The 113,442-nt window shown below is 67.6% G+C and carries 109 protein-coding genes, 1 tRNA gene and 1 pseudogene (2 of these 111 cut by a window edge); 70 read left to right on the top strand and 41 right to left on the bottom strand.

Annotation, left to right across the window (positions count from 1 at the left end; all coding sequences use genetic code 11):
* Positions 1 to 95: the 5' portion of a lysophospholipid acyltransferase family protein gene (locus J4H85_RS12090; RefSeq protein ID WP_243893626.1), read on the bottom strand. It extends 715 nt beyond the left edge of the window; the window shows 95 of its 810 coding nt (coding positions 1-95); it begins with the start codon at positions 93 to 95; the stop codon falls past the left edge of the window.
* Between J4H85_RS12090 and J4H85_RS12085 the strand changes: the two genes are divergently transcribed.
* The 3 genes from J4H85_RS12085 to J4H85_RS12075 are packed head-to-tail and all read left to right on the top strand — an operon-like array spanning position 79 to position 3,726.
* Positions 79 to 1,086 (top strand): FKBP-type peptidyl-prolyl cis-trans isomerase, encoded by a 1,008-nt coding sequence (locus tag J4H85_RS12085; RefSeq protein ID WP_208239960.1) that lies wholly within the window; start codon positions 79 to 81, stop codon positions 1,084 to 1,086. The two genes, J4H85_RS12090 and J4H85_RS12085, sit on opposite strands and share 17 nt — an antisense overlap.
* Positions 1,087 to 1,116: 30 nt before the next feature.
* Entirely contained in the window at positions 1,117 to 2,199 is a 1,083-nt protein-coding gene (gene dxr / locus J4H85_RS12080; RefSeq protein ID WP_208239958.1) for a 1-deoxy-D-xylulose-5-phosphate reductoisomerase, read from the top strand.
* A 51-nt stretch (positions 2,200 to 2,250) separates the two neighbouring features.
* Complete coding sequence (locus tag J4H85_RS12075; RefSeq protein ID WP_208239956.1) at positions 2,251 to 3,726, top strand: M50 family metallopeptidase; 1,476 nt, start codon at positions 2,251 to 2,253, stop codon at positions 3,724 to 3,726.
* A gap of 13 nt (positions 3,727 to 3,739) precedes the next feature.
* On the opposite strand, the gene J4H85_RS12070 is transcribed toward J4H85_RS12075, so the two are convergent.
* Positions 3,740 to 4,663: a M15 family metallopeptidase gene (locus J4H85_RS12070; RefSeq protein WP_208239954.1), complete on the bottom strand. Its 924-nt coding sequence runs from the start codon at positions 4,661 to 4,663 to the stop codon at positions 3,740 to 3,742.
* 101 nt (positions 4,664 to 4,764) lie between these two features.
* On the opposite strand from J4H85_RS12070, the gene ispG reads away from it, so the two are divergent.
* Entirely contained in the window at positions 4,765 to 5,895 is a 1,131-nt protein-coding gene (gene ispG, locus J4H85_RS12065) for a flavodoxin-dependent (E)-4-hydroxy-3-methylbut-2-enyl-diphosphate synthase (RefSeq protein WP_208240468.1), read from the top strand.
* Positions 5,896 to 5,984: 89 nt separating this feature from the next.
* On the opposite strand, the gene J4H85_RS12060 is transcribed toward ispG, so the two are convergent.
* Complete coding sequence (locus tag J4H85_RS12060; protein WP_208239952.1) at positions 5,985 to 8,351, bottom strand: ATP-binding cassette domain-containing protein; 2,367 nt, start codon at positions 8,349 to 8,351, stop codon at positions 5,985 to 5,987.
* 97 nt (positions 8,352 to 8,448) lie between these two features.
* On the opposite strand from J4H85_RS12060, the gene J4H85_RS12055 reads away from it, so the two are divergent.
* From J4H85_RS12055 to J4H85_RS12045, 3 genes are read left to right on the top strand one after another with little or no spacing between them, the layout of a single operon-like run.
* Positions 8,449 to 9,315, top strand: a complete 867-nt coding sequence (locus J4H85_RS12055) for a CPBP family intramembrane glutamic endopeptidase (protein ID WP_208239950.1) — start codon at positions 8,449 to 8,451, stop codon at positions 9,313 to 9,315.
* Positions 9,312 to 9,743, top strand: a complete 432-nt coding sequence (locus tag J4H85_RS12050; RefSeq protein ID WP_208239948.1) for a GNAT family N-acetyltransferase — start codon at positions 9,312 to 9,314, stop codon at positions 9,741 to 9,743. The genes J4H85_RS12055 and J4H85_RS12050 overlap by 4 nt, the downstream gene beginning before the upstream one ends.
* Before the next feature lie 35 nt (positions 9,744 to 9,778).
* Entirely contained in the window at positions 9,779 to 10,939 is a 1,161-nt protein-coding gene (locus J4H85_RS12045; protein ID WP_208239946.1) for a hypothetical protein, read from the top strand.
* Positions 10,940 to 11,020: 81 nt separating this feature from the next.
* Here the strand turns inward: J4H85_RS12045 and J4H85_RS12040 are convergent, their stop codons facing one another.
* A complete protein-coding gene (locus J4H85_RS12040; RefSeq protein WP_208239944.1) occupies positions 11,021 to 11,392 on the bottom strand; it encodes a DUF4190 domain-containing protein in 372 nt (123 codons plus the stop codon).
* A gap of 172 nt (positions 11,393 to 11,564) precedes the next feature.
* On the opposite strand from J4H85_RS12040, the gene J4H85_RS12035 reads away from it, so the two are divergent.
* Positions 11,565 to 12,104: a GNAT family N-acetyltransferase gene (locus J4H85_RS12035; protein ID WP_208239942.1), complete on the top strand. Its 540-nt coding sequence runs from the start codon at positions 11,565 to 11,567 to the stop codon at positions 12,102 to 12,104.
* 42 nt (positions 12,105 to 12,146) lie between these two features.
* On the opposite strand, the gene J4H85_RS12030 is transcribed toward J4H85_RS12035, so the two are convergent.
* From J4H85_RS12030 to J4H85_RS12010, 5 genes are all read right to left on the bottom strand, one after another.
* Positions 12,147 to 12,695 (bottom strand): hypothetical protein, encoded by a 549-nt coding sequence (locus J4H85_RS12030; protein WP_208239940.1) that lies wholly within the window; start codon positions 12,693 to 12,695, stop codon positions 12,147 to 12,149.
* 14 nt (positions 12,696 to 12,709) lie between these two features.
* Positions 12,710 to 14,263, bottom strand: coding sequence for an MFS transporter (locus J4H85_RS12025; protein ID WP_307863648.1), 1,554 nt, complete (start codon positions 14,261 to 14,263; stop codon positions 12,710 to 12,712).
* Complete coding sequence (locus tag J4H85_RS12020; protein WP_208239938.1) at positions 14,260 to 14,841, bottom strand: TetR/AcrR family transcriptional regulator; 582 nt, start codon at positions 14,839 to 14,841, stop codon at positions 14,260 to 14,262. Before J4H85_RS12020 ends, J4H85_RS12025 begins: the two co-directional genes overlap by 4 nt.
* A 125-nt stretch (positions 14,842 to 14,966) precedes the next feature.
* A complete protein-coding gene (locus J4H85_RS12015) occupies positions 14,967 to 15,857 on the bottom strand; it encodes an NUDIX hydrolase (protein WP_208239936.1) in 891 nt (296 codons plus the stop codon).
* Between the two features lie 53 nt (positions 15,858 to 15,910).
* The gene (locus tag J4H85_RS12010) at positions 15,911 to 16,669 is read right to left on the bottom strand and encodes a FadR/GntR family transcriptional regulator (RefSeq protein WP_208239935.1); all 759 of its coding nucleotides are present in this window, start codon (positions 16,667 to 16,669) and stop codon (positions 15,911 to 15,913) included.
* A gap of 78 nt (positions 16,670 to 16,747) precedes the next feature.
* On the opposite strand from J4H85_RS12010, the gene J4H85_RS12005 reads away from it, so the two are divergent.
* The 4 genes from J4H85_RS12005 to J4H85_RS11990 are packed head-to-tail and all read left to right on the top strand — an operon-like array spanning position 16,748 to position 21,512.
* Complete coding sequence (locus tag J4H85_RS12005; RefSeq protein ID WP_208239933.1) at positions 16,748 to 18,142, top strand: GntP family permease; 1,395 nt, start codon at positions 16,748 to 16,750, stop codon at positions 18,140 to 18,142.
* The gene (locus J4H85_RS12000; RefSeq protein ID WP_208239931.1) at positions 18,139 to 18,906 is read left to right on the top strand and encodes an SDR family oxidoreductase; all 768 of its coding nucleotides are present in this window, start codon (positions 18,139 to 18,141) and stop codon (positions 18,904 to 18,906) included. The genes J4H85_RS12005 and J4H85_RS12000 overlap by 4 nt, the downstream gene beginning before the upstream one ends.
* Complete coding sequence (locus J4H85_RS11995; RefSeq protein WP_208239929.1) at positions 18,906 to 19,949, top strand: zinc-binding dehydrogenase; 1,044 nt, start codon at positions 18,906 to 18,908, stop codon at positions 19,947 to 19,949. The genes J4H85_RS12000 and J4H85_RS11995 overlap by 1 nt, the downstream gene beginning before the upstream one ends.
* 33 nt (positions 19,950 to 19,982) lie before the next feature.
* Positions 19,983 to 21,512 (top strand): gluconokinase, encoded by a 1,530-nt coding sequence (locus J4H85_RS11990; RefSeq protein WP_208239927.1) that lies wholly within the window; start codon positions 19,983 to 19,985, stop codon positions 21,510 to 21,512.
* A gap of 6 nt (positions 21,513 to 21,518) precedes the next feature.
* Here the strand turns inward: J4H85_RS11990 and J4H85_RS11985 are convergent, their stop codons facing one another.
* From J4H85_RS11985 to J4H85_RS11975, 3 genes are all read right to left on the bottom strand, one after another.
* On the bottom strand, positions 21,519 to 22,730 hold the full coding sequence (locus tag J4H85_RS11985) for an RNA polymerase sigma factor (protein ID WP_208239925.1): 1,212 nt from the start codon (positions 22,728 to 22,730) through the stop codon (positions 21,519 to 21,521).
* Positions 22,727 to 24,142, bottom strand: a complete 1,416-nt coding sequence (locus J4H85_RS11980; protein ID WP_208239923.1) for a COG1361 family protein — start codon at positions 24,140 to 24,142, stop codon at positions 22,727 to 22,729. The genes J4H85_RS11985 and J4H85_RS11980 overlap by 4 nt, the downstream gene beginning before the upstream one ends.
* A 298-nt stretch (positions 24,143 to 24,440) precedes the next feature.
* A complete protein-coding gene (locus J4H85_RS11975) occupies positions 24,441 to 27,656 on the bottom strand; it encodes a DUF5979 domain-containing protein (RefSeq protein WP_208239921.1) in 3,216 nt (1,071 codons plus the stop codon).
* 243 nt (positions 27,657 to 27,899) lie between these two features.
* Here J4H85_RS11975 and J4H85_RS11970 point away from each other — a divergent pair, with 243 nt between their 5' ends.
* From J4H85_RS11970 to J4H85_RS11940, 7 genes are all read left to right on the top strand, one after another.
* Entirely contained in the window at positions 27,900 to 28,667 is a 768-nt protein-coding gene (locus tag J4H85_RS11970; RefSeq protein WP_208239919.1) for an NUDIX hydrolase, read from the top strand.
* Between the two features lie 53 nt (positions 28,668 to 28,720).
* Complete coding sequence (gene nadA, locus J4H85_RS11965) at positions 28,721 to 30,052, top strand: quinolinate synthase NadA (protein ID WP_208239917.1); 1,332 nt, start codon at positions 28,721 to 28,723, stop codon at positions 30,050 to 30,052.
* Entirely contained in the window at positions 30,049 to 31,641 is a 1,593-nt protein-coding gene (locus J4H85_RS11960; protein ID WP_208239915.1) for an L-aspartate oxidase, read from the top strand. Before nadA ends, J4H85_RS11960 begins: the two co-directional genes overlap by 4 nt.
* Complete coding sequence (nadC, locus tag J4H85_RS11955; RefSeq protein ID WP_208239913.1) at positions 31,641 to 32,489, top strand: carboxylating nicotinate-nucleotide diphosphorylase; 849 nt, start codon at positions 31,641 to 31,643, stop codon at positions 32,487 to 32,489. The genes J4H85_RS11960 and nadC overlap by 1 nt, the downstream gene beginning before the upstream one ends.
* Positions 32,486 to 33,706: a cysteine desulfurase family protein gene (locus J4H85_RS11950; RefSeq protein WP_208239911.1), complete on the top strand. Its 1,221-nt coding sequence runs from the start codon at positions 32,486 to 32,488 to the stop codon at positions 33,704 to 33,706. The genes nadC and J4H85_RS11950 overlap by 4 nt, the downstream gene beginning before the upstream one ends.
* 4 nt (positions 33,707 to 33,710) lie before the next feature.
* Entirely contained in the window at positions 33,711 to 34,148 is a 438-nt protein-coding gene (locus J4H85_RS11945; protein ID WP_208239909.1) for a pyridoxamine 5'-phosphate oxidase family protein, read from the top strand.
* 97 nt (positions 34,149 to 34,245) lie between these two features.
* Positions 34,246 to 34,319 (top strand) — tRNA-Pro (locus tag J4H85_RS11940).
* A gap of 190 nt (positions 34,320 to 34,509) precedes the next feature.
* Here the strand turns inward: J4H85_RS11940 and J4H85_RS11935 are convergent.
* Positions 34,510 to 35,379, bottom strand: a complete 870-nt coding sequence (locus tag J4H85_RS11935; protein ID WP_208240515.1) for a tyrosine-type recombinase/integrase — start codon at positions 35,377 to 35,379, stop codon at positions 34,510 to 34,512.
* 6 nt (positions 35,380 to 35,385) lie between these two features.
* Between J4H85_RS11935 and J4H85_RS11930 the strand changes: the two genes are divergently transcribed.
* From J4H85_RS11930 to J4H85_RS11890, 9 genes are all read left to right on the top strand, one after another.
* Positions 35,386 to 36,366 carry a tyrosine-type recombinase/integrase gene (locus J4H85_RS11930; RefSeq protein ID WP_208239907.1) on the top strand — a complete coding sequence of 327 codons (981 nt, stop codon included), beginning with the start codon at positions 35,386 to 35,388 and terminating at the stop codon, positions 36,364 to 36,366.
* A gap of 248 nt (positions 36,367 to 36,614) precedes the next feature.
* On the top strand, positions 36,615 to 37,961 hold the full coding sequence (locus J4H85_RS11925) for an AAA family ATPase (protein WP_208239905.1): 1,347 nt from the start codon (positions 36,615 to 36,617) through the stop codon (positions 37,959 to 37,961).
* On the top strand, positions 37,961 to 38,557 hold the full coding sequence (locus tag J4H85_RS11920; RefSeq protein ID WP_208239903.1) for an RloB family protein: 597 nt from the start codon (positions 37,961 to 37,963) through the stop codon (positions 38,555 to 38,557). Before J4H85_RS11925 ends, J4H85_RS11920 begins: the two co-directional genes overlap by 1 nt.
* A 194-nt stretch (positions 38,558 to 38,751) precedes the next feature.
* Entirely contained in the window at positions 38,752 to 39,711 is a 960-nt protein-coding gene (locus J4H85_RS11915) for a CBASS oligonucleotide cyclase (protein ID WP_208239901.1), read from the top strand.
* Positions 39,712 to 39,717: 6 nt separating this feature from the next.
* A complete protein-coding gene (locus J4H85_RS11910) occupies positions 39,718 to 40,230 on the top strand; it encodes an HORMA-1 domain-containing protein (RefSeq protein WP_208239899.1) in 513 nt (170 codons plus the stop codon).
* Entirely contained in the window at positions 40,227 to 41,162 is a 936-nt protein-coding gene (locus J4H85_RS11905; RefSeq protein ID WP_208239896.1) for an ATP-binding protein, read from the top strand. The genes J4H85_RS11910 and J4H85_RS11905 overlap by 4 nt, the downstream gene beginning before the upstream one ends.
* Positions 41,155 to 42,396, top strand: a complete 1,242-nt coding sequence (locus J4H85_RS11900; protein ID WP_208239894.1) for an SAVED domain-containing protein — start codon at positions 41,155 to 41,157, stop codon at positions 42,394 to 42,396. Before J4H85_RS11905 ends, J4H85_RS11900 begins: the two co-directional genes overlap by 8 nt.
* A 9-nt stretch (positions 42,397 to 42,405) precedes the next feature.
* Positions 42,406 to 43,677: a hypothetical protein gene (locus tag J4H85_RS11895; RefSeq protein ID WP_208239892.1), complete on the top strand. Its 1,272-nt coding sequence runs from the start codon at positions 42,406 to 42,408 to the stop codon at positions 43,675 to 43,677.
* 177 nt (positions 43,678 to 43,854) lie between these two features.
* Entirely contained in the window at positions 43,855 to 44,556 is a 702-nt protein-coding gene (locus J4H85_RS11890; protein WP_208239890.1) for a thioredoxin domain-containing protein, read from the top strand.
* 89 nt (positions 44,557 to 44,645) lie between these two features.
* Here the strand turns inward: J4H85_RS11890 and J4H85_RS11885 are convergent, their stop codons facing one another.
* Positions 44,646 to 46,043: an ApeA N-terminal domain 1-containing protein gene (locus tag J4H85_RS11885; RefSeq protein WP_208239889.1), complete on the bottom strand. Its 1,398-nt coding sequence runs from the start codon at positions 46,041 to 46,043 to the stop codon at positions 44,646 to 44,648.
* A gap of 138 nt (positions 46,044 to 46,181) precedes the next feature.
* Positions 46,182 to 47,327 carry a hypothetical protein gene (locus J4H85_RS11880; protein ID WP_208239887.1) on the bottom strand — a complete coding sequence of 382 codons (1,146 nt, stop codon included), beginning with the start codon at positions 47,325 to 47,327 and terminating at the stop codon, positions 46,182 to 46,184.
* Between the two features lie 658 nt (positions 47,328 to 47,985).
* On the opposite strand from J4H85_RS11880, the gene J4H85_RS11875 reads away from it, so the two are divergent.
* From J4H85_RS11875 to J4H85_RS11820, 12 genes are all read left to right on the top strand, one after another.
* On the top strand, positions 47,986 to 50,394 hold the full coding sequence (locus J4H85_RS11875) for an HAD-IC family P-type ATPase (protein WP_208239886.1): 2,409 nt from the start codon (positions 47,986 to 47,988) through the stop codon (positions 50,392 to 50,394).
* 390 nt (positions 50,395 to 50,784) lie between these two features.
* Positions 50,785 to 53,037 carry a glycosyltransferase gene (locus J4H85_RS11870; RefSeq protein WP_208239885.1) on the top strand — a complete coding sequence of 751 codons (2,253 nt, stop codon included), beginning with the start codon at positions 50,785 to 50,787 and terminating at the stop codon, positions 53,035 to 53,037.
* A complete protein-coding gene (locus tag J4H85_RS11865; RefSeq protein ID WP_208239884.1) occupies positions 53,034 to 54,359 on the top strand; it encodes a nucleotide disphospho-sugar-binding domain-containing protein in 1,326 nt (441 codons plus the stop codon). Before J4H85_RS11870 ends, J4H85_RS11865 begins: the two co-directional genes overlap by 4 nt.
* A gap of 143 nt (positions 54,360 to 54,502) precedes the next feature.
* Entirely contained in the window at positions 54,503 to 54,997 is a 495-nt protein-coding gene (locus J4H85_RS11860) for a DUF4385 domain-containing protein (protein ID WP_208239883.1), read from the top strand.
* 310 nt (positions 54,998 to 55,307) lie between these two features.
* Positions 55,308 to 56,003 carry a hypothetical protein gene (locus J4H85_RS11855; protein ID WP_208239882.1) on the top strand — a complete coding sequence of 232 codons (696 nt, stop codon included), beginning with the start codon at positions 55,308 to 55,310 and terminating at the stop codon, positions 56,001 to 56,003.
* 84 nt (positions 56,004 to 56,087) lie between these two features.
* Positions 56,088 to 56,720 carry a hypothetical protein gene (locus tag J4H85_RS11850; protein WP_208239881.1) on the top strand — a complete coding sequence of 211 codons (633 nt, stop codon included), beginning with the start codon at positions 56,088 to 56,090 and terminating at the stop codon, positions 56,718 to 56,720.
* On the top strand, positions 56,717 to 57,310 hold the full coding sequence (locus J4H85_RS11845; protein ID WP_208239879.1) for a hypothetical protein: 594 nt from the start codon (positions 56,717 to 56,719) through the stop codon (positions 57,308 to 57,310). The genes J4H85_RS11850 and J4H85_RS11845 overlap by 4 nt, the downstream gene beginning before the upstream one ends.
* Positions 57,307 to 57,975, top strand: a complete 669-nt coding sequence (locus J4H85_RS11840; RefSeq protein ID WP_208239877.1) for a hypothetical protein — start codon at positions 57,307 to 57,309, stop codon at positions 57,973 to 57,975. The genes J4H85_RS11845 and J4H85_RS11840 overlap by 4 nt, the downstream gene beginning before the upstream one ends.
* The gene (locus tag J4H85_RS11835; protein WP_208239875.1) at positions 57,972 to 59,393 is read left to right on the top strand and encodes an RCC1 domain-containing protein; all 1,422 of its coding nucleotides are present in this window, start codon (positions 57,972 to 57,974) and stop codon (positions 59,391 to 59,393) included. The genes J4H85_RS11840 and J4H85_RS11835 overlap by 4 nt, the downstream gene beginning before the upstream one ends.
* Positions 59,394 to 59,493: 100 nt before the next feature.
* Positions 59,494 to 60,186 (top strand): hypothetical protein, encoded by a 693-nt coding sequence (locus tag J4H85_RS11830; protein WP_208239873.1) that lies wholly within the window; start codon positions 59,494 to 59,496, stop codon positions 60,184 to 60,186.
* 15 nt (positions 60,187 to 60,201) lie between these two features.
* Complete coding sequence (locus tag J4H85_RS11825; RefSeq protein WP_208239871.1) at positions 60,202 to 60,777, top strand: signal peptidase I; 576 nt, start codon at positions 60,202 to 60,204, stop codon at positions 60,775 to 60,777.
* Between the two features lie 54 nt (positions 60,778 to 60,831).
* A complete protein-coding gene (locus J4H85_RS11820; RefSeq protein WP_208239869.1) occupies positions 60,832 to 63,381 on the top strand; it encodes a helix-turn-helix transcriptional regulator in 2,550 nt (849 codons plus the stop codon).
* Positions 63,382 to 63,399: 18 nt separating this feature from the next.
* Here J4H85_RS11820 and J4H85_RS11815 read toward each other — a convergent pair whose 3' ends face one another.
* Together J4H85_RS11815 and J4H85_RS11810 are read right to left on the bottom strand one after the other, a co-directional pair.
* Positions 63,400 to 64,542, bottom strand: coding sequence for a calcium:cation antiporter (locus J4H85_RS11815; RefSeq protein WP_307863644.1), 1,143 nt, complete (start codon positions 64,540 to 64,542; stop codon positions 63,400 to 63,402).
* A 124-nt stretch (positions 64,543 to 64,666) separates the two neighbouring features.
* Positions 64,667 to 65,563 carry a LysR family transcriptional regulator gene (locus J4H85_RS11810; RefSeq protein WP_208239865.1) on the bottom strand — a complete coding sequence of 299 codons (897 nt, stop codon included), beginning with the start codon at positions 65,561 to 65,563 and terminating at the stop codon, positions 64,667 to 64,669.
* 92 nt (positions 65,564 to 65,655) lie between these two features.
* On the opposite strand from J4H85_RS11810, the pseudogene J4H85_RS11805 reads away from it, so the two are divergent.
* A pseudogene (locus J4H85_RS11805) lies at positions 65,656 to 66,042 on the top strand (PACE efflux transporter); the annotation flags it as partial.
* A gap of 52 nt (positions 66,043 to 66,094) precedes the next feature.
* On the opposite strand, the gene J4H85_RS11800 reads toward J4H85_RS11805, so the two are convergent.
* Positions 66,095 to 66,988 carry a dihydrodipicolinate synthase family protein gene (locus tag J4H85_RS11800; protein WP_208240464.1) on the bottom strand — a complete coding sequence of 298 codons (894 nt, stop codon included), beginning with the start codon at positions 66,986 to 66,988 and terminating at the stop codon, positions 66,095 to 66,097.
* 197 nt (positions 66,989 to 67,185) lie between these two features.
* On the opposite strand from J4H85_RS11800, the gene J4H85_RS11795 reads away from it, so the two are divergent.
* The 5 genes from J4H85_RS11795 to J4H85_RS11775 are packed head-to-tail and all read left to right on the top strand — an operon-like array spanning position 67,186 to position 71,865.
* Positions 67,186 to 69,786 carry a LuxR C-terminal-related transcriptional regulator gene (locus tag J4H85_RS11795; protein ID WP_208239863.1) on the top strand — a complete coding sequence of 867 codons (2,601 nt, stop codon included), beginning with the start codon at positions 67,186 to 67,188 and terminating at the stop codon, positions 69,784 to 69,786.
* A 39-nt stretch (positions 69,787 to 69,825) separates the two neighbouring features.
* Positions 69,826 to 70,518 (top strand): SOS response-associated peptidase, encoded by a 693-nt coding sequence (locus J4H85_RS11790; protein ID WP_208239861.1) that lies wholly within the window; start codon positions 69,826 to 69,828, stop codon positions 70,516 to 70,518.
* Positions 70,515 to 70,877, top strand: a complete 363-nt coding sequence (locus tag J4H85_RS11785) for a DMT family transporter (protein ID WP_208239859.1) — start codon at positions 70,515 to 70,517, stop codon at positions 70,875 to 70,877. Before J4H85_RS11790 ends, J4H85_RS11785 begins: the two co-directional genes overlap by 4 nt.
* On the top strand, positions 70,877 to 71,194 hold the full coding sequence (locus J4H85_RS11780; protein ID WP_208239857.1) for a DMT family transporter: 318 nt from the start codon (positions 70,877 to 70,879) through the stop codon (positions 71,192 to 71,194). The genes J4H85_RS11785 and J4H85_RS11780 overlap by 1 nt, the downstream gene beginning before the upstream one ends.
* Before the next feature lie 41 nt (positions 71,195 to 71,235).
* On the top strand, positions 71,236 to 71,865 hold the full coding sequence (locus J4H85_RS11775) for a hypothetical protein (protein WP_208239855.1): 630 nt from the start codon (positions 71,236 to 71,238) through the stop codon (positions 71,863 to 71,865).
* Here J4H85_RS11775 and J4H85_RS11770 read toward each other — a convergent pair.
* Complete coding sequence (locus tag J4H85_RS11770) at positions 71,834 to 72,217, bottom strand: SdpI family protein (RefSeq protein ID WP_208239853.1); 384 nt, start codon at positions 72,215 to 72,217, stop codon at positions 71,834 to 71,836. The two genes, J4H85_RS11775 and J4H85_RS11770, sit on opposite strands and share 32 nt — an antisense overlap.
* A 150-nt stretch (positions 72,218 to 72,367) precedes the next feature.
* Here J4H85_RS11770 and J4H85_RS11765 point away from each other — a divergent pair, with 150 nt between their 5' ends.
* The 3 genes from J4H85_RS11765 to J4H85_RS11755 all read left to right on the top strand — a co-directional run bounded on the left by J4H85_RS11765 (position 72,368) and on the right by J4H85_RS11755 (position 76,058).
* A complete protein-coding gene (locus tag J4H85_RS11765; RefSeq protein ID WP_208239851.1) occupies positions 72,368 to 72,844 on the top strand; it encodes a hypothetical protein in 477 nt (158 codons plus the stop codon).
* Between the two features lie 265 nt (positions 72,845 to 73,109).
* On the top strand, positions 73,110 to 75,242 hold the full coding sequence (locus tag J4H85_RS11760; protein WP_208239849.1) for an InlB B-repeat-containing protein: 2,133 nt from the start codon (positions 73,110 to 73,112) through the stop codon (positions 75,240 to 75,242).
* 105 nt (positions 75,243 to 75,347) lie between these two features.
* Positions 75,348 to 76,058: a GPR1/FUN34/YaaH family transporter gene (locus J4H85_RS11755; RefSeq protein ID WP_208239847.1), complete on the top strand. Its 711-nt coding sequence runs from the start codon at positions 75,348 to 75,350 to the stop codon at positions 76,056 to 76,058.
* 16 nt (positions 76,059 to 76,074) lie between these two features.
* Here the strand turns inward: J4H85_RS11755 and J4H85_RS11750 are convergent, their stop codons facing one another.
* The 4 genes from J4H85_RS11750 to J4H85_RS11735 form a co-directional block, all read right to left on the bottom strand.
* A complete protein-coding gene (locus J4H85_RS11750) occupies positions 76,075 to 76,698 on the bottom strand; it encodes an HAD family hydrolase (RefSeq protein WP_208239845.1) in 624 nt (207 codons plus the stop codon).
* Between the two features lie 11 nt (positions 76,699 to 76,709).
* A complete protein-coding gene (locus J4H85_RS11745) occupies positions 76,710 to 78,329 on the bottom strand; it encodes a hypothetical protein (protein ID WP_208239843.1) in 1,620 nt (539 codons plus the stop codon).
* Between the two features lie 157 nt (positions 78,330 to 78,486).
* Positions 78,487 to 80,241, bottom strand: coding sequence for an ABC transporter ATP-binding protein (locus J4H85_RS11740; protein ID WP_208239841.1), 1,755 nt, complete (start codon positions 80,239 to 80,241; stop codon positions 78,487 to 78,489).
* On the bottom strand, positions 80,238 to 81,905 hold the full coding sequence (locus tag J4H85_RS11735; RefSeq protein ID WP_208239839.1) for an ABC transporter transmembrane domain-containing protein: 1,668 nt from the start codon (positions 81,903 to 81,905) through the stop codon (positions 80,238 to 80,240). The genes J4H85_RS11740 and J4H85_RS11735 overlap by 4 nt, the downstream gene beginning before the upstream one ends.
* Before the next feature lie 84 nt (positions 81,906 to 81,989).
* On the opposite strand from J4H85_RS11735, the gene J4H85_RS14300 reads away from it, so the two are divergent.
* The 3 genes from J4H85_RS14300 (at position 81,990) to J4H85_RS11720 (ending at position 84,853) form a co-directional block, all read left to right on the top strand.
* A complete protein-coding gene (locus J4H85_RS14300) occupies positions 81,990 to 82,763 on the top strand; it encodes a helix-turn-helix domain-containing protein (RefSeq protein ID WP_208239837.1) in 774 nt (257 codons plus the stop codon).
* 138 nt (positions 82,764 to 82,901) lie between these two features.
* Positions 82,902 to 83,684 (top strand): siderophore-interacting protein, encoded by a 783-nt coding sequence (locus J4H85_RS11725; protein WP_208239834.1) that lies wholly within the window; start codon positions 82,902 to 82,904, stop codon positions 83,682 to 83,684.
* 95 nt (positions 83,685 to 83,779) lie between these two features.
* Positions 83,780 to 84,853, top strand: a complete 1,074-nt coding sequence (locus J4H85_RS11720) for a YdcF family protein (RefSeq protein ID WP_208239832.1) — start codon at positions 83,780 to 83,782, stop codon at positions 84,851 to 84,853.
* A gap of 7 nt (positions 84,854 to 84,860) precedes the next feature.
* On the opposite strand, the gene J4H85_RS11715 is transcribed toward J4H85_RS11720, so the two are convergent.
* Genes J4H85_RS11715 through J4H85_RS11690 form a run of 6 tightly spaced genes read right to left on the bottom strand, consistent with a single transcriptional unit; the run spans position 84,861 to position 90,726 of the window.
* The gene (locus tag J4H85_RS11715; protein WP_208239830.1) at positions 84,861 to 85,466 is read right to left on the bottom strand and encodes a GNAT family N-acetyltransferase; all 606 of its coding nucleotides are present in this window, start codon (positions 85,464 to 85,466) and stop codon (positions 84,861 to 84,863) included.
* Entirely contained in the window at positions 85,460 to 86,134 is a 675-nt protein-coding gene (locus tag J4H85_RS11710; protein WP_208239828.1) for a Pr6Pr family membrane protein, read from the bottom strand. The genes J4H85_RS11715 and J4H85_RS11710 overlap by 7 nt, the downstream gene beginning before the upstream one ends.
* A 36-nt stretch (positions 86,135 to 86,170) precedes the next feature.
* Complete coding sequence (locus tag J4H85_RS11705; RefSeq protein WP_208239826.1) at positions 86,171 to 87,367, bottom strand: amidohydrolase; 1,197 nt, start codon at positions 87,365 to 87,367, stop codon at positions 86,171 to 86,173.
* 11 nt (positions 87,368 to 87,378) lie between these two features.
* Complete coding sequence (locus J4H85_RS11700; protein WP_208239824.1) at positions 87,379 to 88,914, bottom strand: aldehyde dehydrogenase family protein; 1,536 nt, start codon at positions 88,912 to 88,914, stop codon at positions 87,379 to 87,381.
* On the bottom strand, positions 88,911 to 89,840 hold the full coding sequence (locus J4H85_RS11695; protein ID WP_208239822.1) for an NAD(P)-dependent oxidoreductase: 930 nt from the start codon (positions 89,838 to 89,840) through the stop codon (positions 88,911 to 88,913). Before J4H85_RS11695 ends, J4H85_RS11700 begins: the two co-directional genes overlap by 4 nt.
* 40 nt (positions 89,841 to 89,880) lie before the next feature.
* Entirely contained in the window at positions 89,881 to 90,726 is an 846-nt protein-coding gene (locus J4H85_RS11690) for a MurR/RpiR family transcriptional regulator (protein ID WP_208239820.1), read from the bottom strand.
* Between the two features lie 216 nt (positions 90,727 to 90,942).
* On the opposite strand from J4H85_RS11690, the gene J4H85_RS11685 reads away from it, so the two are divergent.
* A complete protein-coding gene (locus J4H85_RS11685; protein ID WP_208239818.1) occupies positions 90,943 to 92,277 on the top strand; it encodes a DUF3100 domain-containing protein in 1,335 nt (444 codons plus the stop codon).
* A gap of 66 nt (positions 92,278 to 92,343) precedes the next feature.
* Complete coding sequence (locus J4H85_RS11680; protein ID WP_208239816.1) at positions 92,344 to 92,730, top strand: hypothetical protein; 387 nt, start codon at positions 92,344 to 92,346, stop codon at positions 92,728 to 92,730.
* 10 nt (positions 92,731 to 92,740) lie between these two features.
* Here the strand turns inward: J4H85_RS11680 and J4H85_RS11675 are convergent, their stop codons facing one another.
* The 3 genes from J4H85_RS11675 to J4H85_RS11665 all read right to left on the bottom strand — a co-directional run bounded on the left by J4H85_RS11675 (position 92,741) and on the right by J4H85_RS11665 (position 95,900).
* Positions 92,741 to 93,829 (bottom strand): PQQ-dependent sugar dehydrogenase, encoded by a 1,089-nt coding sequence (locus J4H85_RS11675; protein ID WP_208239814.1) that lies wholly within the window; start codon positions 93,827 to 93,829, stop codon positions 92,741 to 92,743.
* A 29-nt stretch (positions 93,830 to 93,858) separates the two neighbouring features.
* A complete protein-coding gene (locus J4H85_RS11670; protein ID WP_208239812.1) occupies positions 93,859 to 94,791 on the bottom strand; it encodes an aldo/keto reductase in 933 nt (310 codons plus the stop codon).
* A gap of 68 nt (positions 94,792 to 94,859) precedes the next feature.
* Complete coding sequence (locus J4H85_RS11665) at positions 94,860 to 95,900, bottom strand: zinc-dependent alcohol dehydrogenase family protein (protein WP_208239810.1); 1,041 nt, start codon at positions 95,898 to 95,900, stop codon at positions 94,860 to 94,862.
* Positions 95,901 to 96,080: 180 nt separating this feature from the next.
* On the opposite strand from J4H85_RS11665, the gene J4H85_RS11660 reads away from it, so the two are divergent.
* Complete coding sequence (locus tag J4H85_RS11660) at positions 96,081 to 96,620, top strand: DUF488 domain-containing protein (RefSeq protein ID WP_208239808.1); 540 nt, start codon at positions 96,081 to 96,083, stop codon at positions 96,618 to 96,620.
* 10 nt (positions 96,621 to 96,630) lie between these two features.
* On the opposite strand, the gene J4H85_RS11655 is transcribed toward J4H85_RS11660, so the two are convergent.
* Positions 96,631 to 97,209, bottom strand: coding sequence for a hypothetical protein (locus J4H85_RS11655; RefSeq protein WP_208239806.1), 579 nt, complete (start codon positions 97,207 to 97,209; stop codon positions 96,631 to 96,633).
* 108 nt (positions 97,210 to 97,317) lie between these two features.
* Between J4H85_RS11655 and J4H85_RS11650 the strand changes: the two genes are divergently transcribed.
* The gene (locus J4H85_RS11650; RefSeq protein WP_208239804.1) at positions 97,318 to 98,559 is read left to right on the top strand and encodes a sensor histidine kinase; all 1,242 of its coding nucleotides are present in this window, start codon (positions 97,318 to 97,320) and stop codon (positions 98,557 to 98,559) included.
* The gene (locus J4H85_RS14295) at positions 98,556 to 99,236 is read left to right on the top strand and encodes a response regulator (RefSeq protein WP_307863641.1); all 681 of its coding nucleotides are present in this window, start codon (positions 98,556 to 98,558) and stop codon (positions 99,234 to 99,236) included. Before J4H85_RS11650 ends, J4H85_RS14295 begins: the two co-directional genes overlap by 4 nt.
* Positions 99,237 to 99,238: 2 nt before the next feature.
* Here J4H85_RS14295 and J4H85_RS11640 read toward each other — a convergent pair whose 3' ends face one another.
* On the bottom strand, positions 99,239 to 100,006 hold the full coding sequence (locus J4H85_RS11640) for an SDR family oxidoreductase (protein ID WP_208239802.1): 768 nt from the start codon (positions 100,004 to 100,006) through the stop codon (positions 99,239 to 99,241).
* 95 nt (positions 100,007 to 100,101) lie between these two features.
* Between J4H85_RS11640 and J4H85_RS11635 the strand changes: the two genes are divergently transcribed.
* Positions 100,102 to 100,734, top strand: coding sequence for a TetR/AcrR family transcriptional regulator (locus tag J4H85_RS11635; RefSeq protein WP_208239800.1), 633 nt, complete (start codon positions 100,102 to 100,104; stop codon positions 100,732 to 100,734).
* Here J4H85_RS11635 and J4H85_RS11630 read toward each other — a convergent pair.
* Positions 100,696 to 101,688 (bottom strand): SRPBCC family protein, encoded by a 993-nt coding sequence (locus tag J4H85_RS11630; RefSeq protein WP_208239798.1) that lies wholly within the window; start codon positions 101,686 to 101,688, stop codon positions 100,696 to 100,698. The genes J4H85_RS11635 and J4H85_RS11630 overlap by 39 nt on opposite strands.
* The gene (locus tag J4H85_RS11625; protein ID WP_208239796.1) at positions 101,685 to 101,930 is read right to left on the bottom strand and encodes a helix-turn-helix domain-containing protein; all 246 of its coding nucleotides are present in this window, start codon (positions 101,928 to 101,930) and stop codon (positions 101,685 to 101,687) included. The genes J4H85_RS11630 and J4H85_RS11625 overlap by 4 nt, the downstream gene beginning before the upstream one ends.
* A gap of 120 nt (positions 101,931 to 102,050) precedes the next feature.
* Here J4H85_RS11625 and J4H85_RS11620 point away from each other — a divergent pair, with 120 nt between their 5' ends.
* The 3 genes from J4H85_RS11620 to J4H85_RS11610 are packed head-to-tail and all read left to right on the top strand — an operon-like array spanning position 102,051 to position 103,325.
* Positions 102,051 to 102,269: a hypervirulence associated TUDOR domain-containing protein gene (locus J4H85_RS11620; protein ID WP_208239794.1), complete on the top strand. Its 219-nt coding sequence runs from the start codon at positions 102,051 to 102,053 to the stop codon at positions 102,267 to 102,269.
* Between the two features lie 19 nt (positions 102,270 to 102,288).
* Positions 102,289 to 102,834, top strand: coding sequence for a DUF2867 domain-containing protein (locus J4H85_RS11615; protein ID WP_208239792.1), 546 nt, complete (start codon positions 102,289 to 102,291; stop codon positions 102,832 to 102,834).
* Positions 102,831 to 103,325, top strand: a complete 495-nt coding sequence (locus J4H85_RS11610; RefSeq protein WP_307863640.1) for a 2'-5' RNA ligase family protein — start codon at positions 102,831 to 102,833, stop codon at positions 103,323 to 103,325. Before J4H85_RS11615 ends, J4H85_RS11610 begins: the two co-directional genes overlap by 4 nt.
* On the opposite strand, the gene J4H85_RS11605 is transcribed toward J4H85_RS11610, so the two are convergent.
* From J4H85_RS11605 to J4H85_RS11595, 3 genes are read right to left on the bottom strand one after another with little or no spacing between them, the layout of a single operon-like run.
* Positions 103,312 to 103,851, bottom strand: a complete 540-nt coding sequence (locus tag J4H85_RS11605) for a GNAT family N-acetyltransferase (RefSeq protein ID WP_307863639.1) — start codon at positions 103,849 to 103,851, stop codon at positions 103,312 to 103,314. The two genes, J4H85_RS11610 and J4H85_RS11605, sit on opposite strands and share 14 nt — an antisense overlap.
* 29 nt (positions 103,852 to 103,880) lie before the next feature.
* Positions 103,881 to 104,924: a CobW C-terminal domain-containing protein gene (locus J4H85_RS11600; RefSeq protein WP_208239787.1), complete on the bottom strand. Its 1,044-nt coding sequence runs from the start codon at positions 104,922 to 104,924 to the stop codon at positions 103,881 to 103,883.
* Entirely contained in the window at positions 104,921 to 105,574 is a 654-nt protein-coding gene (locus tag J4H85_RS11595) for a metal ABC transporter ATP-binding protein (RefSeq protein WP_208239785.1), read from the bottom strand. Before J4H85_RS11595 ends, J4H85_RS11600 begins: the two co-directional genes overlap by 4 nt.
* 55 nt (positions 105,575 to 105,629) lie before the next feature.
* Between J4H85_RS11595 and aztB the strand changes: the two genes are divergently transcribed.
* From aztB to aztD, 4 genes are read left to right on the top strand one after another with little or no spacing between them, the layout of a single operon-like run.
* Positions 105,630 to 106,544, top strand: coding sequence for a zinc ABC transporter permease AztB (gene aztB, locus J4H85_RS11590; RefSeq protein WP_208239783.1), 915 nt, complete (start codon positions 105,630 to 105,632; stop codon positions 106,542 to 106,544).
* Positions 106,541 to 107,746, top strand: coding sequence for an ABC transporter (locus tag J4H85_RS11585; protein ID WP_208239781.1), 1,206 nt, complete (start codon positions 106,541 to 106,543; stop codon positions 107,744 to 107,746). Before aztB ends, J4H85_RS11585 begins: the two co-directional genes overlap by 4 nt.
* The gene (aztC, locus tag J4H85_RS11580; RefSeq protein ID WP_208239779.1) at positions 107,743 to 108,657 is read left to right on the top strand and encodes a zinc ABC transporter substrate-binding protein AztC; all 915 of its coding nucleotides are present in this window, start codon (positions 107,743 to 107,745) and stop codon (positions 108,655 to 108,657) included. Before J4H85_RS11585 ends, aztC begins: the two co-directional genes overlap by 4 nt.
* A 21-nt stretch (positions 108,658 to 108,678) precedes the next feature.
* Positions 108,679 to 109,875 (top strand): zinc metallochaperone AztD, encoded by a 1,197-nt coding sequence (gene aztD, locus J4H85_RS11575; protein WP_208239777.1) that lies wholly within the window; start codon positions 108,679 to 108,681, stop codon positions 109,873 to 109,875.
* Between the two features lie 63 nt (positions 109,876 to 109,938).
* Here aztD and J4H85_RS14290 read toward each other — a convergent pair whose 3' ends face one another.
* Positions 109,939 to 110,280 (bottom strand): hypothetical protein, encoded by a 342-nt coding sequence (locus J4H85_RS14290; protein ID WP_208240513.1) that lies wholly within the window; start codon positions 110,278 to 110,280, stop codon positions 109,939 to 109,941.
* Between J4H85_RS14290 and J4H85_RS11565 the strand changes: the two genes are divergently transcribed.
* Complete coding sequence (locus J4H85_RS11565) at positions 110,198 to 110,743, top strand: helix-turn-helix domain-containing protein (RefSeq protein ID WP_307863638.1); 546 nt, start codon at positions 110,198 to 110,200, stop codon at positions 110,741 to 110,743. The genes J4H85_RS14290 and J4H85_RS11565 overlap by 83 nt on opposite strands.
* Here the strand turns inward: J4H85_RS11565 and J4H85_RS11560 are convergent.
* Positions 110,717 to 111,466, bottom strand: coding sequence for an SAM-dependent methyltransferase (locus tag J4H85_RS11560; RefSeq protein WP_208239775.1), 750 nt, complete (start codon positions 111,464 to 111,466; stop codon positions 110,717 to 110,719). The two genes, J4H85_RS11565 and J4H85_RS11560, sit on opposite strands and share 27 nt — an antisense overlap.
* A gap of 93 nt (positions 111,467 to 111,559) precedes the next feature.
* Here J4H85_RS11560 and J4H85_RS11555 point away from each other — a divergent pair, with 93 nt between their 5' ends.
* From J4H85_RS11555 to J4H85_RS11540, 4 genes are all read left to right on the top strand, one after another.
* Positions 111,560 to 111,901 (top strand): ArsR/SmtB family transcription factor, encoded by a 342-nt coding sequence (locus tag J4H85_RS11555; protein WP_208239773.1) that lies wholly within the window; start codon positions 111,560 to 111,562, stop codon positions 111,899 to 111,901.
* Positions 111,898 to 112,056 carry a zinc transporter permease gene (locus tag J4H85_RS11550; protein ID WP_208239771.1) on the top strand — a complete coding sequence of 53 codons (159 nt, stop codon included), beginning with the start codon at positions 111,898 to 111,900 and terminating at the stop codon, positions 112,054 to 112,056. The genes J4H85_RS11555 and J4H85_RS11550 overlap by 4 nt, the downstream gene beginning before the upstream one ends.
* A gap of 102 nt (positions 112,057 to 112,158) precedes the next feature.
* On the top strand, positions 112,159 to 113,379 hold the full coding sequence (locus J4H85_RS11545) for an MFS transporter (RefSeq protein WP_208239769.1): 1,221 nt from the start codon (positions 112,159 to 112,161) through the stop codon (positions 113,377 to 113,379).
* On the top strand, positions 113,379 to 113,442 hold the beginning of the coding sequence (locus J4H85_RS11540) for a MerR family transcriptional regulator (protein ID WP_208239767.1). 623 nt of this gene lie beyond the right edge of the window; 64 of the gene's 687 nt are visible here — the first part of the coding sequence; its start codon is at positions 113,379 to 113,381; its stop codon lies off the right edge, out of view. The genes J4H85_RS11545 and J4H85_RS11540 overlap by 1 nt, the downstream gene beginning before the upstream one ends.

Raw genomic sequence — 113,442 nt, 5'->3', positions numbered from 1 at the left:
GCACACAGTTGCCAGCCAGACGGCTGGGGCAGACTCGGTGTCGTCAGTCGCCACTCGACCGTGAGGAACCCCTCGATCGTGAATCGCTCTCGCATGCTCGTCCCCGCCGCGCTCGCGGCGACACTCCTCCTGACGTCGTGCGCCGGCGGTTCGGGAGGTGGCGACAACACGGACGCCAGCGGCGAGGACTGCGCTCCGTCGGGTTCGGCGAGCGAGTCCGTCACCGTCGAAGGCGATTTCGGCGGCGACTTGAAGATGACGGGCGGCACTCCGGTCGAGTCCACCGAGCTCGAACGAACCGTGCTCATCGAGGGCGACGGTGATCGTTCGCCCGACGAGGGCGCCGGCGTCACCGCGGCCCTCTCGTTCTTCAACGGTCGCACCGGCGATCTGGTCGAGCACTCACCGGCCGGGCAGCCCATCGTCAACAGCGAGCAGCAGCTCGCCCCCTTCGCGTACGAAGCGGTGCGCTGCGCCGTCGCGGGACAGCGCGTGGTCGTCTCGCTGCCCGCCGAGGAAGCGATGGGCGGCGCGCAGTCGATGCCCGAGGGCTTCGAAGCGGGCGACGCCGTCGTCATGGTGTTCGACGTCGAGTCGGTCGAGCCGGGCAAGATCGCGGACGAGGGCGAGCTGCTGCCGAAGGCGGAGGGCGAGGCGCAGGATCTGCCGGCCGGGTTCCCCTCGGTCGAGCTCGCTGACAACGGCGAGCCGACCATTACGATCCCGAAGGACACGGACCCGCCGACGGAGCTCGAGACCGCGACGCTCATCGAGGGCGACGGCGAAGAGGTGCAGCCGGGAGATCGGGTCTACGTGAACTACCGCGGCGTCATCTGGCGCACCGGCGAAGAGTTCGACTCGAGCTGGAGCCGCGGCGCGCCGACCGACTTTCTGACGACCGGTGTGATCGGCGGATTCACCGAGGCGCTCGAGGGGCACACCGTCGGCTCGCAGGTCATTTCCGTGGTCCCCGCCGACCAGGAACAGGGCGGCTACGGCGCCGACGCGCTGGAACAGCAGGGGCACGAGCCCGACGACGTCATGGTGTTCGTCCTCGACATCGTCGGTGTCGTCCACGCCGACTGAGGTCCGTGGCGCCTCGATAGGGTGGAGCGCATGAGGCGCATCGTCATTCTCGGGTCCACCGGTTCGATCGGCGAGCAGGCGCTCGACGTCGTCCGCAAGAACCCGTCGAAGTTCCAGGTCGTCGGGCTCGCGGCGGGTACCAGTCGTGATCGGGTGCAGCAGCAGGCCGACGAATTCAACGTCGAGCACCTCGCGTTCGGTGCGGAGGCCGCAGCCCAGCTGGTGCAGGACGTGCCGGCCGATGTCGTGCTGAACGGCATCACCGGGTCCATCGGTCTCGGGCCGACGGTCGCCGCGCTGCGCGCCGGTCGCACCCTGGCGCTGGCGAACAAGGAGTCGCTCATCGTCGGCGGCGACCTGGTGACCGGGCTCGCGAAGCCCGACCAGATCGTGCCGGTCGACTCCGAGCACTCGGCGATCGCGCAGGCGCTCCGCTCGGGTGCGGCGAGCGAGGTGCGACGCCTCGTCGTCACCGCGTCCGGGGGACCGTTCCGCGGGCGGTCGCGCGCCGAACTCGCCGCGGTGACCCCTGAGCAGGCCCTCGCACACCCGACGTGGAATATGGGGCGCGTCGTCACCACCAACTCGGCCACGCTCGTGAACAAGGGACTGGAGGTCATCGAGGCGCACCTGCTCTTCGGGGTCTCGTACAGCGACATCGACGTCGTCGTGCATCCCCAGTCGATCGTCCACTCCATGGTCGAATTTCACGACGGATCGACGATCCTGCAGGCATCACCGCCCGACATGCGGCTGCCCATTGCGCTCGGACTCTCCTGGCCGAACCGTCTGCACGGCATCGGCACCCCGCTCGACTGGCGGCAGGCCACCGAGTGGACGTTCGAGCCCCTCGACGAGGAGGCGTTCCCCGCCGTCGCACTGGCGAAAGAAGTGGGTCGGGCGCGCCTCACCTATCCCGCCGTCTACAACGCGGCGAATGAGGAGGCCGTCGACGCCTTCCATGACGGCAGAATCGGGTTTCTCGACATCGTCGACGCCGTGCACGAAGTGCTCGACGCGCACCAGGCTCCGGCCGACCTCACGCTCGAGTCGCTCGCCGAAGCGGAACGCTGGGCGCGCGAGCGCGCGCAGCTCCTCATCGCCGCGCGCTGACCTCCGGGCCGCCCGCAGCCGAAGCACAGGGCACCGCACTACGCTGGCCGCGTGCTCGAAGTCTTGCTCTATGTGCTGGGGATCCTCATCATCTTCGTCGGGCTGATCGTCTCGATCGGCCTGCACGAAGTGGGGCACCTCGTGCCCGCCAAGCTCTTCGGCGTCAAGGTGACCCAGTACATGGTCGGCTTCGGCAAGACGCTGTTCTCGTGGCGCAAGGGCGAGACCGAGTACGGCGTGAAGATGATCCCGCTCGGCGGGTACATCGCGATGATCGGCATGTACCCGCCGCACAAGCCTGGCGAGGTGCCGCGGGCGTCGACCACCGGGTTCTTGAACACCGTTGTGCAGGAGGGGGCTCCGGCCAGGCCGGTCGCCGGGGATCCGGGAACCGCGACGCTGACGTCGGGCCCCGTGGATCCGGACCCGGCACCGGGCGAGCCCGATCGGATGGACGAGCCGGGTGCCAGGCCCGGGATCGGCGGCCTCGTCGACGATGCTCGACTCGCGAGCGGTGAGACGATCGCTGCGGGCGAGGAGCACCGCACCTTCTACAACCTCTCGGTCTGGAAGAAGGTCGTCGTCATGCTCGGCGGCCCGTTCATGAACCTGATTCTGGCGTTCGTGTGCTTCGCGATCGTGCTCGTCGGCTTCGGTGCCCCGCAGAACACCACCACGCTGGGCGCCGTCAACGAGTGCCTGGTCTCGGCGTCGAGCGACGCGACCGAGTGCACCGCCGACGCCCCGGCGGCCCCCGCCGCCGCGGCCGGTCTCCGGCCCGGGGACACGGTGCTTGCCATCAACGGAACGCGGATCACCGGTTGGGACCAGCTCCGCGGCATCGTGAGCGATTCGCCCGGACAGGACCTGCGGTTCGAGATCGAGCGCGACGGTGCGACCGAGACGGTCTCGGTGGTGCCCGCAGCGAACGAGCGGGCGGTCGTCGATGCGGAGGGCGTCGCGGTCGAAGACGATGCCGGCCGCATCGTCACCGAGTCGGTCGGTATGATCGGCGCGACCCCGACCGCCGAGCTCGTGCGGCAGCCGATCACCGAAGTGCCCGTGATGGTCGGGGATGCCGCCGGCCGCATGGTGAACGTCATCATCCAGCTGCCGCAGCGCATGGTCGGCGTCTGGAACGCGGCCTTCGGCAGCGCGGAGCGCGACCCGAACGGACCGCTCAGCGTGGTCGGCGTCGGGCGTATCGCCGGTGAAGTCGTGAGCACCGATCAGGTGCCGGTCGCCGAGCGCGTGCAGTTCGTGGTCGGTCTGCTCGGCAACGTCAATATCGCGCTCTTCATCTTCAACCTCGTGCCGCTCATGCCGCTCGACGGCGGCCACGTCGCCGGCGCCGTTTACGAGGGCCTGAAACGCATGTGGGCCCGGTTGCGGCGCAAGCCGGATCCCGGACCGGTCGACACCGCCAAGATGGTGCCGATCACCTTCGCGGTCGTGGTGGTGCTCGGCGCCATGACGCTGCTGCTCATCTACGCCGACATCGTGAAACCGGTGTCGATCTTCGGGTGACGATCGGGGCCGCTCAGTACCCGGGCGCCGGGTCGAGCCCGAGGTAGGTCTCGAGGTTCTGCTCGCCCGCATCGTGCATGCCCTGGGCGACGTCGGTGCCGACGTAGCGGAAGTGCCAGGGTTCGTAGATGTAGCCGACGATCGATTCCGCACCGTCGTGGTATCGCAGGATGAACCCGTACTCGTGCGCGTGATCCCGCAGCCACTGGCCGGTCGCAGTCTCCCCGAAACACGCCATGAACGCGCAGCCGCTGCCGTCGTCGAGGTCCGCGGCCAGACCGGTCTGGTGCTCGGAGTGCCCGGCGCGCGCCGAGTAGGTCTCCGCGGCTTCGACGCCGTCGCGCGCGGCGTAGTCGTCGAAGAGCCCGACCTGCATGTCGTAGGGGCGGTAGGCGCTCGTGATGGTGAACGGGAGTCCGGCGGCCGACGCCTCCGCGTACATCGTCTGCAGTGCTGCGGCGGCCTCCGCCCGCATCGGCTGACCGTTCGTGTTCGGGATCCCCTCGGGCATCACGAGGTCACCGGGTGCCCAGTCGATGGGGGTGAGGGGGCGCTGCTTGTTCACGACCACGGTGATCGAGTCGGCGGTGTCGATGTCGACCTCCGGAGCCTCGGCCCCGGTCGGCTCGGGTGTCGGGGTCGGTGTCGGTGTCGGCGTCGGTTCAGGCGTCGGGGTGCTCGGTGGTGTGGCGCCCGGCGTCGGTGCGGAGGGCGACGGTTCGGCAGTTGCCGCGTCGTCACCGCCGATGAGTCCGGTGGTGAGGGCGACCGCCGATGCGGTGCCGGCGCCGAGCACCAGGATTCCGGCGACCGCACCGGCGACGATGAGCGTGCGCCGGCGTCGCGCGCGGCGGGCCGGACGGCGACGCAGGTCCGATCCGGGCAGCGGCGGGGTGAAACGCTGGTGTTCCGAACCCAGTGGCGACTCACCCGACATCCGACAGTTCCCTTCGCGTGCGTACTCCGCTCACAGTGTACTCGGGGCCCGTCACAGGAGCGGCGACTACACTCGTCGTCGTGGCTGCTATCAATTTGGGAATGCCCAAGGTTCCAGAGGTGCTCGCTCCGCGACGCAAGTCCCGTGAGATTCAGGTCGGCACGGTGAAGGTGGGCGGTACCGCCCCCGTGTCGGTGCAATCCATGACGACGACGCCGACGACGGACATCAACGCGACGCTGCAGCAGATCGCCGAGCTCACAGCCTCGGGCTGCGACATCGTTCGGGTGGCCTGCCCGAGTCGCGACGACGCCGAGGCCTTGCCTATCATCGCGAAGAAGAGCCAGATCCCGGTTATCGCCGACATCCATTTCCAGCCGAACTACGTCTACGCCGCGATCGACGCGGGGTGTGCCGCCGTTCGTGTGAACCCCGGCAACATTCGCAAGTTCGACGACCAGGTCGGTGAGATCGCGAAGCGCGCCAAGGCCGCGGGCGTCTCGCTGCGCATCGGCGTGAACGCCGGTTCGCTCGACCCGCGCCTCCTCCAGAAGTACGGCAAGGCCACGCCGGAAGCCCTGGTGGAGAGCGCCGTGTGGGAGGCGTCGCTCTTCGAGGAGCACGACTTCCACGACTTCAAGATCTCGGTGAAGCACAACGATCCCATCGTCATGGTGAAGGCGTACCGACAGCTCGCGGAGCGCGGCGACTGGCCGCTGCACCTCGGTGTGACCGAGGCGGGTCCGGCGTTCCAGGGCACCATCAAGAGCGCGACTGCGTTCGGGGTGCTCCTCTCGGAGGGCATCGGCGACACCATCCGCGTCTCGCTGTCGGCCCCGCCGGTCGAGGAGGTGAAGGTCGGCTTGCAGATTCTGCAGTCGCTGAACTTGCGCGAGCGCAAGCTCGAAATCGTCTCGTGCCCGTCCTGCGGCCGTGCCCAGGTCGACGTCTACACGCTCGCAGATCAGGTCACCGCCGGCCTCGAAGGCATGAGCGTGCCCCTCCGCGTCGCGGTCATGGGCTGCGTCGTGAACGGTCCGGGTGAAGCGCGCGAGGCCGACCTCGGCGTCGCCTCGGGCAACGGTAAGGGTCAGATCTTCGTCAAGGGTGAGGTCATCAAGACGGTGCCCGAGGCCGAGATCGTGCCGACGCTCATCGCCGAGGCGAACCGTCTCGCCGACGAGATGGGACACGAAGGCGGTACCGGGTCACCGGAGGTCGTGACGGCGTGATCCGCTGCGCCGACGTGTGAAACGACGGTCGCGCTCGGCCGACAACCGCGAACTGATGGCGGCCGTTCGGCGTCGGGTGACTCTCCGCCTTACGCGCCCACGTACGCCGCCAGGTGCTCGCCAGTGAGCGTCGACTGCTCAGCGACCAGATCGGACGGTGTGCCCGCGAACACGACACGGCCGCCCTGCTGACCGGCTCCCGGTCCGAGGTCGATGATCCAGTCGGCATGAGCCATCACGGCTTGATGATGCTCGATGACGATCACCGACTTGCCGGCGTCGACCAGTCGGTCGAGGAGGGCCAGCAGGTGCTGCACATCGGCGAGGTGCAGCCCGGTGGTCGGCTCGTCGAGCACGTACGTGTCGGCGTCTTCGATCATGTGGATCGCGAGCTTCAGCCGCTGGCGCTCGCCGCCCGACAGGGTGGAGAGCGGCTGACCGAGCTTGATGTAGCCGATGCCGACATCGACGAGCTTGTCGAGGATCTTCACCGCTTTCGTTACCCTCGCTTCGGCCGAGGCGAAGAAGTCGCGCGCCTCGCTCATCGAGAGTTCGAGCACATCGGCGATGCTCAGCTCGCCGAGGGTGTACTCGAGCACCGCGTCGTTGAACCGTCGCCCCTCGCACACGGGGCAGGTGGATTCGACCGTCGCCATGACGCCGAGCTCGGTGTAGATGACCCCGGCTCCCTTGCACTCGGGGCACGCGCCCTCCGAGTTCGCGCTGAACAGGGCCGGCTTCACGCCGTTCGCCTTCGCGAACGCCGTGCGCACCGGGTCGAGCAGCCCGGTGTACGTCGCGGGGTTGGACCGGCGCGATCCGCGAATCGCCCCCTGATCAACGGCGACGACGCCGTCACGCGTCGAGACGTTCCCGTGGATGAGCGAGCTCTTGCCCGACCCGGCGACGCCCGTGATGACGGTGAGCACCCCGAGCGGCACATCGACGTCGACACCCTGCAGGTTGTGCTGGTCGGCGCCGCGCACCTCGATCGATCCGGTCGCTTCACGGACGGTGTCCTTCAGCGACGCGCGGTCATCGAGGTGCCGTCCGGTCAGCGTGCCGCTCGAGCGGAGGCCGTCCACGGTCCCGGTGAAGCACACCTCGCCGCCCGCCGAGCCCGCGAGGGGGCCGAGGTCGATGACGTGGTCGGCGATCCCGATCATCTCGGGCTTGTGCTCGACGACGAGCACCGTGTTGCCTTTGTCGCGCAGCCGCAGGAGGAGTTCGTTCATGTTCTGGATGTCGTGCGGGTGCAGGCCGATCGACGGCTCATCGAACACGTACGTCGCATCCGTGATCGACGACCCGAGGTGCTTGATCATCTTGGTGCGCTGCGATTCGCCGCCCGACAGGCTGCCGGACGGGCGGTCGAGGCTCAGATACCCGAGCCCGATCTGCACGAAGGAATCGAGCGTGTGCGACAGGTTCGCGATGAGGGGAGCGAGGCCGGGGTCGTCGATGCCGCGCACCCACTCGGCGAGATCGGTGATCTGCAACGCGCTCGCCTCGGCGATGTTCAGACCGTTGACCTGCGCCGAACGGGCCGACTCGTTCAGGCGCGTGCCGTCGCACGCGGGGCACGAGGTGAAGACGATCGCGCGATCCACGAAGGCCCGGATGTGCTTCTGCATCGCCTCCCGATCCTTCGACAGCATCGACTTCTGGACGCGCGGGATCAGCCCCTCGTAGGTCAGATTGGAGCCCTCGATCTTCACCTTCGTCGGTTCCTTGTACAGCAGGTCGTTGAGCTGCTGCTCGGTGAAATCGCGAATCGGTGTGTCCATCGGCAGCAGCGCCCCGAAAATGCGTCCGTACCAGCCGTCCATGCTGAACCCGGGGACCTTCAGCGCGCCCTCGGTCAGAGTCTTGTCGGCATCGTAGAGCTCGTCGAGATCGAAGTCGGAGACGGTGCCGCGGCCCTCGCACTTCGGGCACATGCCGCCGAGAATCGCGAAGTCGCGTCGCTCCTTTACCACCTTGCCGTCCTTCTCGAACTGCACGGCACCCGCCCCCGAGATCGACGCCGTGTTGAACGAGAACGCGTTCGGTGGGCCGACATGCGGGTCGCCGATGCGCGAGAACACGATGCGCAGCATCGCGTTCACGTCGGTCGCCGTGCCGACGGTGGAGCGAGGATTCGCACCCATGCGCTCTTGATCGACGATGATCGCGGTCGTCAGTCCTTCGAGTACATCGACATCCGGCCGGCTCTGCGACGGCATGAACCCCTGGAGGAACGCGCTGTAGGTTTCATTGATGAGCCGCTGCGACTCCGCGGCGATCGTGCTGAACACGAGGGAGCTCTTGCCCGAGCCGGACACGCCGGTGAACACGGTGAGCCGTCGCTTCGGGATCTCGACGCTGATGTCTTTCAAATTGTGCGCGCGCGCGCCCGAGACCACGATCGTCGTGTGGCCGTCTGCGGGATGGACTGCACTGTGCTCATCGCTCATGCTGAACAGAGTAATGCGGAATGCCGACATCCGAACCCCGGGGATCGTGATCTCGCGATTCGGGTCGCGGGGACCGGGGAGTCGGTACCCTGAAGAGATGAGCAGCCGAACGGACACCCGCCCGCAGGTCGGCTCGCTCGGCGTCGCCGCCGCACTCGCCATCTGCCTCATCGCCCCCGCGTTCTTCGTGCTCGAGATCGTGTGGCTCGGGATCGCGCTCGCCGCCGCCGGGCTGGCGCTCGCCTGGGCGGTGGAGCGTCGTCGAGGCACCGGGCCGCAGCCGACGACGGCGCCGCCTCCGCCGTCGCTGCTGCGCGACCTCTCGCTCATCGTGATGGGACTCGGCATCGTCCGGCTCATCCCGCTCGCGGCCGAACTCGACAATCTGGCGATGCTGCGGTTCACGCTCGCGCTCGGCGGTGCCGTCGCGGTGCCGTATGTCGTCTCGCGGTTCGTGTATCGCGACCGAGCGACGGCGTTCCCGTGGCGCGGGGGCGGACGATGGACCCTTGCGCAGTGGATCTGGCTCGTCGCGGTCATCGTGCTGGCGTGGCTGATCCTGCCGTTCTACTTCATCAGCTCAGGCGTGTACGAGAACTGGCCGGAGGTCACCACGCTCGACCTGATCCTGCGCCTCTTCGTCGGCGTCGGTGCGGTCGGCATCTGGGACGAGCTGTTCTTCATCTGCACGGTGTTCGCCCTGCTGCGTCGGCACTTCCCGTTCTGGACCGCGAACGCGCTGCAGGCCATCGTGTTCGTCTCGTTCCTCTGGGAGCTCGGGTACCGGGCGTGGGGCCCGATCCTGACGATCCCGTTCGCGCTCGCGCAGGGTTTGATCTTCGCGCGGACCCGGTCGCTCTGGTACGTCGTCACGGTGCACCTGCTGTTCGACGCCGTGGTGTTCGGGGTGATCGTGCACGCCCACAATCCGCATCTGTTCGACGTCTTCCCGTTCACCGGATGATGGTGGATCTGCGACCGAGCATCGCAGCGGACCTCGAGTGGCTCGTCGAGCTGCGCGCCGTCGTGCTGCGTCCCGACCTCGAACGGCTCGGTCGGTTCGACGCGCACCGCGTGCGCGACCGCATGCGGCTGGCGTTCCTGCCGGAACTGACGCGCATCATCGTGGTCGACGGCGTCGACGCTGGATCGATCACGGTGCGCGTCGACGAAGACGGCGTGCGCTGGATCGAGCACTTCTACCTGTCGCCCGAAACTCAGGGGCGTGGCGTCGGGGGAGCGGTGCTGCGCGCCGTGCTCGATGTGCCGCACCTCGGGGATACGCGCCTCAACGTGCTGCACGGGAGTGCGGCGCAGCGTTTGTACACCCGCCACGGCTTCATCGAGGACTCCGATGACGGCGTCGACGTGTTCATGACGCGGCGTCGCTGACGGACGGGTGTCGCGCGCTCGATAGACTGGATTCCATGCTTCGTCTGATCGTTTTCGCGGCTCTCGGTGCGCTCATCGGGGGAGTGGTCGTGACCCTCGTCGGTCCACCGGGGGCCGGCACTGTCGTGGCGAGCATCGCGCTCCCCGTCGTCATCGTCGCGACAGTGCTCACGCGCGTCGGCGGCTCCCTGAGCAGCGCTGCCGGGGCGTCGCCCGAAGCCGTCCAGGCGGCGCAGTCGGCGGGGCGCGTCGGTCTCGCCCGCATCGACGCGCTGCGACAGACCGGTACGCAGATCAACGATCAGCCGCTCTGCGAGCTCGACCTCACGGTGCAGCCGCGGCGCGGGTCTGCGTTCGCGAGCACGATGCGCACCGTGGTGCCGGTGACGGCGATCCCGACGTTCCAGCCGGGCCTCGAGCGCGAGGTCGCCATCCTGCTCGAGGGCGGACCCGAAATCGCATTCGTCGACTCGGACGCGCTGCCACCGGGCGACCGTGCCGGTCTCACGGTGCCGCCGCGCGCGACGGTGCCGTTCGTTCCCGCAGTGCCCCACACGCGCATCGTCAATGGGAAGCGGAAAGGACCGCTGCTCGGTGTCAGCAGGTCGGGGCGTCCGCTGCGCTTCGTGCTCTACGCGGTCATCGCGATCGTCGCGGCTGCGGTCGTGATCTGGCCGTATCGGCAGGCGGTCGCCCAGTCCGTCGCGGCGGTGCAGAGCGGCCAGTTGCGGGCCGACCTGCGTCAACCGGAGTTCCTCGCCGATGCGCAGCGCGCACTCGAGGCGGAGATCGGGCACGACCGGGTGACGTCGATCGTCGTCGCGGAGGACTTCGTCATCGTCGGAGCACCCGTGACCGCGGGGGACACGAAGACCGACCGGTGGACCTACCGCGGGGGCCGGGTCTCCGCTGACGGTGCGGCGACCATTCAGCCGGACTTCGCCGAGGAGCAGTTCGCGTGGTCCGACGTGGCACTCGACCGCGTCTGGCCGTTGATGCAGGAGGGGGCTGACCGCGTGGACATCCCCGTCGGTGACGCGAGCGCATCGATCACCCGATCCACCGACGATGATATCGACAGCCCGACCTTCACGTACCCGACCGGACCACCGCAGATCGTCTTCAGTATCGGCGACGACTACGGCAGCACCTTCTTCACGGCGCCCGCCGACGGAGCGACGCTCGAAACGCAATAGCGAACGGCGGAGTGACCCGAGGAGACCCCGGGTCACTCCGCCGTGCTCGGCCGGGGGAGCCCCCCTGCTGTTCGCCTCCCGCTACGCTGCGAACGGCACCATGGCGAGGCCCGCGCCGATGAAGAACATGATCGCGATCGCGGCGAGCGCGAAGAGTGCGAGCATGACGCCGTTCAGCACGATGCCCCAGATGGTGAGGGTGCGGTCGACGGTCGGCTTCTTCAGTGCGACGAGACCGAGGACGAGTCCGACGATCGGCACGAAGAAGGTCCAGCCCGCGGCGACCGAGACGATGCCGAGTATGAAGCTGGTGACCGAGAACGCGCGAGCGCGGCGTTCGGCGATGGTGCGGTCTCCGGGCGCGACGACCGGCTCGTCCGACAGCTTCTCATCGGGGACGTAGACCGAGGCCGACTCGGTGATAGGGGTGGTGGTGCCGTCTGCCATGCTCATGATGTTCTCCGTTCTGAGCGATTTCGTTGTTGTCTTCGACGGTACGCTCGCCCGGGTTCACGGTCGTCAGACCGGAGTATGCACCCGTGGGTACCCCGGTACCGCGCTCCCATCAGTACCCCGGTGCCTGAGTGCCGCTTCACCCAGCGGATGATCTGCGGGAGAATGCAGTGTGATCGATGAACTGCAGCTTCCGACCTCGGTGCAGGCTCGCGCGGCCGACATCCACATCCGCAGGGCGACTTCAGACGACCTCGAGGCGGTGACGCGGCTGCTCGGTGACGACGCCATCAGCACCAGTCGCGGCGATGGCATCAGCGACGCGAACGCGGCGATCTACGCCGCGGCGCTGCAGCGGATCACCGACAGCCCCGGGAATGAGCTCATCGTGGCGCTCGATTCGGCCGGTGCCGTGGTGGGCATGCTGCAGCTGACCGTCATCCCCGGCCTGAGTCACCGCGGCCGGAGCCGATTGCTCGTCGAAGCCGTCCGAGTGTCGAGTGCCGAGCGGTCGTCGGGCATCGGCGGCGCGCTGATGCGCTGGGTGATGGACCGCGCGATCCGTGAGACCGGTGCACCGCTCGTGCAACTGACCTCGCACGGCGCGCGCACGGACGCCCACCGCTTCTACACCCGGCTCGGGTTCGCGGACTCCCACCTCGGGTTCAAGTACGACGCGGATCAGGGGGCCCCGGCCGAGCACGCCGGCTGACCGGGGCCCCGGCCGCGCGCCGCGCAGCCCGGTGAGATCGCGTCAGATCTCCGTGGTCGCGATCGCGACGGCGACGGAGTCGTGCGCGATCTCTTCGCGTGCGAGTACGTGCCCGTCGGCGGCGACGTGTCCGTGCTCGGCGAATCGCGCGAGGCGTTCGAGCAGGAGCCGGTCGTCGCTGCCCGGGGGCACTTCGACGGCGTTCACGCTGAGATCCAGGCCGAACTCGGTCGTCGCGTACGCGCCGACGCCGGTCGTGACGTCGGAGAGGAACTCCCGAGACGCCGCGCGCTCGCGTTCGCCGATCCCCGCGGAGGTTCCGATCACGAGGAGCTTCGCGGGGTTGGCGAGCCGGGGCAGGATCCGATCGAACGATTCCTCGGTCTGCTTCATCTCCGCGAACCAGTCCCGCCACGAGAGTTCCGCGGGCGCGTCGGCGAAGACGAGCACCGTCGTGAACGGGCGCTCGGGCGCGGAGTTCTCGGTGAACACCGAGACGGGCACGCGCGAGAGCGCGCGCAGCGCATCGGCTCGGTCCGCGGCGTCTGTTCCGACGACGCCCGTGTGCCGGGTGTCGATGTGTTCTGACATGGGTGCTCCTCCGCTCAGTGGGATCCGCCCGACACCTGCGTGCCCTTCGGGGTGACGCAGAACACGACGGCGGCGACGGCGATCATGAGGGAGCCGCCGATGAGCCCGGTGGTCTGCATGGAGTGGGTGAAGGCGACACCGGCTTCGGTCGCGAGGTCGGGAAGCCCCGCCTCGCCCGAGATGGCGATCGCCGCGCCGAGCGACTCCTGCGCCTCGAGTCCGAGCGCCGGATCCAGCCCGGTGAATGCGGTACCCGTCGCGAACTCGGCGCGGTAGAGGATCGCCGAGATGCTGCCCAGGATCGCGACGCCGAGCACGGCTCCGAGCTCGTACGAGGTCTCCTCGAGTGCGCCCGCGTTGCCGGCCTTCTCCTCGGGGGAGTTCGCCATGACCATCGCCGAGGCGATCGCGAGTGATCCGGCCCCCGCGCCGATGAGCACGAGTGCGATGAGCACGATGGGCAGCGCGAGCGTGCCCGGCGTGATGCCGATCGTGATCATGCCGATGCCCGCGACGCCGACGCCGCCGGCCACCACCGCGCGTGCGCCGATGAGGCGCGCGAGCGGGGGAGCGGAGACGGAGGCGACCGCGCTGGCGATCGCCATCGGCGTGAGGCGGAGTCCCGCCTCGAGCGGGGAGGCGCCGTCGACGAGCTGCATCCACTGCGCGAGCAGCAGCAGTGCGGCGACCATCGCGAAGGTGGAGCCGAGCGCGGCGATCATGCCGGCGGAGAACGGGCGGCTGTTGAAGAGTCGCAGCTCGAGCAGCGGGTGATCGCTGCGGACGCAGCGCAACCCGAACCAGCCGAGCGTGACGACGGCGCCCGCGAGCGCGATCCACGCTTCTGGGGCGGCGAGCGTCGCCTCCTTGCCGAAGGTCTTGATCGACCAGACAAGCAGGGTCATGCCGACGAGCGAGAGCAGTGCCGCGAGGGCGTCCCACCGACCGGGGTTCGGCACCCGCGACTCCGGGAGCAGGAGGAACCCGGCGATCAGGGCGCCGACCATGAGCGGCACGTTGATGAGGAACGCCGCGTGCCACGAGAAGTGCTCGAGCAGGAAGCCGCCCGCGAGCGGGCCGATCGCGGCACCCAGCCCGGATACGGCGGCCCAGATGCTGAGCGCGGTCGCGCGCTCTTTGGCGTCGGTGAAGATGACGCGGATGAGCGACAGCGTAGTGGGCATGATCATGGCGCCACCGACGCCGAGCAGGGCGCGGATCGCGATCACGGCCTCAGCGCTCTCGGCGAAGAGCACGAGCAGCGAGGCGCCACCGAAGAGCGCATAGCCGAGCATGAGCATGCGCTTCCGGCCCCAGCGGTCGGCGATCGCCGCCCACGAGACCAGCAGGCCGGCGAGGACGAGGGAGTAGATGTCGACGATCCAGAGCTGCTGCGTCGACGTCGGCGTGAGCTCGGCCGCCATGTCGGGGATCGCGATGTTCAGGATCGTCATGTCCATCATGATCACGAGCAGGCTCGCCGCGAGCACCGCGACGGCGGCCCAGCGACCGCGACGGCTCAACTGGATCGACGGGTGGGGAGCGGAGTGGGTCTGCGAGGTCATCATGCGGGGTCCTGGTCTGGGGTGGTGAGGATGGTGCGGAAGAAGGACGTGAAGGCGTCGATGGGGAGCGGTGCGTCGTGGAGCGCGGCGTAGACCAGCGCCCCGTCGGCGTAGACCGCGAGGGCGGTCGCGCGCCCACGGCCGACGTGCGGCGCGAGAGCGTCGATGAACCGGTCCGTCCATCTCAGAGCGAGGGCGCGGAGCTCGGCGTTCTGCGTTCCCGCGGCGATGAGGGCGATCTCAGCGTGCACCTGGCGGGTGTCGCAGAGGAACTCGTGCAGCTTCGCGGCGGCGCGTTCGGGGGCGGTGATGAAGAGTTCGATCTCCTGCTCCATCTCGGCGAGCTCCGCATCGATCTCATCGGAGAGCAGCTGCAGGGCCGAGGCACGCAGGTCGTCGATGGAGCTGAAGTACTGGGTCGTGGATCCGAGTGCGACCCCGGCGCGCTTCGCGACGGCCCGGTGCGTCAGCGCGGAATCACCCTGCTCAACGATGATCGCTGTGGCCGCCTCGAGGATCGCGCGACGACGCGCTTCGGGGTCGCGCTTTCGCGGCGTCGGCTCGGTCTCGAGTGCCGTCATGGGATCACCTCATCTTCCCTGTACATCTGTACATGTACATTTGTACAGGAAAGTTCCGATGCCGACAACATCGATGTGCAGACGCCCAGCGCGCGCCCAGTGAACCCGTGTTCGGCGGGTGGGTGTCAGCGGGCGGGCAGCTGCCGCACCAGGGTTCCGGCCCCGTGCACGCGGGCGGCTCCGGCTCCGGAGACCCGGTTCTTGAGCTCGGCGTCACTCGTGACCACGGTGACGTCGGCGCCCGATGCGCGGAGCGCAGCGGTCTGCGCGAAGATGGTGTCGTCGCCGAGCTCGGGAGCGTCGATGACCGTGACGTGCGGAGCCGCGGCGATGCCGCGCGCACGCCCTTCGGTGACCAGGATCCACTCCGGGTGCGCGCGATCGAGGCCGGGGACGACGGTCTCGGGCAGACCGAGGAAGCCCGGGCGCACCCCGGCGACCGCGAGCGCATCGATGCGGTCGCGGAGCCGCTCGGCGGCGCCGCGACGATCCTTCCACCATCCGTCGGGCACGGACCCGACGACGTTGGCGGCGTCGACGACGACCACGCGTCTGGCGCGCAGCAGCGGGCGCAGCAGTTCCCACGCGGAGGCGAACGCGGGGTGGAGGTCGAGCGCCGCGACCTCGTCCACGGCGACCCAGGCGAGCGCGTGGCTCTCGGGGTCGGAGATCTTCGGTTCGAACGGCGAGACGACCTCGGCGATCAGCGTCGTGTAGGTCCAGCCGGTGCGGTCGAGCAGGTGGGTGAAGCGCGGCTGCACCGCGTGGTCGGGCACCCCCGCTTCCTCCTGCGCCTCGCGGAGGGCCGCGACGTCGGCGGCTTCGCCCTGGTGCCGGGCGCCGCCCGGGATGCCCCAGGTGTCACCGTGGTCGCTCCAGGTGACGCGGTGCTGCATGAGCACGGCGTCGCGATCCCGATCGTAGGCGAGCAGGCCCGCGGCGCCGAACCGCCCCCAGTATCGGTTGCCGTCGGCTGCGGTGACCCATGCGTCACCCGGATCGCGCAGGTCGCTCACGGTGCTCCTTCCGGTGCGCTCCGCTGCGTGAGCGGCCGGGCACCGATCCCACCCTATCCGGCGATGACCTCGCCCCACACCGTGCGCAGGTGCGATCGCGCGTGACGCTCGGCCGCATCTGCGTCGCCGTCGACGATGGCGCGAGCGGTGCGCAGGTGATCCTCGAGGGTCCCCTCCACCGGAATCGCCGGCGTGAGCCCCAGACCGGCGCGCCAGCTGAGCACGAGGTCGACGGGTCCGGTCAGCGTGGTGAACTGCGGGTTCCGCGAGCTGGTGAGCAGCAGGCGGTGGTACTCGAGGTCGACCTGCAGGTAGGGGTCGCTCGCTCCGAGTCCCTGGCTGCCGAGTTCGTGCAATCGCGTGGCGAGGCGCAGCAGTTCGGCGCGTTGCGCGTCGGTCGCGCGGATCGCGGTCAGCCGTGCGGCGAGCGGTTCGACGGCGACGCGCAGTTCGAGGAGCGCCTCGAACTGGTGCTGCCGGAACGGACCGGCGAGGTTCCAGCGGATCAGGTGCTCGTCAAGCGCGTCCCACTCCTCGCGAGGCCGGACCGTGATGCCGATGCGTCGGCGCGAGGACACCATGCGGATGCTCTCGAGCACTTTTACGGCCTCGCGCGCCGTCGTGCGCGACGCGTCGTAGTCGGCCTCCAGGTCTGCGAGCGTGAACGAGGCGCCCGGGGCCGGATCACCCGCGGCGATGCGCGTGCCCAAGGAGTCGAGCACGGTCTCGTGCACGTTGTCGACCACTGCGTCCTCCTCGTCGTCGCGCCGAGACCGGTGATACCCGGCCGGGGTTGCCGTCTGATTGATCATACTTTAACGTGGAGAATCGTATGACGTAACGTGCGCGAAACATTCTCGGGCATCCCATCGATTCAACGGAGATCTTTCATGGAAGACTGGACCCAAACACTGGGCGCGGGTCCGCTGCTCGGCATCGCTGCCGTCGCGGTCGCCCTCATCCTGTTCCTCGTCATCAAGGTGCGGCTGCACGCGTTCCTCGTGCTCGTGGTCGTCTCGCTGCTGACGGCGCTCGCCACGGGCATCCCCGCCGGAATGATCGTCGACACGCTGCTGGACGGATTCGGCGGCACGCTCGGATCCGTGGCGCTGCTCATCGGTCTCGGCGCCATCCTCGGCCGCCTCGTCGAGTCCTCCGGTGGCGCGAAGGTCGTCGCCGAGAAGATGGTCAGCATCTTCGGCGAGAAGCGCGCCGCGTTCGCGCTCGGTGTGACCTCACTGATCCTCGGCTTCCCGATCTTCTTCGACGCCGGCCTCATCGTCATGCTGCCGATCATCTTCGCCGTCGCACGGCGTATCGGCGGCAAGAACCTGCTGCTGTACGGCTTCTCGGGCGCCGCGGCCTTCTCGGTCATGCACATCTTCGTGCCCCCGCACCCCGGCCCCGTCGCCGCGACCGAGTTCTTCGGCGCGAGCCTCGGCCTCGTGCTGCTCGTCGGCATCGTCATCGCGTTCCCGCTCTGGTACCTCACCGGTTACCTGTGGGCGAAGTTCGTGAACTCCAAGTACCCCATGATCGTGCCCGACCTCTTCGGTCGCACCGATGAGGATCAGCCGAAGAACCCGCCGAAGTTCGGCACCGTCGTGGCGATCCTCCTCCTGCCGCTCGTGCTGATCCTCTTCAACACCGGCCTCAACGCGCTCACCACCGCCGGCACCGTCGACGGCGACGCGACCTGGGTGCAGTGGCTCTCGCTCATCGGCACCGCGCCGGTCGCGCTGCTCATCTCGGCGCTCGTCGCGATCCTGGTGCTCGGCAAGTTCCGCGGCGAGACCGGCAGTGCGCTCGACAAGCTCGTGGACGGCACGTTCGGCCCGGTCGCCTCCGTGATCCTCATCACGGGCGCCGGCGGCATGTTCGGCGGCGTGCTGCGCACCTCGGGCATCGGCGACGCGCTCTCCGATTCGCTCTCCGATCTCGGCCTGCCCGTCATCCTCGCGGCATACGTGATCGCCGTCGTGCTGCGCGTCGCGCAGGGTTCGGCGACCGTCGCGCTCGTGACGGCCGCCGGCCTTATGGCCCCCGCCGTCATGTCGGGCGATTTCACCAGCATGCAGGTCGCCTGCATCACGCTGGCGGCGGCTGCCGGCTCGGTGTTCGCGAGCCACGTGAACGACTCGGGCTTCTGGCTCGTCGGCAAGCTCATGAACATGGACGTGAAGACGACGCTGAAGACCTGGACGGTGCAGCAGACGCTGCTCTCGCTCGTGGGCTTCGGGCTCGTCTACGCGATCTACGGCATCTCGTCGGCGGTGGGCGTGTGAGCGCCATCTTCGACATCGAGGGTCGTCTGGCCCTCGTCACCGGTTCGTCGCGAGGGCTGGGCAGATCCCTCGCGACGTCTCTCGGGCAGGCGGGCGCCCGCCTGCTGCTGCACGGTCGCGACGCCGCGGCGCTGGCGGAGACCCGCGCCGAGGTGGAAGCGGCCGGCGGCACCGTTGCCGGCGAGCTCCGCTTCGACGTCACCGACGCGGCCGCGGTCGAGGCGGCGATCGGCGCGATGCTCGCCGAGCATGGCACGCCAGACATCCTGGTGAACAACGCCGGGGTGCAGCGCCGTGCGCCGTTCACCGAGTTTCCCGTCGACGACTGGGACGCGATCATCACGAGCAACCTGTCGAGCGTCTTCTACGTCTCGCGATTCGTGACGCCGGCGATGGCCGAGCGCGGCTCGGGCAAGGTCATCAACATCGGATCGGTGCAGGCACAGCTCGCCCGCCAGACCATCGCGCCCTACTCGGCGAGCAAGGGCGGTGTCGCGATGCTCACGAAGGGCATGGCCGCCGACCTGGCGCGACACGGGGTGCAGGTCAACGCCATCTCGCCCGGCTACTTCGCGACCGAGATGAACCGGGCGCTCGTCGAAGACGAGGCGTTCGACGCGTGGCTGCGGGCGCGCACACCGGCGCAGCGGTGGGGCGACTTCACCGAGCTCTGGGGCACGCTCATCTACCTGGCCTCGGACGCTTCGAGCTTCGTCTCGGGGCAGAACATCTTTGTCGACGGCGGAATGACGGCGGTGGTCTGATGCGTGCAGCATTCATCGATGCGAAGGATCAGCTCGAGGTGCGCGAGATCGCCGCACCGGAGCCGGGTGCGGGGGAGGTGCGGATCCGCGTCGACTACGTCGGCATCTGCGGTTCCGACCTGCACTACTACTTCGCGGGTGTGAACGGCGAGTACGCGGTGCGCGAGCCGCTGATCCCCGGCCACGAGCTGTCGGGCGTCGTCGACCTCGACCCGACGGGCGCGTGGGCGTCGGGCACCCCGGTGACGGTGCACCCGGCGAGATTCGGCACCTCGCAGCCCGAGATCGCCGACCAGCCGCACCTCTGGCCGAACGGCTCGTACCTCGGCAGTGCCGCCACCTGGCCGCACACGCAGGGCGCCATGAGCGAGTACCTCGTCGTGCGCGAGAACATGCTCCGTCGCCTGCCCGAGTCGCTGCCGGTGCGGCGCGCCGTGCTCGCCGAACCGCTCGCGGTCGCCCTGCACGCCGTCAGCCGGGTGGCCGACGTAGGCGCCGACATCAGGGGAGCGCGCGTGCTCGTCTCGGGTGCCGGACCGATCGGGTTGCTCACCGTCATCGCGGCGAAGGCCCGCGGCGCGGCGCACGTCACCCTCAGCGATGTGCTCGCCGAGCCGCTCGCCCGCGGCACCGAACTCGGCGGCGAACTGGGCGCCGACGCGACCCTGCAGGTCGGCGTCGACGAGGTGCCCGTTGCTGCGTTCGACGTGGTCTTCGAGTGCTCCGGAGCGTCTCCGGCGATCACGACCGCGGGTGTTGCGGTGCGGCGTCGCGGCACGATCGTGCAGGTCGGCATGGTGCCGAACGATCCGCGCCCCGTGGGCCTCGCACCGATCATCTCGAAAGAGGCGCAGCTGCTCGGCACGTTCCGCTTCAACGACGAGATCGATGCCGCGGTCGCGCTGCTCGACGCGCAGCCCGACATCGAGCGCGTCATCACGCACGAGCGTGCGCTCGACGAGGCGGTCGCCGCGTTCGACCTCGCGAAGGACTCGCGGGAGTCGAGCAAGGTCGTCGTCGCACTGCCCGGGGCACGGGCGTAACCGGTCGGAATCGGAACAGAGGATCAAGGCATCATGAGCGCAGCGGCTGACGTCGTCATCGGCGTCGACATGGGAACGACGGCGACGAAGGCCGTGGCGTACACGCCAGACGGCCAGCAAGTGGCGGCAGCACAGCACGGGTACCCGCTCGACGAGCCCGAGCCCGGGTGGGCGGTGCAGGATCCGGAGCTGATCCTGACCGCCGTGCTCAGCGCCATCGGCGACGTCGTCACCGAGGTGGGCGCCGGCCGGATCGCCGGCCTCTCGTTCTCCTCCGCCATGCACAGCCTCATGGCGGTCGACGCCGACCTCACGCCCCTCACCGGTGTCGCGACGTGGGCGGACACGCGGGCGACGCTGCAGGCCGAGCGGCTGCGCGGATCCGGCCCAGGTCTCGCGCTGCACCAGCGCACGGGAACGCCGATCCACCCGATGTCGCCCCTCATGAAGCTGGTCTGGTACCGGGAGCAGGATCCGGAGACGTGCCGTGCCGCCGCGTTCTGGGTCGGCATCAAGGACTGGGTGCTGCAGCGCATGACCGGCGAGTTCGTCACCGATCACTCGCTCGCCTCATGCTCGGGTCTGCTCGACATCTACCGGCTCGAGTGGGATCCGGAAGCGTTGCAGCGCGCCGGCATCACGCCGGAGCAGTTGCCCCGACTCGTGCCGACGACCACGGTGCTCGAGGGGATCGTCGCGTCGACCGCTGAGGCCACCGGCCTCCCGGCGTCGACGCGGGTCGTGGTGGGTGCGGGTGACGGGCCCCTGGCGAACCTCGGCGTCGGTGCCGTTCGGCCCGGCGTGGCGGCGTGCTCCATCGGCACGAGCGGCGCGCTCCGCGTGGCGGTCGAGGCGCCGGCCGTCGATCCGCAGGGCGGCGTCTTCTGCTACGCCATCACGGAGGATCGCTGGGTCATCGGTGGTGCGATCAACAACGGGGGAGTCGTCCTCAACTGGATTCGCGACGAGATCGCGGATCCCGAGCAGATCACGACACCCGAACTGCTCGACGCCGCGGCATCGGTCCCCGCAGGCTCGGGCGGCCTCATCATGCTGCCGTACCTGCTCAGCGAACGCGCCCCGCACTGGAGCGGCCTCGCCCGCGGTGCCTATATCGGCCTCACCCGCTCCCACACGCGTGAGCACCTCGTGAGCGCGGCGGTCGAGGGGGTCGCCATGCAGCTCGCGCTCGTGCTGAAGTCGATGCGGGCGGCAGGCCTCGATATCGAGGAGATCCGTGCCACGGGCGGGGTGACGAAGCACTCGCTCTGGCAGCAGGTGCTCGCGAGCGTCTTCGACACGCGCATCGACATGCTCGAAGAGCAGGAGGGCTCGGGACTCGGCGCCGCGCTGCTCGGCATGTACGCGCTCGGGCTCATCGACTCGATCGATGTGGCCGCTGACATCACGCCGGTGAAGCACTCGGTGTCACCGCGAGCCGAGGACGTCGAGACGTACCAGGCGCTCCTGCCGATCTTCGATAACCTCTACACCGCGTTGCTGCCGACATACACCCAGTTGCGCAGCCAAGCCGACCTGCTGCCGCTGACGCGGGGGGAATGATCCGCATCACTCCGTCTCGGTGACGAAGGTCTCGGTGTCTTCGTCCCAGCCGGTCCAATCGCCGAAGTAGAGTCGGCCGTCGTTCGTCTCGCCGTCGGCTCCGGAGGTCGCGGGCGTTTCGGGATCCGCCCGCTCGGCGTCCGCCGGATCGAGGGGCGCGGTCGGCACCTCTGCGGCCTCGCTGCCGTCCTCCGCGTCGATGGGGGTGACCACTGGCAGGGGTGCATCCGAGTCCGAGGTCCGCGTGGAGCCGCGATCGCCCGTGCCTGTACCGTCGTCCGCCGGCGGCGGCGCCTCAGCCGGCATCGCTGGCACTGTGGGTTCGGCGACAATTGGCGGGTCGAACAGGGGCTCGAGCGAGACCGTCACCGAGAACGACGCGACGATGGTCGCCGAGGTCGCGAGCGCTGGCACGAACTTGTCGCGCCAGCCCCGCGTCAACGTCAGAAGGGCGGTCAGCCCCAGGCCGACCGTGGTGGCCCGTTCGAGGAACAGACGGTAGCGCGACGGGCAGGATTCGCACGTCTCCAGGTGACGTTCGGTGGACGACCGCACCCGGGTGCCCTGCTTGCCCCAGCGCAGCGTTCCGAAATGCTGCACCGCCGTCGCGCAGTCGTGGGGCAACGATTCGGTCGGCGTGTGCAGCCGCTCCATCCACGCCTTCCGCAGACCCGACCGCGCGCGCTTCAGCAGCACCGAGGCGGAATTCGGGGTGAGCCCGAGTTCGGCCGCGACCTCCTGCACCGGGCGCCGTTCGACATCGACCGCGATGATGATCTCGCGCCAGCGCTCCGGAATATCCTGCAGCGCGACGGCCGCGGCTTTGCGTTCTTCGTCATCGGTCAAGGCGTCGGCGTGATCGGGTGCGTCGTCGTCCGCGAACTCGCCGAGATCGTCGAGCGGGCTGAACCGGCGCACGGTGTTCCAGTGCTTGACGAGGGCGGAGTCCACCGTCTTGAACAGGTACCCGCGGAACGACGTCATCGGACCCACTCCCGATCGGAGCGCCTGGAATACCCGAGTGAAGGCCTCAGCAGTGGCGTCTTCGCCCGCGTCCGGGTCCTTCTTCATCGCCCAGGCGCGGGTCATGGAGAAGTGCCGATCCCACAGCTCCTCGAGCGGCCAGGAGGCGCCCTCGCGGGCGAGATCGCAGAGCGCTTCGTCGCTCAGCTCCGTCGAGCCGGTCCCGCGTGGGTCCGACGGTCTCCTCTGCCTCATGCGTCCGCTGCCCGGTCTCGTCGCGCGCGTGCGCGGGCGATGCTCACATACAGGGCGACGATGACACACGCGATGAGGCCCTGCAGCACGAGGACCGACTGGAACCCGCTGAGCGGACTGTTCGCGCGCAGATCGTCCATCCAGCCTGCGTCCAACGCCGAGGGTGCGGGATCGCCGGTCGCGATTTCCGAGTCACGCATCGCATCGCTGAGCCATCCCGGTGCGGCATCGGTCGCGCCCGTCGCACTGGTGCTGCGATCGGTCGAACGCGTCCGGGGGTCATGATCCAAGGCATGGGGTGGCGGGGCCATGGTCATCGGCGGAGCCGTCGTCGTCGCACCCGACTGGTCGGGCGCGGTGCCCGACGTCGACTCGCGCGCATCTCGCGCGGCACGCTGCCGATCCGCGATGCGTTCGCGTTCGGCGCGTTCGGCTTCGAGGTCGACCGCAGGCGGACCGTCGCGGTCGGGGCGCGTCGGGAGGTACTGGTCTCCGCGCGGGCCGAACGGATTCGGCGTCGCGTACGGTCCGATGAGCATGAGCGTGCCGCTCCACCCGTCGACGTTCGCGCCGACCGCCCGAGCCGACACCTGCGCTTCGATGCCGCTCGAGGCGTCGGGCCCCAGATCGGGGACGACGCCCGCGAACTTCACCGTCGTTTCCTCACCGGGGGCGATCGTCTGCTCGAGCTCGCGATGATCCCAGATGGTGCCCGAGACGGAGACCTGCACCTGCTCCCACGGGTACGCGCTCGTGTTCACGAGGTGGACGAAGGTCTCGATGCGCTCGCCCGGGGTCGCCAGCCCATCCTGGTTCGCGTCTTCGACACGGGTCTTGATATCCGGTTCGATGCGCACGAACGTGCTGTCGGGGAGTTCGAGGCTCGTCCGGTCGTTGCCGGGTTCCGGATCGGGTTCGTTGCCCGTGACGGTCGCGAACCAGAACGGCGGCCACGCTTCGGATTCACCCGCCGGTGCGAACGAGAACCGGTGGGTCTGTGACTCTCCAGCAGGCAGGGCGCCGCCCGAACAGGTGAAGCCGCCCTCGGATCGGACGGCGCACGCTTCTCCCGCCGTGACAGATCGGTCGGTGCCCAGCTCGGGAGCGAAGACGAGCGCGTACCCCGATGACGCGCCCGGCCCAGCGTTCTGCACGACGACGTCAACGGAGATGCGCGATCCGGGGCCGGTCCACCCGAGCATGATCAGCGCTTGCAGATCAGCGCCCTCGATCGCCACTGGCGCGGTGTCGGTGTCGTCGTCGTGATCGTCGTCGCCGCGGTCGTCGTGATCGTGGTGGTGGTGGCCGCGCGCCGGTGCCGTCTCATCGGCCGTCGCCGGTGCGGCGAAGCCGGGGGTGAGAACGAAGAGTGCGAGCACCGCGATGCACGCGTGCAGAACAATTCTTCTCATGTCTCACCAGGTATCGCCGTCGGTCGAGATCCGACGACTGATACGCACGTCCGAGCCCCTCTTTCCGCAGCCAGCATAGACACATTTCAGCTGGGAAAGAAACACATGGTGCTCTCGTTCAGAAAACCGAGATGAACGAGAGATTTGCGAGACAGAAGGGCAAAGTTTCCTTATATATGATCAGGTAGATGCGCTCGTGTGACGCGGTTCGTGAATCTTTTTCTGATGCAGGGCGAGACGCGACAGGGCCCGCGGTCCGACACGATGCCGGACCGCGGGCCCTGAGGTGCGCGTGCGTTTAGCCCGCGTCCGCCGTGCGGCGGCGTGCCCGCCACACGAGTGCGCCTCCGAGCGCTGCGAGTGCCGCGGCGACGCCGATCCACAGAAGCGATGCGGCTCCCGTGTTCACGAGACCACCGCCCGGACGATCGCCAGGCTCTCCCGGCTTCTCCGGGGTGCCGGGTGACACCGGATCGATGGTGTTCGTCAGCGACACCTCAGCGGTCTCCGCCTGGCCCACGACGATCACGTCGTCGGAGAACGCGGCAGAGGTCCATCGCCCGCCGGCGATCCCGGTCGGGATCTCCTCGGAGAGCCGCACCTCGGCACCCGCGGGGAGCCCCGTGACGCCGACCGGGGTGCCGTCGGCGGTCACGGTGATCTGACCGGATCCGGCCTCGAACCCGATCCCCGCGTCATAGGCGTAATCGACGACGAAGGTCGCACCCGGATCGACGAGGTCGGCACCCGAGCCCGCGATCGACTTCTGCACGGTGAAGCCACCCTCGCCGAGTGCGACCACGTTCTCGAGCTTGACACCGGCGACACCGTTCTTCTCGATCACCGCGATGTTGCCCGAGGTGAAGGAGGACGAGACCCAATGACCGTTCGTCGGATCTTCGGGATCGGCTTCGGTCAGGGTCACCACGGCGCTCGCCGGGATTCCCTCGACCGTTGCGGTCTCGCCGTTCTTCACCGTGAGCGTGCCTTCGCCGGCGTCGTACCACTCACCCGCGGGGTAGGAGTAGTTCACGGTGAACTCGGTGTCGGCGGCGACGAGGCCGGCACCGGTGCCCGAGACCGACTTGGTGACGGCGAAGCCGCCGAGGTCGCGCTCGATCGCATTGGTCAGCGTGACGGCGAGCGTCGTTTCGTCGCCGATGGTGAAGCTCGCCTGGTCGAAGGTCGCATCCGTCCACGTGCCGCCCGGTGTGTTGACCGGGGTGGCCTCGGTGACCTCGACCTGGGTGCCGTACGGCAGCGGATCGCTCGTCACGGTCTCACCGTTGTTCAGCACGGTGAGCGAGCCCGAACCGGTCGCGGGGTCCGCTCCGAGCGCGTCGGGCAGGGTGTAGGTGTAGTCGACCGTGAACGCCGCGTCAGCCGGCACCAGGTCCGCACCGTCACCCGACACCTGCTTCAGCACGGAGAAGTCGCCGTTGTTCCACGAGATCGGGTTGTCGAGGTCGATCGACACCACCGTGTCCTTCGCGACCGTGAACGTGCTCTCGCTGAATGCGGGATCGCCCCAGGTGCCGCCCTCGGGGTCGGTGACCTCGAGCTCGGCGAGGGTGACGGTTGCTCCGGCGGGAAGACCGTCCACGGTTCCGGTCTCGCCGGCGCCGAAGGAGATCTCGCCGCTGCCGGCCGGGAACCCGTTGATCTCGGGGTACGCGTAGGCCACCGTGAACACGGCGTCGTCGGGCACGAGGCCCGTTCCGTCGCCCGACACGGACTTGGTGACGGAGAAGCCGCCGGTGTCCTGCGTGATGGTGTTGGTGACCTGCGCCGTGATCGGCTCGTCCGTCTCGCCGATGGTGAGCGTGGTCGGGTCGATGATCGGGTCGCCCCACGTCGCGCCCGGCACGTTCGGCAGGTTCGCCTCGGTGAGCGTCACCTCGGCACCGACGGGCAGGTCGCCGCTCGTGACGACGTCGCCCGAGATGGGCAGCTCGAGCGTGCCACTGCCGGCACCGAATCCCTTCTCGGCGTCGGCCGGGTAGCTGTAGTCGAGGGCGAACGTGAGGTCGTCGGCCAGGGGCACGTCGTCCGTGTTGACGACCGACTTCTGCGCGGAGAATGAGCCGGTCTGCAGCTGGGCATCGTTCACGAGACGGATCTCGGTCAGCGCGCCGAGCGTGCCGTTACCGCCGGGTGCGAACGTCAGGGTCTCCGCCGGCTCACCCGAGGCATCGAGGAACACCGGTTCGGCCCAGTCCACGTTCTCGGGGTCGGTGGGCGTCGCCTCAGTGAGTTCGACCACGGATCCGCGAAAGAACTCGGGGCTCGTGAACGTCTCGCCGGAGCGGACGGTGAATGATCGATCCGCCGGCTCCTGCCCGGGCTCGGTCACGGTGTAGTTCACGGTGAACTCGGGGTTCAGCGTGGTGTCGCCGGTCAGCTCTTTCGTGACCGCGAACCGGCCGTAGTTCGCGCTCATCACGGTGCCGCCGCTGGTGTAGCGGGTGGCGCTGCCACCGGTGGGGTTCGAGGCGTTGCCGTCGATACTCCACTCGGCGGAGTTGCGGAAGACGCGGTCACCGTTCGCCTGCAGTTCGCCGCCCGTGAGCGCCTTCACCTTCCACTGCACGATGTAGAAGCTGCCGTCGACGCCGCGCTGGGCGCCCTGGGTCGGCGGCTCGATGTCGTTGCTCCAGTCGGATCCGCGACCCTCGCGCGAGTCGAACGTCGCCGTCAGATCGCCGTTGCTCCACTCGACGCCGTCGGTGCGCACCTGCCAGCCGGAGACGCCCTCGCGACCCCAGCGGTCGTACTGCAGCGTGCTCGTCTCGAGCACGCGCGGGTAGGTGCCGTCGACCAGGAGTTCGTAGTCCTCCTCGTCGAGCAGGTCGGTGACCACAATCTCCTGACCGGCGGCGATACCGTTCTCGCCTGCGGGCACCTGCACCGTCCACTCGATGGTGTCATCGGCCTTGTTGTACCAGCCGTACTTGCCGCCCCAGAAGTCGCCGAACTCGCAGTTCTCGTCGCACCAGTTGGGGCTCGGGTTCACCGTCACATTCGTGGTGACATCGCCGAAGACGAAGGTCTTGTCGACCGTCTCGCGGGTGTCGAGGCGCGTCTCCACGCCGATGAAGAAGCTGCCGGAGACTTCGTAGGGGTTCGCCTCGATGAAGGCGTCGTCGACGGTGCAGGTGATGGCGGTCTCAGTGACCACGCACTCGCCCGCGACTTGATCGTCGGGCCCCATCATGGGGAACGTGTCCGAGCGGCCGTGCAGCTCCTCGGGCAGGGGGAGTGTCAGGGAGACGGGAGCCACGGCCTCGGCCGGAATGCTCCACTCGACGGTGAGGCGCTGACGCTCCCAGTCGTTGAACGTGTCGTTCTCGAACGAGACGTCGTCGATCCGGACCTGGCTCGCGTCTGGCGCGGCGAGTGCTGCGGCGGGTGCCGCGATGATGCCGGTCACGGCGAGCAGGCCGGCGAGCGCCGCGCCCAGTGCCCTGAGACCCTTTCGGCTCGACTGCGACGAGCCTTCCTTGCGGAATTTCAACTGGTGTTCCCCTCTGTGCCTTCAATGCGCTCTCGGCGGTGCGGCTGCTCGGAGTCGAGCCCGCACCGCCACCAGAGAAGAAGAGGGTGAAATCCGCGCCATGTGATGCAGTTATCCGCGCAGATTTCGTTGCGTCCGTCGCCGGATCGATTCCGCGTCGTCAGAGGACTGGTGTTTCCGGAAAACCTTGATAGAGTCACGATGACTATAAGTCGAATCGATCAGTGGACGGAACGCACAGCGATGGACTATTCAAGGCTGAGTGCCAGCGAGCGCCGCACGGCGCCGCCGGCGATCGCCGTCTCCGCCGTCGCGTTCGCGCTCGGGGCGCCCGAGGGTGCCGAACTCGGGGATTCGGGCGACACCGGGCCCGCGGGCGGGGGCGCCGGAGCCGGTGCCACTGACGCGGGCGAAGCCGCCGAGGGCACGCCGTGGCTGCCGCTCGTGCGTCGCACCCGCGAGCCCTTCGCCGGCGTGTGGGCGCTGCCCGGCGGGCCGATCCCGTGGGATGAGACGCTCGCCGAGAGCGCCGAACGCACCCTCCGCGCCACGGTCGGCGCGAGCCCCGGGTACCTCGAACAGCTCTACGCGTTCGGTGACGTGGAGCGGTCGGGCCGCGGGCAACGGCTCGTCACGATCGCCTACTGGGCGCTCTACGGCGAGAACGATCTCGTCGCACCGGCAGACCCGCCCGTCGAGCCCGAGAACATCGCCTGGTTCTCTGCCGATCGCCTGCCCGAGCTCGCATTCGATCACGCCGACATCGTCGAGTACGCGCTCTGGCGTCTGCGCATGAAGACCGAGTACGCCGCCGTCGCCCACCGCTTTCTCGGCGGCACCTTCACCCTTGCGCAGCTGCGCCGAGTGCACGAGGCAATTCTCGGCACCGAGGTCGACCCCGCGAACTTTCGCAGGCAGGCGCTCGCGCAAGGCCACCTCGTCGACACCGGCGACGTCGAAACCGGCACGCGACACCGGCCGGCGAAGCTGTACCGGTTCCGCGAGCGCTGATCCGCACCCCACCCCAACCGTTTTTCCCTTCCATCCCAGAGGAGCATGCAGCAATGACGAGCGTGCACGAACTCATCACGACCGCCGCGACCCGCGAAGCCGAGCGCGCGGCCCCCGAGCGATCGGCGCGTGGCTCGCGGCGCCCCATCGCCCTCCGCGCGACCGGCGTGAGCAGCTGCGACAGCGGCCTCGCGCGCGATCCGTGGGCGATTGATCAGGATCCGGGCTACGGGCCGGGCGCGTCCGTCGAGGATCGCGCCCCGCGTACCTCCCCGCGCCAGGGGCCGCTGCCCGAGTCGTACACGCGCGCCTCAGAGGCGGAACTGGAGGCGCGCATCATCGCCGCGAAAGCGGAGCTCGGCGATCGGGTGGCGATCCTCGGTCACTTCTACCAGCGTGATGAGGTCGTGCGGCACGCCGACTTCGTGGGCGACTCGTTCATGCTCGCGCAGGCGGCGAAGCAGCACCCCGAAGCCGAGGCGTTCGTGTTCTGCGGCGTGCACTTCATGGCGGAGACCGCCGACATCCTCTCGGGTGAGGATCAAGCGGTCATCCTGCCGAACCTCGCCGCCGGGTGCTCGATGGCCGACATGGCGACCATCGACCAGGTGGAGGAGTGCTGGCGGCAGCTCACCGATACGCTCGGCACGGAACCCGACACCGACGGTCGGCAGCCCGTGATCCCGGTCACCTACATGAACTCGTCGGCCGCGATCAAAGCGTTCTGCGGCCGCAACGGCGGCATCGTCTGCACCTCGTCGAACGCGCGAACGGTGCTCGAGTGGGCGTTTGTGCGGGGGCAGCGGGTCGTCTTCTTTCCGGATCAGCACCTCGGCCGCAACACCGCGAAGGCCATGGGGATCACCGAGGATGAGATGCCGCTCTGGCGGCCGCACCTGCCGCTCGGCGGCAACACCGTGGAGCAGCTCGAGCACGCGCAAGTGATCCTCTGGAACGGGTTCTGCTCGGTGCACAAACGGTTCACCGTCGCACAGATCGAGCAGGCGCGCGCCGAGTACCCGGGTGTGCGGGTCATCGTGCACCCGGAGTGCCCGGCCGCGGTCGTCGAGGCGGCGGATGCGAACGGATCGACCGAAGTGATCCGCCGCGCGATCGAGGAGGCATCGCCCGGCGACGTCATCGCCATCGGCACCGAGATCAACCTCGTGAACCGTCTCGCCGACGAGCACCCCGACCTCACGATCTTCTGCCTCGATCCGGTCGTGTGCCCGTGCTCGACGATGTACCGCATTCACCCCGCCTACCTCGCCTGGACCCTCGAGTCGCTGCTCGCCGGTGAGACGCCCAACCGAATCACCGTCGACCCCGCGGTCGCCGACGCCTCACGAGTCGCGCTCGAGCGCATGCTCGCCGCACGCCCATGAGTGCAGGTGCGTGGGGTGCGCCTGGCGCTGCGGGTGCGCCTGGTGTCTTGGGTGCGCCTGGTGCCGCGGGTGCGCCTGGCGCCGCGGGTGCGCCGGTGGTGTGCGTCGTCGGGTCGGGGGTCGCCGGGCTGTCGGCGGTGCGTGCCGCCGTCGCCGCCGATGCTGACGTGGTGCTCGTGACGGGCGATGTGTTCGGTTTGGGCGGCGAAGTACCGGCCGCCGATCGCGCCGCCAACACCGTTCGTGCACAGGGCGGCATCGCGGCCGCCATCGGCCCCGGTGACTCCGTCACCGCCCACCTCGCCGACACCGTCGCCGCCGGGCACGGACTCGTCGACGCCGAGGCGGCGCGGCAGCTTGTGGCTGACGGGGTGGACGCGGTGCGTGCGTTGATCGCTGCGGGCTTCCCGGTGGACCGCGACGCTGTGGGCGCTCCTGCCCGCGGACTCGAGGCTGCGCACGGGCACCCCCGCATCGTGCACGCCGGCGGCGACCGCACGGGTGCCGTGCTCGACCGGTTCCTGCGCGACGCCGTTTCCGCGCTCGTGCGAGCGGGGCGCGTCGAGGTGCGCGAACGCACCCGCGTCACCGAGCTCGCCGTGCGCGACGGCGCGATCGTCGGGGTGCGGTGTTCGGGTGACAGTGCCGGGGATGTGATCGCTGCCGACGCCGTCATCATCGCGACCGGAGGCTACGCGGCGCTGTATCCACGCACCTCGAACCACGCGGGTGCGCGCGGGCAGGGGGTCGCGCTCGCGGCCCGCGCCGGGGCGCTGCTCGCCGACCTCGAGTTCGTGCAGTTTCACCCGACTGCCCTCGTGGCGCCCGACGGCGCCTCGGCGTTCCTCATCTCCGAGGCGGTGCGCGGGGCAGGCGCGGTGCTGCGCGACGGTGCCGGGTCGCGGTTCATGCGCGACGCCCACCCGAGGGCCGAGCTTGCACCACGCGACGTGGTCTCGCGTCACATCGACCGCGTGATGCGGGAGCGCGGGGAGCCGTGCGTGTGGCTCGACGCGACCGGCATCGAGCGCGACGGGGGAGCGGGTGCCCTGGCTCGCCGGTTCCCGTCGATCGACGCCGCGGTGACCGGTGCGGGTGTCGCGTGGGCGCGTGAGCCGATCCCGGTCGCGCCCGCCGCGCACTACACGATGGGCGGCATCGCCACCGACCTCGACGGGCGCACGAGCGTGCCCCGACTCTTCGCCGCGGGCGAGGCGGCTGCCACCGGTGTTCACGGCGCTAATCGTCTCGCATCGAACTCGTTGGTCGAGGGGCTCGTGTTCGGTGCGCGGGCCGGGGCTGCGGCAGCGGCGTCGTGCGGTGACTGGTCGTTCCGCGGGCGCAGCATGCTCGACCTGCTGCAGGGCGCACAGACCATCGTGGTGCCCGGCGCCGCCCCAGCACTCGAGACGCTCATCGACGCCGCGACCGCCGCCCGCACCGAGTCCCGCGGTGCCCACCAGCGCGACGGCTTTCCCGACACCGACGCGGTGCAAGCGCGCCGGGCGGCGATCCTGCCGGTGATCGCGCCGGATCCCGCTGCGTCGCTGCAACACTCCACCCCGTTTGCGACCGAAGGAGCCCGCTGATGCTCACCCCGCACCTGATCGAGACCGGGGTGCGCGCCGCGCTCGTCGAAGACGCCCCGTGGGGTGATGTGACTGCTGAGCTCGCGATTCCCGCCGATGCCGTGCTGTCGACCCGACTCGTCGCGCGCGAGGGCGGAAAGTTCGCCGGCAGGGAGGTGCTGCGCGCCGCCTTCACCCTCACCGACCCGCGGATCGAGGTATCTGCGCTCGCCGCCGAGGGGTTCGCGTTCGACGCTGGCGATGTGCTCGCCGAAATCTCGGGACCCGCCCGCGGCGTGCTCACCGGGGAGCGGGTCGCCCTGAACTTCACCCAACGTCTGAGCGGCATCGCGACGCTGACCGCCGCCTACGTCGCTGCCGTCGAGGGGACCGCGGCCCGCATCGCGGACACCCGGAAGACGACGCCGGGGTTGCGCGCGTTCGAGAAGCACGCCGTGCGCGCGGGCGGAGGTTCGAGTCACCGGTTCGGGCTCTCCGACGCCATCATGGTGAAGGACAACCACCTCGCGGCGCTCGGCGCCGTCGACGCGGCAACGACACGCGCGGCGCTCCGTGATCTGCGCGAACGGGCCGGTCACACGACCGCGATCATCGTCGAGGTGGATCGCCTCGACCAGATCGATCCGGTGCTCGAGGCGGGGGTGACGGGCGTGCTGCTCGACAACTTCTCGCTCGACGATCTCGCGGAGGGTGTGCGCCGCGTTGGCGGCCGCGCGGTGTGCGAGGCGAGCGGAGGTGTCTCGCTCGACACCGTCGGCGCGATCGCCCGCACCGGTGTCGACGTGATCTCGGTGGGTCGGCTGACGCACGGCGCGCGCGCCCTCGACCTGGGGCTCGATGCGGTGTGAGTGATGAGACCTTCTCGGGGTATCTCGATGCCTCGGCGACGGCACCATTGCGGCCAGAAGCACGCACGGCAATGCTCGCCGTCTGGGACGCCGGGCCGGGCAACGCGTCGAGCGTGCACTCCTTCGGGCACCGGGCGCGGTCTGTCGTTGACGAGTCCCGTGCGGCGCTCGCCGCAGCGCTCGGCGTGCGTCCGGGTGAGATCGTCTTCACCTCCGGTGGCACCGAGGCCAACAATCTCGCGCTGATCGGGGCCGCACTGGCGAGCCCCCGGGGTCGCCACATTGTGACTACGCCTCTGGAACACCTATCGGTGCTGGAGTCGTGCCGCTTTCTTGAGCGGGTGCACGGGTTCGAAGTAGCGTTCGCGCCGGTCAATGACCGAGGCCGCGTCACGGTTGGTGGTGTGATGTCGCTGGTGCGCCCCGACACGACGCTCGTGTCCATCGGGCTCGCGAACGCCGAGATCGGGACCGTGCAGCCGGTGGCGGAGATCGGTGCGGCACTCGATGAGCGGTTTGCGGGATCGGGTACTGCAGGTGGCGGTCGGCCGCTGCTGCACACGGATGCCGTGCAGGCGGCAGCCTCGTTGCCGGTGTCGCTCGGTGCTCTTGGCTGGCCGGGTGCGGGCGTCGACCTCATGTCGGTGGCCTCGCACAAGTTCGGCGGCCCCCAGGGGGTGGGGGCGCTGGTGGTGTGCGCCGGGATCCCGATCGAACCGTTGCTGCACGGTGGCGGTCAGGAGCGCGGGGCCCGCTCGGGCACCGAGAACGTTGCCGGCATCGCCGGGTTCGCTGCGGCCGTCACCGCCCTGCATCGGGAGGGTGTGGGAACGCGGGCTGTTGCGCTGGCGGCGAGTCGTGACGCGCTGGTCGTTCGGGTGGCTGATCGGGTTCCTGGTGCGCGGCTGACGGGGGACCCGTCCGAGCGGCTGCCGGGGCACGCCTCGTTCGTCATTGACAGTGTGAGTGGGGAGTCGGTGCTGGTGGCGCTCGACGCGTCGGGCTTCGCAGTGTCGTCGGGGTCGGCCTGCGCTGCCGGATCCGATGAGCCGTCGCCGGTGCTGCTCGCGGTCGGCGTCCCACCTGAACTTGCACGGACGGCGATCCGGTTCTCGCTGCCTGCACCGCTGCCAGTGACTCTGCTGGATCGCCTCGTCGAGGTGGTCGTGCGCGAGGTGGGTGCCTCTGTGCTTCCCGCTCGTTCTGAGCGAGAATGAGGGCATGGGAGACGCACAGGGGCCGGTCGCACATCTGGACGCAGCGGTGAGCTGGGAGCGATTGCGATCGCAGCATCTCGGTCGCATCGTGACGCGCGTGGGTGACGTGGTCGACATCTTCCCAGTGAACTACGTGGTGGATGGGGAGTCGATCGTGTTCCGCACGGCGGAGGGCGGCAAGCTCGCGGAACTCACCATCAACGAGCGGGTGCTGTTCGAGGTCGACGATTACGACGCGTTGGAAGCGTGGAGCGTGGTGGTGCGCGGCACGGCTCAGCGCCTTGAGTCGGACGCGGAGGTTGCCGAGGTCGAGCAGCTGCCGCTCCGCCCGATGGTGCCGACACTGAAGACGAACTTCGTGCGGATCACGGCCACCGAGGTGACGGGCCGCCAGTTCGAGCGCGGCCCCGAACCGAACCTCTTCGAGGTGCAGCCGTACTGATTCTCTTTGCGAATCTCCGTGCCGCGACCCGGATTCGCGCGGGCCTCGAAATGTGACTAATATGGAGGGGTTGCCTCGAGACGTTTTCGAAGCATCGCGGGCTGTGGCGCAGCTTGGTAGCGCACTTGACTGGGGGTCAAGGGGTCGCAGGTTCAAATCCTGTCAGCCCGACAAAAAAGCCCAGGTGAGAGCAGGTTTCTCACCTGGGCTTCGTCGTTTCTGCTGTTCTTTTCGGAGGGTTTTTGGAAGCATCCGCCCGCGGGTGCTAATGCCTTCCGGGACGCGTCGATTGCGACCGTTGCGACGAGCCGGGACCTGTCCGGGACCTGGAGCCCGTTATAGGCTGTGATCGGCAGCCTTTTCAGCGCCGAGGTGGCGTCGCTCGACTGAACGTTGCGGGGCTCTCGCGCTCGGAGTTTTCGTGTCCGTCGAGGAACGCGTTGGCGCGTGCGGCAGCGTTGGTGAGGTGCCTGCTGTCGGGGTGGAGGTAGCCGCGGGTCGTCTCGTTCGATTTGTGGCCGAGGATGCCTTGGAGAACATGGAGCGGGATGCCTGCGTTGGCGAGCCAGGTCGCTCCGGTTTGACGGAGTCCGTGCCGGGTGAGGCTGGGTAGCTCAAGCTCGGTGACGAGCTGATCCCACTTCGTCGCATCCCGCACGGACGCTGTGGTGAGCACCCCAACGCGGGGACCGGTCAGGAGCCGCTCGTCGGACTCACGGTCGCGGGTGAGGCGTTCCAGTGCGGGTATTGGGGCTTGCAGGATGGGGACGTGGCGGATGTCGCGGCCCTTGGTTTGTTTGGTGACGAGGCCGCCAGCGCCGGGGTAGGTCTGGCGGCGGATCGTGACGATGCGTTGATCCCAGTCGATGTCGCCGACTTGGAGGCCTGAGATTTCGGAGCCTCGCGCGGCGAGGAGGGCGCCGAGCATGACGAAGTCGGAATAGCTCTGATGCACCTCTCCGCATCCATCCGCCAGAGTCGTGAGGGTCGCGAGGTCTTTGAGCGCGTGCACGCGTGGCGAGAGGTCGTTATCTTTGAGATCGAGGGCTGATTTACCGAGAGAGCGCCGGGAGCGGTTGCGGGCGGGGTTGGTGGGTAGGAGGTCGTCGCGGACGGCTTCATCGAGAACGCGGACGAGGGGTGCGATGGTGTTCTTGACTGTTGACGCGGAGTGCTGGGTCTCCCACTGGTCGATGGTGCGGTCGATCATCCCGGCCTTGATCTGCGACAACGGCGAATGTCCCAGCGCGGGGAGTACGCGGAGGCTAAGACCGAGCTTGTAGCCGTCGACGGTGATCTGGGTGTGGCGACGGAGAACACGGCGAAGACCAGGCTGCTGTACGAGCGGAACATGCGCACCCTTGTCCTGCCGTTCTTCAAAGAGGTCACACTTCGCGAGATCGGTGTGGCCCGTTGCGACTACTTCCTCAAACAACTCGCGAAGAAGAGCTACAACCGCGCGCGCCAAGCCCGAGTCGTTCTTCGACTCGCCCTCTCGCTCGCGGTACGCAACGAGATCATCCCGCGCAACCCGATGGATCACGTCTCCCGGCTCCGCCGCCCCGCACGCACCCCGGACGTGTTCACCTGGGATGAGCTCAAAGCCATCCGCACTGGCATCAGTGCGTGGGAGCAGCGCCCGATCAGTGGAGGCCCGAAACCCGACGGGCAACTCGGGCAGATCGTCGAAGTCATGCTCGGAACCTCCGCCCGCATCGGAGAGCTCCTCGCGATCCGACTGAGAGACCTCGACCTGGACGCTCCGATCCCATCCGTGCGGATCTCGGGAACGATCGTGAGCCGCAAAGGTGCGCCCACCCATCGACAAGATCACCCCAAGACGGCCCGCTCTGTTCGCCGAGTCGCGCTTCCTGGATTCGCGCTACGGGCGATCAAGGCGCGCCTCAAGAAGATCCGCTTCACGCACCCGGACGCACTGCTGTTCGCGACCCGCGTCGGGACGCCACACACGACCAACAACGTCCGCAGGCAGCTCAGGGACGTGATGGACAAGGCCGGGGTCGCGGACGTGACCCCGCATAGGTTCCGGCGGACCGCTGCGACCGCGATCAACGAGATCGGGGGACTGCAGCTAGCCTCCGAACTCCTCGGCCACAGCGACCCCTCGATCACGCGTGAGCACTACATCCGCCGCAACGAGACCGTGAACCCGATCACAGCAGAGTTTCTGGAGCAGGCGTTCGGGAAGGCTGGCTGAGGGCGGCTGGGGGCAGTCGGTTCTTTGCCCTCCTAACTCTCTACAGATGGGTGTCATCTGTAGAGAGTTAGGAGGCGACTTCGGCGGGCCGAGGCAGCCCGTACAAGGCCGACGGGTCACGATGATTGGTCATGTAACCGGCCACGAGCACGCCCTCAGTGAGGCACTAAGACCCGAGCAGACGTGCTGAGCACCCCTGTTTGCTCGAAAAACGTACAATACACATTGTTCAGTGCTATCATGACTACATGATCCTGCTGAGCTTCACCGTGCGCAACCACAAGAGCATCTGCGACGAGGTCGCGGTCGACCTCACGCGGCCTGCGCTGAAGACGCTCCAGCCGAAGGATGGCAACTGGAGTGCGGTGAGCTACCCGCTCGCTGGGATCTTCGGGGGCAACGCAACCGGTAAGTCCGCTGTCCTCGACGCGTTCCGTTACGCCTTCACTGCGGTCAGGCACTCTGCCACTGTGTGGCAGGAGGCGAAGTCCATGCGGCGGGCACCGTTCAAGCTTGACGGGAGCTCGCAGACTTCAACGAGCCTCTATGAGCTTGATCTTGTCCATGACGGACGCCGTTACGTGTACGGCTTCGAGGTCGATCGGGACGGAATCAAACGCGAGTGGCTACGTGACGTTCCTAGCTCGCGTTGGCGCACCCTGCTGGAGCGCGATCGCGAAGAGAACGTGCTTACCTTCCATCAGAGCCTTGGCTCCAAGATCGAGGTGACGCCCCGAGAACTCGTCCTCAGCCGCGCGCTCCTGCTGAAAGACTCACCAATCCATGCCTTTGCTCGTGACTTGGTTGAGAGTTTTGACATGGTCCTAGTGAAGGACTCGCACCGCACCGCACGTTTGGCGAGCCTCGCGGACTCGCTGGCAGATGGCGACGTTACATTCGCTGACCTCGAAGCGCTGCTTCAGGTCGCGGATATCGGTGTCATGAAGGTCGACATCGAGGAGACAAACATTCCGGAACGGATCCGCCGGGCGGTCCGTCGGTTTGAACGCGACTTGCGCGAAGAGGACGACAAGGACGCTAGTGCTGAGGGCCAGGAGGATGGAGACGAAGAGCAAGAGGAACTTGAAGCCGAGGAACTCGAACAGGTTGTACGGCGTCTTCTCTTCACCCACCAGGGAACCGCTGACGACTGCCCCCCATTCTCAGTAGAAGAGGAGAGCGACGGAACCATCGCCTGGCTCGCGATCGCAGTACCTGCGCTAGAAGCACTCCGTGGAGGTGGGCTGCTCTTGGTCGATGAAATCGACGCAAGCCTGCACCCACATCTGCTAGAGGTGCTCCTCGGCGCGTTCGCAGACGCCCTCGTCAACGCACACCACGCGCAGCTCATCTTCACCAGCCACGAGTCCTACGTCCTCTCACCATTGAGCGAAGTCCGCCTGGAACCCGAACAGATCTGGCTTACTGACAAAACCAACGAAGGAGTGACCGAGCTGGCCTGCCTGGCCGACTTTCCCAAGCACCCCGACGCCAACGTTGCAAAGCGCTACCTCACGGGACGATACGGCGGAACCCCGAGGCTCTCACCGAGCCTGTTCGCCACGCTCGTTGATACCGGAGAGGTGCAGCAATAGTGGCGGGCGGACGGCGTCGACGCCCTACCAGGCCGCATCGGCAACATGCGCGGCGCATCCTTGTCGTTACGGAAGGAACTCGCACCGAGCCCCAGTATGTCGAGGGATTGAACCGCCACTTGCGGAGCAAGGGCGCGACGGCTTTCGTCAAGCGAGTTGCTGTGGGTAAGGATCCGTTGAAGGTCGTCCAGAAGTGCGTCGAGAAGCGGGACGAAGCAGTGCAAAACGACAAAGAGGGGTACGACGATTGCGTGTGCTTGGTCGACGTCGATGAACACCAGACGTTACCTGCTGCTATTCAGCTTGCTGAACGAGAGGGGATCTGGTTACTGATCTCGAATCTCAAGTTCGAGGCCTGGTTACGATGGCACGCCGAAGACAAACGCTCGGCTCTGAACTCGGCCCAGCTCGACGACGTGGTCACCAAACTGGGCCTCGTCAAGGGCAAGATTCTCTCGCAGTCCTTCCCGTTCCACCAGGTGTATGACGCGTGCGGCACGGCTCGGGCTGTCGACCCTGAGATGCGCTCAGGTCGTCGAGGACCCGATCCGTCCTCCGCGATGCCGATCCTCGTGGATCTGTTGCAAGGGGAGTGAACCGATGGTCGTGACAGAGATGCGCTACCAGGGGCGAATGCGAAGAGCTTGGCGCTTGTCTCTCTACGGGTGTTCGTTCATCAATGTCGGTGCATCAACATACCCTGGCATCGCAACCCGAGCATCTTTGTCCGCCCCGTCGGAAACGGCACCATATGAACCCGCCATAAACCACCAGAACTCAAGAGGAAGTAATGACAGAAATTACCCACGCGCCGATCGCTGCCTTCGCGGCTGAGCGAATCAATCTGCCACATACTGATGCGGTCAAGCACCGTGGTCAGGTGAACGGACTCCGAGATCGCCTTGCCGCAAAGATCGCCGCCGATCCTGCATACGGCCTCGTCAAGAGCCTCCACGCCGGGAGCGTTGCAAAGAGCACTGCGCTTAAGAGCGTCAACGATCTCGATCTCGCAGTATATGTCAAAGCGGCAGAAGCCCCGGAAAACGATTCAGAACTCGTCCCGTGGCTGGCGGATCGTCTGTACGAAGCCACCACCAACATGGATCGTGATCAGTTCGAAGAACAGACCCACTGTGTCACTGTTCACTATCTAGGATCTGGCCTCGACGTCGATGTTGTTCCCGTGCTTCATGAAGGCGAAGCCAACGATGTGGGCTATCTCATCAAGAAGTACACCGGAGACAGGCTGAAGACGAGTACACGTCTTCACCTCGACTTCATCGCCAACCGGCGCAAGACGTATGGCCTGGAGTTTCTAGAGCTCATCCGTATAACCAAGTGGTGGAAGCGTCAGGTCGTCACGCGAACCGATCCCGACTTCAAATTCAAGTCCTTCATGATCGAGCTAATCTGGGCGCACCTCGCAGATGAAGGCGTGCAGCTTACCGATTACCCGAAAGCCCTAGAAACCTTCTTTGAGTGGATTGTGAAAACTGGGCTCGAAAAACAGATTACGTTTACCGACTATACGTCCACGTTCCCGACTCGCGGATCTGATCCCATTGAGATTCTCGATCCCGTGAACTCAGAGAACAACGTTGCGAGCCGGTACGACAGCTTCGGACGAGACAAGATTCTCGACGCAGCTGGGTCCGCGTATGACGCTCTTACCGATGCCCGTTTTGCAACGACCAAAGGTCGCGCGGTCGATGACTGGCAAGAACTCCTCGGCCCCACCTTCAAGGGATAAACGACAATGACTAGTTCCTACTCCACCAGCCAAACGTTCACACTTACCCATGCCAAACACCTTGCATCCAAGGTCGTCAGCGACATGTACCAATGTCGAAACTTCTATGGCGAGCCCTCCGAAGCACAGATCGCGAACTACCAAGAAGAGCTCATTGTGATGCTCGCCGGTGGGTACGTGAAGGAATACGAGTTCGGATTCAAGAAGAATGACCAACGCATCATCTCCTGGCAATACCGCGTCAACGCAAGCGGAGATCTGGTCGGCGGCACCGATGACCGCAGCGGCGGAATCTACGCACGAGCCAACGTTGCCGGTGCGACACATTTCAACTTCATGTCCTACAGCCAAGCATGGTTCGATCTCATCTCCACCGAACAGAGTGCAGTTAGAGCAAAACACCCGATCAATCGGAGCACCGGCAACCTCCCTAGCGACGGAAGCGGACACTGGCATACCGACCGAACCTATAGCAGCGCTGGCGTTGCAATCGAACGAAAGACTTTCCGCCCATCATGACCGCCAACAGCGAACTCTTCGGCAACGTTCTCGAATACCCAGACTCAGCAGCCCTACAGCGTTTTGACGCCCTCGTCGGCATCGACCAGATCAAACAACGACTGGTCAACGAAGCGAGTGTCCTGATTAACCCCGAAGTGCTTGAACGATGGAGCGTGAAACATCACGGATCCGCCCTCAACGCCGTTCACGCTGTCGAAGAACGCACGCCCCTCATCGTCCTCGCTGGAGACGTAGGAACGGGCAAGACTGAACTTGCCGAGTCAGTCGGGGATCCAATTGCCCGCTCCCTGAATCTTCCGATGCTCACCTTGTACCCTCTCAGCCTGAACGCGCGCGGGCGAGGCCTTGTTGGCGAGATGAGCACCCTCATCACCCAAGCTTTCGAGCATGTCAGGTCCTCGCTTGGCCAAGCACGCGATAGCAACGGAAAGATCCGCAGCGCCGCGATCCTCCTCATCGACGAAGCCGATGCCATTGCACAGTCTCGTGAGCTTGCGCAGATGCACCACGAGGATCGTGCTGGCGTCAACGCACTCATCCGTGCCATTGACTCTCTTCGCCGAGACAAACTCCCCGTCCTCACCATTTTGTGCACTAACCGGTCCGATGCGCTCGATCCCGCCATAGCGCGACGCGCTGCTCATGTATTTGCTTTCGAACGCCCATCTGAGGAACAGCGAGCGCATGTCCTCACCCAAGCTCTCACCGGTACAGGTATCGCCCCGATCGCAATCGACGAAGCTGCACGACTGCTTGGACCCAACGCTGAACGAGAGTGGGGCGCTACCTACTCTGACCTCAGGCAACGGTTCGTGCCTGACCTCGTTCTCAACGCGTACGGGAACGACATGCCTATCTCCGAAGAGGCCCTTACCGAAGCTGGGGCCTCGTTCGTGCCCACGCGTCCATTTGGGGCGAACAATGGCTGATCCGCGCGGCCCCGTGTTCGTCTCGTACCGCAGAAAACGACTACGAGAGACAACCGCGCTCGTGCAGGCGCTCCACGACCGAGGTGTTGCGACTTGGAGAGACGTAGACAACCTGCCAAATGAGCCAACCGAGGCAACAATTCGCGCCGTCCTCAATGACGACAAGACCTCCGGTGCGATCCTTTGGCTCACTCCCGATGTGAAAGACAGCCCAATCATTAGGGACGTTGAGGTTCCAGAGGCTGTTCGTCGTTACCGACGCGATAGCAACTTCTGGCTCGTCATCGTTCTTGCCAATCGTCTGAAATACGACGACGTCTCGGACCTCTTTGCCGACGTTCTCGGTGTGGAAGACCTTAGCACCTGGAATCTCACCAAGGTGGCTGCGCCGTGGGCTTCGACGAGTGATATCTCCCAGATCGCTAACACCGCATTGAAGCAAAGGACCAGGAAGATCGCGGAGGCAACGCCGTCGCCACCGGTTGCGCAGGTAGTGGTCCATGCAAAAGGCACGATGACCGCCCCGTCAGATGTGGACCTAGCGGTTGATTGGACCAGATACTTCAAAGACGCATCCCCGCGCACCGAAGACTGGACAACTATGTCCGAATCAGCGCACGATATTGCGGTGGCTTTGAAGCAGCTCACGCAGCCTGTCACTGACCTGCAGCTAAGCGGGACCCCGTCCGTGCCGACAGCCATGCTCCTTGGATCTACCTACTCAAGCAGAGACGGTCGGAGCCCTGCCTGGGTACAACGCCAGCCTGATGGCCACACGACGACACTGTGGAGAATATCTGACGCCATTGACGCCTCGATCGCAGATCAACGCGGTTGGAAAGCCTCCCCACCCGTGTACAGGGACACGTCTGCTCACGCTCTCGCTGTTTGTATCAACATCAGCGACGACGTATCGGAAGCCTTCGCCCGGAGCCGCTCGGTCTCGCCTGCATGGCGCGCGGTCCTATCGATTGGAGCACCCGCCGGGCGTAACACACGAGCCATGCCACTTGTCCCGGACGAGGTGGCTTCTCTCGTTCATCTGACGGTTGACGCGATCCGCAACGTTCGCTCCCAGGTGAGTGGCATCGATTCGATCCACATTTTCATTGCAGGACCAGCAGGCTTCGCCTTCTTGCTCGGAACAGCCATCGCCACGTTACCGCGCATCACAACCTACGAGTACGACACCTCGAGTGCGCTATATGTGCCTGCGGCAACATTCACAAGTTAACTGACACTCATGGTTAACCCAAAAGAATCCGCACCACAGAATGCAGGCGTCGATGTGTATGTCATCGCCTACGACGCAGAAGGCAATGAGATGCGATTGCTCCCGTTCGAGGTCACCGACGAGATCATGGACCGGTCACGAAGCTTTGGCATCGACAAGGGAACTTGGACCATCGAGCGCATTAAACATGGGCCGCTGGTCGCAGCCGAGTCCCAGCTTCGGCTGGCCAATGTCGGCTCTCTTGGTAGAGCCATCAACGACAACGGCTACGGCACGCAGCTCATCGTGGACCGGACAAGCCCTCCCATCGACGAAGACATCTACGACATTGAGAAGCGATACGACGTCGACATCAAAGATGAATCCATCGTTGCAGTGATCAAGCAGCGTTACCCGACCCAGCCAGAGAAGTCTCCACAGCAGATCGCGGCCGGGCTGGAGGGTATCGCCGCCGCCTACGATTGCCACATCACGGAGGTGGAGTTCCTGCTGCCTGGCGGTGACAAGCCAGAGGACAGGCTCGCTCTGTGGGACGGAGATGACGAATGGGTCGAGCGCTTCCGCAAGGAAACCATCGAGACCCTAGCCGTGACCGCGCACGACGTAGTCATCTATCTAGCTACCGACCCTGCCAACACTATGGCGACCCTCATGGAAGGTGCCGCCGCGATCGCAGACTTCGTAAAGGCAACACAGGACGGACCGCCCGACGCTACCGACGTGCTAAACCTCCTACGCGGTGGGCACTTCAAGGTGCTCATCGGGGAGGAGGAGTCTCACTATCTCGAAGTCAAGACCCAGATGCATCCGATCTCCGCCCCCGGCGACACCGGCAAACAGGCCAAGGTGGAGCTCGCGCAAGACGTTGCGCGATTTGCTAACGGAGATGTCGACGCGATCCTCATCATCGGTTACCGGGAGGCGTCTGGCGGCGGAAATATGATCGGGAGTCTTACGCCCGTTGTGGATGCTGTTTTCAACATTCCGCAGATTCAAAATCTGTTGGACGCAAGGATCATGCCACCAGTAGACGGTCTGGTGATCGAGAAGTTCCCGGTAACTGACACCGACAGCGTGCTCGCAATCTTTGTCCCTAAGCAACCCAGCGAGATGCAACCATACCTCGTACACGGCGCGATAGTCGAAGGCAAGACTGAGGGCGCATTTTTCAGCATTGTCCGTCGCCGTGGAGAGGGCTCTATTACTACGTCTCCGCAGCAGATACATGCGTACATCGTTGCGGGGAAGCGATATCTTCGGGGCCACGATTTGAGAACATGATATTGCAAAGCGTCGGTCTTCGCTGGCTGGCGCTCGGCGGAGTGGCTAGGTCCTGGCTGGCCAACTTGGCACGGCTAGGCTCCCAATTTTGGAGCCGATGGTAGCCCAACGCCTACCGTATGGATTATGAGTGGACGACGATCAAAGGCAGCGCGGCGGGCCGCGCGGCTGATGCCCTTGGCGGAACAGCCGGCGCGTATCATCGCGACGGCTGATCGAATGCTTGCCCTTGATTTGTCCTACATGCCGGCCGCGTACGATTCTCAGTTCATCATTGGATGGATGCGGGCGGCCTACGACCAGTCCCGAGTGATCGCGTCGCTGGCAGCGCAGGGGCTGGGCCATGCTGCAGCCCCGAATCGACGCGCGTTCGTAGAGATCGCGTTCCGGCTTCTCTGGCTTCGAACGCTCGACGTGGAGGCGCGCGGCCCGGTGCTCGAAACGTTCGTGGCGAGAGAAAAGAACCTCACGACGGGTTTCTTTGACACCTTAAAGGAAATGGGTTTCGACCACGATATTGACCTCAGTGCTATGGAGAACGTCGTGGCAGAAATGATGGCTGACAAAGAACTCAAGCAGCAGGTGAAAGCCGTGACAGACGCAGCGAAGGCCGCACCCATCACTCTGGGTTTGTATACGGCCTGGCGCGAGGAAACGCAGTACACGCATGCGACGGGTCATCTAGCCGTTGCTTACGCCCCAAAAACAGAGGCCGATCGCGTCGGCCGCGATGAGCCGCCAGTGCAGCACGGCGACCTCAACACGCATCACATGATTACGCTGCTGGTCGGAACCCTAACTGCTGAGCTTCTAAAGGATGCCGGACTGCCTCAGAAAGCAGTGGAGCCGATTCTGTTCACAGCTTGGGACGCCGTCTGAACTCAAGATTTGGCATTTTCTGGATCATGTAGCGGAGCAGCTGAGAACCTCGGAGATAATCGGGTTGGGAAGTCTGATTCCGTGTGGAGCTATTTGCTCGGCCACGTTGGGACAAACGCTCCTGAAGCGTCGATTCGTAGTTCGTGTGACTTGAACCACTGGAGTGCATCGCCAACGACAGATTGCCAATTCTGCGCAAGATCGCCGCGTGGGACCACGATGTTCGCGACTAGAAGACGAACGGTGGCTGCGGCGACCTGGCTGACCAGAAACGTCTCCTCTCCAGCGGGGAAGTCGTCACTTGCGTCGTAGTGTTTAATCTGTCGGTAGTTGTTGGCGACGGCGCGTGCAATGCCGACGTTTGATTCGGCAACGTCACTCCAGCCGACATCCAGCGAAGACAGGCAGCGGTATACATAAGTGGCCATGGTTTCAGGACGTCGACCCGTTTTGTACGTTGCTTCTTCACCGTCTTTCTGACCGAGGATCTGGCCCGCCGCTTCCAGGCACATTGAGAGGCTGATTACCCGATCTTCGAGCATCGCTCGCTCGCGGCCAAAGATCGCGGCTGCTGGATGGATCACGCGCTTCCAGGTTTCGAATTCTGAGCCCCAGCGGCCGAGCCCTTCGCTGCCAATCGATGCGAGACGACCGACGCACTTCTGGAAGGTCACTTTCTCCACCGGCGGTCGCGAGCGTTCCCGGAAAGTGCGTGATGAGTATAGCGATCGGCCTGACCGAGAGTAGACGTGCCCATCGCCGGTGCGTGGGTAGTACCTCTCGTCTTGGATCTCATGGCGTCGAAATGGGATGTTCGCGCCGTAAAGGATCACGAGCAGTCTGCGGATCTTTTCATGCTCGTGCATGTGGTCATCGACAGGCCTTGGCGAAGCGAAGGTGCTTTGCAGGACGGCCCATTCGTTCACATGGAACCCCGGCTGGCTGTTGTCGGTTTGCCATGTTGAGGTGAGGCGCATCGCGGCATCACCCTGCGTCCAGGTGACGTCTTCCGTGGTTTCTACCACGGCCTCAAGCCGCTCTACAAAGCCATGTTCGTCGGCGATGCTCTCATATGTTGCTGCGGTGAACGCTGTCCAGTGCTGGAGCGCGTCCATATGTGATTGGAGACCCGTCACGGCGAGGCCGTCCTGTGCGTATGCCGACTGGTCCCCGCCGACGAGATGATGAGCGGATAGGGTTCCCAGGCTGACGTTCCCGTTCTCCCGATAGCCTGCCCAGCGGATCCCAAAGAGTGTGAACTGGTGTCCTGCTGTCACAAAGACGAGGCATGTTGGTGTCATCTGATGGACGAACCATCCGCGGATTACATCGAAACGTTCGTCAGCACCGAAATGCAGGTACGGCACCGTGAGGCGTGCGCCCTGGCCATCAAAAGTGAGCGTGGCGGGTGCAGCTTCTGATCCACCGCCACCTCCAAAGATCATGCCGAGATGCGTGGCCTGTGTATCTAGCGGATCGTCAGCCACGAGAATCCTCCTCTTGTGCGGGTAACCTTCGGGGCGTAGCTCTGCTTGGGGCGTATCACGGCTCCATCCCCTCCAGTCGTACTTCGGCGACAGCCCAGCTGCAGTTCCTCAAGCGAGATTTCGCATTCCCTGTGGCGGTCATGCGGCTTTCTCCCGCTGCCCAAGATCGAGCTGGTACACGGTCACAAGGAGCGAGGCCATAAGCATGACGGCGACGACGCAGTTGCGTTCGTTGACCTGGTCCTCGCCGAGTCGGTGTGAGACGACATGCCGGGTCAGGTGAGAAGGGCGGGGCTTGCCGGACTGCGGGTTCCAGTCATCGTAGAAGAGCACGAGAGGAGCACGAGTCGCTTGCTCAAGCAGCATCGGGTATGGCGTATCCATCTTTAGAAGATGGTGTTTCGCAACCCGCTGCCGGTCACTGACCCATCGCAAGGACTCTACGATGCTGTGGGTAACTTGAACGGCTGAGATAGCCCCGACCTTCCAGAGGCCCTTGCGGCAGGCCTCGAGCGCCTCACGAGCAATCGGAAGCACAGGCTCCAATACTGGATCGCTGAGGTCGTCGACCCAATAGGAGCAGTCCTCGAGGATTTCCGCGCGGCGGAGAACCAGCAGCTCGGAGCGCTCATCCCCGGGCGAAGCGGCGAGTAGTGCGTTGAGTACATCGGCACGCGGCAGCCAGGCCGCAGGGATACCGTCTTGGTTGACTAGTTCCATGAGCGTAGGAAGCTTTTCATCTATGTCATCCGGCCAGTTATCCGGAACTTGCTGCCGTCGACTGACCGCGTCCCAATCGATTGACCGCAGCATCTCTGTAATCGGCCGCATCATCGACGTCAAGTCGACTTGCGGTTGAATCGCAGCAAACCAGTCCTTCGTGATCCCACCGAGAACGTGCGAATAGTCGGGCACGCTCGCAAGCAGTGACTGCTGGGCAGCCAAGATCTCGGAGATCGCCGTCTTCGGCATGATCGCTTGGAGGCTGAGCTCGGAGAGTGCGCTGGTGATGTTGAGCGCAGGCACCAGGGCATCGATCTTCGGTAGCACGCTTTGCGCATTGGCGATCGAGGCCAGCACATTCGCGTCGATCTGCGGCATCACTGACGCGAAGTCCAATGCCGGAATGAGCGCGGAGACATCGACCTTCGGCATGACGGCCGTGTATGCGTCCAAGATCGACTGCGCGCTACTGGCAAGGACCGCCGGATCATTCACGATACTTCTCGGCGGCAGCTCGTTTCCATCGTCATCTGGAACAATGACGATCTTCGTCGAACTCATCCGAAACCTCCATGCTTCATAGCGACCCCTGGATCGGGTGTCGCCATGAAGCGCGGTCTACAGGGTCACAACTCAATTTGACCACCAGCGTCCGACATCGAATAGCCGACACGCAGGATCCACACCTCGATAGGCGTGGGTCTGACAGAAGGGCGGTGTGCGCGGTTCAGCCTTCGGTGCCACTGTCGCCCCGGAAGGAAAGAGAGTTTCGACAGGCACGTCACCGATCTGGCGGCTAAGTGAGGGATCCCATCTCGGAGCGGGCTCGCCTACTCGAAGCAACAAGTCTTTTACGAAGAGCCCGTGGAGGTGGACGCGGCCGTCGGGAGGGTGCACCGCAGGCGGGGGCCTCCTGTGGAGAGTACGACTCTCGCCGCGTACCTGATCGGAACGGAGCCCGCGCGCGACCCTTACATAAACCCCACGTAAACCCCGACGAAGGTGTGGGGATCTACCAAGAGCCGGGACCTGGCCGGGACCTGATGCATGCAAACCATGCAATCCATGACGTGAAATGGGGCTGTTTGAGGTGCAGAGGTGCCCGGAAAATCAAGGATCTGGGCTGAACCGTCTACCTGGGGGTCAAGGGGTCGCCGGTTCAAATCCTCTCAGCCCGACTGAAAGTCATCGTCTCAGGCGCGACTGGCAGGCTGTAAGCATGCATGACCCTGCCTCGCAGCACGCGTCTCACGGCACGCCCCTCTCCAGTGTCATGCCGCTCACTGCCGCAGAGGTGGCGGAACGGGTGGAGCGTGGCGAGCACAACGGCATCGAGAGCAAGACCAGCAGAACCTTCGCAGACATCTTCGTCGCGAACGTCTTCACTCGGGTGAACCTCATCTATGCGGTGCTGTTCGTGCTCGTGATGAGCACCGGCCACTACCTCGACGGGCTCTTCGGTCTGTTGATCATCGCGAACAGTGGCATCGGGATGGTGCAGGAGATCCGAGCGAAGCGGACGCTCGACCGATTGGCGTTACTCGGCCGCATTCTCATCACCGTTGATCGAGAGGAGGGCCGACAGCAGGTGGAGCCCGAGGATGTGGTGCTCGACGATCTCGTCTGCATCGCTGCGGGCGATCAGATCCCTGTCGACGGTGAGGTGATCGACCAGATCGGCCTGGAGATCGATGAGTCGTTGCTCACCGGCGAATCTGATCCGGTACTCGCGCAACGCGGTTCACTCGTGATGTCGGGCAGCATCGTGACCGCGGGGTCCGGCCGCTTTCGTGCGACCGCTGTCGGTGCGAACGCCTACGCCCAGCGCATCGCGCAAGAAGCGAGCGCCTTCCGCAAACCGGCGTCGCAACTGCGAGCCGGCATCGACAAGATACTGAAGTACGTGACCTGGGTGCTGATTCCGGTCGGCGCCCTCACCATCTGGAATCAGTTCGCCGGGGGAGAGGAGTGGCGAGACGCCGTCCGTGGGCTCGTCGCTGCCCTGGTGCCGTTGGTGCCCGAGGGGCTCGTGCTGATGACCAGCATCGCGATGGCCGTCGGAGTAGTGCGCCTCGGGCGGCATCACTGCCTCGTGCAGGACCTCCCGGCGATCGAGCAGCTTGCGCGCGTCGACACCGTGTGCACGGACAAGACCGGCACGCTCACCGAAGACGGCATGCGGGTCTCCCGGATCGAAGCCGTCGACGGTGCCGACCTGAGCGAAGCGCACGCCGCAGAAATCGCAGAGGTGCTGGCGACGATCGGCCGCGTCGAAGGCAAACCGAACAGCAGCATGCGCGCGATTCTCGAACACGTTGCCGATGCGCAGACGCTCACGACCGCTGACCAGATCGCCTTCTCGTCGGCCCGCAAATGGGCGGCCGTCACTCGTGAGGGTGCGCCCGAGGGGCGCGGAACATGGGTACTCGGCGCACCCGATGTGGTGTTCGCGGATGCTCCAAACGCTCGCATCCCTGTCGATGCCCTCTCCGAGACGGGGCTTCGCGTGCTCGCCGTTGCCTCGACGGACGCCCCCCTCTCTGGCGCGGTTCTTCCGGAGTCGCTCGTGCCCGAGGCGATTGTCGTGCTCGACCAGCGCCTTCGGCCGGAGGCTCCGGGCACCCTCGAGTATTTCGCCCAACAGCAGGTGAGTGTCAAGGTCATCTCCGGGGATAACGCGGCGGCGGTTGGCGCCATTGCCGAACAGGCAGGAGTTCCCGAGGGGCGCACCGCGGTCGATGCGCGCACGCTGCAGGAAGACACACCGGAGTTCGCGGCGGCGGTGACCGATCACACCGCCTTCGGGCGCGTGTCGCCCACGCAGAAACGCGCGATGGTGCACGCGCTGCAGGGCGACGGGCGTGTGGTCGCGATGACCGGGGACGGGGTCAATGACGTTCTCGCATTGAAAGACGCCGACGTCGGCGTGGCGATGGGGTCTGGATCCCCCGCAGCTCGAGCGGTGTCGCGCATCGTGCTGCTCGACAACTCGTTCGCGACCCTGCCGCACATCGTGGCCGAAGGGCGGCGTGTGATCGGCAACATCGAACGCGTCGCGACGCTCTTTCTCACCAAAACCCTGTACTCGGCGCTCCTCGCACTGTTCGCCGTCATTGTCGCCGTGCCGTATCCATTCCTTCCGCGCCACATCACACTGATCGCGTGGTTCACAATCGGGATCCCCGCGTTCTTCCTCGCACTGGCTCCGAACACCGCTCGTGCCCAAGACGGGTTCGTGCGCCGAGTGCTGAGCGAGGCGATTCCAGGAGGGATCGGAGCAGCGTTCGCCTCGTTCGGTGCGTACCTCACTGCGCGCGCGGTGTTCGGAGTCGAGGAAGCCACTCGTGTCATGAACTCGTCGACCGCGTTCCTGGCGCTGATCACGGTGGCGTTCTTCGTGCTCGTGATGGTCGCCCGCCCATTCAGGTGGTGGAAGTCGCTGCTGGTGGCCTGCATGATCGGGGGCATGCTGGTGGTGATCCTGACGCCGCTCGGCAGCTCACTGTTCGATGTCGACCTCCGGGACTGGCGTGCGGTCACCATCGCGCTCGGGTTCGGGCTGGGAGGAATCGGCGTGCGGGTGATCGCTCGAAGGATCACGCGGCGTTTCATGCTGAAGCGGGGGTAATGCAGACTACGAAAGACGTCGGCGTTCGAGATCGCGATCACGGACAGACGATGAGCCCGCGACCGATCAACGGAACCGACCGATTGACGCCTCAGACAGCGGAATGTGGGTCTCGAACGTGCCCGTGCGCAAGGGTATTCACGAGATAAAGTCAACCCATCCAAAATATCCACTCGGGTAAATTAAGATCGACGCGTGATCGGTTTCGTGGCGCAACGAGATGTCGTTGTCTTCGTGGGTCAGAACACCCGAGAAGATCTGCGCGAGCCTCACGGTCCCACGGGGAATCGCAGACGACTTCGTGCGCCCGCCGATCGCTTCACCGACGAACGCCGGCCGCAGCGACGCCTCGCGCCAGGAAATAGCTGAGGGAAGCGAGCAGGCAGAGGAATGAGCGAAGTTCAGATGCTGCGGAGTCTCTCCGCCGTGCGCAATGCACCACGTATCCTCGAGGTGTTTCCGCTCGCGGATGAGCTCGCACGAACCGCGAGCGCCGTGGAGAATGATGAGAGCGACGGAGGCGTTCAGCAGTTGGTCGCCGCGCTCTCCGACCCGGACCACGTGACGGTCATCGCCGCCATCTACGCGCTCGCTCGAGTCAACGGTGGAGACGGCACCGAGGGAAGCCGGCGGGCGTTAGAGCAACTCCGCAGCGACGACCGCACGTTCGTGCGCGACCACGTGGTCGCCGCAATGCGTGCCAGTGCTCCGATGCCGACGATCGTGCCCTGGCTGTTGGACTGCGCGGGTGAGGGCGGCATCAGGGGGATGCACGCTCAGCGGACATTGGAATCGTGGGGGAATCGCTCGCCCCGCGAGCATCTTCCGGAACTCGTATCGCTCCTGACGGATGCGGTGCTGACATCCCCCGACCCATTGAGGGCGCAAGGGTGCATCGAGACGCTCGGATTCATGCGAGACCACCGAGCCGGCACGGCATTGAGCGATCTCGCTGATGATGCATCTCTGCACGATGACGTACGTCACGGCGCTCGGGAAGCGCTCGCTCATCGTGAGGATCTCGCATGGCTCATGTCGGTGAGGAGCCGTGCGGCGCGGCACGCGCTGACCATCGCTCAATCGTTCATGCAAGGCGAGATCGACCCGGACCTGCGGAACTCGGGCAGTGGCTCGACCGGGGGGATCGCGACCCTGCTCGTCGGGCTCGGAGATGCGTTGTGCACGACAGCAGCACAGGGGTCCGCGCATGTGCTCACCATCTCCCGAGGTGGCGAAGCGAACGGACGCGTGCAGGAGACCCCGTCTCACCGGTCTTCGCGGAACCCCCGCCATCGCTTCGCCCACATCGCCTGCGAAACCGACTCGCCGAGGGAGGCTGGGCTTCCTCAGCGCCCCCAGAGCGGGGATCCCTGGTCAGAGTATGCGTTCCTGAGACGCGGCATCCTGCGCAGTCTGCGGCAAGCCGGAGGCGTCGACGTCATGCACCTCCGGATGGCCGACGTCGGCACGCTTGCCGCGTGGGATCTCGCCGCTCTCTTGCAGCTGCCCGTCGTCTTCACGGCCGCCCCCGATCCTCACGCGATCATCGAAGCGATGGAACATTCCGGCGAGATCACGCGCGTGAGTTTCGGGAGTCGGGACGTGCAGGAGCGGCTCTGGACGCGGGGGCAGTTGGTGCGTCAGATCGCTCGAGACGCTGCGCACACCGTGCTGTTGCCGAGAGCGGATGTCTCAGGTGATGCCCGCCGACTCCTCGGCATCGATATCGATGAGGATCCGGAACAGTTCTCCGTTGTCGCGGAAGGCATCGACCTCGCCGCGAGTGATCGCGCAGGTGATCGCTCCCGACATCGTCCCGGCGAAGTCTCGGAAGACGACACCGGATTGTCCACCGACCCGGCCGCGGTGGAACCGGCGAGTCACGGCGCAGCGGACGCAGATGAGCCGATCGAAGCGTTGCGAGGTGTGCTTGGCCGGCTCCCCGAAGAACGGCGCGGACTCCCGCTCATCGTGACCGTGGGGCGCATGCATCGCGTGAAAGGGATGTCGACGCTGGTGCGATCCTGGGCGCAATCCGAACTGCGTCACCGATGCAACCTGCTCGTCGTGGGAGGGAACCTCGAGAACCCATCGAGGGAGGAAGCAGCAGAGCTGCAGCAGATCGACCTCGAGATTCCGCGTCCACTCCAAGCGCGCGCAGGGCTGCTCCTGTCCGGGCATCGACCGAACGGCGTCGTCGCGGAGTGGGTCGCGGCTGTCCGATTCGGTCTTGCCGGCTACGCAGCGGCCGGAGGAGTGTACGTGTGTGCCAGTGTGAAAGAGGAGTTCGGGCTGGCCATCATCGAGGCGCTCGCTGTCGGTGCGTTCGTCGTGGCGCCGGTCAGAGGGGGGCCCAGCACCTATCTCGATCACGGTCGTACCGGACTGCTCTGTGACACCACCGATCAGCTCAGTCTCGCCCGAACGATCGGGGAGGCCCTTGATCTCGCCGGGTCACCGCAGGCGGATGAGCAAGCCGATGAGGCCCGCCAGATGGTGCGGGCGCGATTCTCAGTCCATACGATGGCCGAAGCGCTCTCGACGATATACGAGCGCGTGCATCACACTCGTCAGAGCGACGACTGCGTGGAGCTCGAACGCAGCACCCCGCCTCGATCAGCCTCAACCGAAAGAACGCTATGACCCTGCTCATCATCAGCCCCGACTACGCGTCCCATCTGTACCCGCTCGGAGCGATGGGCAGATCGTGGCAGGAACGAGGCGAGCGGGTCGTGGTCGCGACCGGCTCCGCGACGGCATCGATCGTGGAAGAGTTCGGGTACGAGCATCGCGAGCTGGCGCTCGGAAAAGGATCGAACCCCGGGACCATTCGCGTGGAAGAACAGCCCGCCGGCGAAGACAATCTGCTCGACGGGTTCTTCCAGGCGACGCGCGACGGCATGATAGCGACCCTGATGTACCAGGCTCGCGCGCGACTGCATGACCTGATGTACGAACCCGTCAGCTCGGCGAGACGAGTCCTCGAGATCGTTCGTCAGGTCGAACCCGATCAGATCCTCGTCGATCACCTCGCGTTCAGTGCACGCGTCGGACTGCACGCTGCCGGCATCGACTACATCGACGCGGTACTGGGTCATCCATCAGCGCTGCCGCTCGCGGAAGCCGGAGAGGTGTACGGCTACCCGACGGCATGGCCGGCATCGTTCGTGCCGGGGGAGGACGAGCTCGAGGAACTCGCAGACCTCTGCGCGCGAGTCAGCGAGAACTTCACGGAGGAGTGGAACCGTGCAGTGGTCGAGCTCTCCACGGACATCGGCATCACTCGCTCCCCATCGCTCGTTCAGTCGCGTCTCTCAGAGAACGCTTTCTCGGAGCGCGGACGAACTCTCGTGTACAACTACCCGAGAGAACTGATGCCGGCTGATCGGCTGAAGTTCGTGCCCGAGAGCGTCTTCGTCGGAGCCTCGGTCAGAGATCTCCCCGGAAGCGCAGCGGTGGACGACTGGATACAGTCGTCGGACGCTCCTTTCGTCTACGTCAGTTTCGGGAGCTTCCTTTCGGCGCGCGGCGACGTCTTGAAAGTGGTGGTGGAAGCCCTCCGAGCAAGCGGTGTGCGGGCGGTGATCGCCCATGGGTCGACTCCGGTATCCGACCTCGGCACCCTCCCGCCTGACTGGTTCGTCGCGGAGTTCCTGCCTCAGGTGACGCTCCTCCAGCATGCCGCTGCTGCAGTGAGTCATGGTGGCAACAACAGCGTGACCGAGGCGCTCGCATTCGGCGTACCTCTCGTGGTGCTCCCGTTCTCGACTGATCAGTTCGCGGGGGCGGCTGCGCTCGAGCAGAAGAACCTGGGTATCGTGTTGCCCCCGAACACGGTCACACCCGCCGAGCTCGCTCGCGCCATTACGAGGGCGCTCGATATGCCCCGTGAGAGCCGTGAACTGCTGCACGCTCTCCGGAGCGACCAACGATCGGGCGTGGACCTCTATCGGCTGACATCGTAAGTCGGTTCACTCTGCTCACCGAACTCTGTGACTCCGGCTGGATCTGAGCAGGTCTCGGGGCTGCTCGGGAACGATAGAGTGAGGCGCACCGCCGGGGCGCTCGCCGCCGCAACCGGTTGAACCGATCGCGAAGGGGGTGCGCCATGAAGAAGTTCGACTACTCGCTCGACTTCTCCGTGATCGATTTTCGCGAGCGGCCCGACCTCTACCGTGTCGGGCGAGGCGAACAGGGTGTGCTGAAGGTCGAGCCGTACAAGTCGGAGATTCTGCCGCACTGGCGGTTCGCGAACCCCGAGCTCGCCCGCACCTCGAGCGAGGCGATCTGGAACCTGTTCGAGCAGTACCTCGAGAACGACGACTTCGTCGGTGCTGACATGGCGCGCAAGTTTCTGCAGATGGGGTACACGCGGTCACGGCGGTATGCGAACCATCGCGGGGGCAAGAAGTACGACGGCCCGGTGCCCGACGACAAGAAGGGGCAGAGCGGTGCGCACGGTCGCGCCGAGAAACCCCGTGACGCGGAGGATCCGGTGAAAGCCGAGTCCGCGCGCATCTTCAAGGCGACCTGGGATCGGGCTGCCGCCGACGAGCGCTACATCGCGCAGCGCGAGCGGCACCAGGAGCGCTACGAGAGCTGAATCCGCGAGTGGTCACCGGTGATCGCGCTCGGGTGACGCGACCGGGGAGGCCGCTTCAGGTGGGCCCCGAGTGGAGTGGTGACGACTCGTTCGCGTGACCGGGGCACCGCGCGTACTGCGCGTCACTCCCTGATCTTTGCGACGGCTTCCGCGACTACTCAGTGACCCCGGGTGGCCTGCTCAAATCCGCCATCTGGTCCTCCATCCTTCCCCCCGCCTCTGCTCAGAGACCCCATCTCCTTTCTACGTTGATACCTGGCACGACCACATGTTTGTGTCACAACAGTCCGTCAGTGGAAAGGACCACCTAGTGGAGAGCACGAACACCCCTCGGAAGTCGTATCGCAAGCGCACCGCCATCGCGGCGGGCTCGCTGCTCGGCGTTGCGGCTCTGATCACGGCCGCTGCGTTCAACGACAGCGCCTTCCTGAACTTCGGTAACGGAAACGGCGGAGACGGGATCGGCGGCGGTGACAACACCTTCGACATCCAGGTCGTCGACACCGCAGCGACCACCAACCTGCCGCTCGCCAGTTCGTACGCGGATGCCGAAACCGGAAAGTTCTGGCAGCAGGCGAACAAGCCCGGCGCAGACGGCGTCACCATCGGCATCCCGAACGCCGAGACGATGACCCCCGGCGATACGATCTCGACGAGCATTCCGTTCAAGAACGACTCGAAGAAGCTCGGAGGCGACCTCGTCTTCTCGCTCGCCGACTCCCCGAAGGGCACGTCCAGCGCAGTGCCTGCAGGTGAGACGAAGTCGATGGCGGATCTGCTGCGCTACACCGTCGAGGTCAAGGACGCGGCCGGTACCACCACGGCCACCTACGCCGACCTGACGCAGGCCGGAGTCGACAACCTCGATCTCGGCGAGTACGACGCCGGTACCGGCGGCACCGTCTCCGTCTCGATCACCTGGACGACCACGGGCATCAACGATCCCAACAACTACCAGGGCAACTCGGCGTACGTGCAGGCGCAGTTCGTCGGCACCTCCGTCTAACGGCAGTTCGAGACAGCTATCAAGCCGGTTGCCGCCCGCACCCTCCCCGATGCGGGCGGCAACCCATCGAATGGGAGACCACAGGTGCCTCGATTCAGGAACCGAGCAGTCGCACGGTCGACGCTCGCGGCGGTCGGTGTGACCGCCCTCGCGGGTGTCGTGCTCACAGCGGCCGCGCTCACCGATACCGCCGAGACGCGATGGGTCCTCGATGGCTCGAAGAACCGCTTCGACATCGTGACCGCGGGCGCTCTCGAACCCGACTGGAAGCCGCAGGACTCGGACTGGCATCAGGGCAATCCCGATCCGTACGAAGTCGCCATCGGCGAGAACGGCGAAGGCGTCGCGCTCGGCCCCGGTCATTCACTTGAGGCGACGGTCGCCGTCGCCAACGCGAGTCCCCGTGACATCGCCGGACGCATCGGGCTCAAGATCCTTGACCCGAACCCCCTCGGCGACGCGACAGATCCCGACACCGGGCGCTACCTCGAACTGTTCGACCAGCTGCGGTTCACGGTGGTCGACGGTACGACGGTCCTGGCGGACCGCGTCTCGGCCGACGAGTTCAACGACTTGGCGTGGCAGTGGCCCGACCCGGTTGCCGCCGGTGAGAACCGGACGCTCGCGGTGACCATCTCGCTGCCAGCCGAGGTCGACAACCGCTGGCAGGGCGCCGGCACCCAGCTGCAATTCGCTTTCGCAGGAGAGAACACATGAACCGGACCGCACAGACTCGTGGCCTCGGAAGCCTTGCGGCGCTCGCGTCGCTCGTCGGCCTGCTCTGCACGGTCCTCATCGCGGGTCTCGCGACCACGCAGGCGGGCTTCTCCGACCGCACGGGCACTACGGTGAATGGCGACGCCGGCATCGGCGGCACATTCGACCTCGGTGTCCGTGACGGCACCGCAATCGTCGATGCTCCAGACGATGCATCTGCCCTCGAGATCGCATTCACCCCCGCGGGGGAGAAGTTCAGGATCGCCAAGCCGCTCACCTACGAGACCACGCTCGTCAACCGGAAGCAGAGCGTCACCGGTGCGGTACGCGTCCGGCTGTATGACCCGGACCCCGTCACCAACGATCTCTTCGCTCAACTGCGGTTCACGATGACCATCGATGATCGTGTCGTCGCGACGAAGCTCTCCGCTCAAGCCATCGAAGACCTCGCGCTCGCGATCGACGATGTCGCGCCCGAGGCGGAGCACAAGGTTCGCCTCGATGTGGTTCTCGATCCCGATATCAGCCACGACTACCACAACACCGAGACGCAGATCGGTGTCAGGTTCGAGGGAGTCAGCACACCGTGAAGAAACCACATGCCACCCGACGAGCATCAGTGCTCGCACTCGGGACCATCCTGACGGCGTCTGCGTTGCTGTCACCAGCGACGATCGCGGCGGCTGACACCGAGCTCATCACCGCGACCCCGCAGATTCAGACGGTCATCATGCCGGCGCCGGGGAGCAGCGAACCGCTCCGTTCCACGGTGACGAACACGCACGACACACCCGTAATCGTGAAGGCGCAACTGCTCTCCGACCAGGATGATCCCATTCTGTCAACGGATGGCCCGTTGTCGATCAGCTTCAGTGTGGACGGCGAGAGCCAGGGCGAAACACTGCCCCTCGCCGATGCGGTGAAAGCGCCGGTGTTCGTCGAGGAAGTCGCGCCTGGCGCGAGCACGCTCATCGAAGCCACCGTCACCATGGATCGATCTGCCGGAAACGAGTGGGCCGGGCGCTCGACCGCAGCCGTCTTGAGCTACACCGCCCAAGCCGACGAGAGCACAGCGCAGAAAAAGCCCTCAGACCAGTCGCTCGCGCTGACCGGCGCGGTCGGCATCGGCATCGCCATCATCGTGGCGCTCATCGTCGTCGCGATGGGCATCGCGATGCTGGGACGCAGCCGTCGACCAGTAACTAGCGCGGGACCAGTCTCGCACGACGAAACATCCGAGGAGGAGTCACGGTGAGTGAGTCACAAATTCGAACGACCGCACGACGTGTACCTCAGTCCGGTGCAGCCCACCGCACGCGCACGCGGCGCTTCGTCTCCGCCATGCTTGCGGCGTGCTGCGGGATGGCGGTCTTCATCCCCGCGACCGCTGCCGCATACGAAGACACCGCGAGTACCCGCTCGCCCTCCACAGCAGCCATCGTGCCGTACCGCTGGCCCGCCACACTGCAGGCGAAGACGGTTGACACAGCGATGTCTCTCGATGCGAACGGCAAGGCATGGGCGTGGGGGCGCGTAGGGGCGGGTGGCGACGCGGGCGCCGCGCTCGGAGGCACCGCGACCGATACGATCCTCAACGGAGCGAACGGGTACCCCCGCCAGGTGCCGATCCCCGGGGATCCGGCGCTGTCGATGATCGCCGCAGACCGTCGTACAGCCGTCGCTGCCACGGCAGATACCGGACAGGTCTGGGCTTGGGGTGCTGGCAGCTATCTGCATCCCGATTCGAAATCTCAGTACACCTACCGGGGTTACGACCCGAAAGCGGTGATGAAGGCGGATGGCACCCCGCTCGATGGAATCACGTTGCTCGCAGCGTCGGAGCGCAACGCTGCGATCGCGGTCGATACCGAGGGCAGCATCTGGCGCTGGGGCAATCCAGTGCAGGGTGGCGTCGATGGATATGTGCCGCAGGCGTCCCCGCTTCCCGCGGGAGAGAAAGGCCGGCCCATGTCGGTAATGGGCGGCTACTACATGGTCGGCACCGTGCTCGACAACGGCAACGTCTACGTGTGGGGGCGCACGACAGCGGGGTCCCATGGCGGCAACCACCGTAATGAGCTGCCGGGCAACCAGAGCGTGAATAGCTCGACCGACGCTACGTTGGTCAACGGGCTTCAAGCGTGGAACAGGGAGAACAGTCCCGATTCCTACGTCGTACAGGTAGGTTTCGGTGGTTTCGACTGGGGATACGGCGTCGCGCTCCTCTCCGACGGGCGAGTCCTGTCATGGGGGCAGAACCAACTTGTGACAGGTCACCCAGATCCGACGACCCCCGCGATCGTCGCCGACAATGTTGCTGTACTGGCGCCGAACTTCTACGGCGTCGCCTACCTGCGCGAACCCGACGATCCAGACGCCGTAGGGTACGAGCTGTGGGGCTACGGACCCTCGAACTACAGCTTGGGCAACGGATCAGTGCCGGTGAAAATCGACGACAACGTCACGAGTGTCCAACCCGGCATGGGATTCAACCTCTGGATGCGCGTTGACGCCGCAGGTGGACTCCAAGGCGTCTACGGGCGCGGATACAACCCGCAGGGCGCCGTCGGACTGAACGCCGCCGGAACCGGCCCGCAGGGTGGAGAAACGACCGTTCGCGAGATCCGCTTCCCGGGCAAGACCCCGTCCGACCTGTCGTTCCTCGGCAGCTAGCACGCACGACACGCTCGACAGGAGAAACCGAAACATGAAGTGGCAGATGCCCCACTCACGGAACCGCGCGGGAGCCGCGCACGCCACCGCATTCTCACCGATGACCGCACCGAGAACCGGGCGACCGGCCCTCCTCGCCATCGCCATCGCCGCCCTCGCCGGGCTCGCGCTGTTCATGAACGCGACACTGACCGCCGCCGCACTCAGCGACTCCGCCTGGCTCGGGCTCGGCAGCGACGGCGCCCTCGGCGGAAGCAACCGCTTCCAGGTCGGCCTCGTGACCGACCCCACCATCGTCGACAAGAACGTCACCGAGGGCGTCGTCTCTATGCTCGACGACCCGGACGCCATCGACTGGGCCGTCTCAGGCGCCGCGGGATTCGTGCCAGGCAAGACGCTGAAGATGCAGGTTCCCGTGTTCAACGACTCGGAAGCCCTCTTCGCCGACATGCAGGTCACACTCGAAAGCCGAGGGAAGCAGACGAAAGACATCTCCGACTACCTCACGATCTCAGCGCGAGACCTGACCAGCGGCACCGAGCTCTTCGCCGATCAGTATTTGTCGCAGTTGGCGAAGTCTCCGGGAACGTTCGCGCTCGCCCCGCGCGGCGACGCGGGAGCGCACCAAGACGGAGACGCCTACGTGCCGGGCGCGAAAGGTTCCGCCAAGGTCATCGAGTTCGAACTCCACTACGCCGAGAAAACCGCCACCGGTGCGCAAGACACCGCGTCGCTCAACGGGGGCACTTCGCTCCTCCGCATCGTGTTCGACGCCGCATCGCGGGCAGAGTAGCGGCCACACCACCACATGAGCACCACCGAACACGCCAGCACGGTCGAAACGGCGGCGGAGACCTCCCCAGAACGTCCCCGCCGCCGGCCGATCAGCGCGATCATCCGATCGATCACCATCACCACAGCCGCGATTCTCGGCGCGATCACCATCGTCGTCGTCATCGTCTGCCTCGTCGCCGGAGTACGCCCCGCGATCGTGATCTCCGGATCCATGAGCCCCACCATCCCCACCGGCTCCATGACCTTCGCACGCGAGATCCCCGCCTCCGAAGTCCGCGTCGGCGACATCGTCACCGTCGACCGAGTCATCGGGAGCGGCCTCGTCACCCACCGCGTCACCGACATCACCGACGACAACGGCAACATCGAACTCACCCTGCAAGGCGACGCGAACACCGACGCCGATCCCGCCCCGTACCCCGTCCGCACCGTCGGCGAAGTCGTCTTCCACGTGCCCGGGCTCGGCACCGCGGCGGCGGTGATCCGCACCCCGCTCGGCATCACCTGCATGGTGCTACTCATCATCGCGTTCACCATCTTCGGGTTCATCCCGCCGCGCGACAGTCAGACGAGACACCGCAAACACTGACCCGACGGCGCGTAAGCTCGACTCATCCGGCAAAAACCAGGGAGCGGGGCGAGCATGAGGCTCTTCGAAGAAGAAACACTCCGCATCCTGCGCGCACTCGAAGCCAAAATCGACATCACCGTCGTAGGCGCCAGGGGAAGTGGACGTTCGAAACTGCTCCGCACCATCATCACCCGAGCCGACGAACTCGGACTCATGGCCACCACCATCCCCTACAGCAGAACCCTCCACAACTGGCCATTCGAAGCGCTCCAAGCAGCGTCCATCACCGCACCCGCTCCCACCGTTGTCGCCTACGGAGCAGCCCTCGCCGCGGAACTGAAAGACTCCAACAGTCACCTGCTCGTCATCGACGACGAAGACCGCCTCGACCCCGCATCCCGCGCCGCCGTCGACCTCGCGCTCGCCCGAACCGGCGTCACCCTCGTCACCGCCGTCGGCTACACCGAACCCACCGCGCGCTCCACGAACCGACTCCATCGCCGCTGCATCCGCCTCGACATGCCCTCCCTCCAATTCGACGAAGTCGGGCAGCTGATGTCGGCGATACTCGGCGGCACCGTCAACCCCGCCCTCATCGCCCGCGTACGCAGCAAAACCGCAGGCAACATCGGCCTCGTCCGTGCACTCACCGTCAGCGCGCGCAGCGCACGCAGCATCGCCCAGCGACGCGGCATCTGGGAAATGATCGGCGCACACCTCTGGAACGCTGAGATCCACGAACACGTCGGAGAAATGCTGGCCAGCTACGGCAACGACATCATCCGATCCGCCCATACGCTCGCCCTCGCCGGCGTCCGCACCATCGGAGAAGCACGTTCACTCATCGACGATGGCGCACTCGACCGGCTCGCCCTCAACGGACTCACCACCGTCATCGGCGCGCCCAGTGCGGAGCCCGTCATCGCGCTCACCCCACCACTGATCACCGACTACCTGCTCCGCCGTCCGGTGGACGCGATGAGCCTGCTCGTCTCCGACGAGATCTCAGCGCGCACCTCGGTTCCGCGCGATGTTCTGCTGCGGCCCAGAGGTGACACCCCCGAGACGCTCGACGCCTCCGAAGTGTCATCGTCCGACACCATCATCGCGCGCTACCTCAACGGAGAAGACGTGATGCGCTCACGCGCGCAAGAACACCTCTGGCGCGAGTCACCCACGGTCGCGCACGCACTGCGCCTCCTCAACCTCGCATGGGTCACCTCCAGCCTCCCCGAAAGCCGCGCCGAGATCTTCGCCGTCACGCGTCACCACGATCCGGCAGCCGACGCCTCCCGAGCATTCGTGCTGCACGAAGCGCTCTGGGTCACCTACGCCGAACGCGACCTGCCCGGCGGGCTCCGCGTGCTCGACGCCTTCACCGCACCCGAACCGGGCGACCGCCAATGGGCCGATGCGATCAAATTGCTGCTGCGCGGCACCGCGCTCGGCATCACCGACGACATGCTGAGCGACGCGGCCCGGCTCGCCACCGAGAGCGACGCACCGGAGCCCATCGCCCGAGCCGTGTGCGCGCTGCTGCACGCGATCGCCGCGCGCGGTGCCGATGCGCTCGCAATGCTCGACGGCGTCGAGCCGGGAACGGGGCTGCAGCGCGTCATCGTCAGGCTCGCCACCGGGTTGGCGCGGTTGTCGCTGGGGGCGGAGGAACGTTTGGCGCACGACGCCGCTGCCGCACTCACGCGGGCGCGGGCCCAGCTCAGCAAAGTCGACATCGTCGTCGAGTCCTACCTGCTGACCATCGCCTCCGCCCACCTCGGGCGCGTGCACGATGTGCGCCGGGCGCTCGACCTCACCCTGCTCTTCAGCAACCTGCCCCTCGCACTGAGCAGCCTGCAAGCGGCCATGACCCGCGCGGCCGGTCTCCTCGCGCTGCGCAACGGTTGGGGCGTCTCGCCGGAAGCCTTCGGTGACATCGCCGACCAGTGGGCGGACTCCGCGTGGTCGTTCCCGATGGCGCAGCCCGCGCTCTCGGCGGCGATCCGTCACCAGGAGGACGGCCGGCCCGACCTCGCGGCGACGTCCCTCACCGAGGCGGCCACGGACTGCATCGCCCGCGGATGGACACTCGCTGCAGTCACCCTCGGCCTCACTGCCGTGCGCTTGGCGCCGTCACCGGGCACGGCGGACGCGCTGCGCCGGATCCTCGACGAGACCGGCATCGCCGCGCATCGACAGTTCGCCACCTTCATCGGCGACGTCACGCAAGACCCCCGCTCGGCGGCGGAGCTCGCGCGAGCGTACCGGCCGGACGGGGACATTCACACGGCCCTCATCGTGCTGACGAGCCTGCGGGACGCCTCGGCGAGCGATCACGACGGTCTGCTCGCGATCGAAGCGGGAATCACCGCACTCATCGACACGATCGGGGAGCGGGACACCGCAACCTCCCCGGACGCACCACCGCCGGCGGCGCCCGCGCTGAGCCCGCGCGAGGTCGAGATCACGCTGCTGACGGCGACGCTGACCAGTGCGCAGATCGCCGAGCGGCTGCTGCTCAGTGCTCGAACCGTCGACAACCACCTCGCGAACGCGATGCGGAAGACGGGCACGCACTCCCGTGCCGCACTGCTCGAGCTCGTCCGGCGGACCCACCGCAGGTGACCGACGGGATCCGCACCCCTACGCGAACACGCTGAGCCCGTACAGCACGAACACGAACAGGTGGGCGGCGCCGTGGAGCGCCGTGACGCGCTGCGCACTGAACGTGGTCAGACTGAGGAGCAGGCCCACACCGAGCAGCAGCAGGTTGACGGGGCTCTCGGCGAGCACCACCGTCTGACCGGTCACGAGTCCGATGACGAGTACGACCGGCAGGGTGAGCCCCAGGCATGAGACGAGTGCACCGTGCGCGAGGTTCGTCACCCGTTGCGCTTCGCCCATCCACGCGGCGCGCACCGTCGTGATCGCCTCGGGCAAGAACACGATCATCGCGATGATGATGCCCGACAGTGCGACCGGCGCCCCGAAACGGCTGAGGCCCTCGTCGAGCAGTGCGGCCATGTCGTGGGAGAGCAGCACGATCGGTACGACCGTGACGACGAGCACGAGCACGCGCGCGATCACCTCGGCACGGTGCTCCTGCAGCACTGCCCCGATGGGCCGGCGTGGCGCAGGCGCCGAACGTTCGCGAGCACGCGTCGACACCTCTCGGAAGTCGCCGCTCTGAGCTCCGGTCTGGCGGAACAGGAAGAACCCGTAGAGCACGACCGTCAGCATTAGGATCGGGATCGCCTGCGCGGGCGTGTACGCGCCGTCGACCCCGATGACGGCGGGCACCGCGAACGTGACCGCCACGAGCACGACGAGCAGTGAAAGGTACGCAGAAACACCGATGCGGTTCACGCGCAGGCCACTGTGGCGCAGGCCGCCGACGACGAGCGCCGCCCCGACCACGAGCGTCAGGATCAGCATGGTCGCCGCCATGACCGAGTCGCGGGCGATGGTGGGGTGATCACCCGGCCCCAGCATCACCGCGGAGATCAGAATCACCTCGATGAGCACGATCGAGAGCGTCAGCATGAGGGTGCCGTACGGGTCGCCGAGCCGGCGGGCGAGGTGCTCGGCCTGAGTGACGACACTGCCGGCGCACACGATGATGACGGCGACGATCGCCGCGAGCACGATGCTGAGCGCTGCGGTCGGCAGGGGACCGGCGAGGAGCGGGTGCGCGAACAGGAGCGCGAGGAACGCGGCCCACCCGAGGAGAATCCTGACGATCACCGCGGGGGTGAAGATAGCACTGACGGATGACGTGTGACGCACGGGCGTTCCCGGTTCTGCAGGGTCGTCCCGGCTGGTGAGGCGCATCGACCGGGTCGTCCCGGTGACAGTTCCAACACGACCAGTTTAGTCGATCGCGCGGGTCGTGGCACGAGTGGCGCCCCCGTCAGCGTCGAACGGGACGCGACGGGCGCATGAGGGCGATGACCTCACCCGCGGCCCGGCGTACCGGGCGCCGGCGCAGCCAGACCAGGTGCACGGGGGCGGTGATCCCGTTCGTGACGTTGTCGAACTCCAGCGTCCGGATGCGACCGGACGCGACTGCGTCGCGCACCACTGCAGTCGGCAGATTCGCCCAGCCCGCGCCGCGTTCCACCAGCCCGAGCGCTGCCTCTGTCGAGTCGACGAACCAGCGGTTGTCGGACACCAGGTGGCGCGCGTCGGCGACGGCGTCATCCGGGCCGTCGACCACGATCTGACGACTGCCGCCGAGATCCTCCAGCCGTCGGAGTTCAGTGGGGAGTCCCGCCGTGTCGACCGTCGCTGAAGCGACCGCGACGAATCGTTCATCTGCCACGTGCACGAACGCTTCTTCACGGTCGACGCCTGGCGGCATGGCCAGAAGCGCGAGATCGGCCCGTTCCTCGTGCAGCGCCCGGCGCACCTGATCCGGCGGAAGCGTGAGCAGATGCACGCGGAGCAGCGGGTGCCGATCGCCGATCCCGGTCAGCGCGGTGAGCAGCTCGTCGGCGGAGATGCCCGTTGCGATCGCGATGGTCAGGGTGCTCTCGAGATCCTGCGACAGTTCGACGGCGTGGACCTGCAGGGTCCGCAGGCGACTCGCGACCGAGCGCGCGTGCGGCAGCAGGGCGAGCGCCTGCGGTGTGGGCGTCGCCTCGCGGTGCGAGCGATCGAATAGGGGGTAGCCGAGCTCGGCCTCGATGTTCGCGATGCCCATGCTCACCGCGGAGGGCACGCGACGCAGCGCGCGAGCGGCCGCGGAGAAGGATCCGTGGTCGACCACGGCGAGGAAGAGTTCGATGCTGTCGCTGGAAAGAGCCATAATTTGTCACTCACACTGAAGGGAACCGACTGTTTTCGTCAGTACTGCTGAGTGTAGCGTCGATCTGCGTCGGTCGAGAGAGGTGAGTCGCAATGCAGGGAATCAGACGCAAAGTCGTCTACGTCGGCGGGTACGAGGTGCTCGGTCTCGCCGTGGGGACGGTCGTGATGACCGTGGTCACGGGCGAGCCGCCGGCGACCACCGGGCCGCTCGCGCTCATGCTGACCGGGGTGGCCACGACGTGGAACCTGGTGTTCAACACGCTCTTCGAGGCCTGGGAGCGGCGCCAGCCGGATCGCACACGCACGGTGCGCCGACGAATCCTTCACGCCCTGTGCTTTCAGATCCCGCTGGTCTGCATGATCGTGCCGCTCATGGCCTGGTGGCTCGGCGTCTCGCTCATGCAGGCATTTCTGCTCGATCTGGTCTTCATCATCTACGTGCCGTTCTACACGTTCGCCTACAACTGGGCGTTCGACCGGATCTTCGGGGTGCCGAGCTCAGCGATGAACGAGGGTCGGAACGCCGAACCTACGCGAGCGCGAGCTCCTCGATCACTGCGACGACGCGGGCGCGCTGCTCGGCGGACAGCCCCTGAATTGGCAGCGGCAGTGAGCGCTCGGGCACCAGGCCGAGGTGCTCGGCGAGTGCCGCGGTGACGCGCAGGCTGCCGCCGAACTCGGTGAAGAGGTGCCAGAGCGGCGCGAGTCGCTCGGATTCGGCAACGGCCTCGGCGGGCCTGCCATGCTGCGCGGCGCGGGTGATGGTCAGCATCGGGTCGGGGATCGTGCCGCCGACGGCGGTGTACCAGGCGTCGCACCCCGCGTTCAGACCTGCTGCGCCGAAGGCGTCGCCCGAGACGCCGATGGTGACGTGCGCGGGCAGCACCGCTCGGATCGCGGACACGTGCGCGCGCGCCTCCTCCGGGTCGCGAGGCACACCGGGGATCTTCACCGATGCGATCCCGGGCAGCGCCCCGATGCGGGCATAGAGGTCGGTCGAGAAGGTGAAGTGGGTGGTACCCGGGTTGTCGTAGACGATGACCGGGAGTGCGGTGTGCTCCGTGACGGTGCGGAACAGCTCGAACACGTCGTCCGCCGTGAGCGCTTGATAGGTCATCGGTGCCAGGAGCACGCCGGCCGCTCCCGCCTCGGCCGCGGCATCGACGTGGGCGAGCACGTGCGACGTGCGCAATCCGCCGACCCCGACGAAGACCGGCGTCGATCCGGCATGCTCGACCGCCAACTGCGCCACACGGGCGCGCTCGACCGGGGTGAGGTAGGCGTACGAACCGGTCGAGCCGAGCGCGGTGATCGAGTCCACTTCGGTGGTCGCGAGTCGTTCGACGAGTCCGGTGAACGCCTGCTCGTCAACACGATCATCGCGGAGGGGCGTGAGTGGGAACGCGCTCAGTCCGGTGAAGATGCGGGTCATTGCGGCTCCTGTTCAGCGTGCGGTCGGCGCGGTCGGCACTCATACGCAAGTTTGCACGCAATTCGTCGGGAATGTGTGTTGCGACCGGATGTGAATCGCTAGTGTGAAGGCAATGTACTGTGCCGGGGTGCGCCGGGCGGCCCGGGATCGAGTCGGTGACATCGGTGTTCGAAGGCGGGGGACGAGCTGTGTTGGTCGGCAGGGACGATGACGTTCGCGCGGTCATCACCCTTGTCGAGGACTCGCCAGCGCACGCCGGGCAGCTTCGGCTCATTCAGGTCGACGGAGCGATCGGCGCCGGGAAGAGCGCACTGCTCTCGCACCTCATCGGTCGGCTGCGGGAGGCGGATGGCGACCGTGTCACCGATGAGCACGCGCCGCGACGGATCTTCGTCGCCCGCGGGGATCGACTCGGCTCCGATGCGCCGCTCGTCGCGTTTCGGATGATGATCGAGCAGGTACTCGGTGCCTCGCTCGAGCAGCTCCTCGACACGGCGACGCCATCCGTGCTGGCTGCGCGGTGCGCTGAAGCCCTCGGTGAGGTACCGGTCATCGTCGCGGTCGATGATGCGCAGTGGCTCGACGCCGCATCGGAGGCGTTTCTCATCGGCCTGATGCAGACCCCGCTCGTCGCGCCCCTCACCGTGCTGCTGGTGCACCGCATCGGTCAAGGTCCTCCGGAGGTGCTGCACACCGCTCGCGGTCGGGGTGCACTCCACGACCATCTCACCATCGGCGGATTGTCGGACGAGGCGATACGCACCATCACTCGTGACATCGGCCCGCAGCAGGTGCGGTCAGTGACCGAGATGGCGCACGGCAACCCGCTGTTCGCCCACATCGCGACGGCCGCCTTCCGGCGTCACCCTGAGGCCACACGCGTGGACGAGGTACTCAGCCTCGTCGAGCACAACCACGCCGAGACGCTCGCCACCGCAGTCGCCACCGACATCGCCTCCCTGGGTGAAACGGCCAGGCGCACCCTCGAGACGCTGGCCGTGACCCGCGAGACGGATGTCGACACCGTCGCCGAAGTGTCGGGTCTCGACGCCACCGAGGTGCGACGTGCGGCGCGGGAGCTCAGCGAACGCGGGCTGCTCAGCGAGAGCTCGGATGAGGCGCTGCACCCCGTCGTGCGGTTCAGTGTGTACCGGAACACCGATGCATCGCATCGCGCACGACTCCACCTGCGCGCGGCATCGCGCGCGGGTGCCGAGCTGTTCGACCGCGCCGATCACCTCGCGCAGATCGCCGCGGACGCCGCAGCGCTCGCGGGCGGCGAGATCGAGCTCGGTGCGGCGGAAGCCGACGTTCTCGTGGCCGCGGCGGGTGTCGCGATCGGGTCGGATCCCGCCGCGGTGCTGGGATGGCTCCGCGCACTCCCGGACCACTTGCGCAGCGTCCGGTCGGAGACGCTGTTCGCACGGGCCCTGCTGCTCGCCGGAGATCTCGACAGTGCCATCGCGCGCCTCCGAGCGCTCGTGGATCGGGACGCGTCGGTCGAGGCGCGGGCGCTGCTCGCCAACGCCCTGCGGATGACCGGCCACACCGGCGAGGCGCGGGCACTCCTCGCCGCCGCGCAGGAATCCGTCGACCCCCATCTGCTGCGCGAATACATCGACATCCTCGCGCTCGTCGACGGGTTCGTCCCCGACGACCTGCTCTCGCGGCTCGAGTCGGTTCCGATCGACTCCAACCGTGCGGTCGCCGCGATCTATCGCACCATGTCGCTGCTCGGCGAGGGGCGCGTGCCGCAAGCGCGGGTGACGTTCCAGCGGGCGCTCGACTGGCTGACCGACGCTGACAGCCTCGATGTCGTGGACGCCATCCAGGCGGTCACGTGCGCGGCCTGGGCCGCCTACATGCTCGATCGATTCGAGACGGGGGCGCGGATCGCCGAACGTGCGCTCGCGCTCGCACGCCGGCACGCGCGCACCGACGTCTTCGCCAATCTCGGAGCCGCTCTGCTCTTCTGCAATGGCTCACTCGGGCTGCTGGACGCCGCCGACGCGGTCGGCGAGCAGGCCATTCGCGACGCTGAGCGGTACGGCACTCCCGACACGATCGGCATGGCACGAGCCGGTCTCATGGTCGCCGCGCAGGGCCGGGCCGACCCGGAGCTGCTGCGCACCCGGTACGAGGAACTCATCGCGTCACCGGTGCCGGAGTTCGGGTGGTGGCGTCGCGCAGTGTTGACGACCCGCACTCGGGTCTCCGCCCTCGTCGGCGCCCCGGAGCCGTGCCCCGAGTTGCTCGGCAAACCGAGAGACGCGATGGCGGCCCTGCGGTTCTCGGATGCGGCGGTGGTGTCGGCGGCGCTCGGCGACCGCGACACCGCCCAATCGCTCATCGACGAGGCACTTGCGATCGCCGAATCGCAGGAGTCGTACGGGCAGCGCGGCATGGTGCAGGTCACGCAGGCCGAGATCATGCTGAGCAACGGTGAAGCGCTGCAGGCCGGCAACCTGCTGCGTGAGGCACGAGATGTGTTCGAGCGCGTCGGCATGCGGTTGCACTTCGGCCGAGCGCAGGCCGGGATCGCGCGGGCGGACGCCATGCTCGCCGCGCAGACGGAACCGCTCGCCGCACTGACGACCCGGGAACGGCAGATCGCGGAACTCGTCGCAGCCGGCCTCAAGAACGGCGAGATCGCCGACCGGCTCGTGCTGAGCCGTCGCACCCCCGAACAGCACGTCAGGAACATCCTGAAGAAGCTCGGCCTGCAAGCGCGTACGGACATCGTCACGCTCGTGCACGGCGGCCGTCCGGAGACCGCCCGCAGCTCGTGACGGGTGCGGCGACCGGACCGAGCGGCGTACGCTAGCGCCATGTGCGGAAGAGTCATCGTCGACTACGACGAGAACATGGATGTCGCCTCGGGCACCGAGCTGTCCGCGTGGATGCAGCAGCGCCCTGAAGGGTACGAGGCGACGTGGAACCTGAAACCGACCCAGGATCTTCCGATCGCCCTGACGGATCACAAGACCGGTGAACGGCAGCTGCGCTACGCCTACTGGTCGCTCGTGCCCATCTGGTCGAAAGAGCTGAAAACGAAGTTCCCCACGTTCAACGCACGCAGCGAGACCGTCACCGAGAAGGCGTCGTTCAAGAACCCGGTGAAAGGTCGGCGCTGCGTCATCCCGGTGTCGGGCTTCTACGAGTGGACCGGACCGAAGGGGAAACGGACCCCGCACGCGATCTTCGGACCCGCACCGGTGATCCCGATGGCGGGACTGTACTCGTGGTGGCACGAGCCGGGCGCGGGCGACGACGAGGGGTGGCATCTCACCGCGACGATTCTGACCCGCGCATCCGCCGGGGTGATGGCCGACCTGCACGACCGCATGCCCGTGTTCATGAGCGATGAGCTGCTGCACGACTGGCTCGATCCGAAGACCGAGGGAGATCGACTGCTGGTGGACGCGGTGTCCGAGGCAGCGGTGCCGATCTCGGGGCAGTTGCGCGAGTGGCCCGTGGCGCCGTTGCGCGGCGATGGCCCCGAACTCATCGAACCTGCATGAGGCTGAATCCGGCGAGAGGGCGATGGTTCCTGGCGCTCGCGATCCTGCTCGAAGTCACCGGCTCACTGTCGTTGAAAGGGGCGCTCGACGCGCCGGCACTCTACGCCGTCGTGGTCGCGGGCTACGCGGGAGCGTTCTGCTGCCTTGCGCTGACGCTGCTGAGCGGAGTGCCCCTGGGGGTCGCCTACGGCGTGTGGGGTGCGTCCGGCGTCGCACTCACCGCCATCCTCTCGATGGTCTTCTTCAGCGAACCGCTCAGCCCGCTCATGATCCTCGGGATCGCCGTCATCATCGTCGGGGTGCTCTGCATCGAGCTCGGAGCGCACATCGCGCACCGTCGACGAATCGAGGTGCCCTGATGGCGTGGGTGTTTCTGCTCTCGGCGATCGTCAGCGAGGTCGGTGCGACGCTCGCCCTGCGCATGGCGGTCGAGAAGCCTCGGTGGTACCCCGCCGTAGCGGTCGGCTACATCGCGGCATTCGTACTGCTCTCACTCACCCTCGCCGAGGGGATGGCGCTCGGTGTCGCCTACGGCATCTGGGTTGCGGCCGGCGTCGCGCTCACCGCGTGCTTGAGTCGGTTCTTCTTCAAGGAACCTCTGACGCTCTTGATGGCTGCCGGGATCGCGCTGGTGATCGGCGGCGTCCTCCTCATCGAACTCGGTGCCGCGCACTGAACCGCGTTGTTCCTGGTCTGTGGTCTGTGAGGATGTGAGGCATGGCTCTGTACGATGCGACGCTGGCGGCCACCCCGGGGCTCGTCTCGCGTCGGTCGCTGCCGCGCACGCTGCTGGCGATCGGAGTGCTGGTGATCTGCCTTGCCGGCGCGGCGTATGCGGTCGTGAACTTCGGTGCGCTCGTCGAGTTTTCGCAGAACAGTGCCGAAGAATCGTCACGGCCGCGCTACCGGGCGTTGCGCGGCTCAGGTGTGCTGCCACTCGCGATCATCATCCTGGCGGTGCTGTTCGCGATCTTCGCGATCGTCGCGTTGACCGGCTCTTCGACGCGGGTGTGGGTGCGTACCGAGACAGGCACCCCGCTGAGACGACGCTTCATCGGATTCCACGCGCTGGATCCGGATGCCTTCGATCGACTGCACGCGGCCTTCGCCTCTGGTGACTCTTCGCGGTACACGCCGTTGCCCGAGCAGACTCGCGGCGGAGACGGCGTCGTGCTGGTGTGGACCGCGGACTCCGACCGCGAAGCGTTCGTCGGTCTCACGTGGGGGAGTGGCCGGAAAACGACGATGAACGCGCCGCTGATCCGCCTCGCTGGACCCCAGTTCGACGACCTCGAGCGTGCGCTCCGTCGAGGCCTCACGACTCCGGGGAATCGACCGGGGGGATGACTTCGCGCGCGGCGCGACCACCGATGCGCGCGCCTGCGATCAGGCACGTCACCATGATTCCGCTGCCGAGAAGGACAGCTCCGGCGAGCATCCACGCGGTCAGCGGCAGTGCCGCCACTAGGCCGCTCACGATCATCGCGATGCCACCGATGACCGTGTATTTCTGCGTGCGTCTGTGAGCTGCGAGCCACGCCGCGTCGCCGGCCATCGTGCTGGGCGTGCGAATACCGGCGAAGTGATTGCGTTTCAATCGGCCCGACGCCGTCGCGCGAGCCATCCAGATCAGCAGAACGCCGCTCGCGACCAAGACGACGAGCAGGTACACGCGAATACCGAACGGGGTGACCTCCATCCGGTCACTCTATCGAGGCAGATCCCACCAGAATTCCGCTGAGGAGCGAGGCCGCAGCGATCCCACCAGTAATTCGCATCGGTCCTCTCGGACGATCGGGTGTCGTCATCACGTGTTCTCTTATCCAAGGATGACACATAGGCTCGATATATGAGACGCACAGTCATGCAGGCGTCCGCCGGATCCGCGGCAGCGCTGCTGCTCCTCACATCATGCTCGGTCACCGGGCCGACGAACGAGCACTTCGACCGTGCGCAGACCGTCGACGATCAATTGAGCCACGAGGCGCTCACCACGCTGGAGATCGTCGACCCTGACTCGACCCGGTACCTGATCGCTGACAAGGGGACGCGCTTCTACGCCGCGCACCCGTCGTCGGACGAAGGCGTGTGTCTCGTCATGGTCCCGGAGGCGGGTGACGGCACCGACGCGAGTGCCGCGTGCAGCCTCGCGGAGCCGGTCACCGTTCGAGACGGGAACACCCAGTACTCGCTCACTCGGATGGCTGACGCGGACCAGGGATGGGAAGAGATCGCCCCGCACCTGTGGAAGCACTCTCGTCTTGCGGAGTCGCGGTTGGTTCCATGGTCACCCGCAGCTGATGCGGGGAAATCGAAGTATGTCTGACGAGGGAAAACGCCCGTAGCCGGGACTGTCCGACGGACGTGGCGGCCCTGCGAAACGTGGTTCCCCACCCATCTGCGTACAAAGCTTCGTAGCTCGGGCACCCAGGTGGATCGGACTCTGACGGAGTATCGGTGTGGCGACGTGTGTCGCCGACGGTGCGGCGCTGTGGCAGCGCCCGACCGCACGACCACACACCGAGAAGAAGGAGCTTCATTCCATGCAGGCTGACACAGCACGCCGACCCTCACGGTTGAGGCGCGGTTCAGTGCTCACAGCGCTCGCCGCGGCAGTCGCGCTCGTGATGAGCGCGATCGTACCGAGCATCGCGAACGCCGCCCCACCAACATCGGGCACCTATACGGGCACCAGCGACGCCTGGAACGTGGCCACGTTCGGTTTCGATATCGCTTCGGATGGGACGATCAAGAACCTGACCGGTGGGAGCTACTGTCAGAGTGGTTCGACCGGCTTCCCCGAACCATTCACCTGGTCGGGTGACGCGCCAGCGGTGCCAATCGAAGCGGGGGTACCTTTCGACTTCACGTGGCAGGGCCAGGGGAGCGGTGTTCAGCCGTACTACGAGCTGTCGGGAACAGTCAACGCCGACGGCACGGCCAGCGGTGAAGGCCGGGCCGGCTTCCTGCCCTTCGGTACCTGTGGAGGCTACGACTTCGAGTGGACAGCCGAGTTGTCCGGCGGCACCGATCCCGATCCCGAACCCGAGGTCGTGACTGCAGAGGCGCCGACCCGCGACGGGAACGTCGTCACGATTCCGACGGTCGAGGGTGTGACGTACGTCGATGGTGCGGACACCACGCTGACGGGCTCGGTCACGCTGACCGAGGGTCAGACGCTGACCGTCACCGCGATCGCGAATGAGGGATACGAGCTCGCTGACGGCACGCACGAGTGGACGTACGAGTACGAGGATCAGACGCCGGATCCGGTCGAGGTGACGGCCGAGGCGCCGACCCGCGACGGGAACACGGTCACCATTCCGACGGTCGAGGGTGTGACCTACGTCGATGGTTCAGGTGCAGTCCTCACGGGCGGCGTCACCGTCGCTGAGGGGCAGACGCTGACGGTAGTCGCGACGGCGAACGATGGCTATGTGCTGGCGGACGGCACGCACGAGTGGACGTACGTGTACGAGAATCAGACGCCGGATCCGGTCGAGGTGACGGCTGAGGCGCCGACGCGTGACGGGAACACGGTAACCGTTCCCATGGTCGAGGGTGTGACCTACGTCGACGATACGAATGCCGTGCTGTCCGGCGCCGTCGTGCTGACCGAGGGCCAGACCCTCACCGTCTCCGCAGTTGCGGAGGAGGGCTATGTGCTCGCCGACGGTACGCACGAGTGGACGTACGTGTACGAGGATCAGACTCCGGACCCGATCGAGGTGACGGCCGAGGCGCCGACACGCGAGGGCAATGTCGTCACGATTCCGACCGTCGAAGGTGTGACCTATGTCGACGGCGCGAATGCCGTGCTCACGGGCGCGGTCACGCTGACCGAGGGCCAGTCCCTCACGGTCACCGCGACCGCTGACGACGGGTACGTGCTCGCCGACGGCACGCACGAGTGGACCTTCGTCTATGAGGGCGACACCCCGGAGCCCGTCGAGGTGACGGCCGATGCGCCGATGCGTGATGGGAACACCGTGACCATTCCATCCATCGAGGGCGTGGTGTACACCGATGGGGACGGCAACGTGCTGACCGGTGCCGTGATGCTGACCGAGGGCCAGGTGCTCACCGTCACCGCGACCGCCGAGGACGGCTACGTTTTGAGCGACGGCACGCACGAGTGGGTCTACGAGTACGAGGCGGTGACCGGCACGATCCCGGGGACGCCGCCGACCGAGGACGATCTCGATCCGGCGCTCGAGGGCGCGATCAGCGCGCCGGAGTCCGCAGAAGCAGGCGAGACGATCACGGTCAACATCGGCAGTGCGACCGAGGGCGACACCGTCGGCGTGTGGCTCTTCAGCGACCCGGTCTTCCTCGGGGCGCAGACGGTGGACGCCGCAGGGAACGTGACCGTCACGATTCCCGCGAACACCACTGCGGGCGATCACCGGATCGCCGCCTGGGCCGCGGAGACGGAGGCTCAGCTCGGTTGGGACACGCTCGCCGTGACCGTCGCCGATGATGACGCGGACGCCGACGGTGGCGGCACCGACGGCACCGCAGACGCCGGCGGCTCCGATGGTGCTGACGGTTCCGCGGACGCCTCGGGCTCCGCGGGATCCGGTGGAGCGAATGGCGGTCAGGGTGGTGACCTCGCGAACACGGGTACCTCCGGCAGCGGGATCGCGATGTCTGCGCTCGCAGCGCTCCTGCTGCTCGGCGCCGGGGTCCTGATCCTGCGTCGCCGCGGCCTCCATGAGGTCTGACGAACTCAGGTTCCGTCACGCGTGCGGCCCGGTCTCTGAGAGACTGGGCCGCACGTCTGCGACCATCGCCGAGTCGGCAGCGTGTACGCGACCGAGGGGACGGGCATGGCCGAATCACGAGACACGCATCGAGACGATGACCCGGACGCTTCACGCCCGCACGTGAAGCAGACGCGGATCATGCTGCGCCCCACGGGCAACCCGTTGCCTCTGGCGTTCCTCTCGCTCGCCGTCGCCACCGTCGGGTTCAGTGCGCTGCAGCTGGGGATCGTCGGGCCAGACGAGTCCCACATCATCGCCGTCGCCGTGCTCGTGCTGACCGTTCCGCTGCAGCTGCTCTCAGCGGTGATCGGGTTCGGGGCGCGCGACCCGATCGCGGGTACCGGTATGGCGATCGTGTCGGGAGTCTGGGCGATGATCGCCGTTTCCACACTGCTCACGACTCCGGGTGCCAGCAGCCCTGCGCTGGGACTTCTGCTGCAGGTCGCCGCGATCGCGTTGTTGGTGCCGGTGGTCGCCGCCCGCGGCAAAGTGCTCGCGTCGATGGTGCTCGTCGGGTCGGCCGTGCGGTTCTCGGTGACGGGGATCTCGCACCTCACGGGCGCACCGATGTGGGACGCAGTGGGCGGGATCCTCGGCATGCTCCTGGGTGCCCTCGCGCTCTACGCCGCGCTGGGGTTCGAACTCGAGGAGTCGGCGCACCCGGTGCAGTTGCCGCTCACGCGTCGTAAACGAGCTCAGGTGCCGTTCAGAGACTCTCTCGAGGAGCAGGTCGACCAGATCGCCAGCGAAGCGGGCGTGCGCCGGCAGCTGTAATAGAGGTTGGCGCTCCTCATCCCACCGACGCGAGCAGCGGGCGCACGTCGACGACGTCGGCACCTGCGGCGGTCGCCGCTGCGATGCCCTGGTCGCTGTCCTCGTAGATGAGCACCGTAGTCGGATCGGTGATGCCGAGGCGCCGCATCGCCAGCTCGTAGCCCTCCGGGTTCGGTTTGCCGTGCGTCAGTTCGTCGTGGGTGATCAGCACGTCGAGTCGGGGTTCGAGCGCGTGCCGACGAAGCAGAGCGTCGATGTTCGACCGATTCGATCCGGTGACCACGCCGACGTGGCGCTCACCGGGGTGCAGCAGCACGTCGAGCACCGGCGTCACGGGACTGATGTCTCCGACGCGGTCGTCGGCGTACACATCGCGTGCCCGGAGCACCGCATCGACGTCGACCGGCCGATCCGCGAGTCGGAACGCCTCGGCGACGATGCCGCGCGCGGAGAAGCCGGAGTGCTCGTGGAACCAATGCTCCGTCATCTCGACACCGTGCAACTGCATCGCGTGGCGCAGCGCCACGAAGTTGAAGTGGTGGTTGTCGAACAGGGTGCCGTCCCAGTCGAACAGCAGCGCTCGAGCGTGCACCGGGGGAGCGAGGTCGGCGGCGGTGCGGGCCGCGATGATGCGAGGCATGACGGGTCGGGTCACGCGGGGACGGGGTCGGCGACCCGCGCCTTGCGGGTCGCCGCGATGTTCACGAGCAGGGTAAGCGTCAGCGCGAGGAGGGCCGAGGTCAGCATTGCGAGGACCATGCCGCCGGCATTCGTCGCGATGAACGGGGCGACGATGGCCGGCAGGTACGCGGTCGCCTCGGCGCCGGTGAGTCCGACGACGGCTCCGCCGGCGGTCGCGGAGAGCAGGGCGATCGCGAACACCTTCTTGTCGCCGAACATGAAGGGGTAGGAGGATTCGACGAACGTTCCGAAGAAGAAGTTCACCGCCGCACCCGATCCGGCGAGCGCGCGCTCTCCCGACGTGCGGGGGCGGATCACGTTGGCGAGCGTGATGCCGAGCGACACCATGACGAGCGAGACCATGTCGATGGCTCCGAAGAAGCTGTGGCCCTTCTGCGCCATCTCGAGCAGCACGAGCGGCAGGATCACCGAGTGGTACACCCCGCCGATGATGGCGGGCCACATGGCGAGACCGGCGAGGGCGCCCGCGAGAATCGGGTTGAAGTCGACCGCCCACTCGATGGACGTCTTGACCCACTCGCCGAGGAGGCTGGTGAACGGTGCGAGAACGAAGTAGACGAGCAATCCGGGCAGGAGGCCCGCGAACGCACCGGTCACGATGTTCGCCGTCGTCGCGGGGAAGCGCCAGCGCAGGGTCAGGTTGATGAGCCCCGAGGCGAGCATGCCCGCGAGGATGCCGGCGACGAGGCCTCCGAGAATGCCACCCTCTTGCGCGAGGATGCCGGCGATGGCGCCGGCAACGAGACCCACTTCGTCGAGACCGCTGATCTTGCGGGCGGCGACGGCGGCGACCACGACGGGAAGCGCGGCGATGAGCAGATCGAACACGGGGGAGAGGCCATCGAGACCCGGGATCTTGCTGACGGCGAGGACCAGTGCGAGAGCGATGAATGCGGGGATCGAGCCCACCATGATGCCGCGGATGCTGATGCGACGCCACGTGGCCTCGGTGCGGGGCGCATCGCTGGACGACGCCGACGACCCGCCGAGGGCAGGTCGGTACTTCACCTTCCAGTAGCGGGCCAGACCCGAGACGTAGGAGACCGCACGAGTCGTGCTGGTCGTGCCGGTGGTGCCCGACGCCGAAACGAGGTTCACCCCCATCTGCTGCGCCAGAGCGATGGAGCTGCCCCCGGTGCCGGCCACGGGGATCCCGAGCTCGGCGGCCGCTGCGATCGTCTGCGCGTGCGTGTCGCCCGGATCGGAACTCATCAGCACGAGACCCGTGATCTCACCGAGACGCACGCGCTCTGCGAGACGCGCGTCAGAGGTGCGGGCGATCTCATTGATCTCGGCGAGCGTGCCGGACTCGATGACGACGGGGTCCGCGCCATCGATGCCCCAGAGTTCGGCCGGGGCGTCCGGAGCGATACCGTCCATCGACGAGGAAGCCGAGACGAAGAGCACGTCTGCGAGGGCGAATCCGGCCGCACGCAGTTGGCGACGGACGTCGCGAATGAGTCGCGCCGGGTCGTTCCCGCCATGACTCCGCAGGTTGCCCCCGGAACTGCCGAGGATCGCGACGTACTCGCTGGCCGTGTCGGTCTGCGCGGTGTCCTCTTCAGTCATTGAAGCGGGCGTCCTTCCGGGAAGTCGAGCGCGTGGAGTCGGGCGCGATCACCCCGTCTCGGGGCGTCGCCGGCGACACGCACGGTTCACGCCATCGCCGCACACGCCTCTAGAAGTTTAGTACGGAGACGACATGAACCGTGCCACGATGCCGCGTTCACGGCGCGACGGCGGCCGCGTGGAGTCGCGCATACCTACCGTCCAGACGCAGCAGCGCTTCGTGGGTGCCGCGTTCCCTGATCCGGCCGTCCTCCATGACGACGATCTCGTCGGCGGTCCGCGCCTGGGCGAACCGGTGCGCGACGATCACCGCGGTGCGCCCGGCGGCGACGGCGGAGACGGCCGCATCGAGATCCCCTCCGGCGCCGCCGTGCGCGGTGGCCTCATCGAGCACGACGACGGGAGGATCGAGCAGCAGCACCCGGGCGAGCGCGATCTGCTGCACCCGCGCATCGTCGAGGTCGGGTCCGAGCACCGTCTCGAGCGCCTCGGGCAGGTCGTGACTCCACGCGGCGCCGACGGCGTCGAGAGCGCTCCAGAGCGTGACGTCTGACGCCTCGGGGCCTGCAACACGCAGGTTGTCGGCGAGCGTGCCCGTGAACACATGAGTCTCCTGAGTGACGAGCAGCACCGCACGCTGCCCGTCGTGCCCCGCGGCGCGAGCCGGGACGCCGCCGACGTGCACGTCGCCCGTCGACGGTTCCAGTACCCCGGCAATGAGCTGCGCGAGCGTGGACTTGCCCGACCCGGACACCCCGACGAGCACCGTCGTCGATCCGGCTGCCAACTTGAGATCGGTCCGCTCGAGCGCGTTCCGTGCGCTGCCACGATAGCGGTGGCTCGCCGCACGCACGCTGATGCCCGCATCGGAGATGTCCTGTCTGACGGTCCGCTGCGGTGCGACGAGCAGGACACCCGAGAGACGGCCGAGTCCGGCTGCGGCGCGTTGCAGGTCATCGATGCTCGAGAGCAGGGATCCGATGGGCCCGAACAGCTGGTGGAAGAAGAGCGCGGCGGCGGTCACGGCCCCGACGGTCAACCCGGCGGCCGTGACCTGCCAGAAGCCGACGGTGAGCACCGCGGCGAGTCCGAGAAACTCTGCGCAGTTGAGACCGGCATTGAATCGGTTGCGTGCACGGGTGGCTTCGCGGGTGGTCTCCACCGCGGTGAGACTGCGATCGGAGATGCGCGCGAGGTGCGGTGCCTGCGCACCGTGCGCGACGACCGTGTCTGATCCGGAGACCGTCTCGATGACCGCCTGACCGCGCTCCGATTCTTCGCGGCGCAGCCGGCGGTAGAGCGGGCGCGAGCGACGGAGGAAGCGCCGTGTCGACCACACCTGCACCGGCACGGCGATCAGTGCGGCGAGTGCGAGCCACGGATCGAGCAGGGCCAGCCCGACACCCGTGAGGGCGATCGTGAAGCCCGCGCTCACGCATCGCGGCAAGACGTCGGAGACGGCGGCCGTGATGGCCTCGACGTCTCCGGTGACCCGGGAGACGACATCCGCGCTGCCCGCGCGCTCGACGGTGTCGCGGTCGAGCCGCACGGCGGCGGAGAACACCTCCTCCCGCAGGTCGGCGAGGGACCCCTGCAGTGCGGAGACGAGGCAGCGCCCGCCCGCCCGCATGAGGAGCGCCGAGATCAATCCAGCGCCGACGACCACACCGGCGATGCGGACGAGCGCCCAGAGTTCCGTGCCGTCGACCACGGCGTCCACGATCCATCCCAGAGCGGGTGGGATGAGGAGCGCCGACGCCGAGCCGAGCAGCAGCAGGAGGAGGGTGCGGGTGAGCGCCCCGCCTCGGCGGCGCAGGATTCGCCAGGCGTGACGCGCGCTCAGCCGGGCCCCGGCGATCGGCAGGCGATCCTCGCCGTCCGGTGCGTCCCCGGTGCCGAAGGGGGCGGTCATCCCGCCCGCTCCGCGACGGTCTCAGCGGCGGTGCTGCCGGTCTGATCGACCACCCGATGACAGGCGTCGAGCAGGATGGGGCTCGAGGTGATGACGACGATGGTGCGGCCGAGCGCGGCGAGGCCCCCGGCGACGCGCTGCTCGGTGACGGGGTCCAGTGCGGTCGCCGGCTCGTCGAGCACTGTGACCTCGGCGTCGCCGTGCAGCGCGCGGGCGAGCAGCACACGCTGGCGTTGACCGCCCGAGAGTCGCCTGCCGCTCTCGCCGAGCTCCGCCTCGGCGGAGCCGAGGTGAGCGACGACGTCGTCGAGGGCGACTGCTTTCGCGATTTCCGGATCCCAGACATCGTTCGCGCCACCGACCAGCGCGCCTACGACGTTCTCGCGCAATGTTCCGCTGAAGATCGCGGCGTCGTGGGGCGGGGCGGTGACGAACCGACGGTACTGCTCCGGGCACACGCGGATCGCGTCGGTGCCGGCGATGAACACGGCTCCGGGCTCAGGTGCGGCACGCAGTCCGAGCCGCGCCGACAGCGCGCGTGCCTCGGCTGCGCCCGCGACGCGTACGCCGGTGAGCGCACCGGGCAGCGCCTCAGCGGACCCTCCGCCAAGATGCCACGACAGCACCGGCACGGGGGTTTCAGGCCGCGCCGTATCCGGACGGCTCCCTGCCGCGAGTCGGAACGGTTCCGTGACGACTCCGCGCAACCGCCGCGCGGAGGCGCGCTTGTGCGCCCAGTTGGCCCCGAAGGTGCCGATGTGGGCGAGCGAGCCCTGGAGGAATTGGGCGAGCGCGACGACCGTGACGAGCTGGCCCACGGTGATGTCGTCGTTCGCGGCCATCCATGCGGCAGCAAGCGCGAGTCCGCCCAAGTACACGACCGAGACGGCGCTGCTCACCGTCTCAGAGGTGATGAGCGTGCGAGCGGTGGAAACGGCGCCGCGGAGCGATGCCGCGGACGCCCTGCGGTAACGGCGCACCATCTCCTTCTCGGCGCCCAGGCCGTGCACGATCCGCAGGCCGGCCATCGTGTCGGTGGCGACGTCACTGGCGTTGGCCACCGAGGCCTGCTCGGCCATGCCCAGCTTCTCGATCGGCCGCGCCAGGGCATGCATACCGATGAGCACGGCGATGGCCCCGACGAGCACGCCGACGCCGAGCGGCACCGAGATGACGAGCAGCGCAGTGCTCGCGGCCAGCACCGCTGCGATCGTCGCGCCCTGCTCGGCCACGCTCCAGGCGACCCCGGCGACGCGGAAGCTGTCACTCGTCGTCACCGACAGGACCTCGCCCGTGCGGTCGTGGGAGCGACGTCCGCGCGGGTGCAGCACGCGAGCGCTCACCAGCTGGCGCAGGTCGTGCTCGCCGTGGCCGTACACGCGCACCATGCCGAGCGCGGCACGCTGATAGCTCAGTGAGAGCACGACGAAGAGCAGCGCGAGCGCTCCGATCCACCAGGCGAGCGCGAGCGGATCATCCCGAACGATCGCGCGGTCGATGACGACGCCGATCGCAATCGGTACGGCGGCTTCGCACGCCTGATGGGTCATGAACCCGAGGGTCGCTCCCGAGAGCCGCCACCCGCGGCCGCCGTGCAGCAGTGCCACGCGGAAGGTGCCCGCGGTCCCGGCATCGGGCCCGAGCGCGCGATCGATCGTGCTCATGAGGTCAACCGTAGGGACGGAATCGAGCGGCAGGGTGACGATCGTTTATTCGTATCCGACACCGGAATGAGAGACAATGGGCGGGTGCCGCAGCACCCGCCGATCATCCCCGAGGGCTACACGCTCACGACGCGCTTCATGCGCGATCGCTACTGGCATCCCCACTTCGGCTGTCCGCCGGGGGCGCACACCCACCCGGAGCACGTCGTCTTCTTTCCGATCCTCGGAAGCGAGTCGGTGGTCGTCGCCGGGCGCCCGCATCAGTTGACCGTGGGGGAGGGCGTCTGGGTGCCCGCAGACACTGCGCACTCCGTCCTGCGGGTTCCGGCGTCGATGATGGCGGCGGTGCACATCGATCCGGCCGCTTGGTCGGGTGAAGCTCTGACGGTGCGCGAGGTGGGCGTGCGCGCGGCCCTGCGCGAGCTGCTGATCTACCTCATGGAGGCGCCGATCCCCAAGGATCAGCGGTTACGCGCCCAGCGCGTCTGCCTCGAGCTCCTGGCCGATGAGGGGCGACGGGAGTTCGATCTCGTGATTCCGCAGGACGAACGCATCGCGCCGATCGTGCAGGCGCTCCTCGCTGATCCGGCCGACGGGCGGTCGCTCGAGGAGTGGGCGTGGACAGTGTCGTTGAGCAGTCGCACGGTGGCGCGCGTCTTCGACCGTACGACGGGCATGACGTTCAACGCCTGGCGCATGCGGCTGCGGGTGACGCGTGCGGTGGAGCTGCTGATCAGCGGCATGCCCGTCGGCGTCGTGGCGGGCAAAGTGGGCTACGCGTCGATCGGCGCGTTCAGCAACGCGTTCCAGCGCGTCTCCGGCCACCGGCCCCAGGAGTTCCTTCCTGCGCGCGCATGATTCCGGCGCGAGAGTGTCGGAAACGAGTAAGTGCTTGTCACCCCGGAGCCCCGGCGTGACCCTACGGTGAGTGGGGGATCGTCCCGCGCCGCGCGGACGAACCGCGGACGAACCGCGGACGAGGGGAGACGAGGACCGATGGCATTCTGCGAGCCCGCCGAGGTCGTGCGAGTGATCCGCGTCTCACCGTCGTTGATTCGCGTGCGTTTGCGCGCGGTCGGTGAGTGGCGCTGGCCCGCCGACGGTCGGGGCGACGAGCGCGTCGATGTCGCGTTCCCCTGGCCGGGTGAGACGCGCGCCGACGTGACGTACTTCAATCGTGAGCACGACGGCGACGTCGTCGACGAAGCGGAACCCCCGTGGCGGCACTACACGATGCGCGCGGTGCATGACGGCGGACGCGAGTTCGACATCGAGTTCGCCGTGCACGGCAGCGGTGTCGCTTCGGCTTGGGCAGAGCAGGCCGAGCCCGGCCAGGTACTTGGCATCTTCCGCGGTTCCGCGGTATCGCACGCGTACCATGTGCTGCCCGCTGATGCGCAGTGGCAACTGCTCGTGGCCGACACCACCGGGCTTCCCGGTCTCGCGCGCATCGTCGAGGAACTGCCGGCAGGAATGCCCGTGCACGCGATCGTCGAGGTTCCCTGCGACGAGGATCGCCGCGAGATCGCGACGCGGGGCGACGTCGAGTGGACCTGGATCATCGGATCGGGCGGCCTCGACAGCGCCCTTCCTGCCGCGGTCGAATCGGTCTCCCTGCCAGAGACTCCCGGATACGCGTGGGTCGCCTGCGAGTCGGCGGCGGCGCGCACGATCCGCTCGCATCTGCGCGGTCCGCTGCGGCAACCGCGGAATCGGCACCGGGCGATCGGATTCTGGACGGCCGGGAAGGTGGGGCACGACGGTCGCGGAAACGACTGACGGTCGCGGCGGATAGAGTCGAACCGGGCATCTGTTTCGAAGGCGGCGCGATCGACTGGCGCAGCGGTGCCCCGTGATCCGAGAGGGGAGTGCCGATGCAGATCGCACCCGCGCTCGTCATCGCACTGATCGGGACGGGCGGACTGTTCGTGGCGGGAGGGTCGTTCCGGTTCATTCGGGACGCCCGACGTATCGTCGCGCCGGTCGTCGCCCTCATCGGGTGGGGCCTGCTGGCCCTCGGCGTCGGCCTGTGGCTCGTGAATCTCGGATCGCCGCTCGTGCTCATCATCGTGCTCGTCGCGGTGTTCGGCGTGCTGCTGCTCGGCAACCTCGTGGGGTACCCGCTGCTGGTGCTCTTCCTGCTGTACTCCGGGGTGACGATTCTGCGCCGCGAGAGCCGGACGCTCGGCAACGCGCTGGCGCTGATCGCCGGCATCGCGCTCCTGGTGCTGCCGACCACGCTCGGCTGGCTCGCGCCCGCCGACGTGGTGCGCGACGATCCTGCGTATCTGATTCGATACGCCGTGCACCTGTCAGCGGTGCTGGTCGTGGTCTTCTTCGGCTTCGCGTTCGCCGCGTTCATCGTCGCGTCTCTGCTGTACCGCTGGCGTCGCGGACGTGCCGCTCCCGAGGCCGTGATCGTGCTGGGCGCCGGGCTCATCGACGGACGCGTCCCTCCACTGCTCGCGGGACGGCTCGATCGCGGAATCCAGGCGCGGAACGACCATGGCGGTGTCCCCTTCATGATCGCGAGCGGCGGTCAAGGGGATGACGAGCCCCGACCCGAGGGCGAGGCCATGCGCGAGTACCTCATCGCGCACGGCGTGCCCGCCGAAGTCGTGGTCGCCGAGACGCGCTCGCGGACGACTGCCGAGAACCTGCGTTTCTCGCGCGAACTGCTCTCCGGCCCCGACGCGCGGGTCGTGGTGGCGACGAGCAGCTACCACGTGTTCCGCGCCGCGCTCCTCACGCGCGCGCTCGGGATGCGGGCTCACGTCGTCGGCGCGCGCACCGCCTGGTACTTCCTTCCGAGCGCGGTGCTCCGCGAGTTCGCGGGCGTCATGCGCGATCACTGGCGGGTCAACGCCGTTGCCACCGGGCTCTTGATCGCCGGAGCGGTAGCGTTCACGCTCGTGATCGTGCCCGCCATGGTGCCGGTCCCCGGGTGACCGACCGTCAGTGTTCCTGCGATGGTCGCCACATGCCTGCGGGGTCCGCGTGCGGTAGGCGCGTGATGCGGTGCAGCGTGCGGAACCCGAACCGGCGATAGAGCGTGCGGTTCCGTTCGCTCGATGATTCGAGGTAGGCGGGGAGGTGAGCGGCGTCGATCGCCGTGAGTCGAAACCGCAGGAGTGCGGACCCGACACCCCTGTCGCGCGCGCCGTCACGGACGCCGAGTTCGGCGAGGTACCAGTGCGGAGCGCGCGGTCGGAACCGGGCGAGCGCGAGCTCGAGACGCATTCCGGTCACGAGACCGCGAAGGCCGACCGCGCGAGCGAACCTCGGCAGTTCGGGCATCTGGTGCAGGAAGGTGAGCCGATGCCCGGGCGGTTCCCACGTGGCGACCCCCACGACTCGGCCGCGCGCATCGCGCGCCATGTCGATCAGCACGCCAGACCGCGCACCCGAGCGCAGCAGCGCCTCGAACAGTGCGCGCAGACGCCGTTCACGTCGGCGACCGACGACGAGTGGCCCGACGACCGGGTCGTCGCGAAACGCATCGGCGAGCACGCGCGCCGCCGCTGGAATGTCGGCGGGCCCTGCGGAACTGACGGTCACCATCCGGACTGCGCCGCCCGGGGTGATCGCGGTGAGCGGACCGGTCGTCGCGACCACCAGATCACGGCGACCGACACGACGGAGAACGCGATGGCGATACCGACGACGGCGACCGCGACCGTGCCGTACCCCTGCGACGGGTTCAGAAAGGGGTAGGGCACCCAGCCATCGGTGGCACCGCGCATCAGGACGACGGTGGTCCAGATGAGCGGGTACCCGAGCTGCAGGATCATGCTCGACCACGGCAGGGGTCCGCGATCTCTCGTGCACAGCCAATCGGCCGTGACGAGGAGCGGCGCGGCGATGTGCATCACCCAGTTCGCCCACGGCACCGGAACGCCGCCGGCGGCGCCGAGCGGTGCGAGCAGCACGGCGTAGACGAGACCGACCACGATCATGCAGACCGTGGTGAGGCCGCGCAGCTGCACGAGCCATATCGGGTGCGTGCCTCGATGACGCACGGCCGCGACACCGCACACCAGGGCCGTCGCCACGCACAGCAGGTTCGACTGAATCGTGAAGTAGCCGAAGAAGTCCCACGGGTTGATCGTGGTCCGGCTCGCCGCCTCTGCCCAGGTCGCACCGATCGCGGCCAGGACCAGGGCGCCCACCAGCACGCGCGCACCGGCGAGGACCTTCGCGCCGGTGCGCGGTGCGCTGCTCGCGATCATGCGCCTCATGGTAGCCGGACCGAGCGGGCGCACCCGCTAGCCGCGGTACGCGGCGCGCAAGAAGTGCTCGCGGTCGGCGTCACCGGTCGCGGCGTCCGCCACCGTCCACGCCAGTGCGGTCGCACCCACGAACATCGCCTCGTACGCGGTGTCCTGGTCGGCGAGTCGGGCGAAATCGTGCGAATGAATGGGAGCGTCGACTCCCGGCAAGCTGAACCATGGATGGAGCGAGGGAATCACCTGACTGAGATTGCCCATGTCGGTCGACCCGCCGCTCATCCCCGCCGACGGAGAGGTGTCGAGACCGAGTGCGTCGGCGGCGTCGACCCAGCTCGCCGCGAGGCGGCCGTGCTGCAGCAACGGTTCGTAGAGCGGTTCCGTCGCCGTGATCTCGACGTCGGTTCCGGTCGCCGTCGCGGCGCCGATGAAGCACTGGCGCACCCGCTCGTGCAGTGCGTGGTACGCGTCCATCTCGAAGGCGCGGCACTCGAAATCGATCACCGCGCGGTCGGGGATGATGTTCGTGACCGACCCTGCTTCGCGGGTGACGAGGCCGATACGCTCGTCCCCGCGCGTCTGCTGTCGCAGCAGACCGATCGCGACCTGCGCGAGTACCGCTGCGTCGGCCGCGTTGATCGCGAGGTGCGGAGCTGCGGCGGCGTGCGCCGACCGACCCGTGAAGATGGCTCGGTAGCGTCCCACCGCTTGCGCGGACGTGCCCACGGGGTTGTACGTGACCCCGTCCTGCACGGGGTGCAGCATGACGCAGATCGAGACGCCGTCGAACACCCCCTCCTCGAGCAGAACAGCCTTGCCTCCGCCGTGCTCCTCGGCCGGCGTTCCAACGGCGCGGAGCGTGATCCCGAGTTCGTCGACAAGCGGTGCGAGCGCGAGGGCGGCGGCGACCGAGGCGCCCGCGATCAGGTGGTGCCCGCAGGCATGACCGATCTCAGGAAGTGCGTCGTACTCCACACAGACGGCGACGGTGAGGTCGCCGCTGCCGATACGCGCGTCGAAGGCGGTGTCAAGACCCCCGACACCCGGGGTGACCTCGAAGCCGCCCTCCGCGAGCAGCGCCATGATCGCTGCGGCGCTGCGGTGCTCCGCGAAGGCGATCTCCGGGTCGGCGTGCAGGGCGCGCGAGAGCGCGTCGACTCGTGGTCGCCATGCCTCGATGGACTCCGCGATGGCTCGCTTGACGGGGGTCGTCGATACATCGGTGAGCGCAGACATGCGGATGCTCCTTAGTAGCTCAGTGAGGGGAACGGCGCGCCGGTGGCCTGAGTCGGCACCCAGACGGCCTTGGGCTGGGTGTACTCCTCGATGAAACCCGGGCCAGATGAGCGGCCGTGCCCCGAATCGCCGAATCCGCCGAACGGGACTGCGACGTGGATCGTCTTGTACGCGTTGATCCAGAAGGTGCCCGCCCGCACCGACCGTGCGACGAAGTGGGCCCGAGACACGTTCTCCGTCCACACGGCTCCCGCGAGCCCGAATCGGGTGCCGTTCGCGCGTGCGATGGCCTCCTCCTCGGTGTCGAAGGTGTCGGCGCCCACGACCGGGCCGAACACCTCGGTCGTCTCGAGCGTGTCGCCCTGCCGCACACCGTCGAGCAGCGTCGGCAGTACCCAGTTGCCGCCGGCGAGGTGGGATCCGGCGATGCTCTCGGGCAGCTGATCTGCGGTCACGCGTCGCGCGCCGTCGGCGACGCCGGTCGAGATCAGCGACTGCACCGTCTCGAACTGCGGGCGCGTGATGATCGGGCCGACCTCGGTCGTGGCGTCGAGCGGGTCGCCGAGGCGCAGCTTGCCGGCGCGTTCCGCGACGCGTTCGATGAAGGCGTCGCGGATCTCGCGCTGCACGAGCAGCCGCGATCCGGCGACGCACGACTGACCGGCACCCGAGAAGATGGCCGAGATCGCGCCGTCCGCGGCGCGATCCAGGTCGGCGTCGGCGAAGACGATGTTCGCGCTCTTGCCGCCGAGTTCGAGCACGGTGGGAATGCCGGCCTGTGCGGTGGCGACGCTCACGCGACGTCCCGTCGGCACCGATCCGATGAACGACACCTTGCCGACGCGCTCATCGGTCGTGAGCGCGGATCCGACGGTGGCGCCCGCCCCGACCGCCACGTTGAACACGCCGTCCGGGAGTCCCGCGTCGTGAGCGATCTGCGCCAGGCGAACCGTGGAGAGCGGCGTGAACTCGCTCGGCTTCAGGATCACGGCGTTGCCCGCGGCGAGGGGTGCCGCCGAGTTCCATCCGGCCGTGAAGACCGGGGCGTTCCACGGCGTGATCGCAACGATCACCCCGTAGGGTTCGCGCTCGGTGTAGGTGTGCCAGTTGCCGGGCACCGGGATCGTCTGCCCCATGATCTTGTCGGCCCAGCCGGAGTAGTACCCGAACATCTCGACGACCTTCGCGACCTCGACCCGCGCGTCCCTGATGGCTTTGCCCGTGGTCGCCGACTCGAGGAACGCGAGCTCTTCCGCGTGGGCTTCGACCGCGACGGCCACCGCACGGAGGATGCGTGCGCGCTCGAAGGCGCCGACATTGCGCCAGGTCTGCGCTCCGCGTACCGCGCTCGTGATCACGGCCTCGGCGCCGTCTGCGCCGGCATCGGCGAAGCGGGCGAACGTCTCACCGGTTGCGGCGAGCGTCAGCGACAGCTCGTCGCCCGACCCCGTGTGCACGCGCCCGTCCATGAACGAGCCGATGCGGCCCCCGAGCGACTGCTGCAGTGCGGCCGTGGCGGTCTCGACGGATGAGATGGTGTGCGTCATTGTGCGGTCCTTTCGTCGTGTGCGGGCTCCGGCTGCGCGGCGACCCGGTCGGTCACCGCGGGGGCGACCGTGCGAGCGATCTCGGTGAAGTCCGCGGCGCTGCCGAGTTCGGCGAGCGAGCGCTGCCAGAGCGTGTCGGCGGCGCCGAGAAGCGCCGGCTGTTCACCCATCTCGCTCGCGATGTCCATGGCGAGGTGCAGGTCGCGCGCCATCAGACCCATGGTGAAGCCGGAGTCGTGGGTGCCGCTCAGGACCCAGTCCGGGTACATCTTGCTCGAGACGCGGCTCGCACCGGACGCGGCGGAGACGCCGGCAACTGCGGATCCCGGGTCGACGCCCCAGGCCTCGGCGATCGCCAGGGCTTCGCCCACGGTGGCGAGGTTCACGGCGGCGAGCGCGTTGTTGATGAGTTTCACGACGTTGCCGGCGCCCGGCCCGCCGAGGTGCTGGTACGTGCCTCCGGTGAGCGCATCGATGACCGGAGTGGCGACGGTGACGGCGACATCGGTGCCGCCGACGAAGGCGCTGAGGCTTCCGGTCGCCGCACCTGCGCGACCGCCGGAGACGGGGGAGTCGACGAACGCGATGCCCTGCTCGGCCGCGAGTGCGGCCATCTCGCGGCTGGTGGCCGGGTCGGAGGTGGTGGTGTCGACGATCGCCCGCAGGGAGGTGTGCTGCAGGAGTACCGGCACGGTGGAGCGTACGAGCGCCGCGTTCGGCAGCGAGAGCACGACGTGCGCGACACCATCGAATGCTCCGAGCGCGTCCACGGCCTTGGCGCCGGCGTCGATGGCGCGCTGCCGGGCGTCGGGGGAGGGGTCGAAGCCGGTGACGTGCCAGCCAGCGCGAACGAGGCTGGCCGCCATCGCGCCGCCCATGGCGCCGAGTCCGATGACGGCGATGCGATTCTGCGGTGAGGATTCCATGTGTGCTTTCTGCTGCGAGTCGGTGGGTGAGCGGGCGAGGTCAGTCGCGATAGATGTCGAGGTCGTTCCAGAGCTTCTGGGTGCGTCGCAGCGCCTCCCGGCTGTGCTCGGGGTGCGCGGCCTCCATGCCGGCGAGCAGCCCGTAGACGATCGAGGTCGTCGCGGTGATGGACTGGAAGAACGAGATGCCCTCGGACGGTACGATCAGGGTTCGATCGGCGACCGCAGCGGTGGGACCGCTGCGGATGTCGGTGATCGCGACGATGGCGGCCCCGGTGCTCTTCGCCGATTCGACGGCGGCCTGCAACTGTCGTTGCGTGCGCCACAGGGCGATGTTCACGAGCACGTCGTCCTCGCCGAGCGACGCGAGGGTGCTCGCGAGGTGGACGCCGCCCCGACCCTCGTGGGTGATGTCGTAGCCGATGATGCGTCCGAGGTGCGCGAACATGCTCGCCGGGGCGGCGAACGATCCCATGCCGAGCACGATGATGCGTCGGGCGGCGGCGAGGGTCGAGATCGCGGCGTCGGCGTCCTTCTGAGCGTTGAGGTCGAAGGTCTGCCGCAGGTTCGCGAGGTCGTGCTCGATCGCCCGGTGCAGCGGCGACTGCGAGGTCCCGTGCTCGATGAGCGTCTGCTCCGAGCTGATCATCGTGAGGTATCGGGCGCGCAGTTCGCGCTGCAGGTCGGGCCAGCCGCGGTATCCGAGCGACTGCGCGGTGCGCACCACCGTCGAGTTGTTCACCTCGGCGTGCCTGGCGACCTCGGCGGTGTCGGCGAACGGGATCAAGCTCGGGTGCCGTCGCAGCGTGTCGACGACGCGCTGCTGCGACTTCGAGAGTCCGGCGGTGTCGAGGATGTCGATGACGGCGGCCATATCGTCCTGCATGCTGCCCACTTCCTCGTGATTCGGGGGTCTCCCTGCAATGTAGCAACCGAATTCCCGTCGTGCAATCCGTATTGCAGTTTCGGTTTTTGCATCCTATGATTGCGAGCAAGCTTCTGCATGGCGGCCTCACCCGAGGCGGACCCAGCGGCGGCGACTCGCAGCGCTGCGGTCGGACGGGACCGCAGCCACACGCCATTTTCGAGGAAGCAGTCATCGATGACCCCACTCACCGAAACGCAGAAGATTAGCATCGCCGTCGGCGTGCGACAGATCTGGCCTCCCGCGCTCGCGGCGCTCATCATGGCGGTCATCGCCCAGGCGATCGGGCAGCGCACGCTGCAGCTCGGCCCCGCCTCGATCGTGTTCTTCCCGATGGTGTGGGGCTTGCTGCTCGCCGGATTCCTCTCGCTGCAGCGCATCAAGCGGGTGAGCCTCGACTTCCAGAAGATCGCCAACCTGTTCGTCGGCATCGCCGTCTCGATCCTGATCGCGCGCCTCGCCTTCAACATCGGCCCGAACCTCTCCCTCCTGATCAGTGCGGGGCCCGCCCTCCTGCTCCAGGAACTCGGCAACGTGTTCGGCTCGCTGCTGTTCGCCCTGCCGCTCGCGGTGCTGCTGCGCATGGGCCGGGCCACGATCGGCGCCACGTTCTCGCTCGACCGCGAGCCGTCGTTCGGCATGGTGCGCGAGAAGTACGGTTCGGATTCGGACCAGTTCCGCGGCGTGCTCGCCATGTACGTGTTCGGCACGCTGTTCGGTGCGCTCTACATCACCTTCCTCGCATCGTTCCTCGTGACCACCGGATGGTTCGATGCGCTCGCGCTCGCGATGGGTGCCGGCATCGGTTCGGGATCGATGATGGCTGCCGGAACCGGTGTGATCGTGGACGCCTTCCCGGCGATGGAGTCGGAGATCATGGGTGTTGCCGCGGTCGCGAACCTGCTCGCCACGATCGGCGGCGTCTACCTCGGCATCTACATCTCGCTGCCGCTCGCGGATCGCTTCTACCACTTCCTGACGCGCAAGAGCCGTGCGGCCGAGGTCGCGCAGGACACCCCGGACACCGAGAACAACCTCGAGCTCGTGGCCCAGCTCGAGGAGGCCGCCCGCCCGGTCACGGCCCCGCTGTGGATCACCGTGCCCATCGTGTTCCTCGTCGGACTGACCACCGCCTCCATCGTCGGCGAGGGCCTTTCGTGGTCGATCGTCGCCGGCTACGCCGTGCTCACCGCGCTCGTGCTCCTGAGTGAGGCGCTGGCGTGGCTCACGCGTCGCAAGATCGCGGCCATCGTCTGGGTAACGACGATCGGCGCCTACATCTCGAGTCCCTGGTTCGCCTGGAGCGGTCCGCTCGGCGAGGTCGTGGGCTCGGTCGACCTGCTCTCGATCGCCACCGCGGTGCTCACGTTCGCCGGATTGAGCCTCGGCAAGGACGCCGACCTCCTGAAGTCCGTGGGATGGAAGATCATTCCCGTCGGCTTGGTGTCATTGACGGCCGCATTCCTGCTGTCGACCATTATCGCCGAGTTCACGCTCGGTCTCTGGGGGTAGGCGGGCGCACACCGGTGACGCTGGCGACCGGCCCCGGGCACCATCCGATCTGGCTACGATATTGACGTGTCCCCTCTCGATACCCTCGCGCTCATCGGCGAGATCCTGTCATGGGTCGGTCTCGGCGCGGGGATCCCGCTGTTGATCGTGGCGGAGATCCTCCGTGCCGTGCAGGCGCGATGGATCCCGACCGAGATCACGGTCGTCCGCATCGGGACCGCGTTCTCCGCGCGATGGGTGGCCGACGGGGACCATTGGGAGCGCCCCGTTCGGGCTGATGAGGGCGGTGTCGATGAGGGCGTGTACCCGGGTGAGACGCGTCGCGGAAGGCCGGATGTCGCGCGCTTCGCGTCACCCGGCACCGTTCAGAAGACCTGCATGATCACGGGAGGCCTGCTCACCGGCGCGGGCGTGATCGGATTCGTCGCGTCCTGGATCCCCGCGCTCGTCTAGGCGATCCCGGTCACTCGGCGGGTGGCTCGAATCGCAGCAGGCGATCATCGGTATCGGCCGGGTCGCCGCGCCCGTCGGTGTTGTTCGTGAGCACCCAGATCGCACCGTCCGGGCCGAGCGCGGCATCGCGCATCCGACCGAACTCGCCCGTCCCGTGCTCGGACGACCGTGTGAGATCGTCGAGCGGGATCTCGCGGAGACGTTCCCCTCGCAGGTTCGCGATCCAGATACTACCCGCGGCGATCGTCATGCCGCTGGGACTCGCCTCCGCGGGCTCCCACTGCTGCACCGGGTCGACGAAGCCGTCCGTGTCGGCGATGCCTTCCACGTCCGGCCACCCGTAGTTGCTTCCCGCTTCGATGACGTTGAGCTCGTCCCACCTGTCCTGCCCGAATTCGCTCGCGTAGAGCGTGTCGCCCGCATCCCAGGCGATGCCCTGCGGGTTCCGGTGGCCGATGCTGTAGGCGTAGGCATCGGGGAACGGGTTGTCCGACGGAATGTCGCCCTCCGGGGTCAGGCGCAGGATCTTGCCCGCCAGCGAGTCGACGTCTTGCGCGAGTCCGGTGTCACCGGCGTCGCCGGTCGTGGCGTACAGCATGCCGTCTGGGCCGAAGGCGATGCGGCCGCCGTTGTGGGTTCGTGCGGCGGGAATCCCGCTGAGCACCGTCTCGGGATCCCCGAGCCCGAGACTGCCGGGCTCGCCCGTCACGGGAAACCGCACGATCCGGTTGTCGTCGGCGGTGGTGAAGAAGGCGTACAGGTGCTCCTCGTGCACCGCGATGCCGAGCAGGCCCCCTTCACCCCTCGGCTGCACGCCAGGGACCGCGCCGATCTCGCGGGTCTCACCCGAGTCGTCGAGTTCGAGGATCCGCGCACTGTCGCGCTCGCTGATCACCGCGGTGTCTTCGATGAACGCGACCGACCACGGTGCGTCCAGTCCGCTCGCGATCGTCGACGGACTGTCGGTGTCGGACGACACCCCGGACGGGTCGTCCGACCCTGACGGCGGCGCCGTGCAGGCGCTGACGGTGAGCGTCGCCACCAGCGCGATCACGATCGACATCGGGCGCCCGGTCTTCGGCGGGAGGGGGTGCGTCATGGCTCTGTGCTCCGTCATCAGTGCGCCGCTCAGGGCACGGTGTACCCCGCGGCACGCACCAGCTCGTACCACTCGGCGCGGGTGAGCGGGAGTTCCGATCCGAGGGCCGCGGCCGTGACCCGTGACGGAGTGGTGGTGCCGAGCACGACCTGCATCCGGGCCGGATGACGGGTGATCCACGCGACGGCGATGGCCTCCGCCGGCACGCCGTACTCATCGGCCAGGCGATCGATCACCGCGTTGAGTTCGGGATAACGTTCGGAGCCGATGAACGGTCCGTCGAAGAACTTGGACTGGAACGGCGACCAGGCCTGGATGGTGATGTCGTTCAGACGGCAGTAGTCCACGATCCCGTCGTCGCGCACCGTCGCCTGGTCGAGGCCCTCCATGTTCGCGACGAGACCCTGGGCGATCATGGGGGCGTGCGTGATCGACAGTTGCAGCTGGTTCGCGATGAGCGGCTGGGTGACGCTCGTTCGGAGCAGATCGATCTGCCGGGGCGTGTGGTTCGACACCCCGAACGTGCGCACCTTGCCCGCGGCGGCGAGCTCATCGAAGGCGCGTGCGACCTCGTCGGGTTCGACGAGCGCGTCGGGGCGGTGCAGCAGGAGGGTATCGAGATAGTCGGTGCCGAGCGCCTCGAGTGTGCCGTGCACCGACTCCATGATGTGCGCATACGAGAAGTCGAAGTACGGGCCGTCGGTGACGATGCCGGTCTTCGACTGGATGACCCACTGCTCCCGCTCGGAGGAGGTGAGGCGCAGCGCCTCGCCGAAGCGGCGCTCGCATCCGTGCACGCGCGAACCGTAGATATCGGCGTGGTCGATGACGGTGATTCCGGCATCGCGGGCGGTGCCGACGAGCGTGCGGATCTCGTCGTCCGAGGACTCTTGGATGCGCATCAGCCCGAGGACGACATTCGAGGCGCTGCGTTCGATACCGGGAAGGCTGAGCGTTCGCATGCGCCCCACTCTAGTTGCGGGCGGCGCCGGGGGCGACGGACGCCCCCGCCCGTCGCCCCGCACCGCGATTACGGACGCACAAGCACCTTCAGGCTGCGGCGCTCGTCCATGTCGCGGTAGCCCGCGGGTACGCCATCGAGGTCGGTGCTCGCATCGAAGACCTTGCCGGGCTCAATCGTGCCGTCGAGGATGTCGGGCATCAGCTCCTCGATGTACGCGCGGACCGGGGCCGGGCCGCCCGCGAGACGGATGTTGTGGCGGAACAGGCTGCGGAATCCCACCGGCGCCTCCTCGTACTGCGGCACGCCGACGCGGCTGATGACACCGCCGGGGCGCACGACGCCGATGGCCTGCTCATAGGCGGGCATGTGTCCGACCGCTTCGAGGACGGCGTGGGTGCCGTGCCCACCCGTGAGTTCGCGGACGCGGGCGATGCCCTCCTCGCCGCGGTCGGCGACGACGTCGGTGGCACCGAACTCGCGACCGAGGTCGGTGCGGTCCTGATGGCGGCCCATGAGGATGATCTGCTCGGCACCGAGTCGCTGAGCGGACAGGACGGCCATGAGGCCGACCGCTCCGTCGCCGATCACGGTGACCTTCTGGCCCGGCTGCACGCCCGCCATCTTCGCGGCGTGATACCCCGTGCCGAACACATCCGCGAGGGTCAGGAGCGATGGCACGAGCGCCGAGTCCGGCGCGACGGGCAGCTTCACGAGCGTGCCGTCGGCGAGCGGAACGCGAACGGCCTCGGCCTGCCCGCCCTCCTCGAGACCGTCCCAGAACGCGGCGTGCGCGTGGACGCACGAGGTCTGCAGGTTCTCACGGCAGAACTCACAGACGTTGTCCGAGATCGCGAATGGCGAGACCACCAGGTCGCCCTTCGCGAGCGTCGTCACCTCTGAGCCGGTTTCTTCGACGACCCCGATGAGCTCGTGCCCCATCCGGGCCGGGCCCTTGTCGGCGGTCATCTGGTGGTAGGGGTGCAGGTCGGAACCGCAGATGCAGGACGCGGTAATGCGCACCAGCGCGTCCGTGGGGTGCTCGATCCGGGAGTCCGGTACCTCCACGATCCGAACGTCGCCTGCCTGGTACATGAGTGTTGCGCGCATGGAAGTCTCCTTCGTCGATGTGTGCGGTTCAGCAGCGCCGAGGCGCGGTCACCGCGTGGGCGATCGTATCGGTCGTGCCTGGACCGAAAACGAGCGGCGGTCGGTGCGCATCGTCGGTGCCCGCTGCGCCGGACCAGGCATCCAGTGCTCCGTTCTCCGGCCGCGTGCTTCAATGGAGGCATGACGGTCGCGGTCACTGGTCTCTCGACGGTCGGGCACTCGAACCGATCGATCAAGGAGTTCGTCTCACTGCTGGAAGCGCACGCGATCGGGCACGTCGTCGACGTGCGCAAACTCGCCGGGTCGCGGCGCTACCCGCAGTTCAACGCGGATGCGCTCGCGGAGTCGCTCGCGGACCGGAGCATCGCGTTCAGCCGCAGCGAGGGGCTCACCGGCCGCCGGCCCGTGAGCCGGGAGGTGCCATTCGAGGTGAACGGTTGGTGGGAGAACCGCAGCTTCCACAATTACGCCGACCATGCACTCTCCACTGAGTTCGGCACCGCGCTCGGTGAACTGCGTGCCCTCGGCGAGTCCGTGCATGCAGCGGTGATGTGTTCGGAAGCCGTGTGGTGGCGGTGCCATCGCCGGATCATCGCCGACCACCTGATCGCGGGCGGAGCCACCGTCGAGCACGTCATGGGCCCCGGACCGGCGGCGACCGCGACGCTGTCGAGGGGAGCAGTGCTCGATCAGGAACGAGGGGTGGTCTACCCGGCGTAACCGGTCGGCCTCACGAGGTCGTCTCGCGCGAATCGGCCTTCGCCGCGGGGGAGCCCGCGTGCTTCACCGTGAGCCACACCGGCCAGCCGAGCAGCCAGACGCCGGTGACGATCCAGACGCGTGCGATCCAACCGAGGAGCTCCGCGGTGCGGTCCGGATCCCCGACGATGAGCGTGATGCCGCCCAGCACGACCGAGGCGATGATGGCGCAGAGCAGCATGCGCGCCCACTGCTGCCACTCGTACCGCACCTGCGCCGCACCCGACTTCGGGGGACGCCACGGCTCTGGGCCGTCGGCGAACCGGTGGGCGAACCAGGCGTCCACGCGTGTCACGATCTGGTGGCCGAAGGCGATCGTGAAGCCGAGGTAGACCGCGCCGAGCCCGTGACTGAAATCGGCGACGGCGCGGTTCGCCAAGAGGTCCCAGGCGATGAGAGTGAGCAGCGCGACATCGAGGATCGGGACGCAGAGCAGCAGCACGGTCGAGGTGCGGCGCATGCGGAGCAGGTACCGGGTCGCGAGACCGAGACCGAGCACGACCCAGAAGCCGATCTCGCAGGCGATGATGCCGATGACGATGAGGTGCATACGCCGAGCCTGTCGCGTCGAGAGTGGTGATCGCATCGTGCGGGAGGCCGGACTGCCTCATTCGATCGGAGGAGGCGACGGGGTGTCGCATGGGGCAGGATGGGATTCATGACGGGGCGTCGCTGGGAGCAGCTGAACGCGCAGCCCCGCACGCGGGACGCCCTGGTCGCGGCGACGCATCTGCTGATCGGGTTGGCGCTGCTGCAGTTCGGGGCGATCCGACTCTGGTCGCAGGTCGCCGTCTTCGACACGTCGGGTCTCGCGTTCCTGCTGACGCTGCTCGGCATGGTCGCGATCTCGACGCAGCGCTCCACCCGCCCCTTCACCGCGCTCGGTATCGGCGCCCCGATCGTGGTGCTCGACACCCTGTTCGGTGGCAGCCTCGGCGTGACGCTCGTGTGCTTCGACCTGGTCTACTGCGCCGTCAAGTACGGCAGCGACCGCGGCGTGCGCATCGCCATGTGGATCGCGGCCGGCCTCGCCGCCGCCACCGGCATCGGTCTGCTGCTGCGCCCGTGGGGGTCCGCCGTGCCACTGCTGGCGGTGCAGTGGGCGCTCATCCTGGCGGTCGCCGGAATGTGGGGGTGGAACGTGCGCACTGAGCGGCTGCGCACCCGGGCACTGCTCGCGGCGCAGCACGCGAGCGATACCCGGGAGCTGCGACAGCGGATCGCCCACGACCTGCACGATCTCGTCTCGAACCAGATCGCGGTGGCGGGTCTGCACGTCGAGGCCGCGCGCATGCGGTTGGTACACGACGACGAGGGCGCGCCCGAGGCGAAGACGAGCCTCGACCGCGCCAGTGAGGGCACCGAGGCCGCCCACCGTCAGCTGCGGCGCCTCATCACGGTGCTCACCACCGTCGATGACCTGGCGGACGGGACGGCTGTCGATCCCGCAACGGCGATCCCCGAGCTCGAGTCGCTGCCGCCGGGGGATCGGAACCTCGTCTGGGGCGACGCGGCTCGCGAGGCACTCGCGGGTGCCCTCGCCATCCCGCCGCAAGAGCGGTCCGCTGTGGTGCTGCGCGTGCTGCGCGAGCTCCTCGCGAACGCCGTGAAGCACGGGCGAGGCGACATCGTCGTCGATGCGGAGCACACGGACGCACGCTTCGTCGCGACCATCGTCAACGACGCGACGCAGTCCCGCGTGCAGACGCCGGATCGCGGTATCGGTGTCACCGGTGCGGCACTGCTGCTCACCAGCATCGGCGGGCGGCTCGAGTCGGGTCCAGACGCGGTGGGGGGGCAGTGGCGCGCGACGATGACGGTGCCGGTCGGGGACGGCGCCGCGGGTCTCGATGCCGACGCGGAGCCGCGTGCTGCGCCACGGACCGGGAGCTCACGGTGAGCGGGCCGAGTGAACAGCGCGTGCGCGTCGTGATCGCCGATGACCACGAGGCGGTGCGCAGCGGGGTCGCCGCGATCCTCGCCACCGATCCGGCGATCGAGATCGTGGGAGAGGCCGAGAACGGGTTCGATGCCCTCGCGCTCTGCGTGCGCGAGACGCCCGACGTCATCCTGCTCGACCTCCGCATGCCGGGGACGGACGGCATCTGGGCGACCGAGCGGATCACCGCGGAGACCGACACCCGGGTGCTCGTGCTCACCACCTACGACTCCGACGACCTCATCGCGCAGGCGCTCGCCGCCGGGGCGAGCGGATACCTGCTGAAGAGCACGCGAGGGCCCGACCTCGTGCGGGCGGTGCATCACGTGGCCGAACGCCGCCACGTGATCGACCCTGCGGTCACCGGAGGCATTATCGCGAGGCTGAATGCATCGTCTGGGGTGGAAGCGCCGGTCGCCTCCCCGGCACTCGATCGCTGCCGGCTCACCGGCCGCGAAGCGCAAGTGCTCGACCTGCTCGCCGCAGGCCTCTCGAATCAGGCGATCGCGGATCACCTGCACATCGGATTAACGACCGTGAAGACGCATGTCGGAGCCCTGTACGCGAAGACCGGAACCGGGTCACGCGTCGAGCTCGCGCGGCTCGGTTCCGAACGGGGTGGGCGCCGGGACGCGTGAGCTCAGGCGGCGCCGCCGTTCGCGTAGAGGACCTGACCATTGACCCACCGGCCCGGCCCGGCGAGAAACGCGGTCACCTCCGCGATGTCCTCCGGCGTGCCGAGGCGCTGCATGGGGTTCAGTGACGCGATGTGCTCGACCGCCTCCGTCGACTTCCCGTCGAAGAAGAGCGGCGTCGCTGTGGGTCCCGGGGCGACGGCATTGACGGTCACGTCGCGGCCGCGGAGCTCGCGGGCGAGGATGAGCGTCAGGGATTCGACGGCGCCCTTGGACGCCGCGTAGGCGCCGTACCCCGGCATCTGCAAGCGGGTGACGGAGGTCGAGAAGTTGATGATCGCACGGCCCGGGCGGAGTTCGCGCGCGGCGAGTTGATCGATGATGAACGTCCCGCGCACGTTCACCCGCTGGACGCGGTCGAAGGTCTCGAGATCCATCTCGGCGATCGGCGCCAGAGGCATGATCCCCGCGGTGTGCACGACGACATCGAGGCCGCCGAACCGTGCAGCGGCCTCGGCGAAGAGGTCGGCCATCGCGTTCTCGTCGGCGATATCACCGCCGAGGGCGATCGCGGACCCGCCACGGTGCGTGATCTCGGCGACGACATCGGCCGCTCGATCGCGGTTGCCGCTGAAGTGCGCCACGACGGTCATACCGTCGTCGGCCAGGCGCGTGGCGACGGCGCGACCGATGCCGCCGGAGGCGCCGGTGACGATCGCGACGCGAGGAGTCCGGGACGACGTGTCTGGGGAAGAGGGCTGCTGAGTGGTCACGGTGACCTCCGGTTTTTATGAACAAAATGTTCACATAGAGCAACGCGATATGGTCGAGGTGTCCATAAAATTGCGTCGCAGAGGGAGGAGGGGGAATGACGGAGAACACCACGCGTCGTGGACGGCGGCCCGCGGCCCAGGTGCGCGCCGAGGTGGTGGCCGCCACCGCCGAGCTGCTGCGAGAGGACGGGGTGAGCGCGGTCACGTTCGACCGGGTCGCCACACGGTCGGGAGCGAGCAAGACCACGCTCTACAAGTGGTGGGCATCACCGGGGGAGCTCGCCGCGGAGGCGTACTTCGTGACGAGCAAGCCGGCTCTGAAATTCCCGGACAGCGGTGACATCGCGCGCGATGTCGGCGCGCAACTGCGCGCCTTCGTGCGCTTGCTCACGACCACGCACCACGGGCGGGTCATCGCCGAACTCATCGGGGCCGCTCAGTTCGATCCGTCGCTCGCTGCGGCGGTGTCCGAGAAGTACACGCTGCCGCGCCGCACATTGGCGATGGAGTACTTCGCGCGGGCACGGGAACGCGGGCAACTCCGTGACGATGTGGATCTCGCGCTGCTCGTCGATCAGCTGTGGGGTGCGTGCTACAACCGACTGCTCGTCCCCGATGCGCCGCTGGACGAGCGCTTCGCGGACGCGCTCGTCGTCAACGTGCTGCACGGGGCTGCCGCGCCCGCTGGATCAGCGGAAGACGCGGCTGATCCCGCCACCGATCTGTGAGGCCTGCAGCCACAGGGCGAGTCGGGTGAGCGGTCGCATGCACCACCCCACGAGGGGGAGAGGCCGCCTCGCGGGATGGCGATCCCAGGCCATCGAGATCGTCACCTGAGTGCCGTGCGCGGCCGGGGCGAGTGCGAGATCGACGACCCGTGCGTTGGCTCGTTCGCGGTCGGGGAACGTGGTGCGCCACGCGACCCGAGTCTCGGGCTCGAGGGCGTCGAGCTGCACGAAGCGACGCCGCAGCTCGCGAGCTATTTGCAGCGGGCGACCGTCGGCGTGGTGGGTCTGCGCGTGCGCGACCCACGCATCGCCGGTCTGCGGGGGTTCCGAAAGCTCTGCATCCACTCTGCCGATGCTCTGATCCCACTCCGGAATGCGCCGAGGGTCGGAGAGGAGCGCCCACACCTCGTCGAGCGACGCGGGCACGAAGGCCTCCGATCGTCGTGAGAGGGGACGGCGCGGACGGTCCGCGGTCGGGGGTGAGGGAATGCGGTCTGCGTCGTCCAGTCGCTCGAGCAGCTCTTCGGGCAAGGTGTCCATGCGGCGCAGGAGGTCGCCGATGAGCCCACTCGGCTCTGCCACGAGTTCGCGCAGCACCGCGATCGCATCGCCGCGCCGACCACGACCGGCGGCCCGCTGGATGATCGCGAGCGCTCGGTCGCTCCACTCGTATCCACCTGTTTCGTGGAAGACGATCGGTCCGTCGGCTGAGGGGTGTGCTGTCACCCCGAGCGAGGCGAGCTGTTCCTCGTGCTGCTGTGCGATGGCGTGCCGCGTCATCTCGATGGTGACGCCGAAGCTGCGCAGGACTTGGCCCCCCGGCTGATCGGTGAGGGTGAGCGCGAGAAGCAGGTGCTCGATATCCGCTGTACGATGCCCGGTCCGCGATGCCTCCTCCATCGCCGCGAGCGAGAGCTGATGCGAGGTGTCGGCGACGTCGCTGAATTTGCTCACTGGTGCCTCCGGGGAATCGGGATGGTCTGGTCGACACGTTTCGCGTGCTTCTTGTGCGCGGCCTGTCTCGAGACGCCGAGAGCGTCGGCGATCTGCTGCCAGCTCATGCCGGCGCGGAGCGCGGCCTCGACCTGCCGGAGTTCGAGGGCATCGGTGAGCGCACGCAGCGAGGACACCGCGCGCAGTCCGGCGCGCGGATCACTCGTGTCCGCGGCGACGGCGGCGATCTGTGTGGACTGCATAGTGTCAACTTACGTTGCTCGGAGAGTAGTGTCAACCTGGGTTGCGCGTCGGTGGCTGCAGGCGCGAGTACCGCCGTCCAGGGGTTGCGTCGCCACGTGCCGACCGGGTCCAATGGGGGCATGAGCGCAGATCTGACGCAGGGCGACCGGGTGAGCTGGAACACGTCGCAGGGGAGGACCCAGGGCAAGGTCGTCGAGAAGAAGACGAAAGACTTCACGCACGACGGACAGAAGTTCACTGCATCGACTGATGAGCCGTCGTACATTGTCGAGTCGGAGAAGACCGGGTCGCGCGCGGCGCATCACGGGTCCGCACTGCGCAAACTGAAGTCCGACTGAACGCGTCGGGCGCGTGCGGATGGGCGGCGGCGAACGCGCCTCCCGAGGCGCGGGAGCCGGAAGGATCCTCGCCGATGAGTACTCGCTCCTGACGCCGGCGCGGCCGGAGGCCGTGTGGCGTTCGATCGAGACCATGGGTGGTCGAAACCCGTGGTACTCGCTCCGGGTGCTCTGGCTGTTTCGCGGCGCGGTCGACCGGGTGGTTGGAGGCGTCGGCCTCAGGCGAGGCAGACCGGTGCGAGCAAGATTGCAGGCCGGTGATGCGGTCGACTGCTGGCGGGTCGAACACGTCGAGGAGGGCAGGCGCCTGCTGCTCCGCGCCGAGATGCGGTTTCCGGGCGTCGCGAGGCTCGAGCTCGTCAGCGAACCGCAGCGGGATGCCGACGAGAGGATCATCGGCACACGATACGGGCAGCGGATCCGGTTCCAGCCGCACGGTGTGCTCGGCGTGCTCTACTGGACCGCGGTGCTGCCGGTCCACGGCTGGGTGTTTCGCGACGTTGCGCGCACGCTGGTGCGACGCGCCGAGCGACTCGACGACGCTCGCGACGGGGGTGCGGCGTGATCAGTGTCGAGCTCCTGCTCGATGACGACACGGAACGTCGGGTTCACGATGAGTGGCGACGACTTGCGGACGCCGGTCTGTCCAGTCAGGGAGCGAATCGATCTCCGAGCAATCGCCCCCACGTCACGCTGCTCGTCCGATCGCAGGTCGGGCCGGTGTCGTTCACGGAAGCAGTCCAGCTCCTGCCGATCCCGCTCGAGTTGGGGGAGCCCATCGTCTTCCGGCACGGCGAACGGGGCGTGCTCGCCAGACCCGTGCGTGTCACGGAGGCGCTCCGCGATCTGCACGCGGCCGTGCACCGAGCGGCGGGTCCGGGTGACGACGCCCCGTTCACGGCCGCAGGGGAGTGGACGCCGCACGTCACGCTCGCTCGACGCCTGAGACTCGACGCCCTGGATGACGCGTTGACGCTCGTCGGCCGCGCGTGTTCGGGTGCCGGGGTCGCGTTGCGCCGGTGGGACTCGGAGACGCGGACCGTCACTCCGTTGTGAGATCGGTGGCGAGCATGCCGAAGACCAGGGTGTCGGTCCATTCCCCTTTGCTCCACCAGTCCTGCCGGAAATGGGCCTCGGACCGCATACCGACGCGAGCGGCGAGCTGCGCCGACGCCGTGTTCCGTGCATCCATCTGTGCGGTCACCCGGTGCACCTGCGCCGTATCGAACGCGAAGCGCAGCACGGCGGAGACGGCTTCGGAGGCGAGCCCGCGACCACCGTGAGCGGGGTCGAGTACCCAGCCGATCTCGGCGACTCTGCGCTCGCGGTCGGTGAACCAGAGCTGCACGTCGCCGACCACGGTGCGCTGGTGCTCGATGACGAGCGCGAGCGCACCGGTGCTGCCGTCGAGATCGGTCTTCATCCGCCGCTCGCGCACGTGGCGTTCGGCATCATCGGCGTTCCACGGTTCGTCGAGGAGAAAACGGGAGACGTCGGGACGTGCGTAGATGCGCTCGAGGGAAGAGGCGTCGGTGGCTTCGTACAGGCGCAAGTCCAGCCGGTCGGTGGAGAGCAGAGTCACCCCTCCACGGTAGCGGAGCGCGGCGGCGGTCACCGGGGTCGTGCGGCGGGCTTCCATGCGGGGAACGGATCCGCGTACGCGGCCCACGCGAGCGGTCCGTCCGTTAGTTCGGCGTCGGTGAGTGCGGCCTCATCGAGGGCGATGCGCAGTGCATCGGCACGCAGGTCGATGCCGAAGAACGCGAGATCCTGACCGGTCGCCGCCAGCCGGACCGCCGTCTCGGGGGCGTGAGGCGTGGCCGTCGGCTCGATCGAGCACACCTGACCGACGTGGTCCCATCGGGCGAGCACCGAGGCGCGCGTCGCGATGCGGCAGAACCCGGCGGAGCGGATCACGGTGCCGAACTCGCGCGGATCGAGACGGTCATCGAGGAGCGAGCGCAGCCGGGTCGGGTGGAACGGCCGTAACTGCGCGTAGTGGAGCGCGCCGATGCGGCGGTCGGTGTGCGGCGGTCGATGCCGGCCTTGGAGGAGAGCGGCCCAACCCGCGGTGATGCGCGCCGGGTCGACGTCGCGGGGTACGCCGGACGGTTCGCGCAGCGGGTCGGCATCGAGCATCACCTCAGCCGTGGGATTGAGGTGACTGACGAGCGCCACGAGCGACGTCAGGTTCGGCGTCGCGAGCCCCTGCCAATTCACGAGCACCACGGTGGATGCCCCCTCGAGTTGACGAGCGGTGAACAGTGCGACTGCGGTGTGTTCGCGCGACATGCTGCCGGGCGGGTCATCTGACGGCACGAGCTTGGTGACCGCGTACGTGTCGCTGCGCAGGTCGTCGATGAGGTGCATGGCGTCGGCGACGCAGATGATCGAGGAGACTCCGCACGCGCTCGAAGGGTGCGCAGCCGTGGTGACGAAATCGTCGAGCGGTGCGGTGGTCGGCAGCTCGACGATCGCACCCGAGCTCTGCGCCCAGGGGAGGAGGCTGACCGCGGTGCCGATCGGGTCGGTGGTCGTCGCGAGGCGCCGGGACGGGAAGAGCGCGCGACGGGTTGCCGCGGCGAGGCGCACGGCGTAGTCGGTGCGCTCGTGGGCGCAGGTGCCCACGACCACGGTGACGTCGACGCCGCTCATCGCAGATCGGCGACGGCTCGCGCTGCCGCCACGCGTCCGTGCTCGAGTCGGATCACGCGATCGGCCGCGCCGATCGCGTCGTCGTCGTGGGTGACGCAGACGACGGTCGCGCCGCGCGCGGCCTCCTCGCGCAGGATCTCCTGCGTGCGCGCGACGCTCGCGGTGTCGAGGCCGGCCGAAGGTTCGTCGAGCAGCAGGATGTCGGGGTCCCGGGCGATGCCCTGAGCGACGAAGATGCGCTGACGCTGTCCGCCCGAGAGTGTGGTGAGCGGTCGGTCGGCGAGTGCATCCATCCCCACTCGCCGCAGCGCGCGCTCGACCGCGGCGGACCGGTCCGTGCTCGACATGCGTCGCCCGCGCTTCCACGTGCCCATCGCGACGGTGTCACGGCCCGTCACGGGGAGCGTCTGCGGAACGTCGGGCCGCTGGAGGACGAGCGAGACGTCGCCTCGTCGCGTGATCGCCCCGTTCTGCGGCGCGCGCACGTCGGCGATGAGCTCGAGGAGCGTGGACTTGCCCGACCCGTTCGCGCCCGCGATGGCGGTGACGGCACCCGGGAAGAGGTCGAACGAGAGCCCGCGGAGCACGGGAGTCGCGGTGTAGGCGAAGTGCACGTCGCGTACCGCGATCGAGGGGGACGGATCGGTCATACCGGTGACTATAGCATTTGATAATCATTCTCAAAAAGGTGTAGGTTCTCTGGTTGTGCACGCTCTTCTCGATCCCTTCACCACCGAGTTCTTCTCCCGAGCCCTGCTCGGGGGCGGCATCGTCGCCGTCATCTGCGGCGTCGTCGGCACGTGGGTCGTGATCCGCGGGATGGCGTTCCTCGGAGAGGCCATCGGTCACGGCATGCTGCCCGGCGTCGCGCTCGCGACGATCCTCGGACTGCCGCTCCTGCTGGGAGCGGCCGTGAGCGCGATCGTCATGAGCGGAGCCATCGGCGCGCTGCAGCGTCGAGGCCGCCTCTCGTACGACACGAGCATCGGCCTGCTCTTCGTGGCGATGCTCTCGCTCGGGGTGATCATCGTGTCGCACTCGCGCAGCTTCGCGACCGATGCGACGGCGCTGCTTTTCGGCGACATCCTGGCGATCGGCAGCGCGGATATCGCCGTGCTCGGCGTCGCGCTCGCGGTCACCGTCGCCGTGACCATCGGCATGCACCGCGCATTCGTCGCCACCGCCTTCGACCGACGGCTCGCCCAGGTGCTCGGACTCCGCCCCCAGCTCGCGCACATCGCGCTCGTCGGACTCGTCACGCTCGCAGTCGTCGCCTCGTTCCAGGCGGTCGGCACCCTGCTCGTGGTCGGCCTGCTCATCGCGCCGGCGGTCGCCGCCCGCGCGTGGACCACGCGGATCCCGACGACCATGGTCGCCGCAGCCTGCATCGGCGTGCTCGCGGTCGCCGCGGGACTCCTGCTCTCCTGGCACGCCGGCACCGCCGCCGGGGCCTCGATCGCGGGGTCGGCGATCCTGCTCGCCGCGCTGTCCTCAGGCACGCGCGCACTGCTCGAGCGCGCCACGCGCCTCCGCAGCGGCGCCGACACGCCCACCACGACTGCCGCGGGCGTCACGCCCGCGCTCGCCGACCCCACGCAGATCCCGGAAAGGACCTCATGAAACTGTCGAGATCGCTCATCGCGCTCCCGTTGGCCGTCACCTGCATCGCTCTGGCAGGGTGTGCGACGTCTGCAGAACCGCAGGAGGACGCCGGTACTGCGTCCGGCGATGGTCACGGAGAGGTCGCCGGCGCGGCCGAAGTGGCGGAACCACCGCTCGGCCTCGTGACCGTCGACGCGGCGGGCGACGTCGGCTTCCTCGACCTGCTGAACGAGGAGCAGACTGCGCTCGGATCCATCGGCGAACCCAGCGCGCTCGCGACCGACGGCCGGTACGCCTTCGCGTCGACACCCGCCGGCCTGGAAGTCGTCGACTCCGGTCACTGGACCTGGGACCACGTCGACCATTTCCACTACTACCGAGCCGACCCGCGCCTCGTCGGCACCGTGCCGGGTGAGGGTCCTGTCACGATTTCGACCGGCATGCTCTCGACCGCCGGCTCCACCGGCGTCTTCTTCTCCGGATCGGGCGAAGCGGTGCTGCTCGATAACGCTGCGCTCGCCGACGGCACGCCGGACGAGCGATTCCGGATCGACGTCGGCTCGGACGGCGGTGTGGTGGCACCGCTCGGCGACGGTGCGCTCGTCGCCGACGGCGACACGCTCGTCTTCCACGACGCGTCTGGCGCGGCCACGGAGTCGTCGATCACCTGCGCCGACCCGTCCGGTTCCATCACGACCCGCGTCGCGCTCGCGGTCGGATGCGCGGACGGGGCGGTGCTCGCCACCGCGTCGGACGACGCAGTGGAACTCGAGCACGTACCGTTCCCCGACGGTGTCGACGCCGGTGCCGTCACCGCGTTCGACGCGCGCAAAGGCCGGCCGACCGTGGCCGCGCTGGCGGCGGACCACGGATTCTGGTTGCTGAGCACGCGGGATCGGGCGTGGACCCACGTCGATACCGATCTTCCGCTCGAACGAGCGGTCGCGGCGGACGACGCCGAGCATCACGTCGTCGCGCTCGACGCCGACGGACGGGTGCATGTGCTCGACGCGGAGACCGGTGACGAGCTCGCCGCGACCGAGTCCCTCGTCGACGAGGTCTCCGCGGGGGTCTCGCTCACCGTCGACGATCAGCGCGCCTATCTCAACGATCCGCAGACCGGGCTGGTGCACGAGATCGACTACGCGGGGGACGCGCGCGTGGCCCGCACACTCGAACCCGAGGTGTCCGCCGATTTCGTCGCGGAGGTCGGACGATGACGCGGGTGCGCGGCGGCGGGGTTGCGATCGCGCTGCTCGCAGCCGCGGCGCTCACCGGGTGCAGCGGTTCCGGAAGCGAAGCGCCGCAGATCGTCGTGACGACGAACATCCTCGGCGATGTCGTCGGCGAGATCGCGGGAGAGGAGGCGGAGGTCACGACGCTCATGAAACCCAACGCCGACCCGCACTCGTTCGAGATCTCCGCGCAACAAGCGGCGCTCATGGAGTCGGCCGACCTCGTCGTATCGAACGGACTGGGGCTCGAAGAGGGGCTGCAGCAGCATCTCGACCGAGCGATCGACGCCGGTGCTCCCGCCATCGCCGCGGGCGACCACATCGCGGTGCTCGACTACACCTCGGAGGACGCCGCGGGCACCCCCGACCCTCACTTCTGGACCGACCCCGCCCGCATGGTCGACGTGGTGGACGCGGTGGAGGCGGAGATCGCCGAGATTCCCGGGATCGATGCCGCGGCGGTCGCCGCCAATGCCGATACCTACCGCGCCGAGCTCGAGACGCTCGACAGCGAGATGGTCGCAGCGTTCGCCGCGATCCCCGAGGATCGGCGGGCGCTCGTCACGAATCACCACGTCTTCGGGTACCTGGCCGACCGATTCGGGTTCCGCATCGTCGGCGCCGTGGTCCCCGGCGGCACGACGCTGGCAGCCCCGAGCGCGGCAGACCTGCGCGATCTCGCATCGGCCATCGAGGAGGCCGACGTGCCGACGATCTTCGCCGAATCGTCGCAACCCGACCGCCTCGTGCAGGTGCTCGCGAGCGAAGCGGGCATCGACGTGGACGTCGCCGAACTGTTCACCGAGTCCCTTACCGAGCCCGGAGAGGGAGCGGACACCTACCTGACCATGATGCGCACCAACACGGAGCGCATCGCCAACGGGCTCAACAGTTGAGCACCACCTGAAAGGAACACGATGAAATTCACGACACGAGTCACCACCGCGGGTGCGGCCATCGCCGCGACGGCGTTGCTCGCGACGGCCTGCGCCGCGGGAGGCAGCGGCACCGACGGCGGAGCCGAGGGTGACGATGCGGCGCAGGCGGACGGCCGGGTCGCCGTCGCCTACGAGGGCGGCATCGCCGTGCTCGATCCCGAAACCCTCGAGGTGATCGACGAAGTCGAGACCGAGGAATTCACGCGTCTCAACGCCTTCGGCGACGGACGCACCGTCGCGGTGACGACCTCGGCCGGCTTCCAGATGCTCGATACCGCCGAGCCGGCGCTGACGGATGTCGTCTTCGACGCGACGACCGCCGGGCACGTCGTCAGCCACCACGGCAAGACGGTGCTGTACGACGACGGCACCGGCGAGACCACGATCCTCGACACCGATGTGTTCGCGGACGGGTACGGCGAGACCCCCGAGGGCCAGACGTACACGGCCGACGCGCCGCACCACGGTGTGTCGATCGTGCTCGAGGACGGCACGTTGCTCACGACGGTCGGAGACGAGAACTCGCGCTCGGGTGCGGTCGCGCTGCACGAGCACGGCGATCACTGGGACACCGAGGCGGCGAACGACTCCTGCCCCGGCATCCACGGTGAGGGGACCGCCGCCGACGAAGCCGTGATCTTCGGCTGCGAGGACGGCGCGCTGATGTACCAGTCGGGCGAGTTCACGAAGTTCGATGCGCCCGCCGAGTACGGTCGCATGGGCAACGCGTTCGTCTCGGACACCAGCCCCATCGTCGTCGGCGACTACAAGGACGACCCCGATGCCGAGGGCTACCTGCTGAACGCCGTGACGCTCATCGACACCGCCGCGCAGACGTACGAGGTCGTCGAGCTTCCCGACGAGGTGCAGTACACCTTCCGCGATGTCGCCCGCGGTCCGGGAGACCTCGCCTACATCCTGTCCACCGACGGGCAGATTCACGTACTCGACCCCGAGACCGGTGAGCTGACCGACGCGTTCCCCGTCGTCGACGCGTGGGAGGGGCCGGCTGACTGGCAGGATGCCCATCCCGCGATCAAGGTGAACGGTGACATCGCGTACGTCACCGAGCCGGCCCAGAACACCGTGCACGCCGTCGATCTCACGAACGGCGAGGTGCTGCAGTCGGTGGAGCTCGACGGCACGCCGAACGAGCTCGCGGTCGCACTCGGCTAGTCGACGAACCGTGCGCCGAGCGCGCGGATCGGGGTGCGGTCCCGGTCCGCGCGCTCACGTGCGTCAGGGCTGCAGTGCGGCGAGGGCTTCATCGAGGCGCAGCAGATCGTGCATCGTCACGACGCCGGAGGGGGTGGCGTGCGCCGCCCGCACCGCGGTGAGGGCGGCCAGGCGGCCCGTCGCCTCGGACTGTCCGAGTCCCGCAGCGGCGAGGCGCTGACCGGTGCGGCGGTGGCGCACGACGAGGTGCCACGCCTCCGAACCGACGGCGGGGGCGAGCCGGAGGACGCCGCGGAGCGCGGGAATCAGAAGCGCCCGCGGATTGACGCTCGCCGCGCTCGCGGAGCGGTCCGGGCTCTCGCTCAGCACGCTGTCCCGGCTGGAGACCGGACTCCGCCAGCCCACACTCGACCTCCTGCTCCCCTTGGCACGGGTGTACGAACTCTCGCTCGACGACATCGTGGGTGCCCCGGAGAGCGGCGACCGTCGCATCCACCTCGAGCCGCGCGCGCTCGCCGCCGGGGGCGTCGTGGTGCCGCTGACCGACTACCCCGGCCGCGTGCAGGTCTTCAAGCACGTGCTGGGTCCGCGCGAACCGCGGCTGACGCGCCACGAGGGGCATGCGTGGATCCACGTGCTCGCCGGTACCCTCCGGTTGCTGCTCGACGACGCCGAGCACGTGCTCGCCCCCGGAGAAGTGGCGCAATTCGACGCGATGACCCCGCACTGGTTCGGGCCGGCTGACGGGCTCTCGGTCGAGATCCTGCACCTGTTCGGCCCGCGGGGCGAACGGCCGGTCACCCGGATTGCATCCGTCGAGTCCGCGGCGATGAGCCCGACACTAGCGTCTGACGCAGAGCAGGCATGACGAGTCGGGGAGGGTGCGCGCGGTGAACCCGGCTCCTGCCGCCTCGGCTCGCAGCACCTCGCGGGTGGGATGGAAGTACCGGTGCTCGACGGTGTCCTCGGTCAGCACTCGCTCGCCCTCCAGGCTCAAGTACGTCACGCGCCAGCGCATCGCCTCCCCGCCTTCGGGCCAGGCTTCGGCGATGCCCCGGTAGGTGATCGCGCCGACCGTCGCCACGGTGAACTCTTCGGGTTCGACCCGGTGCGGGGGAGCGGGGTCCGGCGCATCGAGCAGGACCGCGCAGCCGGAGGGCAGTCGGCGCGCGAGCTCGGCGAGGACGGCGGCGCGCTCGCCGGCATCGAAGTGCCCGATCATCCCGAGTGCCAATGCTCCACCGATCGTCCGGGGGAGGTCCGCGTCGAAGAAGCTCTCCGGCCGAACGGTGATGCGCGAGAACCACTCGGGGTGCGCGGCGATGCGGCCGAGGAGCAGGCTGCGCATCGCGCGGCTCGGTTCGAGCGCGACGATGTCGCCGGTGTCGCGCCGTTCGAGGAGGAACGCCGAGTTCGCGCCGGAGCCGGCACCGATGTCGAGGATCGGACCGTGCTCCCGGTGGAGGTGGGGGAGGGCGGCCTCCAGGGCGGTCTCTATGGTCGAACGGTTCGGAAGGGCGAACAGATCGTACGCGCTGGCGGTCGCCGCGTAGGCTGCCTCCGCGTCTTTCCGATAGCGACTCGTCTCCATGCTCATAATGATACCGATAATCAATACGCGTTACGGGCGCATCGTATGATTAAACGTATTGCAAAGTGACTATATATCTGGTGGAATGTACTCATGGGAACAGAGGTCGGGCTCGCGGAGACGGCCCAGCTCTTCAAGGTGCTGGGCAACGAGTCACGGCTGCTGCTGCTGCGGTTGCTCGAGCGGGAGCCGCACACGGTGGGGGCGCTCGCGGAAGCGGCTGGCTTGTCGCAGCCGCTCGTGTCGCAGCACCTGCGCACCCTCAGGCAGGCAGGACTCGTGATTGTTTCACGTCGTGGCAAGGAGGCGACGTACGCCGTTGCCGATCGCCACGTCGTGCACGTGATCTCCGACGCTCTCGCCCATGTGCTCGAGCCCGTCGCGGCGGACTCGATCGGAACCACCCGTCACCCCGAAGAAAGGACACTCGCATGAGCACCGACCAGCACGCTGTCGCCGAACACACCCACGACGATCACACCCACGGCGAGAACTGCGGCCACGAGGCCGTCTCGCACGACGATCACGTGGATTACCTGCACGACGGGCACAAGCACGCCGCGCACGAGGACCACTACGACGAGCACTAAGCCGCTCACGCGCGGCGCGGCGGGGCTCGGCGCATGACGCACCGGTCCCGCCGCGTTGCACGCGCTTGACCCCGACGCGGCGTCATGGTCTGCACTGGAACCATGTCACGCATTGTTCTTCCGTATCTGGCTTCGTTCGCCACGTCGCTTCTCGGCAACTCGGTCACCGCGATCGCGCTGCCGCTGCTCGTGCTCTTCACGACCGGGAGCCCGCTCGGTGCAGGCATCGTCGCGATCGCGGCCGCCGTTCCCGCCGCCCTCGCCGGGATCCTGATGGGCTCGCTCGTCGACCGCATCAATCGGCGCACCGCCGCCGTGCTCTCGGACGTGATCTCGGCTGCGGCACTTCTGATCCTGCCCATCGTCGATCTCACCGTCGGCCTCAGTCTCGGGTGGTTCGTCGCCGTGGCGATCCTCGGATCGTTCGGCGATGTCCCCGGCATCACGGCGCGGGAAGCCATGCTGCCGGCGATCGCCGGGTCCTCCGGTACTGATCCGGCCAGGCTCATCGGCATGCGCGAGGCGCTCTCCGGAGTGATGCTGCTCATCGGACCGGCGGTGGCCGGAGTGCTCGTGGCGTCGTTCGCACCCGTCACGGTGCTCTGGATCACCGCGGGGCTCGCGGGTCTGGCCGCGCTGCTGACCCTCGGTATCCCTGCACACGCAACCGCGCACGAGCGTGCCGATGAGGTTCCCGGTGCTGAGACCCGGCCTGCACGACCCGGCGCGCTGCTGTTCGGGCTTCGGCATCTCGCGCAGTCGCCCGTGCTGCGCTCGTTGATGCTCCTCGCCGTCGTGCTCGCGGTCGTGCTCGCCGCCACGCAGGGCATCGTGATTCCCGTCCATTTCGCCTTCCAGGGGCAGCCGGGTCTCGTCGGTTTCGTGCTCAGCTCGCTGGCCGCCGGGCTGCTGATCGGCGGCGGTGCGTTCGCGATGCTCGGGACCCGGGTGCGTCGACGCACCTGGTTCACCGCCGGCCTCGTCCTACTCGCGCTCGGGTTCATCGGGATCAGCCTGCTCGGCCCCGTCTGGACGGTCTTCGCCGCTGCGGCGCTCGCCGGCCTCGGCGGCGGGTGCCTGAACGCCGTCGTCGGACTCGCGTTCGTCGAGCACGTGGCCGAGACCGACCGCGGTCGGGTGCTCGGCGCTCAGAACGCCATCGTCACCCTGACCCCCGCCCTCGGCATCGGGGGTGCCGCGGCCATCATCGAGGCCGGAAGCACGCAGCTCGCGGCCGTTGTGCTCGCCGGACTCTGGGTCGTCGCCGCGCTGGTCGCACTCGCCGCTCCGAGTCTGCGCCGCATCAGCGAGAATGAGAACTGATGCGCATCGGAGAGATCGCGGACCTCGCCGGCGTGACCGTCCGGACGATCCGCCACTACCACC

The sequence above is a fragment of the Leucobacter tardus genome, assembly GCF_017583045.1.
In the GTDB taxonomy this organism is placed as follows: Bacteria; Actinomycetota; Actinomycetes; order Actinomycetales; family Microbacteriaceae; genus Leucobacter; species Leucobacter tardus.
Note: the sequence above shows the minus strand (reverse complement) of the source record. Positions and strands in the feature narration are given on the sequence as shown.

Excerpts from the sequence above, each read along its gene's own strand:
- dxr (WP_208239958.1), top strand. The coding sequence starts at position 1,117 with ATGAGGCGCATCGTCATTCTCGGGTCCACCGGTTCGATCGGCGAGCAG.
- J4H85_RS12070 (WP_208239954.1), bottom strand. The coding sequence starts at position 4,663 with ATGTCGGGTGAGTCGCCACTGGGTTCGGAACACCAGCGTTTCACCCCG.
- ispG (WP_208240468.1), top strand. The coding sequence starts at position 4,765 with ATGCCCAAGGTTCCAGAGGTGCTCGCTCCGCGACGCAAGTCCCGTGAG.
- J4H85_RS12060 (WP_208239952.1), bottom strand. The coding sequence starts at position 8,351 with ATGAGCGATGAGCACAGTGCAGTCCATCCCGCAGACGGCCACACGACG.
- J4H85_RS12055 (WP_208239950.1), top strand. The coding sequence starts at position 8,449 with ATGAGCAGCCGAACGGACACCCGCCCGCAGGTCGGCTCGCTCGGCGTC.
- J4H85_RS12050 (WP_208239948.1), top strand. The coding sequence starts at position 9,312 with ATGATGGTGGATCTGCGACCGAGCATCGCAGCGGACCTCGAGTGGCTC.
- J4H85_RS12045 (WP_208239946.1), top strand. The coding sequence starts at position 9,779 with ATGCTTCGTCTGATCGTTTTCGCGGCTCTCGGTGCGCTCATCGGGGGA.
- J4H85_RS12040 (WP_208239944.1), bottom strand. The coding sequence starts at position 11,392 with ATGAGCATGGCAGACGGCACCACCACCCCTATCACCGAGTCGGCCTCG.
- J4H85_RS12030 (WP_208239940.1), bottom strand. The coding sequence starts at position 12,695 with ATGTCAGAACACATCGACACCCGGCACACGGGCGTCGTCGGAACAGAC.
- J4H85_RS12025 (WP_307863648.1), bottom strand. The coding sequence starts at position 14,263 with ATGATGACCTCGCAGACCCACTCCGCTCCCCACCCGTCGATCCAGTTG.
- J4H85_RS12020 (WP_208239938.1), bottom strand. The coding sequence starts at position 14,841 with ATGACGGCACTCGAGACCGAGCCGACGCCGCGAAAGCGCGACCCCGAA.
- J4H85_RS12010 (WP_208239935.1), bottom strand. The coding sequence starts at position 16,669 with ATGATCAATCAGACGGCAACCCCGGCCGGGTATCACCGGTCTCGGCGC.
- J4H85_RS12005 (WP_208239933.1), top strand. The coding sequence starts at position 16,748 with ATGGAAGACTGGACCCAAACACTGGGCGCGGGTCCGCTGCTCGGCATC.
- J4H85_RS11995 (WP_208239929.1), top strand. The coding sequence starts at position 18,906 with ATGCGTGCAGCATTCATCGATGCGAAGGATCAGCTCGAGGTGCGCGAG.
- J4H85_RS11990 (WP_208239927.1), top strand. The coding sequence starts at position 19,983 with ATGAGCGCAGCGGCTGACGTCGTCATCGGCGTCGACATGGGAACGACG.
- J4H85_RS11985 (WP_208239925.1), bottom strand. The coding sequence starts at position 22,730 with ATGAGGCAGAGGAGACCGTCGGACCCACGCGGGACCGGCTCGACGGAG.
- J4H85_RS11980 (WP_208239923.1), bottom strand. The coding sequence starts at position 24,142 with ATGAGAAGAATTGTTCTGCACGCGTGCATCGCGGTGCTCGCACTCTTC.
- J4H85_RS11970 (WP_208239919.1), top strand. The coding sequence starts at position 27,900 with ATGGACTATTCAAGGCTGAGTGCCAGCGAGCGCCGCACGGCGCCGCCG.
- nadA (WP_208239917.1), top strand. The coding sequence starts at position 28,721 with ATGACGAGCGTGCACGAACTCATCACGACCGCCGCGACCCGCGAAGCC.
- J4H85_RS11960 (WP_208239915.1), top strand. The coding sequence starts at position 30,049 with ATGAGTGCAGGTGCGTGGGGTGCGCCTGGCGCTGCGGGTGCGCCTGGT.
- nadC (WP_208239913.1), top strand. The coding sequence starts at position 31,641 with ATGCTCACCCCGCACCTGATCGAGACCGGGGTGCGCGCCGCGCTCGTC.
- J4H85_RS11945 (WP_208239909.1), top strand. The coding sequence starts at position 33,711 with ATGGGAGACGCACAGGGGCCGGTCGCACATCTGGACGCAGCGGTGAGC.
- J4H85_RS11930 (WP_208239907.1), top strand. The coding sequence starts at position 35,386 with ATGTCCCAGCGCGGGGAGTACGCGGAGGCTAAGACCGAGCTTGTAGCC.
- J4H85_RS11925 (WP_208239905.1), top strand. The coding sequence starts at position 36,615 with ATGATCCTGCTGAGCTTCACCGTGCGCAACCACAAGAGCATCTGCGAC.
- J4H85_RS11915 (WP_208239901.1), top strand. The coding sequence starts at position 38,752 with ATGACAGAAATTACCCACGCGCCGATCGCTGCCTTCGCGGCTGAGCGA.
- J4H85_RS11910 (WP_208239899.1), top strand. The coding sequence starts at position 39,718 with ATGACTAGTTCCTACTCCACCAGCCAAACGTTCACACTTACCCATGCC.
- J4H85_RS11905 (WP_208239896.1), top strand. The coding sequence starts at position 40,227 with ATGACCGCCAACAGCGAACTCTTCGGCAACGTTCTCGAATACCCAGAC.
- J4H85_RS11900 (WP_208239894.1), top strand. The coding sequence starts at position 41,155 with ATGGCTGATCCGCGCGGCCCCGTGTTCGTCTCGTACCGCAGAAAACGA.
- J4H85_RS11895 (WP_208239892.1), top strand. The coding sequence starts at position 42,406 with ATGGTTAACCCAAAAGAATCCGCACCACAGAATGCAGGCGTCGATGTG.
- J4H85_RS11880 (WP_208239887.1), bottom strand. The coding sequence starts at position 47,327 with ATGAGTTCGACGAAGATCGTCATTGTTCCAGATGACGATGGAAACGAG.
- J4H85_RS11875 (WP_208239886.1), top strand. The coding sequence starts at position 47,986 with ATGCATGACCCTGCCTCGCAGCACGCGTCTCACGGCACGCCCCTCTCC.
- J4H85_RS11870 (WP_208239885.1), top strand. The coding sequence starts at position 50,785 with ATGAGCGAAGTTCAGATGCTGCGGAGTCTCTCCGCCGTGCGCAATGCA.
- J4H85_RS11865 (WP_208239884.1), top strand. The coding sequence starts at position 53,034 with ATGACCCTGCTCATCATCAGCCCCGACTACGCGTCCCATCTGTACCCG.
- J4H85_RS11860 (WP_208239883.1), top strand. The coding sequence starts at position 54,503 with ATGAAGAAGTTCGACTACTCGCTCGACTTCTCCGTGATCGATTTTCGC.
- J4H85_RS11845 (WP_208239879.1), top strand. The coding sequence starts at position 56,717 with ATGAACCGGACCGCACAGACTCGTGGCCTCGGAAGCCTTGCGGCGCTC.
- J4H85_RS11830 (WP_208239873.1), top strand. The coding sequence starts at position 59,494 with ATGACCGCACCGAGAACCGGGCGACCGGCCCTCCTCGCCATCGCCATC.
- J4H85_RS11825 (WP_208239871.1), top strand. The coding sequence starts at position 60,202 with ATGAGCACCACCGAACACGCCAGCACGGTCGAAACGGCGGCGGAGACC.
- J4H85_RS11820 (WP_208239869.1), top strand. The coding sequence starts at position 60,832 with ATGAGGCTCTTCGAAGAAGAAACACTCCGCATCCTGCGCGCACTCGAA.
- J4H85_RS11810 (WP_208239865.1), bottom strand. The coding sequence starts at position 65,563 with ATGGCTCTTTCCAGCGACAGCATCGAACTCTTCCTCGCCGTGGTCGAC.
- J4H85_RS11790 (WP_208239861.1), top strand. The coding sequence starts at position 69,826 with ATGTGCGGAAGAGTCATCGTCGACTACGACGAGAACATGGATGTCGCC.
- J4H85_RS11785 (WP_208239859.1), top strand. The coding sequence starts at position 70,515 with ATGAGGCTGAATCCGGCGAGAGGGCGATGGTTCCTGGCGCTCGCGATC.
- J4H85_RS11780 (WP_208239857.1), top strand. The coding sequence starts at position 70,877 with ATGGCGTGGGTGTTTCTGCTCTCGGCGATCGTCAGCGAGGTCGGTGCG.
- J4H85_RS11775 (WP_208239855.1), top strand. The coding sequence starts at position 71,236 with ATGGCTCTGTACGATGCGACGCTGGCGGCCACCCCGGGGCTCGTCTCG.
- J4H85_RS11770 (WP_208239853.1), bottom strand. The coding sequence starts at position 72,217 with ATGGAGGTCACCCCGTTCGGTATTCGCGTGTACCTGCTCGTCGTCTTG.
- J4H85_RS11765 (WP_208239851.1), top strand. The coding sequence starts at position 72,368 with ATGAGACGCACAGTCATGCAGGCGTCCGCCGGATCCGCGGCAGCGCTG.
- J4H85_RS11755 (WP_208239847.1), top strand. The coding sequence starts at position 75,348 with ATGGCCGAATCACGAGACACGCATCGAGACGATGACCCGGACGCTTCA.
- J4H85_RS11750 (WP_208239845.1), bottom strand. The coding sequence starts at position 76,698 with ATGCCTCGCATCATCGCGGCCCGCACCGCCGCCGACCTCGCTCCCCCG.
- J4H85_RS11745 (WP_208239843.1), bottom strand. The coding sequence starts at position 78,329 with ATGACTGAAGAGGACACCGCGCAGACCGACACGGCCAGCGAGTACGTC.
- J4H85_RS11740 (WP_208239841.1), bottom strand. The coding sequence starts at position 80,241 with ATGACCGCCCCCTTCGGCACCGGGGACGCACCGGACGGCGAGGATCGC.
- J4H85_RS11735 (WP_208239839.1), bottom strand. The coding sequence starts at position 81,905 with ATGAGCACGATCGATCGCGCGCTCGGGCCCGATGCCGGGACCGCGGGC.
- J4H85_RS11725 (WP_208239834.1), top strand. The coding sequence starts at position 82,902 with ATGGCATTCTGCGAGCCCGCCGAGGTCGTGCGAGTGATCCGCGTCTCA.
- J4H85_RS11720 (WP_208239832.1), top strand. The coding sequence starts at position 83,780 with ATGCAGATCGCACCCGCGCTCGTCATCGCACTGATCGGGACGGGCGGA.
- J4H85_RS11715 (WP_208239830.1), bottom strand. The coding sequence starts at position 85,466 with ATGGTGACCGTCAGTTCCGCAGGGCCCGCCGACATTCCAGCGGCGGCG.
- J4H85_RS11710 (WP_208239828.1), bottom strand. The coding sequence starts at position 86,134 with ATGATCGCGAGCAGCGCACCGCGCACCGGCGCGAAGGTCCTCGCCGGT.
- J4H85_RS11705 (WP_208239826.1), bottom strand. The coding sequence starts at position 87,367 with ATGTCTGCGCTCACCGATGTATCGACGACCCCCGTCAAGCGAGCCATC.
- J4H85_RS11700 (WP_208239824.1), bottom strand. The coding sequence starts at position 88,914 with ATGACGCACACCATCTCATCCGTCGAGACCGCCACGGCCGCACTGCAG.
- J4H85_RS11695 (WP_208239822.1), bottom strand. The coding sequence starts at position 89,840 with ATGGAATCCTCACCGCAGAATCGCATCGCCGTCATCGGACTCGGCGCC.
- J4H85_RS11690 (WP_208239820.1), bottom strand. The coding sequence starts at position 90,726 with ATGCAGGACGATATGGCCGCCGTCATCGACATCCTCGACACCGCCGGA.
- J4H85_RS11685 (WP_208239818.1), top strand. The coding sequence starts at position 90,943 with ATGACCCCACTCACCGAAACGCAGAAGATTAGCATCGCCGTCGGCGTG.
- J4H85_RS11675 (WP_208239814.1), bottom strand. The coding sequence starts at position 93,829 with ATGACGCACCCCCTCCCGCCGAAGACCGGGCGCCCGATGTCGATCGTG.
- J4H85_RS11670 (WP_208239812.1), bottom strand. The coding sequence starts at position 94,791 with ATGCGAACGCTCAGCCTTCCCGGTATCGAACGCAGCGCCTCGAATGTC.
- J4H85_RS11665 (WP_208239810.1), bottom strand. The coding sequence starts at position 95,900 with ATGCGCGCAACACTCATGTACCAGGCAGGCGACGTTCGGATCGTGGAG.
- J4H85_RS11660 (WP_208239808.1), top strand. The coding sequence starts at position 96,081 with ATGACGGTCGCGGTCACTGGTCTCTCGACGGTCGGGCACTCGAACCGA.
- J4H85_RS11655 (WP_208239806.1), bottom strand. The coding sequence starts at position 97,209 with ATGCACCTCATCGTCATCGGCATCATCGCCTGCGAGATCGGCTTCTGG.
- J4H85_RS11650 (WP_208239804.1), top strand. The coding sequence starts at position 97,318 with ATGACGGGGCGTCGCTGGGAGCAGCTGAACGCGCAGCCCCGCACGCGG.
- J4H85_RS11635 (WP_208239800.1), top strand. The coding sequence starts at position 100,102 with ATGACGGAGAACACCACGCGTCGTGGACGGCGGCCCGCGGCCCAGGTG.
- J4H85_RS11625 (WP_208239796.1), bottom strand. The coding sequence starts at position 101,930 with ATGCAGTCCACACAGATCGCCGCCGTCGCCGCGGACACGAGTGATCCG.
- J4H85_RS11620 (WP_208239794.1), top strand. The coding sequence starts at position 102,051 with ATGAGCGCAGATCTGACGCAGGGCGACCGGGTGAGCTGGAACACGTCG.
- J4H85_RS11615 (WP_208239792.1), top strand. The coding sequence starts at position 102,289 with ATGGGCGGCGGCGAACGCGCCTCCCGAGGCGCGGGAGCCGGAAGGATC.
- J4H85_RS11600 (WP_208239787.1), bottom strand. The coding sequence starts at position 104,924 with ATGAGCGGCGTCGACGTCACCGTGGTCGTGGGCACCTGCGCCCACGAG.
- J4H85_RS11595 (WP_208239785.1), bottom strand. The coding sequence starts at position 105,574 with ATGACCGATCCGTCCCCCTCGATCGCGGTACGCGACGTGCACTTCGCC.
- J4H85_RS11585 (WP_208239781.1), top strand. The coding sequence starts at position 106,541 with ATGAAACTGTCGAGATCGCTCATCGCGCTCCCGTTGGCCGTCACCTGC.
- aztC (WP_208239779.1), top strand. The coding sequence starts at position 107,743 with ATGACGCGGGTGCGCGGCGGCGGGGTTGCGATCGCGCTGCTCGCAGCC.
- aztD (WP_208239777.1), top strand. The coding sequence starts at position 108,679 with ATGAAATTCACGACACGAGTCACCACCGCGGGTGCGGCCATCGCCGCG.
- J4H85_RS11560 (WP_208239775.1), bottom strand. The coding sequence starts at position 111,466 with ATGGAGACGAGTCGCTATCGGAAAGACGCGGAGGCAGCCTACGCGGCG.
- J4H85_RS11555 (WP_208239773.1), top strand. The coding sequence starts at position 111,560 with ATGGGAACAGAGGTCGGGCTCGCGGAGACGGCCCAGCTCTTCAAGGTG.
- J4H85_RS11550 (WP_208239771.1), top strand. The coding sequence starts at position 111,898 with ATGAGCACCGACCAGCACGCTGTCGCCGAACACACCCACGACGATCAC.
- J4H85_RS11545 (WP_208239769.1), top strand. The coding sequence starts at position 112,159 with ATGTCACGCATTGTTCTTCCGTATCTGGCTTCGTTCGCCACGTCGCTT.